The following is a 111,433-nucleotide window of genomic DNA, read 5'->3' on the forward strand; positions in this document are numbered from 1 at the left end:
CCCTTGCGATCCGGGTGAGGGGGTACAGGTCTCGCGGCCATCTCATCCGTGGAGAGAGGCCCCTCACCCCAACCCTCCCCGCGCGAGCGAAGCTCGTCGCGGCCCCGTAAGAACGGGGAGAGGGAGAGGAGAGAGTCTTAGTCCCGCAGCAGTTCGTTGATGCTGGTCTTGGAGCGCGTGCGCTCGTCGACGCGCTTGACGATGACGGCGCAGGCGGTGCTCGGGCCGATCTGGCCGTTCTTCATGGGCTTGCCGGGCAGCGCGCCGGGAACGACGACCGAATACTCGGGCACCTCGCCGATAAAAATCTCGCCGGTCTCGCGGTCGACGATCTTGGTCGACGCACCCAGGAACACGCCCATCGACAGCACCGCGCCCTTGCGAACGATCACACCTTCGGCGACTTCGGAGCGCGCGCCGATGAAGCAATCGTCCTCGATGATCACAGGCTCGGCCTGCAGCGGCTCGAGCACGCCGCCGATGCCGACGCCGCCGGAGATGTGCACGCGCTTGCCGATCTGCGCGCAGGAGCCGACGGTCGACCAGGTGTCGATCATGGTCGATTCATCGACATAGGCGCCGAGATTGACGAAGGACGGCATCAGCACGACGTTGCGGGCGATGAAGGCCGAGCGGCGCACGATGGAGCCGGGGACGGCGCGGAAGCCGGCGTCGCGAAAACGGTTCTCGCCCCAGCCGTCGAACTTCGAGGGCACCTTGTCCCACCAGGTCGCCTTGCCGGGGCCGCCGGGAATGGCGCCCATGTCGTTGAGGCGGAACGAGAGCAGCACCGCCTTCTTCAGCCATTGATTGACCTTCCACTTGCCGTCGGTCCCGCGCTCGGCGACGCGGGCCTCGCCCTTGTCCAGAATCTCCAGCGCGTGATCCACGGCCTCGCGCACTTCGCCCTTGGTCGAGGTCGAGACGCCGTCGCGCGCCTCGAAGGCGCCGTTGATGGTGGATTCAAGGGCAGACAGGGACATCGGGATTTCCTCTCGGGAAGGCTAGGATTTGTAACGGATTGGAGCGCTTTTTCGGGATTTGGCGGGGAGGAGTCAAGGCATACTCAGCGTCGTCCCGGCGAAGGCCGGGACCCATACCCAAGCTTGGCGAAGACTCGGAGTTACCAGTTGCGCGCTACAACCGCGTGTTGGGGTTATGGGTCTCGGCCTTCGCCGGGACGACGTGGGGAGAGAGAGGACAGCTTGCCCAGAAACCCCGCCAGATCATCCGTGACGTGATCGACATGGGCGGCGTCCCGGCCCTCCAGCTCCCAGTCCTCGCGCACGACCTCCTTGGTGCCATCGGGCACCACCAGCACCGTGGTCATGCCGAGCTCGTGCGGGACAATGAGGTTGCGGGCGAGGTCCTCGAACATGGCGGCGCGTGTCGGATCGACCGCGTGGTCGGCGAGAAACTTCCGGTAGGTCTGCGGCGCCGGCTTCGGCTCGAATTCGGCGGCGATGATGTCGAACACGCCATCGAAATGCGTAGCAAAACCGAGCCGCGCCAGCACCGCATCGACATGGTCGACCGAGCCGTTGGTCAGGATCAGCTTACGTCCCGGCAGTTTTGCGATCGCTGCGCCCAGCGCCGGGTTCGGCTCCAGCGGGGAGTGGTCGATCTTGTGGACGTAGGCGAGATAGTCGTCGGCGCGTACGCCATGCAGGGTCATCATGCCGCGCATGGTGGTGCCGAAGCGCTGGTAATAATCCTTCTGGATCTTGCGCGCTTCCACCGGCGTCAGGTTCAGCCAGTTGCAAACGAACTCGGTGATCCGGGCATCGACCTGCTGCCACAGATTGACGTGGTGCGGATACAGCGTGTTGTCGAGGTCGAACACCCAGGTGTCGACATGGCCAAAGGCGCGGGGGGATTTCATTTCACTCTCTATCCGTTGACCGCGGCGGCGGCCCCGCCCTCAATCGTCGTCCTGGCGAAAGCCAGGACCCATACTCCGTGACCGATCATTGGGGCACTCTGGTCGTCGTTCTTCGCCAAACCTAATCCTGGGGTAATGGGTCCTGGCTTTCGCCAGGACGACAGCGGAGTGCGTGGCACCGGTACGATCACGGCGCCACCATCACGGCATCGCAAACCGCAGCGTCTTGCCGCCGCTCGACATGTCCACCGCGCCAAAGCCCGTGGCCGCGAAACCGCGCGCGCCGCAGTCGGCCTGCTCGTTGGTCTCGAACTTGGTTTCGCGGGTGCAGAGCTGCCTGTCGCCGCCCCAGTTCAGCGGCCTGTCCTTCAGCTTGATGACGCGGTTGTCGGCGTCGATGGCCTCCGCGAAGCTGAAGATCTGCTTCGGCTGGCCGCTCACATCAGGGTGCAGGCAGGTCTTGGGATCGATGCGATACCAGCCGCGGCTCGTCACCGACTTGCCGTCGTCGGTGGCGACCGCCGCCATCACCTTGTGCGGGGTGTCGTTGCACCAGGTCAGGCCGGTCGCAGACGGCGTCTGCACCGCATCGACCATGGTCTTGAAGAAGTTCGGCGACGACAGGATGTCAGAGGACAATCCGCGACTCTTCAGGAAAGCGGCCAGCGCGCCTTGCGTCTTCGGCCCGTCGACGCCGTCGATCGGCGCGGCATCGTAGCCTGCGATCACCAAAAGCCGCTGGATGCCGGCGAGGCGTGCCTGCTCGTCGTCATATTCGGAATCCTCGGCGAGATAGGCGACGAAATTGCCGTCCGCTCCTTGCGTCGGCGTGATCTGGGTGAAGGCGGCCTGGGTCTGGCCGCTGCGGCACTGCCGCGCGGCCGCGATGACGAAATTGTCCTGCGCGACGCACAGGGTGTCGCTGCCGTTCTGCGGAATCGGGGATGCGCCGTAGACGCCGAGCGCGCGGGCGTTGAGCAGGATGCGGTCGGCGGAGAGCGTGCCCTGCACCACCACGCGGCAGGTGGCGGGGTCGATCCTGAACCAGCCGCGCGTGGCGGTCGCCGCCTTGTCGTCGATGCCGATCGCGGCCTCGACGACATAGGACATGCGGTTGCAGATCTTGAGGTCGGCGAAGGCCGGCGCGGCGGAGAAGACGAACGAGATGGCTGCGGCGGGGAGCGTCATCAGGAAGCGCGTCAGGACGGAGCGGCGAGGCCGCCGCTCTCCCAGCTCGGTTCCTGGCCGCTCATCTCTCACTTGTGGATCAGCGTTCCCGTGCCCTGGTTGGTGAAGAGCTCGAGCAGCACCGCGTGCTGCATCTTGCCGTCGATGATAACGACGCCCTCCACGCCCTGTTCGAGCGCGTAGATGCAGGTCTCGACCTTCGGGATCATGCCGCCGGAAATGGTGCCGTCGGCGATCAGCTTTCGCGCGTCCTTGACCGAGAGCTGCGGGATCAGCTTCTTGGACTTGTCGAGCACGCCCGGCACGTCGGTGAGCAGCAGCAGCCGCTTTGCCTTCAGCGCGCCGGCCACGGCGCCTGCAAAAGTGTCGGCGTTGACGTTCAGCGTCTGGCCCTCTTTCGAGGTCGCGAGCGGCGCCAGCACCGGGATCAGCTCGTAGCCGATCAGCTGGTTGAGCAGCGTGAGGTCGACTTTCTCGGGATCGCCGACGAAGCCGAGATCGACCGCCTTCTCGATGTGCGAGTCCGGATCCATGATGGTGCGCGTCGTCTTCGACGCTTTCACCATGTTGGCGTCCTTGCCTGATAGCCCCACCGCCTTGCCACCGGCCTCGTTGATGTAGCCGACGATCTGCTTGTTGACGGAGCCGGCCAGCACCATCTCGACGATCTCGATGGTGGCGGCATCGGTGATGCGCAGGCCGGCTGCGAATTCCGAGACGATGCCGAGGCGCTTGAGCATGGTCGCGATCTGCGGCCCGCCGCCATGCACCACCACCGGATTGATCGCGGTCTGCTCGAGCAACACGATGTCGCGGGCAAAATTCTTCGCGGTCTCCTCGTCGCCCATGGCATGGCCGCCATATTTGATGACGATGGTTTCTTCGTCATACTGCTGCATGTGCGGCAGCGCTTCGGACAGGATGCGGGCCTGGTCGAGCGGGGAGATTTCGGTCATGAGGCGGATCTCGCTGGCGGGATACTCGGGCGGCGTTCTATCCGATTGGCGCGCGGGGCGCAAAGTGTGGCTGGCATGCCGCCGCGCTGCGCTCCGTCCGGGTTATGGATTGCGCTTCGCCGCCACCGCCGCCAGCGTCACCGCCAGCCAGCTCAGAATCATCACCGATCCACCGGTCGGCGCCGCATATGGAAACAGCGAATGGCCGGCATATTGCCGCAAGGTGAGGTCGCCCGCGAACAGCGCGGCGCCGGCTGCGAAACCGAACGCGGCGACGAGGCCAATTCCGCCATGCAGCAGACCGCGCGCGAGCAGGGCTACACCTGCAAGTATCGCAGTTGCATGAAACAGCAGCATGGCGCTTGCGGAGGCGAGCCGGCTCGCATCGCCGCCGTGGGCGGAGGCGGCGGCCAGCGCGACGCCGGCGGCGCCCATCAAACCGGCAAGCCCGATCAGCAAGCGGAACGCGGCCGTCACTTGGTCCGCTCTTCCAGCAGCTTCGCCATCGCGGCGCGGAGCTCGGCCATGCCGGCCCCGGAGCGGGACGAGGTCGTCAGCACATCCGGAAACGCCGCGCCATGTTTGGCGAGCGCAACGCCGGTCTCGGCAATCCGTTCGGCAAGCTCAGTGGCCTTCACCTGGTCGGCCTTGGTTAGGACGATCTGGTAGCTGACCGCGGAGCGGTCGAGCGTCTTCAGGACTTCGTGGTCGACCTCCTTGAGGCCATGCCGCGCGTCGATCAGCACGTAGACGCGCGCGAGCGAGGTGCGTCCGAGCAGGAATTTGTGGATCAGCTCGGTCCAGGACGCGACCTGGCTCTTCGGCGCCTTGGCATAGCCATAGCCGGGCATGTCGACGAGCCGCAGGTCACCTTTCCCGGGGACCTCGAAGAAGATCAGCTCCTGGGTGCGGCCCGGCGTATGCGAGGTGCGCGCGAGCGCGTTGCGGCCGGTCAGCGCGTTGATCAGGCTCGACTTGCCGACATTGGAGCGGCCGGCAAAGGCGATCTCCAGCCCCGCCATCGGCGGCAGCGTTTCAATCGAGGGCGAGGCCCAGATGAACTGCCAGTCGCGGGTGAACAGCTTTCGCCCGACCTCGATCAGCTTCGCATCTTTGTCGTCGGTCATGCGAAGGCTTTCTGTTAATCCCTCATGGTGAGGAGGCGCTAAGCGCCGTCTCGAACCATGAAGGCCCCGGTGCCCGTGGCCATCCTTCGAGACGCGGCCTTGCGGCCGCTCCTCAGGATGAGGTTCGAAGGTTCGCTACGTCGCTTTCTTCGCGAACGTCGCCTTGAGATTGTCGAACAGCTCCACCTTCACGCCGTTGCGGCGCATGATGAAGCTCTGCTGCAGCACCGAGAGCGTGTTGTTCCAGGCCCAGTAGATCACGAGGCCCGCCGGGAAGCCCGCCAGCATGAAGGTGAAGATCAGCGGCATCCAGTTGAAGATCATCTGCTGCGTCGGATCCGGCGGCGTCGGATTCAGCTTCATCTGGAACCACATCGTGATGCCCATGATGATCGGCCAGATGCCGAGCGCGAGGTAGTGGCCGAACAGCGGCAGCGTGGTCGGATCGAACGGGATCAGCCCGAACAAGGTGAACAGATTGGTCGGATCCGGCGCGGAGAGGTCCTTGATCCAGCCGAAGAACGGCGCATGCCGCATCTCGATGGTGACGAACAGCACCTTGTAGAGCGAGAAGAACACCGGGATCTGGATCACCACGGGAAGACAGCCGGCGACCGGATTGATCTTCTCCTTGCGGTAGATCTCCATCATCTCCTGCTGCTGCTTCACCTTGTCGTCGGGGTAGCGCTCCTTCAGCGCCTGAAGCTGCGGCTGGACCGACTTCATCTTCGCCATCGAGGCGTAGGACTTGTTCGCCAACGGGAAGAACAAGAGCTTCACGATCACGGTCACGAGCAGGATCGAGATGCCGAAATTGCCGAAGAAGCGGTAGAAGAAGTCGAGGCCGAGGAACATCGGCTTGGTGATGAAGTAGAACCAGCCCCAGTCGATCAAGAGATCGAAATGGTTGAGGCCGAGCTCCTTGTTGTAGCCGCCGAGGCCGGCGAACGGGAACACGCCGACGACGCCGGCTTCCTTGGCGCCGGCGAACAGCCGCGCGTTCGCGGTCGCGGAGCCGCCGATCGCGACCGTCTGCGCATTTTGCAGATAGTCGGTCTGGTAACGAATCTGCGTGCCGGGTTCGGCGACGAAACTGGCTTTGAGCGTTGCTGACGTGTCGGGAAGGAGTGCGGACGCCCAATACTTGTCGGTAATGCCGAGCCAGGCATTGGTGACGTTATTGAATTCGAATCCGTGTCCGCCGCCATTGCGGATCGCAGGTGCTTCGGCCACGGCCTTATAGGCTTTCTCCTGCAAGCCCTGGTCGCCGAGATAGCCGATCAGGCCTTCATGCAGGATGTAGTAGCCCGAGACCTGCGGCGTGCCGTGACGCGAGATCAGCGCGTAGGGAAAGAGCGTGACCGGTGCATTGCCGACATTGCTCACCTCGTCCTTGATGCTGAAGAGGTAGTGGTCGTCGATCACGATGGTGCGGCGGAAGGTGAGGCCTTCGCCATTGTCGTATTTCAGCATGACCGGCGTGGACGGCGTCAGGCTGTTGGTGCCCTCCTGCTGCCAATCGGTGGTCCGGTCGGGCACCTTTGTGCCGCCTGTCCCGGCCACCCAGCCAAATTCTGCGTAATAGGGCTCTGCGGTGCCCGACGGCGAATAGAGGATGATCGGCGGCGACTTCGGGTCGACCGTTTCGCGATACTGCACCAGCGCAAGATCGTCGATGCGCGCGCCCTTCAAGGCAATGCTGCCGGTCAGGCGGGGTGTCTCGATCTTGACGCGGGGGGAGGCGGCAATCGCCGCCTCGCGGCTGACGGTCGCCTGGGCCGGCTGATTGGGGGTCTGGGGAGCGGAGGGCGCGCCTGCGCTGCCGGGCTGCGGCGCAGCGCCCGGCGTCCCGGAGGCCGTCGGCTGCGGCGTGGTCTTCTGCAGCTCGGCCTGCGTCTGCTGCAGGGCGCGCTGCTTCTCCATCGCCGGCATGTTGTAGAAATATTGCCAGGCGATCAGCACGAGGCCCGACAGAATGACGGCGAGGATGGTATTGCGGTTGTCGGTCATCATTCTCGTCATCAATCCGGTTTGCGGCTGGTCGCAGGAGCGGGGCCGGGCTTTAAGCCGTCGGTTTTTGGGCCAGTTCTTGGGCCACGTCCCTTGTGCGTATGCCGCGCGGGCTTCGCGAACGCTATGCGCAGATCGTCGAGCATGGTGGCGAAGCCGCGCGAGAGCGCGTCCCTTCGGCCGACCAGCACATAATCATGATGGGGTTGCATCGACACCGGATCGAGCCGCTTCACCAGTTCGCGAAGCCGGCGCCGGATGCGGTTGCGCTCGGGGGCGTTGCCGTTCTTTTTGGTAACGGTGAAGCCGATCCGGATCGGGCCGCTGTCGTCGCGGCCACGGCTTTGCAGGACGAACGCGGGACTATTCACCCGCGCGCCATTGGCAACGGCGAGGAAATCCGCCCGCTGCCTCAGCCGATCCATGATGAAATCCCAAAAAGGGGGTCCGGCTCAGGCGCTCAGACGCTTGCGGCCGCGGGCGCGGCGGGCGGCGAGAACCTTGCGGCCGCCGGCCGTGGCGAGACGGGCACGGAAGCCGTGACGGCGCTTGCGCACCAGTTTGCTGGGTTGATAAGTCCGCTTCACGGGTTTTTCTCCGCTGACCGGGCAATTTGCCTGTAGAATTGATGGTAAAGTCCGGAAGATGCGGCCCAAAACGGGCCTTTTTCGGCCCCAAGAGAGCCGCTCCCGGCGTCACACCGGGTCATCGCGGACAATTGGCCGGCTTATAAGCGAGCGTCTTCTTTTCGTCAACGCCGCACAACGGCTCAATTCCAGCGAATATCGCTGTTTGTGCGGGGTTTTTAACCCTTGTGGTAGCGACTCGCCAAATCTGCGCTTACATCCGACTTCGGCAGATTAGCGATCCGTAATTTGACCGGGACCGGGGGCGGGCCGCATCCTCACACCCTCCAAATCCTTCACCCGGTCCAATCTTAACCCGGCAAAGGCAGCGAGGGCGAATTCGTGGCAGCGACAGACCTCCAGCCGATCCAGGATCAGGATCAGCGGGACCCGCCGGCGGCGCGGCCGCGGGGGACACGCGGGCTTGGGCTGTCAGGCAAGCTGCTGCTGCTCACCGTTCCCCTGGTGATGATCGCTGCCGTCCTGCTCTACGTGCCTGCCATCGCCAATTTCTGGGTCAACCGGCTCAATGACCGCGTGGCGGCGGCCAACACGGCGGCGCTGGTGCTCGATGCTGCGCCGCTCGGCATGGTCCCCGATTCGCTGTCGCGCCAGATCCTGAAAAGCATCAATGCCCGTGCCGTCGCCATCAAGATGGGCCAGCAGCGCCGTCTGCTCGCCAGCGACAATCTGCCGGCCGCCATCGAGCATGACATCGACCTGCGCGACATGACGGCGTGGGAGGCGATCACCGGCTCGTTCCGGATGATGCTGGAGACCGGCAACCAGGCCATCCGGATCGTCGGGCCGGGCGTCGGCAACGCCCAGTTCATCGAGATCGTCACCGACGAGCTGCCGCTGCGGCAGTCGATGTACCGCTTCTCCCGCAACGTCGTGGTGGTCGCGCTGATCATCGCGGTGCTGACCGCGGGCCTCGTCTATCTCGCGCTCCATTATCTCTTCGTGCGCCCGATGCGGCGGCTGACCGCGAGCCTGGTCGGCTTCCACGAAAACCCCGAGAGCTCGGCGAGGATTATCGTGCCGAGCCAGCGCAGCGACGAAATTGGCGTCGCCGAGCGCGAATTGTCGGACATGCAGCGCGACCTGATGTCGATGCTGCATCAGAAGAGCCGGCTTGCCGCCCTCGGCCTCGCCGTCTCCAAGATCAATCACGATCTGCGCAATCTGCTGGCGTCCGCCCAGCTCCTGTCGGACCAGCTCGCCAGCGTGCCGGATCCGCGGGTGCAGCGCTTTGCGCCAAAGCTCGTGCGCTCGCTCGAGCGCGCCATCGCCTTCTGCCAGTCGACCTTGTCCTACGGCCGCGCCCAGGAAGCCGCGCCCGACCGGCGCATGATCCTGATCGAGCCGGTGGTGCTGGAGGTGCGCGAGACCGCGGGCCTTGCCTCCGATGCCGCGATCGTCTGGGTCGCCGCGATCGAGCGCGGGCTCGCGGTCGACGCCGATCCCGACCAGCTGTTCCGCGTGCTGCTCAACCTCGTCCGCAACGCCGCCCAGGCGCTGGAAAGCCATGCGTCGGCCGAGGGCGGCGCGCAGCAGATCCGGATCACGGGAAAACGCGAGGGCGCAGTCGCCATCCTGGAGGTTTCCGACACCGGCCCCGGCGTGCCCCAGAAGACCCGCGACCATCTGTTCGAGGCGTTCCAGACCTCCGGCCGTCCCGGCGGCAGCGGCCTCGGCCTTGCCATTGCCGCCGAACTGGTCCGCGCCCATGGCGGCGACATCCATCTGGTCGAAGGCACCATCGGCGCCACCTTCCGGATCGTCATCCCCGACCGCCCCGTGGAACTGCTCTCCATCCGCAACGAGCGGGCGCGGGCGTAGGTCGGCCAGCGGCCGAGCGCGAAAACCGTCATTTCCCTGCAAAATCTCCCCATCCCGGACCTTGCCAATCGGGGCAAGAGCGGTTAGTCAGAGCGCTCTTTCGACCCCTCCGGCGTCGCCGGGGGCTGCCTGCGGGCCAACGCCCGCAATCGCTGTTTGCGAAAAACGCGCCCGTAGCTCAGCTGGATAGAGCATCAGACTACGAATCTGAGGGTCGGACGTTCGAATCGTTCCGGGCGCGCCATTTTTACCGGCAAAATCGTCAATCTTGGAGCCCGATCTCTGGCCCTACTCTGGCTGGGGACGCGCCGGGGACGCAAACTCCAGAAATGCTCACTTTCGCAATGGTGGGCCGTCAATGACAAAAAAGCCGCGGGCGCGCCGGTCTCGCCGAAGTGAACCTTGCGTGTCTTGAGGACTTGATAAGCAAGCTTACGTATAGTGGAGCGTGCGGCGTGCGCTCGAAGTCCTAGACGGCCCGTCGTTGTACCGATAGTTTCTGATTCGGTGGTGAAGGGCTAAGGCATGATTTTCCCGGAAAGGAATCGGGTACTCTACGGGGCCAATCCCCTCGTGGATGTGATCTGTCACATCTCCTTCCCCCGTATCCTTGCGATAGATAACGACCTTCCCGTCGATTTCCAAACCGCGCTGGTCGGGAATTACCCTTTGCTTGAAACGCAGAGTGTCCGCCGCCCACCCTCTGAGGCTGATCAACAACCTGGACGCGGACTGCTCTATGAGTTCAGCACCCCGGACAACTCGGTCTCAATCGCTCTAGGCGCAGGTTTCCTCGGAGTTCGTACTTCGAAGTATGAGAAATGGGAAACGTTCAGGGAGCACGTGGTGACGGCGCTCCGTACGCTTCTCACAACCTACAACCTGTCGGTCTTCGCACGGATTTCCCTAAACTACGTGAACGTGATCGATAAGGAAGCGCTAGGGTTAAAAGACAAGAGATGGTCAGAGCTGGTGCGCAGCTCTTTGATTGGTCCTCTTGCGGAGCCTGACGTATCGGATGAAGACATTGATAACCATCACGTTCATTGGTCGACGCTGATCGATTCCACCACGCTCGAAGTTATTTCTGGACTGGTGCTCAGGACCGAAACAGACAACGTCTCTTTTCTGATCGACAACACATTTTCTCGCGAAGAGAGCTTGGACGCCGATGAACACAAAAGCCTTGCCATCCTTGATGGATTCAACCTCGAAAGCGGTAGGGTTTTCCGTTGGTGCATTAAAGACCCTCTACACGAAGCACTTCGACCAACCGCAATCGATTGATTTGCCCGAGCTTACTTCTGCCTCGTGGGCGGCCCATGGCCTGCTTCTCAAATCGCAGTACGTGACGATTGCGTCGCGATACGGGCATGGGGATGATTGGGATTTTCCGGCTATCTGCCTGAGACAGGACGTACAAAGGCAGAAGATCATTGAGGAGCGAATGGCGGTCGTCGCGAAGCTGGTCACTCTGAGGGCTCATGCGCCCAAGGGGATGTATCGGCGTTCGTACTTTCGCTTTAAAGCTCGCGCTGCAGCGCCTGCACCCGCCTCCGAGCCGCGTGTGCTTCCTCAAGTGCTGCCGTCCTTGGACCTCAACTGGCTATTCGTTGCCATGAAGGGCGGAGCAGAGCGCAGCTCCTCCGAGCGGTTGCTATGCGCTATCGGAGGCCTGAATGTTCTCCTGAAAAATCGTAGCTTTGACGAGTTAGACCTTATTCTCGGAATGGTGCACCCGCAGCGCCTTTCTCCTGAGCTTATGTTGACCTTCGCTCGCCTTACGTTCCCTGTTCGCGATTTCCTCCCGAGTTGGTTTCCCTTCGTACGGAAGATCAAAAACGAGATGGACCGGCGCGAGTTAAACTCCAAGAAGTTGCTCAAGGGTCTGATCTAGGGGGATGACAGTTCACCGATCATCGGAGCGGCCCTTTGCTGACGTACGGCACCTAGGCGTCGTTGTCTGTGCAGTTGGTGCTCTCGATCCTAGTGAAGACTTCGGCCTGCATTCCGGGTTCCTGTACCAGCTGGACAGTGGCGGGCCTCGCATAAGCCATCTCGGATGGCATTTCGAACTGCACGACCACCCGGCTGACGATGATCGTTATCTCTGGGCCGATACTGGGTTAGACGAAGGCAATTCGCACGTGATCGCGGCTTGGCTGTCAGACCGTCGCACTCATCCGAATGACATCCCTTATGGCTTTGATGCCAAAGGCTCATGTTTCGATAAGGTGACGCTGGACTTCGTTCCACCTGCGTTGGGCAAGGGGCTTACCTGCGCAACGTACATCAAGGCGGTGTTCTCGCACCTCGGATTTGATGACTTCCTCGACGAAGGCACGTGGCCGCTGGATCGTCAATCCGATCGATCATGGCAGTTAGCCGTCGTCGAAGAGCTGCGCAAACGTGCATCTCAGGAGCACATCGCGGCCCTGATGGAAGATGTAGGAGCCACGCGATTTCGACCTGCAGAGGTAGTCGGCGCGGCGACGGTAGTGAGCGATTCGTGGCCGGTTACGTTTGATGACGTTGCGGCGATAGCTCAATCCATCATTGTTGACGTCGAAGCGTCCAGAGCGGCGTATCGTGCTGCTTCAGGCCCAGCTTCGGCCGCCCCCGCTGATGACGAAGGGGACGCCTAGCCGCTCGCGTTGCTGTGACGTCGCGACAAGCGGCCCAACTGCTTAGCGAAGAGGTAAGCCCGTCCGCCGTATTGCAGTTTGACCTGCGGCTCAGCGTGGCTCGCACCCGAGAGCGCGAGAACGACAACGGCTGTCACGAAAGTGCGCGCTGCCATCGCTATTTGCTCGTGCGGCGCGGCTTTGCTCTTCCTCTCACTCCTATGCCCTCCTCGTTCTCGGGCAGGAACGTGATGCCGGCGGCTGAAAGGGTTTTGTAAACGGCATCAATGTTGCCGCCGCGCGCTGCTGGAAATCCATCTTCGCCCTCGATGCGCTGAATCGTCGAGATCCCAACGCCAGACTGCTCCGCAAGCTCTGCGATCGACCATTTCAGGTAAGCACGCGCCATCCTGACTTGAACGCCTGTGAATAATTCCATTCGCACCAACTCTCTTTCGCACTGCGGCGACGATTTGTCACCTGTTATCGTTCTCTTGTGAACGATTTGTGTTGACTTCCGGTCGTTAGTGAATAAAATGCGGTCATTACATAACACGGACCGCTCAAATGGCAACCCCGCTCACCATCGCAAACCTTCATCGCCAGCAGGTTCACCAAGTGAGCCGAGGCACGGTCCGAGTATTGACCGAGCGCCGCCCGCACCACGCGGCCATGTCCAAAATCATGATTGAGGCACACGCGCGCGCTAAGGCCGACTATGCCGACGAACTCGCTTGCCGCGGTCGCGTCCATCAAGTCAACCGCTCTTACCGCTATTACCTCGCCCTCCAAATGCGCAGTGGCTTCGCTGAGGCCCGCGTTGCGCGCGCTGGCATGGCGCCGGCCTTCGATCTGCCCGCTCAGCGTTGGGCATAAGGAGCCGGACCATGCTCGCACCCTCCAACCAAAGCACCCTAATCAAGGTCCCCGCGCGCCACCTTTTGCGCGGTGATGTGACCGGCTCCGGCGAAGTCGTGCTCAGCGTCAGCGTGGGCACCAAGACACCTCGCGGCATGGTCGATGTTCTCTTGCAGAAGGGCGACCGCAAGCGCGCGGCCATCTGGAATGCGCGGACAATCATCGGCGTCCGACGCGGCGCCGCGGTACCCGTCGAGAACCGCGGGACGGATGCGAATGAAATTCCCCTCTCTGACCGCCTACCCACGTTTCATGAGTTGGCGGCTTTCGATGCCGGCAAGGCGTGGGATCGCCTGACCGCCGACCAGCAGCGCGAGATTGGTATCCTTGCCCTGCGGTTCGGCACAGTCGGCCAGTGCGATGGGTACTTTCACGAAACCATTGAGGGCGTCCGCGAAGGGTTCAGCTCAAGTCATTGGACACCCCAGGTTCAGGCGACGGCTGTTTGGCCACGCCTGCAAATCGAGTTGGTCGAAAGCGCAGCGCGTGCGGCATTTGAGGCGCTCGGCGAGCACTTCGACCCGCTTTGGCCCCAGTTCTTTGGCTGGCAAGCCCGAAAGGAGGTGAAGTAACCGACCAGCACACAGCGCAACCGGCTGAGCGAGGGCGGAACCATACCGCTCGGCCGATGCAGCAACTACCTAATCCCTCCAGCATTTTGAGAGACGACATGAGCAACGCGGTATCTTCGGGCGCGGCGATGACGCACGCCCATACGAAAGACTCCACACCGAGCAGGCGCTCGTTTCTGGCAACGGCTGCCTTTGCAGCGGCTGGCAGTACCACACTAGCGAATGCAGCGGGCATCGCGCCATTACGCGAGACTGATCCGGTCTTTCAAGCCATCGAGATGCATAAGCTGGCGCGGGAGTGCGTGGCAGCCGCAGCGGACGCCCATTGCATCTTGGAGCGTGAAATTGTGGGCTCTGGCGTCAGGCTCCGGGATGCGCGTGCCAACGATGAGCGACTTGAGGCGAGCGAAGCTGCGATGTCGCTGGCCTTCGATGCTGAGACGGCAGCGGCTTGCGAGATTCTCAACAGCTTTCCAACCACCCCAGCGGGAGTGCTCGCGCTGCTCTCCTATGCTGTGGCTGCTGATACCGACGGGCAGGGCTGGCCGTCTGATCTTTGCGGGGGAGACGACGACAACTGCGGCTCCTGGCAACAGTTCCTGTTGGCCGCTCTGTGCGAAATTCTTCCGGCGATGATGACGGAGCAAGCCTGATGGGCAAAACCCCCCGCGTCGCAAATCTGCGCCAGCAGAATAGAGAGCGGGAGGCGACTCTAGTCGTCCTCCGCGACCTTCGCAGTCAAGCCCGCGCTGAGATCGATCGGCTCCTAGCGTTTCTCGACGCGAGCGACCTAGATCCTGACTTGGAACCATCGCTTGGCTTTTTAGAACGACACCCCTCCGTCTATGGAGGCGAGAGAGACCGCAGCGGCAACCAAGAGCGCCTTTGCGAAGGCCTGCGGCTCGATGTCGAGGACGAGCACAACGGCGCCGAGCCGGGAGACGATGACGAACCTTCCCTAGGCGCGCTGGAAGGCCATACCGATCAACGGGCTGCCTGGCATGTGGTGTCAGTCAACGACTACGAGTTGGACCACTCGGAGAGCGGCATTGGCGACCACGACGGCCTGCTTGAACAGGTCGGTACACAGGATTGGCAGCAAGGCGGGATGGCATGAATGGGGCTGCATGCTGCAGCCTCCTGCGACTCAAAAGCTGTCCTCGCCGAATGCGCGAACCTGATGGCCTAGCATGACTCCGCCTCGCCGCGATTCAGGATTCGGCTTCGCGACGCGCATTCCGCGCCAAGTGGAGACATCGTGATGAAACAGTGTCGTCGATGCGAGCAAGACTTGCCGTTGTCGAGCTTCCGAGCCGGAACAAAGGCGCCGCGGGTATGTAACCCTTGCCTCCAGCTTTTGATTTCAGGCGAAGCGACGTTTACCATGAACGCTAATGAGGCCCACACCTTTATGACACGCCTGGAAAGCGGCGATTCCCTCCGCATGGTCGTTGGAGGCGCCAACGGCACTCCGATCTGCTCGGCTGAAGCGTTTAAAAAGCATTGCGAGCTGAATCCCGAGTGGGGTGCAAAGGCGCTGGGCCTTGTTGAGCACAACCGGAAGCTGGCGGACAATCGCAAGGGCAAGAAAATCTACACCGAGACATCAACGCATTGCCGGCGTGGACACGTGCTTGCGGAAACCCTGATTACGGACAGACGCGGCAGACGCTATTGCCGCTCCTGCAATCACGAAACTATCAGGCGCGGCATCGAGGTCACGCCAGCGAAGATTGAGGAGATCAAGCGCGCGTTCATCACCGGAATGTCGGGGACGGATATAACCAGTCGCGCAGGCAATCGTAAGTCGATTGTCTCGATGCCGACCCTGCGACGATTGAAGATCGAGCACCCAGAAATTGCGCAGCTCCAGTATCAGTACGCCAGGACACAGCAAGCGCGCAACACGCTAACGAGCAGCCAAGCTGTCGTGCGCATCACCCCCGTGATCATCAAGGTGCTGGACGTCGACACGCCGAGGCCGAGCAGTGAGATTGAGGTCTACATTCCTCGGGCTGGCGACGTCGAATGGCTGTACAGCCTCACGCCTCGATATCTTTCGCGGAGCGCGCGCGACGACATTGTGAACAGCACGTTCCTTGAACTGAGCGAGCGCCGCATAGATCGCGCTGGCGTGCCGGCATGCGTCAAGACGATGGTGACGGCGCACAATCGCGACAACCCATTGAAGGCATACGGGGACATTCGCACACCGCTGCCTCTCGACGCGCCAGCCTATCTCGACGGGACCATGTCACGCGTCGAGATTGTTTCGGAGAGCCTCTGGTCGTGAACTAGCAGCGGCCGAGAAAGTTGGGCTGAGCCGCGAAGTTAGAAGCGGAAGTAGATGAACTCGAAGCTCTCGCTTGCGTTTAGCGAGAGCACCGCGCAGGCGGCGAGAAAACCGAAAGCGACAGCGTACACCGGCCTCGATTGAACCCGGGACACGAGATCGGACGTGTTGGGAAGCAGGAAGGCTAGCGCCGCCGCGATGGAGATGACGGCCCCGGACATTGCGAAGTCGAGATGGGAATCGGTCCCCGATCTCCCGCTCCAGATGAGTGCCTCGTAGATGCGTATCGCCGAGTCAAAATGCTGAGCCCGAAATAGCACCCAGCAGAGAACTACAAACAGGAACGTCAGGGGCCAACAGATCAATGCTGGCATTGGTAGTGTCGAGCGTCGCCAAAGAACGTCTATGCCAAGTCCTGCGCCATGCAGAACGCCCCAAGCGATGAAAGTCAGGCCGGCGCCATGCCACAGACCGCCGAGCGTCATCGTGGCGAGAAGCGCCCAGAGCTGAACGGCCAGCCCATAGCGATTGCCGCCAAGCGGAATGTAGAGATAGTCACGTAGAAAGCGCGACAATGTCATGTGCCAGCGTCGCCAAAAATCCTGAAGCGACGCCGCACGATATGGCGCATTGAAGTTTTGCGGTAGGGATATGCCAAACAGCAGTGCCGAGCCGATGGCCATGTCGGTATAGCCTGAGAAGTCGAAGAAGATCTGGAATGTGAAGGCGAGACTGGCCAGCCATGAATCTACGGGCGTCACCGCCGCCGTTTCGGCTGCTTTGAAGATTGGGTTGGCGATAGCGGCAAGGTTATCGCCTAGCATGATCTTCTGGCACAGACCGAGGATGATCAGCATGAGCCCGCTCGCGGCTCGCTTCCACTGGTCTTCGTCGACGAACGGCGATGCGACGAACTGGTGCATGACTTCGCGCCATCTGACCAATGGACCTGCAAGGACCTGTGGAAAGAACGCGATATAGAGGCCGTATTCGATGAGCGAGTATTGCGGCGCCAGCTTCCGCCGGAAGTCTGTCAGGTACATCACGTGATGGAAGGTGAAGAAGGATATGCCGAGCGGTAGCTCCACGTCGAAGTGCGGCGCACCCCAGCGCTGCGGCAACAGCCCTGCAAAGAAGTTGAGATACTTGAACACGGCAAGCAGGATCAGGTTGCCACAGATCGCGCCGTAGACGATCCATGAGCGTCCTGCCAAGGCAAACCAGCGTGCAGCGAGCCAGTTGAGCAGAATTGAGAGAACGATCAGCGGGATGAAGTGCCAGTCCCAATAGCCATAAAAGGCGATCGAAAGTGCAAGCAGAACAGCGAGCCGCCAACTGGGCAGCCATTTGCAGCAGCCAAGGTAGATGAGCCACGCCGCGGGAAGAAAAATGGCGAGGTAAGCGAAAGAGTTGAACAGCAAAGCTACGGCCCCTTAAGTGCGGTCGGAATTGCTTCCGCGACGTCGCTTTCGATGCGAGCGGCATAGGGGCGTCGGTAGTGAATGGGGTCGAAGAAATTTGCTGCATCGTTGTTTTCGGGGCGATCGGCCTCCGACCAATCCAGCACCCTGACGTTCGGGAGGGGGGAAGCCGCTTGTACCAGCTTCGATTTGCAGCCGCGGTCAGTTGCTTCAGCGTCGCTCCCTGGTGAGGGCGTGTAACTGACGTAACGTGGCGTCCACAAGACCACAAAAAACGCGGATGACGGGCTCTCGATGAAGTCTATGAGCCTTTGAAGCGCCGGAAAACTGCCGTTCGGATTGGTGGATTTTTCCGGTCTCACACCGCCGTCAAGGCGCGACCGAACGAAGTTGATGTCGCTATAGCTTGCCTGTTCGAACGGGCCGATGAATCCGTGGTAACCGTCGGCCGCTATGTATGGGCGGTAGCCGTCGACCTTCGCGGCTCGGCGCTCCTTGAATATCGTTTTGAACATCTCAAACGATGTGTCGACCGAAAGTCCCCACAGATAGCGCGGCAGCGAAGAATAGAGCCAAAACGGAAAGGGTCTCTGCTCGTCGAAACTGGCGTCGCACCATACTTCCGGCAGCAGCGCGACGACCACGATCCTGGCGTCCTCGTGTTGCGCGAGAAAGAACGTCATCGCCGCAATGGAAGCCGGAGCTCTGGTCCCGGAGATCGAGAGCGACACAAATCGTTGGCCGGTCAATCTGCTCAGATTTTGGGGCATCAACGGCATCGAGGCAGAGTTGCCGATGATGGCGGAGTTGAATTGAGGATCGATCGCCCGAGATACCATCACTGGTCGTTCTTCGGTGAACCCGATCCCGCCGTCCTTGCTGTAGCGGAGACGCCCGAATGGATCCAGCGCCACCATGATTGCGAATGCTATGAGAAGGCTGCCAACGGTAGAGCCTGCTCCAACCGCAACAAAGGTGGGCCAGCTCGCGCCCCGAACGAATAATCCGAGCAAGGCAGTGCCCCCCGCCGCAATACATGCGTGCATAAACGGATAACGCAATAATAACGTGCATACACGGAAGAATTGTGTCCGTCCAGAAGCACTTATGCTGCTTGCACGGCTTTTGCGGAGCTGACGGCGCCGAGGCGCCCCGAAAGGGCGCAAGCCAGCTGAGGGCCTGTGCCGCCGGCATCATGCTCGGCGCCCCGAAGTCCGCGCTGGGGGCCGGTCACCGGGGGATCAGCGCCGCCGGTGACCGGGCGGACAAGCTTATTTGGCGGGCCTTCTCAAAGCGGCGCGAAAATCTGCCAGATGACCAGCAGCACCACGATCACCAGCACGACGTAGATGATCCTGCGGCCGATGGGGCTCATTGGATAACCCTGTATTTTTTGGCCGACTTGCGTCTCGACTGAAGATCTGGGCCCGGCTTCCCACTGTTCAAGGCCCGCATGATGCCGATGCGAGCAAACATCGTCGGGCCGCCGCGCTCGACCACCAGGAGCAGGGCTTCCATCGCGGCCCGCCATTCGGGCGCGGCGTGCTCCTTCTTCGGCAGCGCAGCGATGTATTCGCCGGCCTGCAGAAGCGTCCTTAGCGGCTTTCTGCCGGGCAAGGGAATGGGGTCGTCGAACGAGCGGGCCCAACTCATCCGCAGCGGTGGTTGTGCGTGTGGAGCGTGCTCACCCTTGCCCCCTTATTTTGTACCTCGAGACTAGAGAAGTCCTGCGCCTGCATGCTCTTTGAAAACCTCCGCCTCTTGAATGTACCCCGCCAGCGTGTCGACGGACTTGTGGCGGCTTACGTCCTTCATTCGGAAGATGGACTTGCCGGCAGCAGCCGACGAGGTGAGGAAGCCTCGGCGAAGGGAGTGGCCGGAGAACGCGCCGGCATCAAGCCCGACGCGGCGCGCGTAGGCCTTCACGACAAGAGCAACCGATTGGTCAGTCAGGCGCTCGGCGCTGACTACTCCTGCCTTGTTGACCGGACGGAACACCGGTCCGGCCTCGATGCCCGCAGCGTCCAGCCAGTCACGCAAGGCAGCCGCCGGGCAGGTCTCGGCCGATCCGCGCGCTACGGCGATAGTGACACCCTCGGCGTCCTGATCCGTCTTGGACTTGGCAATGAGGACCAGCAGCCCCTCTGGCGTCTCCTCGATATGCTCCACATCAAGGGCGACCAGCTCGGAACGCCGGAATGCTCCACCGAACCCTAGGAGCAACAGCGCGCGGTCGCGCTTGCCGGCAATCGTGGCGGGGCACGCGGCAACCATGGACTTGATTCGGCCCGCCACAGCCGGCGCCTTCTTGACCTTTGCCGCGCCAATGGTGCGGCGGATGCCGCGGAGTGTGGCCTTGACCGCCTCGCTATCGGTAGGCGACGGCAGGGACGCCAGCTTGTGCGCATAGCGGATCGCGGCGAGGCGTCGGCCGAGCGTGGAGACCTTTGCGCCTTCCTCGACGCCGTGCGCCAGATAGGCCGCCACGGTTTCAGGAAGCGCTGGCAGGGCGCTCGCACCCTTCTCCTCGCAATAGAGCCGGAACAGACGAAAGTCGGTCTCATAGGCCCTGCGCGTGGCTGGCGCTTTCTCGGCCTTGGCATAGGAGATGGCTGCGGCCAGGTCGGGGGCGATGGAGACCGGCAGACTGACGGCAGGGGCAACCACGGGAAGGGAAGCCATTGCTTAAGTTCCATAGGTAGCGAGAAGAAACATTATCAATACCTATGTGATGTCGTGCTATCACGCAAGCACCAAGACGTCGTTGCCTTTGATTGTTTGATTTCATTTCAGCGGCCGGCCTCTGTTGATCTTCTGTATCATCAGGCCATACCAAGCTAGGATCGGCACCCGCACCTGAGCCAGCCGTATGCCCCGCAAGAAAGCCAACCGCCCCTCGTCCCGCGATCCTGGGGCATTTAAGGCCTTGATTGTCAGGATGAACCCCGAGGGCTGGCGAGCGCTGCGGATCTTGGCTGCGGAATCCGACACCACGCTAAACGCGCTCGCAATCGAGGCCTTCAACGATCTGCTTCGAAAGAGACACAAGCGGCCGGTCGTGGCAAATCCGCTGCTCGATGACGATTAGAGAACGGCAGTATTTTATTGCCTACACCGCTGATGAAACACGGCTTTCAAGAGCTGACTCCCCCACCGGCTGAGCTACCATTTCCTGCCATTGCACCTTGCCAATTGTTGCCATGGCCCGGCGCGCGTAATGCGCAGAAACTACGCCAGAGGCGCAATTGTTGCCCGCGGCGATGTTTTCATTTGTTCTCCCGCCGGGGGTTTTAGATTGTCTACATTTGTTTACAGGCGCCTTGTCATTACTTGTCATCCGCTCCTCGCGCGCGCGTGCGCGTATTGGTCCCGAAACTACGCCACCGGCGGCACGTAGCAGCACTGCCGACGCTCATTTTCAAAATGAGCAGGGCTCTGGAGATCCTGACATTTCTTGATAGGGCGGCCCATTGCTCTGAACGGGAAACCTTTGATTTCCTTTCCTAAAGTGATTTTACCCACCCCCACTCTGGCGACGTGGAGATGCTTTCATTTGCTTTAGTTTTGTTTTGTTTGCCAGGCTAGGGCCGCTGTCGCACTGACCCTGTCGCTTTCGGCAGGTGTGGGCCGTCTGACATGTGGGCATGATCAGGGACAAAGGATGAGGGCCGCGGCTTATGCGACGTTACTACTTCCCGATTTTCCACAAAGGCGAGACACAGGCGGACAATGTGGGGGAGTTATTTTGCTCGGCTGAAATAGCTGTTCAATACGGCGCCCGTGTTGCTCGGGACATCGCCAGCGATCCCGCATATGACCGTGATGCGGGCACGCTCGTAATCGTGGTTGATGCCACCGGCGCCGAGATGGCGCGGCATAGGGTTGCTAGTTTTGCAATCGCTGTCTAGCGGGAGGCGTCATTTCACGTCAATCTATGAGCCGATGCTGCTCGGCTTTGATTTCCTTTGATTGAATTCAAGCCGCCGCTGGCGTTCCACCCGCTCATTTCCGCTCAAGCACGCCGATCACAGCCTGCGGGTTCAGGTGGATCAGTCGAAGCAAAACGAGCGCGGGCCCGGTTGGCCTCCTTCGACCCTGCTCCCAATTGCGAAGCGTCTTCACGGGCACGCCAATGGCGTCCGCGAAGGTCTGTTGCGTCTGCCCTATTCCCGATGCCGCGCGTACGGCCTGCACATTGATCATTTGCGGCGCGGGCCTTTTAGGGGATGAAACAATTGCGCCGCTGGCGTTCTCTGCTGTTGCGCTCATCGCTACTTTGCTCCTCCGGCATATGCTGCTCGGCAAATTGTCACATGAAAGTCAGCGTACCGTGCCGCCTTGGCGGCACTCGCCCTAGTATTTTGTTGTATCGATGATGTTGCCGGTAGCGACGCACGAGCCCGCGTTCCGCACGGTGCAGTTGGAGCCGTTGCCGCCGATCAACTCGACTTTCAACTGATTGGCGGTGCTGCCCGTAACGCGCTGTATCAAATCCACGACCGTAGCATTGCCAACCATGCCGCTGATGTACGTCATGAGACCGTTTCCGCCGGCCGGCGTGTTGATATACGCGCATACGGTTACGTTTTCACAATGGATGTCAACGAAACGGTTCACTACCGCGGGGCCGTTGGTGTTTTGAAGTATGGCTTGACCGCCCCAAACCGGGCCGCCCGCGCTGAACCAAGTCCCGCCGTCTATGACATTGTTAGCTGCGCCATTCAACGACACGCCGAAAGGCGTCACGCTCGAATTTGGGACGCAGTACATCTGACGAATGTGAAAGATACTAGCGCCGCCGTATCCGGTTTCCGTGTACGCGCAAGCGCGATAGATCGGATAAATTGAAACGTCGACAATCGCATCATCACTATTCGCGCTGTTGCTGTACACCATCGCCACGGTGCCAGAAACTGGAGCGTTCGCGCCAAACAACGTCATGTGCTCGATGCCGACAAAGTGGGCCGTTTGGTGATTTTGCGGGTCGCCAAGCGTAACGAATTGTTGCGTGGACCCGTCTGCATCGCACTGCTTAAGCGTGGTACCCGAGTTTGAAACCCCACTGAGCTTGACACTAAACGGCGCTATGAGCCCATTGCAGATCAAAGCCGTCCCGGCCGGGACGATGACTTTACCGCCTGCGTACCCGCCGGTATCGACATTGCTAACGCCATAGCCGGTGAAATTCAGCGCGTTCTGTACCGCGGCTTGATCATTGGTTGCCAAGCCGTCGTTGGCCTTGCCGGCGCGATCCAGCTTGGCACCAAACTGCCGAACGTTTGGGAAGTTGCCATTATCGACGACATACTGGAATTTTGTACCGACGCTGTCTGTAAAACTTGCGCTCGGCGTCGTGACCGTCGCAACGGTCCACTGCGGTGAAACCGAACATGTCAGTGTTGAGCCGTTGTAGGAACCGTTCGGAATGGTCAACGCGTCGCCGGCAGTGTACGCGTTCCCCTTTGATCCTGTCGGGGTGAAGCTCGTTATCGCGCCGCCTGCAATGACGACGATGCCTTGCAGCTTTCCACCCGTGCCACCGGTCGGAGACACGCCGTAGAAAGTCCCGTTTGTACTGCACGTTCCAGCAGTCGATACCGAACCCGTCGCAACAAAGCTATCAATAAAGTTGCCGGACGTGATTTTCTTGAACGTCGCGCCACCACCATCACTGGCAGAGCCGTAGCCTTGGGTTGTCACAGCCGAAAAGGCGGACAGATCCAGAGTTGCCGCAATAGCGCGGCTAGGCAGTACCGGGTTGAGCCCGCACTGCCAACCCGTACCAGCCACCCATTTTGTGATCTGGTACGACAGCGTACACGCCGTCAGCGCAATATCTGATGTTGCCGAGCCGTTCAGTGAGCCCTTGAAGGTGTTGGCAGAGCCGGGGTTGATCTTCGCGTTTGTGACCGCATTGGATTGTATGCCTGCCGCAGCAATAGCGCTGAACGATGGATCTGTAGACGCGCCCGTGCTCGTAAGCGGGATACCTGCCGTACCTGGCGCTACGTTGGTGTAGCCCGTGACGCCGGGTCCCTTGCCGACAGGAACGGCATGGTTCGATACTGGAGCGTTCTGCGCAAAGAGCGGCGCTCCAGAAAGAGCCGCAGCAAACACAGCAGTCAACAGGGCTTGTGCTTGCTTCATCGCACATACCCCAGCCCATTGACTGGATGGAGAAGGGCAGAAGCGTCCGGCGCCTGAAGTTCGAGCGTCCCCACCCCCTGGATGGTTTGTCCATCCACAAGCACGCGGCTACCCACCGCAGCGTCCTTGAGTACGACGACCAGGATTGGCAGGTTCTTTTCGTTGGCGGTCGGCAGGTGAACGGTTGACCGACCTTCAAGCAGAACAATTCGAGTGGCCCTATTCAGCCAAACATCGCCACTGCGAATTCTCACCGTGTGCGCAACATCTGACGCGCTCGCGGGAGCCGGGCTCGAAACAAAGAGGCCGAACGCGCCCAGGGCCGCGCCTAACCGTAGGCTCGCTCGTTGACCGCGACGAACCATCACACAGCTCTAGCGAATTGTTGAAGATCGACGCCATCGGCCCGCAAGCGATCAACCAAGCTGCGTCGCACGTATTCAGATGGAGTTGTGAACTGGCTCGCTGCGGCCAAATCGAGCGCCTTAGTCAGCGCCGGCTGCACGCGCAGCTTAAGCTGGTCAGTATAGCGGCGTGGCGGATGCTCAGACTTTTTGGATTGCGCTTCGACCATCTGCCGGCTCCATGCGTACCTTGCGTGGAGCATTGTCGATGCGTGGTGGTCTCACCACGCTAAGGCTGATTGCCTCGTGACAATCGAGGAAATTCACAAGACTGACGCGGCTGCGCATGCTGAGGCCGGATATCAAACCGGTCGAAATAGGAGACCACCCTCTCGCCGACCCGATCACCTGCCAGATAAGAGTTCAGCGCGGCCTTGTCGCCATCAAGGAACATGGCAAGCGCGACCCTGCTAACCCACCATGTGCCGTCACCGACTCGCCGGCCGACACCGTAGCTCTTGCACCATTCCCGAATGGTGCCTGGCGATTTGCCGGCGACTGCGGCCGCTTCTTTCACAGTTATGGCCTCGTTTCGATCGAACGGCTTGAGCGTGAACCACTCCTGCGTCTCTGGCGGCCTCATGCGAGCACCTTTGTGACCAGGACCGCGTCTGTCATAGCGGGCTTTCTGCGATAAGTGAGATGCGCGCCGGTCCGGCGATGGATCGTTGCCGAGTGCGCCGTGATCACGGGGACTGAACCGCCCTGCACGAGGAAGAGGAACCCCATCGCGTCGAAGCGCGAAGCGGGCGCGAACGGATGAACCCCGTAGAGATCCAGCGCTGTCCAGCCCATCGCGTGCGCCGCGCGCCCCCATCGAGATAGAAAGCTTTCGGCGTCACCGAGGAGGAAATCCCACCGCTCAGGGCTCATCCAATCGGGACAATTTCGCTGCTCTAGTTCCCCCAAAATCGCATGCCATTCTGACGGCGCGCCGCCTCGCTCGCCGTCATCCTCAACCCCTGCAAAATTAGTGGTCCCACTGGTCCCACTGGTCCCACTATCGTTAAGTGATTGACCCGCAGTAGATTTGCCGGGACCACTCACTGCGCCGTGATGGGACCAGTCGTTTTCAACTGGTCCCACCTCTTTGCAGCGACTGGTCCCGGCTTTTTCCTTTTCAATGAACGGCTTGCTCGGGGTGGGACCAGTGGGACCAGTGGGACCAGTATTTTTCAGCAGGTCGAGCACGTGAGAAGTGAAGTCAGGAAAGCTATGCGTCATTCGCCGTCCTCCAGAAGCTGAGAGACGATGTGATAGAGGCGCAACTGACCATGCCCAGGGACCCGAACGTGCTTCGCGCGGCGCGCCGGATCGGGAGCATCCATGTAGCCCTTCGTCGCCATCGTGGCCGCCAACCGGCGGGCGTCGAGCCCGCGGCAAATCTCCTCCTTCCATGCAGTGGTCGTGACGAAATAGTCCCAGCCGTCGCCCACTTTCTGGCGATAGCCGGCAACGTCGCGCGGGTGGATGCGAGTATCTTGGTCCGCTTCCCAAGCCGGAATGAAGCGGGCCATGCCGTTCGCGAGCAGGAAGGAACGCACCTGCTCCAGACCGTCCTGAACCTCTGCGGCATCATGCCCGCCGCGGGCAGCCAGCCAGTCGTTGAAACATCTGCCCGCCGCCGAGATGGCCTCGCCGGGCTTCCACGGCACGATGCCGCGCTGCTGCGCCAACTCACCGCCAACGGCGACTAGGGCGAAGCGCTGGGCCACCCGCTCGATTTGGCCGTCTGCGCCCTTCGGAACAAACTGGCTGCTGAAAGCTGCCATGATCGGCGCAATCTGCCGGCGCAGATCCTCAATCGCGGGCACGATCGACCCGAGGTAATGCCGGGCTGCGACACCATAGTGTTGCTGTGTCGCCGTCCGCAGATGGCGGGCCAGTCCTTCGGCGCTCTCGAACCCGTGCAGGTTTTCGAACATGCCCATCCCGGCACCAGCATCGGCGGCTATATCAACAATGCGAACCTGCTGACCGGCCGCTATCCGCTTGCCCCGCCCATCCTCCGCCACCTTGTCGGCAAGGCCGATTTCGCCAGACGAGAGGAACAGGACGCGCCACTTTGCGGCTCGTCGCGCCGATCCATCACGCGTGCTTCGCGATTTGCCCGACCCATTGGCCAGCATATAGGCGGCTTCGCCGGCATCCTTCGCCGCGAGTTGCGAGAGCTCGTCCAGGCAAAGAAGCGTATCCGAATGGCTGAGCGCAACACCTTCCAGACCGTTGGCCGTTGCACGCCACGACCGAACGAAGCCATTTGCATCCCCGCCGCCCCAGACGCTCCCCGCGACATGTAGGGCCGTGCTCTTGCCCGTCGATGAGGCGCCTTTGAAATGAAGGCCTCCGCCCTCGGACGAGCACGGGCCTACGAGCGGACCAGCGAAGGCCGCAGAGATGGCAAGCACCAGGCGGCTGTTGCCGACCGCGTAGCGAGCGACGTTTTGCTGCCAGCTCTCGAGCGTGCCGCCCTGGCGGAACGAATGCTCGTGAGCCGTGACGCTCTGCAACAGCAATTGGTCGCGCTTGTCGTTCGCAAAGCAGTCATCCGGCAGCACGAAGGAATTGCTGTGCCACCCAACCCGCTGGGTTGCCCTTGCTCGGTTCGGGCTGCGAACCTGAAGCAAGAACGAGTTGAAGAGACCGCGCGCTGTCTGGCTAGGCGCGATGAAAAAGCCGCCCTCCATGAGCGCGCGGCGGGCTTCTGAGCCATCGCCCGCGAGCGTGGCACGCGGCAACGCAAATTGGTGCTCGCGGTCGTCGTGGTCCCTCCACCGGAGGAGCACCCCCCAATTGGAGCCGTCCCCGTCACGCGTCTCGGCCACAATGTCGAAGTGACCAGCAATCAGAATTGCGGGTTTGTCCAGGTCGTCGGGGTTCTGATGCATGAGGCCGCGGTCGGAGAAGCAATAGCCGAGCGGCAATTGCTTCTTTTGCTCAGCGCGGCCCGCGATACGTTCTTCGTCGGGGTGTTCTGCCTCGGGAGAGGCACCATCACCCGGGGCGGTCGACGAACCTTCGTCCGGCTTCGCCTTCGCTTCTTTCTCAGGCGGCCAAAGTTCGGTGCCCTCAATGAGCGCCGAAAGGTCGGCGCTGGTCTTACCGGCCGCTAGCCAATCGGACACGTCACCGCCTTTCGGAGTATCCGGGAAGTGCAGCACGCGGATGCTAACGGCGATGCCTTGCGCGAGCGCCGCTTTTTCTTCTGCGTGCTTCCTGCCGGCGTCATCATTATCGGCCGGAATGACAAGATGGCGCCCGCGCGTATACTCAGCACAACCGGTCGGCAGCCCGTCGCCAGTTCCTCCGAACGTGAAGGAGCGGAACGATGCTTTCGTCAGCGTGTCCACGTCTTTTTCGCCTTCCGGCCACAGCAGCGGCGCTTCACCGCTGAACGGGTCAGGACCAATGAAGTAAGGCACGTTCTCAAAACCTTCGGGCTTCCGATATTGCCAGCCCGTCCGCCCGTCAGTGTCGGCCACGCGGAACACGTTGAAAGCGTTGCCGTCCTTGCGGAGGATCTTCAGCCGAACCGGGACGCTGCCCCGGCAATAGCTGTGCCGGCGCTTTTCATCGTCGCGAATGCGCGGGCCTTCGTCGCCAGCCGAAACGAAGCGGGGCTTGCCGTCCTGGTCCGGTTTTGTGCGGGGAGGGAACGAGGTTGGAGCGACGCGCGCGCCGTTCGGCTCGGCCGCAACCTTGTCCGCCCTGTTCGGCGCCGAGCGCATGTTGCCCGTCAGCGTCGACGAGCCCTCGGCCGGCTTCACGTTCAGGAGGCTTTGCAGATCCCGGGCCGCGTCCAGCTTGGACTTGCCCTCAAGGTAGGCGACTAAATCGATAGCATCGCCGCCCTTGTCCCCGGTCGCGAAGTCGCTCCAAACTCCAGTCTTCATGTTGACCTTGAAACTGCCGGGCCGGCCATCAACGCGCGTCGGGTTACGCGAAACCCATTCCCCCGCCGATCGATAGCCACCCGGCAACAACTTCGGAACGATGAAGTCCAGCGCACCCAGAGCGGCGGAACTCACCGCACTAAAATCCACGCGCTCATGCCGAGCGAAGGCGTTGTGAATGGCGCCCATGTTCAGAACTTTCCTTTGAGTTTTTCGGCAAGCGGGTGATTGCTCGACTCTGCCTTGCGTGCATCATCAATTGCCTGAGCGGCATCGGAGGATGACGAGAAGACGCCGGGCACTTCGCGACCGGAGGGGAGCGAGGCTGAGAAGCGTTTGCGCCCGAGTTCATGAATGAAGCCGAGCACTTCACGGCCACAGCAGACAGTCAGCGTTCTCACGATTAAAGGAGGGCTCATGACGCGCCCTCCATCGAAACAATCTCGATCGCAGTCTCGAGACGATACCTGCCATGGCTGCCTGGAAAATCACCTTTATGGGCTTCATAGTCCGTCGAGATACTGAGACCGGCACGGCGCAGTTTGTAGACGTAGTGGCTCCAGCGCGGCGCCGGGTGGTCTATAGTAGTGAGGCCTTGCGGCCCTGCATTGACGAGATGGCGAAGCGTCCATGCCTCGCGGCCGGCGAAGGTTTGAAGCGATCCGTCAGGCAGCTTGATCCTGATCTTGTCTGTCATCGCTCGGCCACCCCTCCGATTCCGGCAAGGGCCGCGATCAAATCGGCATGGCCCGGCGGGAGCGAGTATCGAGAAGCGAGGAATTGCCCCGCCCTCGTTGCCGGCTTGCGGACTACGGCCGAGCGCCAGCTAAATAGGGGCAAGCTGGAAAGGTCTTGGATTGCGAGTGGCGACTTGCTATGTGTCTGCATTGTTGGAAGCCTTTCGAAGGCCCGGTGCGCTCGCTGACTGCCAAGAAAGTCGAGCCGCCGGGTTTTTCTTTTTCGGAGGGGGTGGGATCAGGCAGCGGTCGCTTCGCGACCAATAGCCGGGAGGGTCCGCAGCCAACGCCGCAGCTCACTGGCCTCAAAGATTGTCGCCTTGCCGTCCTTTCGGGCGGTAAGCTCTTTGTCCCTTACAGCCTTGTAGATGCGCGTGCGGCTGCGGCCGGTAGCGGCGGCGGCCTCTTCCGGGGTGTACGCAAGCTTTACTGCTTGCTCGTGCTGATCGGTTTGGGGGGGCGGCATGGTGCGTCCTGTTTTTCAACAGTGGCCTGCGGACTTGCAGGGCACGCACCGAAACTGGCTGCTTCGTTGATTCCGTGGAATATAGGCGGCGGGAAAGGGCTAAGCCGTTTCAGCCGTGAACATCAGAAAGGACTTAGCTCTTTCCATTTTTAAGGACAGAGGTAACTGCCTTGACGAAGGAATCCATGCTCAGCGCCCTAGGCAGACCCTCTCTCACGCATTCCTCGTCAACGCTGATTTTGATCGCTCTGGCGACGGCCGAAGCGTTATTCATATCGACATGGCCAGCCTCGCGCGCGCCCTCGATCGCCACGCTAATGATCCGCGCGCGCTTCGCGGCCTTTTCGGCTGTGGCCGCAGAGCCCTTTGCTGTGCCGGTCGTGTGTTTCCGCTTGGCGTAAGCAAGCTCGTGCTCGCCGAACACCTCCATATGAAACCAGTGCCACGCGTCCGCCAATCCGTAGATTTGCGCCATCATCGCTTGTTGCTCGGTCAGAGCGGCCTCGGCCGCGGCATCGTCCAACCCACCTTCAGGAACTAAGGCGTTGGTCAACTTTGAGGTGAGGGATGCGCTGTGTCCAAGCAACCTCGCCGCCAATGTTGCCGGCGAAAAAAATCCGTACTTTAGCGTCAGGCCGGCAACCCAGGCGGCAAGTGCTTGATCAAGGGCAGCTTCAGGATCGTTGGCCTTACTCGCCCTTGCCTCGTTCATGACGGTTTCTAGAGATTTTTCGCCAGCTTTTTGGAGTAAGCGGTTAGCCGCATAGTTTAACTTCTTAGCCAGCTCTTTCGCACTCTCGGGCCCCTTGCCTTCCATATCGATTTCGACGCGTCGAAGCCCCCTCCGCTCTTCATAGCTAAGGTGTCCTGCCAATGACGACATCACTCGATTGGACTCGAGGGGCCGTCTCGGCTTCCCTTTGTTGCTCATTTGCACTCCGCTAGTGCTCCGCATGGTGACGACGCGGCAGGCTGGTGCGGACCAGCTTTTCGGGAGCTACCCTAGCCGTGCCGGTTCTTCGGCGTCTCCGCCAAAACTCTCGCTATCTCCCGCGCGTAGCGATTGAACGCTGCGCGCTTTTCCTTCTGTCGCTCATACATATCATAGTGCACAGATCCCACGTCGCGCGCCTTGTGGTTCAAGCATGCATCCCGATCCTCTTTCTTGACACCAAGCGCCGACATTCTGGTTTCGACCGTCCGGCGCAAGTCGTGAGGGGAGGGAGGATCCTCGCTCCATTTCCCGTCCATCGTCTCGGCAAGCCGCGCCATCGCGACGGTGAGAGCGTGGGCGCTGATCGACTGCGATTTGTCTTTTGAGCGAGGTGAGGGGAAGAGAACCTTCGCGCCCTTGGGTAGCAGCGACATGGCTTCCTTGATGGTCTCCACTGCTAAGGAAGATAAAGGCATGAAGAAATCCCGCTTATTCTTCACACGCTCCGCGGGGATGGCCCAGCCGGCGGCACTGGCTTGGTTCAGGTTATGAAGCTCAGACAGTTCGCAACCGGCAACCTCGTTCGCTCGGCCGGCAGTCAGGAGTGCGAGCCTGAGGGCCAGTCCGGTCTGACGTGAAATCGGCTTGTCGACCGCCTTCCTCCAGAAGGTCCGAATTTCGCTATCGTCGAGCACGCGCTTGCCGGTCTTTTCCACCCCCCGCTTCTTGAGGCGGACCATGGGATTATCTTCTCTCAGGTCGCAATCGATCGCGAACGAGAAGATTTTGGAAACGAGCGAGTGAACGCGATTGGCCGCCGTAGGCGTTCCGGCCGCAACGATGCCCTCAAGCAGTTCGATGCAGTCGGCGCGCCGGATCTTCCGATAGTCGCGCTTTCGCCACTTCGGCAGAACGTGCTTATCGAGGTTGCGCCGGTCCTCAGCGACAGACCTGGGACGCTTATGCCGCTCGGCGTGCTCGATGATGTAGCGTTCGGCAAGTACCGCAAACTCACGAGACCCGGCGTCCGCTCGGGCAGTTCGCTTCGCTTCGATGGGGTTAGTGCCACTCGCTACCTGCTTGCGCATGTCGTCGGCGTCGGATCGAGCCTTGGAAAGCCCGATATCGGGATAGTTGCCGAGGGTCGCGCGCAGCGTGCGCCTGGTGAGCGGATCGCGGAAGCGAAACCCCCATGACGAAACGCCCCCTTTTGTTACGCGCAGCACAAGGCCAGCGCAGCGCACGTCAGCAACCTCAAGCCTGCCCTTTGCAGGGGGCTCGATTGCGCGGCAATAGGCGTCAGTCAGCAGCTTCTTCATGCGTCCCCACGGGGACACGCCGGGGACACAAATTCGCGGGATGCAGCGGGACTGACTGGACCGGAGGGGGACATTTCCGCAGAATAAAGCGAGAACCAAGCCTATTCAAGCGTCCCGATGCGTACCCCACCGTTTTGAGCATCAGACTACGAATCTGAGGGTCGGACGTTCGAATCGTTCCGGGCGCGCCAGTCACGCAAATTCTCCTTGAAGATCAATAAGTAACGCAGATACAAGCGCTTAGCTGCCGCGTGGTGGTCACAAGCGGTGGTCTAAATCGTGCGTATCTTGATGGGCGTTATCAAAGACAGACACGGGACGTGGTGCGCCCGGAAGACAGTGCCTAGCAAGCCTTCGGGGCTGCAGGCGGTGGTCGCGCAAGTACTGGAGAACGGCAAGGGCACTCAGAAGCACCTGAAGCGCTCATTAGATAAACGCGTCCTTCAGATAAACGCGTCCTTCGGTAATCGGGGATTGCTGGGTCAATGGTCCGCCGACCTAAAGAAGGGCTTCTCCAAGAAGTACCACACTGAGGGCTGGGGGATTGATCCGAAGAAGTACCCTGTGGCCCGCGTGCGCGAAGCGACGGTAGCTAGGCATCCGCTGCTCGCCTCGTGGGGCCAGACGGCTCCCGGGATTCCCAGTAGCTACGGTGAGCTGATGTACCGAGAGAGCCAAGTGATCATCTCAACCATGGTGCGCCTTGCAACTGAGCACTCCATCCCATCGGCACCCGTACACGACAGCATCCTCGTCCCAAGGTCGAAGGTCGCTGTTGCTCGGCGCTTGCTTGAAGAACAGTTCAAGGACCTTATTGGCGTAACCCCGCTACTCAAGGTCTATCCAGCGGTGGGTTAGGCAGACCTAGGGCTCTTGGGAGGTCTTAGGCTGTGTGGGTGGTGGTGGCAGTTACCACCTACTCCAATCTAGGGCACCTGAGGGCACCTAGCACCTAGGAGGCACCTGAGGTTACCCAACCCCACCCCTCCATAACGTGGAACGTTTTCCGTGGAGCGGAGCGGGTCCACGGGCGCCACTTGCGTGTAAGAGAGACGGACTTTCCCGCTCCTCGGACCATCCTCCACCATATGCCTCTCAGGATTCCTAGGAGACGCGCTGATTCATTCGGGTGCGCCCGAGCTACCCCCCCCGTGTAGCTACCCCACGTATGGCCCCTCCTGCGGATTCCTGGCGTCACCCAGCGCCATGTAAACGGTTTCTGGCGGGGAACGACGTGGGCCTTGGTGTTCTTGGGACACCTCACCGGGCGATGTCGACCGCTCCGAGGGATGCTTGTTACGACAGCTGACACTTAACGACATGGATCAGTGGCTGCCGTCCAACGGCGCGCACGTAGTCGCGCTTTGCCATGCATTTCGCATAGCGCAGCTGATCTCGCTGCGCCGACTGGATCGTGCGAAACTTGTAACCTTCGTGCGGCCCGAACCAAACAGAACCGCGCCCGAAGGGCCGGTCATGGATTTTCGATCACGAAAACAGAAAGGTCCCAATCAGCAGGCCTGCAGCGAAAGCAAACAGCCCCGAAGTGCAGACTGAAACGATACGGACGAGGATGCGAACTTGCTCCTCATACTCTTCCTGTGCGGTTTGTGCGGTCTTGCGGAACTGAGCCGTCATTACAACTGCCCTGCCATCGCCCAGATTTGGCGAATGTACGCTCGAAATCATGGCCAAGGCGTGGCCGGATGACGATGACAGTCCCTCAGAAACCCCGGGCGCTCTCAAGCGCTGCTTCAGCCGAGCAGCCAAATGATCCTAAACCCGGAGAACTTGAAGTTCACCTCAGAAATCTCGGGAAATAGGGGTCCCGTGCGAAAAGGGGACCCGTTTCAAATCTGGGCCTCCGACGCTCACGTGGCGAAACGCGCCATCAGCACCGCGTCGCCGAGCAGCACTGAGCCTGCTATTGCGCACTCCAGCGCCACTGAGATGGTCCCGGCCACCATCATCGTGAGTGCTATCGCTACGGCCATCTGTGGGCTTCCTTACTGGGCTGAAGGGTCGAGGGGTTATTGACAGTCATGCCGTGCCACGTGGCGGCGTGAGCCTAAGAGTGTCGCCAGCGCGATGGGGCGGTAGAAGCCTGCGCAGGGGCCACGTCAGACTTCAAGAGCGCGATAGACGGAAGCACGACCGATCCTGAGCGCCTTTGCGATAGCTGACGCGCCCATGCCTTCAGCCTTCATCGCCTTGACCTTCGCAGGATCGATTGATGCCTTGCGCCCCCGATAGACACCGCGCGCCTTAGCGTCGGCGATGCCCTCAAGCTGACGCTCTTTACGAAGGTTGGTCTCGAACTCAGCGAAGACGCCGAGCATATCGAGGAAGCACTTGCCTGCTGCGGTGCTGGTATCGATGGGCTGCTCTGTGGCTTTGAGCGAAGCTCCACGAGCCTTCACGGTGCGTACGATATCCTGAAGGTCACCGATGCTGCGCGCGAGCCGGTCGATACGCGTAACCATCAGCACGTCACCATCGCGGAGGAAGTCGAGCACGGTACGCAGTTCAATCCGGCCTGTGGTCGTTGTGCCGCTGCGCTTCTCTGAGCGGATCAGGTCGCAGCCTGCCGAGCGCAACGCACTCTCCTGCACGTCAAGGTTCTGGTCGGTCGTGCTCACGCGCGCATAGCACCCAAACGGACAGTGCTCCTTCGAATGGCAGGGCTCTGGCGCCAGCCCCCTCGGCCCCCCGGCGGACCGAGCAGTCATGTTGCTTGTCTATTTGCGCGAGTGCTATCTGGGAACCGGCAATAGGGGGCAGGGAATGGCACGCAAGGGAACGGCTACCTCGGAAAGCATCGCAGCCGCAAATGAGAAGGTTGAAAAGGAGGTCGCGCGGCGCAAGCGCACGGTGCGCAGCTTCCCGGCCGCTCCCTTCGAGGACAGCATCGATTTTGTGAAGAGCATGTTCGAGTTCGGAAGCGGTGAAGTCGTACGCAGGCTTTCGCTGTTCGACCACATCGGTAAGTCGCCAGACAGCGGCGCGAGCCGCATGTTGGTGACAAACGCAAACAAGTACGGGCTCATCAAAGGCAATTACGCCGGCGAAACGCTTGAATTGACGCAAGACGGTATACGTACTGTTGACCCGCAGATACCACCACGTGACCAGCTACGTGCAAAGATCAAGCTATCGATAGAGGACATCGAGATTTTCGCGAAGCTCCATGAGCGATTTGTGGGCAGGGCTTTGCCAGCGAAAACGGCTTTGATCGATACCGCTATGGAGTTGGGTGCAAGCAAAGATGCCGCGCCGGAGGCCGTGGAAACATTCATTCTCAATGCGCGTTATGTTGGCCTATTAGCGATGCTGTCCGGTGCTGAACGGCTCGTCTCGAAAGACGCGGCGGTGGATGCTATTCAGCAGCCTGCAGGACAGACGACGTTGGGAGCGCCTTCGTCATCCAGTCTACCGCCAACAACGCCGCCCCCGGCTGGTGCTGTCATCACCGCAGACCACGCCAAATTCGAAGCTACGTGCTTTTACATCAGTCCTATCGGCGCCGTTGATAGTGAGTATCGCCAGCACTCCGACCTATTCATGGGCACACTCATCGAGCCAGCCGTAGCATCGTTTGGGCTGTCACTGGTGCGCGCCGACCAGATAGACAAGCCGGGTATGATCACCAAGCAGATCATGGAATTTCTGGTCAAGGCCCGGCTCGTAATCGTCGATATGTCCTACCACAACCCCAACGTCTTCTATGAGCTGGCCATTCGCCATATGATGCGGTTGCCCATCGTACAGATTGTTCGGAAGGCGGACACGATACCATTCGACGTGAACCAGATGAGGACCGTCATTATAGACACATCCGACATCTATTCGTTCGCGCCGCGCATTGGCACATATCAAACGGATATATCCTCTCACATAAGGCGAGCGCTCGAAGCTCCTGAAGCGGTTGAGACCCCAATATCCACTTTCTTTCCAACACTGCGTGCGGCGCTGGCGTAGAGACACACTCAACGCTGGCGCAACCGTTCGCATCCTGGAAGCAAAAGGGAACCCATGGGGGAAGACCCTCGTCGCCAGCTTCCGATCCTTCTCCCAGAGAGTGAAGTAGTCGCGGTGGTAGCAGCGAAATGAACCGGCACGACCGTCGAAAGGCCGAGGCAGTAGAGCGGACGTCGCGCCGCCTATTGAAATTGCGCTGCTCCGGCTGCGACCGTGTCGGGTTGCCGATGACAAAGGAGCATTTCTTCCCGCAGTGGCTCATTGAGTGTGCGAAAGTTCACCACGAAGGGATCACTTGGCTTGATGGGCAAACAGTAGACCCGGATAAGGCGACTATACCGCTGTGCGCACACTGCAACGAAACCTTTGGAACTTCACTCGAGGGGCCGGTGGCCGAAGTATTTCGACAGCTGGAGCAGGGAGCGGCCCTCAGTGAAAATGAAGCTGAGTTGCTCGTGCGCTGGCTATGGAAATTCGAAGGATTGCAATGGGCCGCTGCGACCAACAAGCCAGAGGGCCTGTACACGCGTCGTTACACTCTTCGCGAGCGAGCAGCCGAGGCCAACGCGTTCAATGAAGTTCGGGCAGACATGTTGCTCGCGGTAGCGCTCACTCACAGCAACGATCCAGACTTCAACGACTGGCCTATGGGTCTCGATACGCCGCCGAGCGAGAATGCGCTGACGATGAGCGGCGTCTTCGGTCGCGTCGCACTCATCTGCTCATTAGCCGAATTTGCTGACGAAATACCTGACGTCTACGGGAAGTATCGCTTTGACGCACCAGTTGGTGGAAGGGATACCAAGCTGTTCTTGCCGCCAATGTCATTTCCGTTATCGAAAGGGGCAATCGACACCACCCGCGAGGTCGGGTTGCGGCTTGCGTTGCTGCATGACGAGTGGGGGCGCAGGGGATGGTTGCGGAGGGATAGAGCTGTGATTATTCCAGCGCGTCCACGCGAAGAACTACCCTCCATCCGAAAGGCTCACTGAGGCGGTACAGGTTGAAGGTGGTCACAAGTAGTGGTACGATCGGCTTGGTAGCTAAGTCTATTTCTGCTGATTTTTCAATGCGGAAGCTGTTCGTCGGTCGCCTCGTTCCGGGCGCGCCATTTTCGCTTCGTTTGCGATGTTGCCAATCAGCCGCGGCCATTGCCTTGGCTTACGGGATCCTTGCCACGATTTCGGGCCGGTTTTTCTCGAGCCACGCCACGGCCTCGGGTCCATCGACGACGCACGCGAAGGTTTCCCAGGTTGGGTCCTCCAGAGATTCGGGTTGCAGTCGCTTCGCCGCATACTCAACGAGGTCGTGCAGGCGTTCGTATCCGCGTCGGCGCTCGAGGGAATCTGCAATCGCGGTGCTGGCCCACCCTCGTTGGGCCAGATCGATAATGCTCGGAGCGTCAGCCTCGCTGAACCAGGGTGTGGCATCGAACTCGATGCAGCGGACATTATCGGCGGTATGGCACGTCGCGTGGATCATTGGATTCCTCCGTTCGCCGGCTAAAGCATGATCCGGAAAAGTGCGAAGCGGTTTTCCGAAAAGATCATGCTCAAACAACAACCTAAAAGCGCGATGATGATTCATCCTCATCTCATCGCGCTTTAAGTTTCACATCGCTGCCTCCCACGCCCTCAGGCTTTGACCAGATCCCCCAGCAGGTTCGCCGCCACCGTCAGTTTGGCGAGCGTCAGGCCGCTGGCAGCAATCTCCTCGACCGAGCGGCGGATGCGCGTCGCTTCGGGGTGAGCCGCGAGCCAGGTCTCGACAGCCTGCTGGCCGGACCGGCCGGTTGCCAGCATATCCGCGGCCAGTCTTCTTTCGGCGCCAGCGATCTGCTCAACGGCGCGATCGATCGCCATACGTTCGAAATAATCGTTTGCCGGCACGCTGCGCGCGGCGGCGATGATGCGGTCGAGACGGAAATTGGCTTCCGCAGCGTAGAAGGTCGCGGCGGCATCGCCGATCGGGCGGCTGGTGCGCTCAGCAACCGTCACGATATCGGGTGCCGAGACCAGAGCGTCGAGCTCGGCGAGCTCGCCGGCAAGGCCGGGCGGAATACCGGCGTCGGTCAGCTCCTGCCGCCGCCTGGTGCGCACGGCCTGCAAGTCCGGCGGCAGGGTGGTATCGAGTCCAGCGACGATCTGGCGGATCGCCGGGCCGAAGCGCGCGACGACGGCCTCCAGCCCGTCCTTGAAATCGACGTTGCGCACATACCAGACCATGCGGGAGAGCAGGAGATCCTGGATCGCCGCGTAAAGGCCGAGTTGCAACTGCCCATCGATGCGTGTGTCGATCGCGTCGATCGCGTCATTGAGCCGCCTGAGCTCGTAGATCGCGTCCACCGCCACCTGCGCCATGACGATGGTCGAGATATCGGCGTCGGTATCGTCGGTCAGGCGCACGACGCAGGCCGGCCCCCCGCGGTTGATCACGGCATTGACGAGACTGGTCGCGATGATCTCGCGTCGGAGGCGATGGAGCTCGACCGCGGTCGGGAATTTGTCCGGAACCTCGCGCGGAAAATATAGGGACAGTCTGCGGGCGAGATAAGGATCGTCCGGCACGCTGGTGGCGAGCAGGTCGTCGTAGAGGGTCAGCTTGGCGTAGGCGAGCAACACGGCAAGCTCGGGCCGCGTCAGGGACTGGCCGCGCCGTGTGCGCTCGGTGAGCGCTGCGTCGTCGGGCAAGAATTCCACGGCGCGGCTGAGCAGGCCGCGTTGCTCAAGCGACTGCATCAGGCGGGTAAGGAAGCCGGTCTCGGTCACTCCCTTGCGTTCGGCGAGCGAGAGCGCCAGCGACTGCAGGTAGTTGTTGCGCAGCACCAGCGCGCCGACCTCGTCGGTCATTGCGGCAAGCAGGCTGTTGCGGTCGGCGGGGCTGAGGCGTCCCTCGCGTTCGGGGCGTGCCAGCGCGATCTTGATATTGACCTCGACGTCGGACGTGTTCACGCCGGCCGAGTTGTCGATGGCGTCGGTGTTGAGCTTGACACCCTTCTGCGCGGCTTCGATGCGGCCACGCTGGGTGACGCCGAGATTGGCGCCTTCGCCGATCACCCGGGCGCGAACATCGGCGCCTGCGATGCGGATCGGATCGTTGGCGCGGTCGCCAGCTTGATCGTCGCTCTCTCCCGATGCGCGGATATAGGTGCCGATGCCGCCGAACCACAGAAGGTCGGCGCGCGCTTTCAGGATCGCGGTCATCACCTCGAACGGCGTTGCTTGCGGCTTGTCGAGATCGAGCAGGGCGCTCACTTCCGGTGCGAGCGGGATCGCCTTGAGCGTACGCGAGAACACGCCGCCGCCTTGCGAGATCAGCGACTTGTCGTAGTCCTGCCAGCTCGATCGCGGCAGGTCGAACAGGCGCCGCCGTTCGGCGAAGCTGATCGAAGGATCGGGCGAGGGATCGATGAAGATGTCGCGATGATCGAATGCCGCCACGAGCTTTGTCGCCGGCGAGAGCAGCATGCCATTGCCGAAAACGTCGCCGGACATGTCGCCGACGCCGACCACGGTGAACGGCACGGTCTGAATGTCGGTGCCGAGCTCGCGAAAGTGGCGCTTGACCGCTTCCCAGGCGCCGCGCGCCGTGATCCCCATCTTCTTGTGATCGTAGCCCTGGCTGCCGCCGGAGGCGAAGGCATCGCCGAGCCAATGGTTCTTCTCGGCCGAAATCGCGTTGGCGACGTCGGAGAAGGTGGCGGTGCCCTTGTCGGCGGCCACGACGAGGTAGGGGTCGTCGCCGTCATGGCGCACGGTGGATTCGGGCGGCACGACGATGTCGCCGTCGAGATTGTCGGTGAGTTCGAGCAGCGAGCGAACGAAGATGCGATAGACCTCGGTGCCTTCCGCGAGCCAGGCGTCGCGATTGGAAGGCGGCGGCAGGCGCTTGGGCACGAAGCCGCCCTTGGCGCCGACCGGCACGATCACGGCGTTCTTGACCTGCTGCGCTTTCACCAGGCCGAGGATCTCGGTGCGGAAATCCTGCGGCCGGTCGGACCAGCGCAAGCCGCCGCGCGCAACCTTGCCGAAGCGCAGGTGAATGCCTTCGACACGAGGTGAATAAACGAAGATCTCGTAGCGAGGTCGCGGCGCCGGTAGGTCCTCGATCTTGCGCGCGTCGAACTTGAAGGAGATCACCGGACGCGGATGTCCATCCTCGCCGATCTGCCACAGATTGGTGCGGATGGTCGCCTGCACCAGATTGGTGAAGCGGCGCAGGATGCGGTCTTCATCGAGCGAGGCGACGGATTTGAGCTGTTCCTCGATCTCGCCAAGGAGGGCCGTCTCGCGCGCCGAACGCTCGGCATCGGTGGAGGCGAGGCGTGGATCGAGGCGGGTCTGGAACAGCGCGACGAGGCTGGCCGTGATCGCGGCGTTCTTGCGCAAGGTCTCCCACATGTAATCCTGGGTGAACGGAGCGCGGATCTGGTGCAGGTAGCGCGACAGCGCCCGGATGGTCGAGACTTCGCGCCAGCCCAGGGCGGTGCGCAGGATCAGGGCGTTATATCCATCGGATTCGGCGCGATCGGTGACCACCGCCATGATCGATGCTTCCAGGCGATGGCTGAATTCCGGGGTGATCTCGATCGGCTGGCCGTCGCTGGTCTCGATCGTCATCTCGTGGAGCCAGACCGGCTCCGGCCTGTTGCCGGGCACGATCTGATATGTGCGTTCGTTGACCACGCGCAGTCCGTGATTTTCGATCACCGGCACGCGATAGGACAGCGATAGCGGTGCGGCGTCGGAGAACACCTTCAGCCCGAAGCGCCTGGGATCGTCCTCGCCTTCGAAGCGGTGAACCGAAATCGTCACCGGGCGGGCTGGCGTGAGCTTTTCGACGGTCTTGATATCGGCGATCGCCTGTTCCGCGCCGAACACCTCGGTATAGCCGCCGCTAAAGGCCCGGGCATAGCGATTGGCGAGCATGCGCGCCCGCATGCCATCGGTGGAGGCAGTGAGCGCGGCCTTCAGCTTGTCGGCCCAGGTCGCGGCAATGGCGCTGATCCCGGCTTCGAGCGTGGCGCGCTCGACGACGGGCGTTTTGCCTTCATAGCGCCCGATGATGAAGTGGACGCGCGCAAGCGCGCCTTCAGGGAACGATACGTAGGAAGCCGACAGCGTCCCCTTGTAGACCTGCGACAGGAAGGCGCCGACGCGCGTGCGGACGTCGGTGTCGTACTTCTCGCGCGGAATGAAGGTGAGAATGGAGACGAAGCGATCGAACTTGTCCACCCGCGCCAGGGCCCGGACGCGCGGGCGCTCGTAGAGGATCAGGATCTCCATGACGAAATCGTAGAGCGTGTCGACGTCGATCTGGAACAGTTCGTCACGCGGATATTCTTCGAGAATATGCATGAACGCCTTGCCGGAATGGCCGTTCGGGTCGAAGCCGGCGCGTTGCAGCACCCGCGTCACCTTGTGGCGGACATAAGGGATCTGCCGTGCCGAGCGGGTATAGGCGCCCGAGGTGAACAGGCCGACGACGCGCAATTCGCCCTCCAGCCGGCCGTCGGGCGTATAGAGCTTGATGCCGACATAATCCATGCGGATGCGACGATGAACGCGGCTGGAGACGTTGGCCTTGATGACGATGAGCAGGGTGGGTTCGTGCATGAACTCGCGGATTTCCGGCGTCATCACCACCATTTCGCTACCGCGGCGCAGGACCTTCGTATCCGGATCGCGGAGGATGCCGAGGCCTTCGCCGGTCGTGATGTCGTCCGACGCCTCGCTGTCGGGCGAGAAGCGATATTCGCGCACGCCCAGGAAAGTGAAATTGTCCGCGCAGAGCCATTGCAGGAACTGGTTGGCTTCGGCGACCTCGTCGATCGGCAGCGGCGGCGGATTGGAAGAGAACGTCTTGATCGCTTCCTCGACGCGGTCACGCATGGCGCGCCAGTCGACGACGCAGGCGCGCACGTCGTTCAACGTTCTGGTGAGGCCGTCGATCAACTTTTGGCGATCGGCGTCGGCGTCCAGGCGGGTGATGTGGAGGTGAATCAGGCTTTCGCGCGCGCCCTTCACTCCGTCCGGCAGTGCTTCGCCGTAGAAGCGCAGCAGCCTGCCCTCGTCATCGCGCTCCACGGCGATGATCGGGTGAGCGACGAGGGTGACTTCGATGCCCTGCTCGGCGAGCTCCGCCATGGTGGAATCGAACAGGAAGGGCTTGTTGTCGTTGAGAATCTCGAGCACGGAAATCTCGCGCCCGTTCGGCAACATCGGATTGGCGACGCGGATATCGGCGCTGCCGGCCGTGCGTCGCTGCACGTGCTCCCAGGCATGCTCCGCCAGGAGGGCGAGGGAGGCGGCATCGAAATTGTCGAGATCCTCGATGTTGCTGTAGCCGAACAAGGGCTCGGCAAAGGCCCGGGGGCTCTTGCCCGGCGGCACGCTGCCCGCTGCGTCGCGGATCAGGGTTGCCCGGGCCTTGTCGTCACGCCACGCCATCATGTCCTCCATTTGCCGCGCCGTCCGACCGCAGCCGCGATCATCAGCTTGATTCTGGAGTGCATCTCTTCGAGCGCCGCGATCGAGCGCGTGCGCGAAATCCTCGGTCTCGAAGCTTCAACAGCTCTCAACGACAATACTACGATCCGAGAGCGAAAAGCGCACGCTGTCGTGAGGCGTGCTGAAATTCCCTACTGCAGTGCGTGGGGCCGAAGTCGGCGCCGACGGCCGTCGAACCATCGCGGCTGAGAAAATCACAAGCAATTTCAATTGTGTATGAGTTCGTAGTTTTGTTCTGAATGGTGCGCCATTTTCCCACCATTCAGTACAAAGCCGCGAATTGTTGCAGAGCTCCGGTATGGATCGGTGGGTATTTGATCGCCGATCGGCATCTAGGGTTGATGTCATCGACTCGGCCGGCATCGTCGCCGACGCCTCAGCGGATCATAGTCTTCCGCTCCGCTCCGTCTCGCCTGGGCACCACTTCGACCGCCGAAGCCAAACGGCGCGGCTGGAGCAGGACGGCGAACTCTTCGAGCGATACCGGCGGAGAAAAAATATAGCCTTGCGCCATGGTCGCGCCGTTTTCGGCCGCGAACCGGAGGTCTTCGGCCGTTTCGACGCCTTCGACGACCGTTTCGAACCCCAATTCGTCCGCAAGTCCGAGCGCCAGGCGAAGGATCGTCTGCTTTTCGCGGTCTTCCGCAACACCGGCCACGAGCGTGCGATCGAGCTTCACGGCGTCGAAGGGGAGCCTCGCCATCGTCGAAAGATTCGAATAGCCGGCTCCGAAATCGTCCATTGCGAAGCGTATGCCCAATTGCCTGAGCAGGCTTATTCTCTCGCGCACGACGTCAGGATTGCGCATCGCGACCGACTCTGTGATCTCGATCTCGAGCTTTGGCGGCGGGAAGTCGGCCTCGCGAACGGCCGTGATGATATCCCTGATGAACAGCGGGTCTTCGATTTCCGTCGCTGCGACATTTACGGCGAGCACGAGGTTCGAGCCGGCTCGGATAAAGCCCCCGATTTCGGCGAGCGCGCGCCTCAGCACGAAGCGGTCGAGCTCCATGATGAGGCCGATCTCTTCCGCGATCTTGATGAAGCGCGCAGGAGGAATGTTGCCCTCCTTCGGGTGATGCCAGCGCGCCAGCGCCTCCACCCCCAGGATGCGGCCATCCGAGCAGGACACCTTGGGCTGGTAATGGACAACGAGCTCTTCATTGCGGATCGCCAAGGCAAGATCGGTTTCGAGCGCATGGCGGGCTCGCGCGACCTCTGCGAGATCCGGAGTGAAGAATGCGTAGGTATTGCCTCCCGAGCTCTTCGCGGCGTACATCGCAAGGTCGGCGCGGATCAGGAGATCGTCATAGGTTGTGCCGTGGGTGGGACAGATCGCGATGCCGATGCTGACGCCGACGGTCGCATGGTTGCTCTGCAGCTTGAAGGAAACCTGCAGCGTCTCGATCATCTCGCGGGCACTGAGGCTCGCGGCCTCGACGGTCTTCACCCCGGCGATGATGGCGACGAACTCGTCGCCTCCGACCCGGGCGAGCAGACATTTGCCTGGAGCGCCCTTGGACGCCAGCAAATTGCTCAAGCGCTCGGCCACCATCCTGAGCAACTCGTCGCCAGCCTTGTGCCCGAAAGTGTCGTTGATGGATTTGAAGCCATCCAGGTCGAGGAAGAACAGCGCTGCGCCCTCTTCCGCGCCGATGAGCGTCGGCGCATCGATGCGCATCTTCTCCCGATTGGGAATGCGGCTCACCGTGTCGTAGAAAGCGAGCTGACGAATTCTTCGAGTGCTGGCCCGCAAATGCGTCAGCATTTGCTCGAATGCGAGGCCGAGGCCGCGGACCTCGCCGATGCCCGTTGCGTGGAATTGAACGTCGAGATTGCCACCCGCGATTTCCTGGGCGGTCTTGGCGAGCGCTGAAAGTCCTTTCGTGAGGTGCCTCACGGCGGCCAACAGCGCGACGACCAAGGCACCGAGCGCCAGCGCCGCGGAAGCCAGGAACTGCCACATCAGCGAACGCGTATGGGACGCGCCGATCTGGAACATCTGATCGCGTGTCGTCGTCACCAGCGATGCGCTCGCGAACGTGCACACCTTGAGCGTCGCCTCGTAATCGACACAGCGCGCGACGTAGTTGCCGTCATCCGAGCGCTGCAGCCCGGCCAAACGCGTCCTGGCGCCGCTGAATCTCACCCCTTCAGGCCCCGCGGAAGACACGATCTCGTTGTCACCCGTGATGATGACGACGCCGGCATTGGCTAGCGAAGTGAAGTTCTCGAGAGTCCGTTCCGTGCGGCCGAGCGGTCGGATGGCGGCAAGCGCGCCGACGAGGTCGCCGAAATCGTCAAACACGGGCTCGATCGCGGTGTGCGCTATGGTCTGGCGCTGCGGCAGGCCGAGCGCTGACAATTCACGCAATTTGAGCTCATAGGTGCCTTCCTCACCCTGCGGGTGCGAGCGGCTATTGTCCTTGAGGATCGGGTTGAGATTGACAGAGAGGGCGGTACCCTCGAACGCCTGGTTCAGCGCGAGCAGGTCGAGGGACGTGTTGGCGCCGATCACGCGACCGGTTCCGTCGAAGGCGATCAGCCTTTCGAAGCCGGAGGTCGAAGCAACGATGCTGAGCAGCTCGCGGATGGTCACATCGTTGTTCGAGGCGACCGCCTTGGCGACATCGGCGCGCTGAGCGATCTGACGCAGGCGAGATGCGGTTTCTGCGCCTAGGGCCTCGATTCGCGCTCGCGCCAACTGCGCCTCGCCGTCGAGGCGATGAGCGAGCTGGTCTTCTGAGAGTTCACCCAGTGCCGTAGCCTGGTGCCTCAGTTGCTGCTGCAGGCGTAGCGCCGTCGAGCCACCGATGAGGCCGAGCCCGAGGATGCCGGTCGCGAGCACGACGGCAACAAGGCGCATGGCGATAGACGAGGGGAAACCCGGAATCGCGGACGGAACGAGCCAATGACGCCAACGGGGTGGCGCCCTCGATGCCTTTTCCGAATCCGTATCAATCGCCGCCACCGCCAGCACCCTGAACTTGCGGGGCCAGTCAATGTCGCTCACTGAGGCCCCTGAGCGTGTTCCAGGGCGACCTTAGGCGAGCGAAACATTCAATATCGTCTATTTATCGGCTATTTGTGGTTGACTAATTAACAATCGGTTTTTTGAAACCATCAAATTTTGTGCTTCTGTCCGCCACAGATGATTCCCAATGCACGGCGTTGCGACAACAGATGGTTTAGGTTTCTTTGCCAGATTGCGCACCTCGTGGTTCGAAGGGGTCTGCCATGGCATTTTCGAGGATAACGGCGGCAATTCTGGGCCTCTGCCTTGCGGGGGTGAATGCCGCTAGCGCCGAAACACGCCGGTTCGACATCGTCGGGACCGGAGATGGCATCGATGTCCTGCGCGTCGTCGCCGCCAGCTTCATGCAGCAGGAAGGATCGGCACGGATCGAGGTCCCGCCGAGCATCGGTTCTGGCGGAGGCATCGCGGCCGTGGGGTCCGGCAAGGCGATCTTGGGGCGCGTCGCACGCGGCCTGACCGACGCCGAAGCGGCTTCCGGCATCGTCTACAAGGCGATCGCCCGCCTGCCATCGGCTTTCATCGTCCATCCCGCCTGTGGGGTGAGTGCCGTCACAAGCGATCAGCTCGTTGCGATCTATTCGGGCCGCCTCGCGAACTGGAAGGAGCTGGGCGGCGCCGATATACGCATCCGCGTCGTGCGGCGCGAGGACCAGGACAGCACTCTCACCGTACTACGGGCCAGCATGCCCGGCTGGCATGATCTCGAGATCACCGAGAAATCGAAGACGGCGACGACCACACAGGAAGCGATCGAGACGGTTCGCGATGTTCAAGGCGCGATCGGCTTCGGCCCCTTCTCGCGGCCGTTGGAACAAGGGCTCACAGTGCTTCGCGTGGACGGCCACTACCCGACCGACGCGGATTATCCCTCGAGCGTGGTGCTGGCGCTGATCTATTTAAGGACGTTGCAGGATCCGGACGCCTTGGCCTTTCTACGCTTTGCCGATACGCAGAAGGCGGCCGACGTCATCACCGGCCTCGGTAGTCTGCCCGTCAAGCCGTGAGCCGCCGGGGCTCGCTGGCCGCCGGCGCTGCTGAGCTCGGCATCGGCTCACAGACTGGGGCGATGAGGCTGCTCCCGGCTTCGCCATAGACGGGTGACCTTGTCCATCAGCGATGAGGTTTGCGAGCTCGGCAGGAAAGGATCGGCGTAGCATTGCGCATTGGCCGAGCGCGCCTTGTTCTTCACGATATCGACGAGACCAACGGGGCCGGCGACGTAGACCGTATCCTCCAGCCCGAGCAGGGGCAGGTAGTGCGATGGGCGGCCGGGCCTGATCGGCAGGGTGGATCCGACCTCCGTCGTCGCAATGACGTCGCGGACACCGTCGTCGATCAGCCACTGCAACGAGGGAAGCATATAGAGGTTATCGGCATCCCGGCTGCCGGCGACGACCACTATCTCGCGGTTGCGCTGGGTCGAGCGCGCCGAGCGGGCCAGCGCCCAGATCGGGGCCCAGCCTGCTCCGCCAGCGACCAGCACCAGCGGCCCCTGGCCCTGTCGCAGATAGGCTTGTCCGAACGGGCCTTGCACATGCGCCGCATGGCCGGGCCTGATGGCCTTGCCGAACTGCCCCGACACGGTGCCGTCAGGCAGGCGCCGGATGTGGAAGACGAGTTCGACTTGCTTGAAGGAACCATCGAGTCTGAAGGTCGGGCTGAGCTCGCGCGCAGGATAGCCGGAAAACTTGACGCGCACATATTGGCCCGGCCGAAACTCGAGCGGCGCCGAGGTCGTCAGCACGACTTCGGCGATCTCTGGCGAGAGCTCGTTGATCTCGGTAACGGCGCCCGCCCGCTTCATCGGTACCGGCAATTCTTCGAATTCGATCTCCGCATCGCCTGCGACCGCGGCCTGGCAGGCGAGCACAGTGCGGCCATGGCCCGAGCCGCCGTCATCGACCGCGCCCGAAACGACCGTCACGCGGCAGCTCTGACATTGTCCCGATCTGCAGTCGTGTGGAATGAGAATCGAGCCACCGAGCGCCGCGTCGATCAAGCTTTCGCCGGCGCGGGCTTCGACGAGCTTGCCGTTGAGGACGAGCCGACAATGCCCCTTCATCGCGAGGCCTCTGGGCGCCGCGAATTTCGGCGAGCAGGCCGCTGCTCGCCGCGCCATAGTGACTTCCGGTCGAGCGCGTCGCCCACCATGAGACGCCTATTTCTCCGTGACGACAAGCACCGGGCGGTTATGGGTCGCATGCCGCGTCTGTGCATGGTCGAAGACAGCGACCCACATGTAGAGATCGCGGGCTGGCACGAAGCCTTTGTCATATCTGCCATCGCTTTTCATGTTGCGCGTCAGCTCGAGCGTCCAATGTCCGTTGCTCCATTTTGAAACCCCGGTGACATTGGCCCGCTCTCCTTCGGTGTCGCCGGCAATAATCACGCCAGGCAGGATCGTGCCAACGGGAATCCTCGCGTCGGCCTGTGGCGTGTAGGGCTCGCTCTCCCAGTCGAACATGTACCAGCGGCCGTTCTCGTCGTCGCTGCTGTCGGGATTGAGATCGAATTTGCCGAGGGCTGCGACCTGCGCCGTCCAGTCTTTGGGAAGCCGCAGAACCGTGACGGGCCCCTTGTCGTTCTTGTGGATGAACTTGAAATTATACGAATAAAGAGAGCGACCAGGCTTGTTCCAATAGCCGCCTTGGTAGCGGGCATCGTAATTTTGCTCGTCCAAGGTCGGGGCGTAGGGCGGGCCGATATATTGGCTATCGACACGCCCGAGCATGCCCCCACGCGACGCCTTCCACTGCCACATGTCTATGTAGCTGCCATCCGTCGTGAAGTGGAAGCCCCGGCTGTTGATCGGCATCGGTTTGCCGGGCAGCGGGTTGGCGCCGAGATCCGTCGCGCCTGCGCCGCCGAGCGATGGGTTATCCGAGAAAATGACGGCCAGTTTGTCCTCATAGAAGTCGACGGAGTCTTGCAGGCCCGCACGCTCGTCGAGGACGTGCCAGCCATCCTCTTTCTTGATGATCGGAATGCGGCGCAGGGAGCGCGTGGGATCGTCCCAGCGGAAGGCGAAATAGATCTTCTGCCCGTCATGCAGGGCGCGCACTTCCACCAGCGATTCGCCCGATCCGTCGAGATTGGCACCCTGCTGCGTGCGGATGAAGACGGGGCGTGCGCGCGACCAGGCGGGATCGCCCATGGCGCCGTCCAGCTTGGGCGCGTCGCTCACCCGCGCGACGACGAGCGCATCGCGCGTCGCCCAGTCGACCCCGGCGACGCCGCACGCGACTGCCACCCCGATTGCAGCGGCGACGAGAAGAGGCCTCGGCCGCACGGCCTTCGTGATCGCGAGCGGGGTCGGCCGGAACACGCGGAAAATCTGCAGCCAGCCGCCATAGAGATAGTGCGCGGCGACATGCGCGAAGATATAGACGAGCGCGACGAAGGCGGCGGTCGAGTGGAGATAAGCCCACCAGCCGCCATAGCCGAGATACATCATGACGCCCGTCGCCGTGAGGAAGATCACGAGCGCATAGACGAACCAGTGCAGGATGACGTTGACGGCTCCCCACTTGAGGCGAGCCGGAGCGCGCATCGCGAGAATCCGCGTCTTCTTGGGGCTGTTGCGCTCGACGAGGCCGCTGCGCGCGAGGTAGGCGACGTAGGCCGACCCGCAGAAGAAGACGGCGAGTCCGGCGAGCAAATGCCAGGAAAAGATCTCGCCCTGCGGCAGGACGGGAGCGAGCCATTTCGAGAAGGGGGCGTGCAGCGCGTCCGCTGCGATGCGTAGGCCGGTAACGAGGCTTACGACGAACGCGAGCGCGGTCGCCCAATGGAGCGTTATCGTCCCGACATCCGTGCGTGGCGGGCCTTCGTGAGGCTTTGTTTGAGCGAGGCTTCTCTCGGTCAAGGCGTCGGCGTTCGTTCGAGCGGTGTCATTTTTCATTGCACAAAGCTTACCCACGGTAAATCGGCAGAGCCACAGCACCCGCTTTTCGCTTCTCCCGGAAAAAGCGGACAGCTGCGAACAAACTACCTCCGCGATATCATAAGCAAGTTATCGAGTCTGGCGAGATCGTTCGTTTCGCGACAATTCGTCCCCGGTCGGCCGTCCTTTAACCATTCGAGAAGGCGCGAGCATCACGAGGTTTCCGCGGGATTTCTGACGGGCAGTTTTGCTCCCCCTTGGTGACACCTGCTGGTCGAAGGCGATCAGGCGGCTGTTGGCGATGGCAACGCGGTGGGTGTGCCGCGACAGATAGGCGAGCATGGCCTCGGGCCCGCCGAACGGCCGCGTTGCGTAGACGACCCACTCCGCTTGCGCAGTGGCGCCAGAAAGGCTGCGAAGCATTGGGATTTGGCGAGATGGGCGTGGTCGCCGAAGAAGCCAAGGCGGCGGGTCGCTAAACCACGTCCATCATAAACTCGGCGGAAACCGTTGGGGGAGGTAGGTAGCCTTCAGTGAGTCGATCCTCCCCAGCAGCTTGAATTTATATAATAATTTCAATTATATATGAGTTCGCGGTTTTGTTCTGAATGGCGCGCCATTTCGGTCAGCAAGTTTATTGAGGGCTCTGGCACCGCGCAACCAGCGTGTCCGCTCACCAAACGATGCGGAAGCCGCCTGTGCCCTTGTAGCTGTGACTATCAGAGCTACCAGCGAGGCTCGCATTGTAGGAGACTTCGCCGAAGATGGCATAGCGGCCATTGGCCCAGCTGTAGGTGCCGCCGCCGCCGATGCTGCCCCACAGCCGGTCTTGAGCGCTGGCGAAGCCGGTGCCGGCCACATCGACGCTCGTACCGTTGAGAAACCCGTAGTGGACATTGGCCATGCCGTAGACGTCGGAGCGCGTGATGCCCGAGCCGTCATTCCAGGTCTTCTGATGGCTGAGCGCAAGTCCGGCGCGGCCGACCAAGCTGTCGTTATCGCGCAGCGACACCCGCGCGCCGAACCGATCGGCGAAGCTGTCGAAATCGACCTTCGAATAAGCTAGCTGCGCCTGCGGTGTCAGTGACCAGCCGTTGCCGACTGCGATCCGCCTGCCGGTTTCGACGCTGAAGGCATAGCCCAGCCCTTCATTGCCGTGCGTCAGGCTGCCAACCAGCACTGAAGAAAGATCGCTGTGGTAGAACATCGACTGCGCCTGGCCGTCGACATAGAAGCCGTTGTCGCCATACCAGGTCAGGGTGCCGCCGACGCCTGCGCCTTCGACGCGGATCCGGCCGTTGCCGAAGAACGACGCGACGTTGGCCGTGGTCAGACCATATTGCGCCGTGAGGCCGACGATCAGCCTGCCCCGCTCATTCTCCAGCACAACACCGTCGAGGCCCGCCTGCAGCTTCATCTGATCGGCGGTGTAGGTCGAGCCGGTGGTGTTGGAGGGCTGCAGGTCGGCACGCCGACCTTCGATGCGGCCCCAGAATGCCGAGGGCGCCGGCGAACCGTCACCCGGCACCGGCGCGATACCTGCGCGCGCCATGGCATCGCTGCCGCCCCAATAGCGATTGCCGACGCGCTGCTGCAATGTCGGCAACTCGTTCAGGCCGAGCAAGACCTGGGCATAGTTTTCGTACAGCGGAACACCGGGCTGATAGAGCGGGCCGGGAGGTGCTGCGGGCGGCGGCGGATTGACGAGGCTGGAGCGCAGGTACCAGTCGCCATCGGTCGGCGTGCTGACGCCGTTCTTCTGTAGCGTATAGGCATAGGCGCCGCCGACCACTGCCTGCTGGCCCTGAATGACGTAATTCCCCTGCAGCGCGAAGATGCCATTCGAGGCGCCGCCGACATCGACGACCTTGATGCCTTCGACGGTCGGCGCTCCAGTGCCGCCGACATTGGCGACCCGCAAGGCCGTAGCACCCAAAGTGCTGCCCTGAACCACGAGGCGGTCGGTCACTGAAGCGTCGCTACCCAGAGCGGTATTGAGACGAAGCAGGCCATTCCCGCCGACATAATCCCCGGTCACGGTCAGGGTCGTGCCGGGAGCGCCGTTCAGGCTCACGGTGCCCGCATTGCCAAGCGATGCGACAGTCTGGTCGTGGCCATTGAGGTCAAGCGCGCCGCCGCTCAGGACCGAAAACGCCGACGCCGCACTGAACACGTTCGCTGCGCCCGCCTGCAACGTGCCGGCTGCCACCGTCGTGCTGCCGGCGTTGGTGGCAGCGCCGTTCAGAAGCAGCGTGCCGGTACCGTCCTTCACGAAGCCGCCCGCACCGGTCAGCGTGCCGTTGAGCGTCAGCGTGGTAGCGGAGTCGGTCAGGAACGTGCCGGTGCCCGGCAGGCTGACGAGACGGTTGCTGGCAATGCTGGCGGTGGTCTGCAGCGTACCGCTATCGAGGGTCACCCCGCCGCTTGCCGCACCCAGATTGGCATCGCTGGAAATGCGCAGCGTGCCGCCCTGGACCGCGGTGCCCCCGGTATAGGTATTGGCGCCGGTCAGAACCAGCGTGCCGAGATCGGTCTTGACCAGCTGGGTGTTGCCGCTCAGCACATTGTCGATCGTCGCAATGAAGCTTGCGCCCGTCAGCGTGCCATCGCCAACGCGGATGATCGACGTCGGCGAACCCGACAAGGCGATGGCACCGCCGGTCAAGTGATAGCCATCGGCGGCGAACTGCATGCCCGCGGCCGTGACCTGTCCGAGGCTGTTGTCGACCGTCACCGTTCCCCCGATCCCGGCGAAGATCGCAAATGCGGCGTCGGTGAATGGCGCATTCACCGTCCCGGTGCCGGTGGTCCAGTTGTCATTGCCGGCGGAGTTCTGCCAAATGCCGTTGCCGCCGTTGACCACGCCGTTGTTCCTCGGGCCAGCCGCGCCGTCCCAGAAGTTCAGCGTCAGCCCCGCGGTGTTGACGAGATTGACCTGGTTGGCGATCGAGGTCTGGACGAAGAAATCCGGCGATGGAATCGTGCCGACCTGCAGACCATTGTTGGTCAGGGAGCCATTGTAGCTGATGGCCCGGTAGATGCCCGGATCGAACGTGCCGCCCGGCGACACCGTCACATTCAACGTGCCATCGAGCGTGAGATTGCCGTTGACCTTGGTCAAATCGTTCAGGGCCCCGCCGACGACGTTGGCCTGGCCGAAATTGTAGTTCAGCGCCGATCCGCTGCTGAGCGCGAGGTTCTGCTGAATCGTCAAGGTGCCGGGAACCCCGCCGGTATTGCCGGGCGCCAGTGTGCCGCCATTGGCCACAGCGACGCTGCCACCGATGACGCCGTTGCCGCCGAGCGCTCCGCCGTTGTTCACCGCGGTGAGGCCAGTGGCCGCGGTCTGGTCGCCGTTGACGATCAAGCTGCCGGCGGAGATCGTGGTTGGACCGCCATAGCTATTGGCGGCGGTAAGCACAGTCGTGCCGCTGCCGATCTGGTTCACGACGCCCGTGCCGGAGATCAGCCCGCCGAAGGTGACCGCGTCGGAGCGGTTGAACACCAGCACTCCGTTGTCGACCACGTTGCCGACGATGCTGCCGCTCGTGCCGCCATTGCCGAGCTGCAGGGTTCCGGCGCTGATCGTCGTGCCGCCCGTATACGTATTGGCGGCCGTGAGGGCCCATGTGCCGGCCGTATTGACGGCGAGCGCGCCCACGCCGGAGATAACGCCGGAGAGGCTGTTGACGCCGGTGAAGCTGCCGCCCAGCGTCCCCGCGCCCGGGAGCGCCACGGCGCCGGAGAGCGTCAACGCCCCCGAGCCGTTGTTCCTGAGGGTGCCGCTGGTGAGGCTCCATCCGCGGTTGGAACTGGCACCCGCGCCGGTGTAACTCAGGATGCTGCCGCCGTTGATGCCGACCTGGTTGATGCCGCCATTGCCGGCGCCGATGGAGCTTGCGACGCCCAGATTCGCCAGCACGGGGGCCACGACCGTCACCCCGCCCGAAATGGAGGTGACGGAGCCCCAGTCGTTGGCGCCGCCGAGCGTGATGGTCCGCCCGGCGGCGCCGGTAAAGGAAACGGCTCTTATTAGGACGCCGTCGGTGATCGCGCCGAGCAAGGCCAGATCGCCGGAAACGGCGTCGAAGTTCGACGTGGCGGTGTTGCTGCCGGTCAAGGTGATGGCGCCGGTCAGCGTCAAGGTGCCGCTGCCCGAATTGCGCAGCCGGGTATCGGCCCCTCCCGCCCCCGAGGCTTGGAAGGTCCAGTTGCGGTTGCTGCTGTCGCCTGTGCCGGTGTAGGCGATGGTCGAGACGCCGCTGGTGAGGGCGACGAGGATGGTGCCGTTGGCGACCGTCGTCGGCGCGCCCAGCGCGCTGGCCACGCCCAAATCGCCGACGGAGCTGAAGGAATGGGTGCCGCCCGTCCCGGTGAACCGGGTCTGGCCGGTGTAGTCGTTGGCGTTGTTGCTCAGGGTGACGTTGTTGAACGCGGATCCGGTGCCCAACACGTTGAGCCCGCCCGCGCCGGTGTAACGGGCCGCGCCCACGCGGCCGGTCACGGTGGCGCTGCCGCTGGTGAGGGTGACTAGCCGGCTGGCGAGCAGCGCAGAGTTGGTGGTGTTACCGAGTTGGGTGCCGTTGGCCAGCGTGATGCCGTTGGCGGCGGCGCCGAGTGCGGCGTCGGCGGTGACGTTCAGGGTGCCGGCATTGACATCGATGCCGCCGCTGAAGGTATTGGCGCCGCTCAGCGTCAGAGTGCCGGCGCCGGCCTTGGTCAGGCCCGCGGTGCCGGCGATGACGGAGCTGATGGTCGCGGACGCAGTGTTGGTGATGGTGGGGGTCGCGCCGCCCAGCGTCAGCGTGCCGCCGGTCAGGGTTGCCGTGCCTTCCTGGAAGATCAGGCTGTTGATGTTCTGCGTTCCGTTCACCGTCACCGTATAGGCGCCGGTGGCGTCGGTTCCGGCCGAGAAGAACAGGCGATCCGCGGTCGTCGTGGTGACCGCGCCTGTCGCCGTGGTGCCGGTGGAGCTGGTGGAGAGCGTCGTGCCGCCGGCGCTCCAGGTTCCGCTCGGTGTCGTCCCGCCGGCGCCCGCGGTGGCACCATTGATGTCCCAAAAGTAATCGATCGCGTGCGCCGGTGTAGCGGCAAGGCCAAGCAGGGCGACCAATATTCCGCTGCGCGCCAAGGTGAGCGCAACACCGCCGATGCCAAGCGCACCGAGACCGAGCCGATCACGCCGCAGGCCGAGGGACTGGTGTGCCCGCCGCAACACCATCATCAATCGTCGTCGCAGCGATCGGCCGCCTTCCTCCGCACCGGCGAGCCAGTTCGTCGCGAAGCGAGCGCAGCGACGAGTGATCATGAGTTCCCCCCGTACGGGCCTCAGCTCTTTTCTGCGTGTCTGTTCGTGCGGCCGCTGATCGCTGAAGGCGCGACCGGTTCTTTCCTGCAGGGCTTAGCGACGCGGCAAGCGCATTCCGCTCAGCCCCTTTTCCGAATGTGCGAACGCATCCGGGATGTCATGCCGAATAATGCAACGTAGGTTGGTCAGTAGCAATCGGCAACAAATAAACCCTAAAGTCGTAACGGAACTCGCCGCGTGTAACCGCGGCGCAACGCTGATTCAAATCGAGACAATTTCAAGGCTTCACGTGAACACGGAGGCAGCCGCCCGTGAGCGCGCAAGATCGCAGTCCGTCGCAGGTTATCCGGCTGGATCGCTTGGGCGGCCGGTGCATCAAAGCGCCACGGCGAACACGTAGTTCCCATCTTCATCGGCCGTAGCGCGCCAGTTTGCCAAAGCCCCGCTTTGGCGTGCCGATGGCTGCCGTTTCCCACACCACTCGCGATCTCGGTGAATCGCGATGACAGTTACGTGCACTGGACTGCACCCTGGAATGAGACACGGCAATTGCGGTGACAGGCTCATTCCGAGGATGACCTGTGGCAGCAAGAGGAAAGAACCGTCGGCTTCCGAGGTTGCCCTCAGCAACGGATATCACCCGGCTCTGGAATGCTCCGGCACGTTGTCCATTGAGAGTGTCGGGACTGCCACCCGTGCGCAGCGCTAGCGTGGCCGCATACTCCCGGGTTCTCGCGTCTGATAGGCTCCGGCGTCATAGCGCCACGCGAAGCAATAGTGCCCATCTTCATCGGCCTCGGCGCGCCATTCATCATCAGGCATTCACGCGCTCTTCGGCCGAAACGCGACGATGGATCCGGTCGGCCCTTCTTCGTGCATCGCCGCCTCGATAGCCTTCGCGAGCGCGGCCTGGTCGAATGGCTTTGACAAGCGCGGCAGGCTGGATCGCGCATCGCTGGGAAGCTCCGCGTATCCCGTGCTCAGGAGGATGATCGTCTCGGGACGCTCCGCGGCGACAGCGCTGGCCAGCTGCAGTCCGGTCATGCCAGGCATGGCATAGTCGGTAACGACCAGGTCGACGGTACGCGTGCGGCGGAGCAAAGCCAGTGCCTCGTCGCCCGAGCGCGCCTCGACCACGATGTGCCCAAGATCATCCAACATCGCTGCGGTGTTCTCGAGCACCAGGAGGTCGTCGTCGACCACAAGCACGGAAAGCTGCCGGCTGGCCCGAGCTACGGGTGCCGGAGCCTCCGTGCGCAGGTCCGGCACCGCGGTCTCCTCGGCGATCGGCAGCCAGATGTCGGCTGTCGTGCCCTCGCCAGGACGGCTCTTCAATACGAGCCTGCCGCCGGACTGTTCGGCAAGTCCGTGAACCATTGACAGACCGAGCCCGGTGCCTTTGCCGACGCCCTTGGTCGTGAAGAACGGCTCCTGCGCGTGCTTGAGGATCTCGTCGCTCATGCCACAACCCGTGTCGCTCACCGAGAGCGCAACATAGCCGCTGTTCGAAAGCCCGCCATCGTCCTGTTCCTCGCGCGCGGCGATGGTAATCAGGCCACCGTCCGGCATCGCATCGCGCGCGTTGACCGCCAGGTTGAGGACAGCCAGTTCGAGCTGGTTCGCGTCGACCCTCACCTTCGGCAGGTCCATCGGAAACAGCGTCTCGACACGAATGCCGGCCTCGAATTTCAACAATGACGCCATGCCGTGCACCAACTCGCGGACATCGACGGCCGCCGGCCTGAGATCTTGCTTACGCGCAAAAGCGAGCATGCGCTGGGTCAGGGAGGCGCCCCGCTGCGCGCCTTGCATCGCGTTCTCCACCAGGCGCTCGATCTTCGGATCGCCCGACGGCAGGCGCTTCTTCAGAAGCTCGAGGCTGCCGAGAACGGCCGCGAGCAGATTGTTGAAGTCGTGGGCCACGCCGCCGGTGAGCTGGCCGATGGTCTCCATCTTCTGCGACATCATCAGCGCTTCGCGCGCCCGATCCAGTGCTTCCTGCGCCCGTCTCCTTTCGCTGACGTCGCGCACGATGTTCGCAAAGCCGGCGATTGCGCCGCTCTCGTTCCGTACCACAACGATGGTTGCTTCCGCCCAGAAGCGGCTGCCGTCCTTGCGCACACGCCAGCCTTCGATTGCGGACTTGCCCTCCCGCTCGGCTTCAACGAGCGCGCGCGCGGCCGCGCCGGCGGCGCGATCTTCGTCGGTATGAAAAATGGTGTAGCTCGTCCCTACGATGTCATTGCCATAGCCCATCAGCCGGCGCGCGCCGAGATTCCAGTTGCCCACGCGCCCGTCCGAATCCAGCATGAAGATCGCGTGGTCGACGATACCTTCGACAAGGAGCCGAAAGCGTTCTTCGCTGCGCCTCAGTGCGTCGGCCTCGCGTTGGGCGCGCTCCGCGGAAGCCCTGTCATAGACGGCAGCCGCGATCCCGATGCTCAGGATCATAATGGTGATGCCGGCGAGCAGGAACGCGAGCGGCGCCTGCCCGACGCCGAGATGTCCGGCCTGCCGGGCCATGGTGCTCGTCGGCAGGAACATGGCGCCTTCCATCGCGGCGTAGTGCATGCCGGAGATCGCAAGGCCCATCACCAATCCCGCGAACAGCCGCTGGGCCGCGTTGGTGTTGCGAAAGGCGAGCCAGAGCGCCACGATCGAGGCGCTGATCGCGATCAGGATCGAGAGCACAACCCATCGCGGATCGTACGCGATGAGGGCCGCCATCCGCATCGCGGCCATGCCGGTATAGTGCATGCCGGAGATACCAAGTCCCATCGCGAAGCCGGATGCGAGGAGCGCCCGTGGGCGTCGTCCGACAACGGCAAAGGCGGCAGCGGCGACTACAATCGGAATGACCAGCGAGAGCAGAGTCAGGAATGGGTCGTACGAGATCTCGATTCCGGGCAGGCTGAACGCCAGCATGCCGACAAAGTGCATGGACCAGATGCCGCCGCCCATGGCGACCGCAGCGGCTACCAGCCAGGATCGGCGGGCCCTCCCCGAAGCAGCTCGCATTCGGGTCGCCAGGTCCAATGCCGTATAGGAGGCGAGTGCCGCGATCAGAATCGATAACGCGACCAGAACGGGATCGTGAAAAGCCGCATGATGATGCATTTCGGCTGACGCTAGCCGAACTTACGTTCGCGTTCGCGTTCCCGCAAATTGTCCTCCCCCACGAGCCGAAATCGTCTTCGGCACCAAGATTGTTCCCGTCAGACATGACCGCATCGATGATGGCCGCGGCATCCGTACCCTTTGTCAGACGAGAATCAGTTGAGAATAGTACCGGCCAGAAGCCTGCATCGCAAAGGTGGCAGCAAGTCGGCCGGTTCCCGCCCAAGCTGCATGACGGGCGGCCCCCGTCACGCGCCGATAGCGCGGAATCGCAGGCGGTCGCAGATCAGTCGGTTGGAGCGCGTCATCAGCCATGGCAAAACCCGGTGTCGAACCGGTGGCGGCAGACGTCGGCCGTGGCCTCGTGCCTGAGGTGCAGCACCCACGATCGCCTGTAATCTGCTTCACACGCAAACGGCGCCCAATGACGCTAGATGGAACAGGCCGTGCCTCCGCGCGGCCTGTTCGGAGCTGGCGATGTTGGCTGCACTGGCAAAGGCGATATCCCGCGCGACGAGAACCAACGTTGATGTCGAAACTCTAAAAGTCCTCGCGATCTTCTCGGGCGCAGGCTTACTGCTCTCTCTCGTGGTCGCGATGATCTACGGACAGGCTATCAACGCGGCCTTGTTTTGAGAGCGCGCGCGTAAACCACGCTTCGCCGCGAAACATCGCCTCGTCCTGAGGAGCCCGCCCACAGCGGGCGTCCCGAAGGAGGGCCACAGCGAAACCGGCTTGCCAGCTTCTCTTCCCTATGCGGTATCCCTCCCGGCGCAAATGCCCCGGAGCCGTCATTGACGCCGTGAGGCGGCGACCGCAGGATGGCGCGTCACCAATGCGCGACGATCTCGGCTCGGGATTGCGATGATGGCCCGTCAGACTGACCGCGTAAGGCTGGTGCTCATCGTCCGGATACCGCCTGAGGGTATCGCGGACTTTCGCGCCTACGAGGATGCCGTCTTGCCGCTGTTGCCCGCGTTCAACGGGCACTTGGAGCGTCGTCTTCGAAATCCTGATGGCACCATGGAGGTGCACATCGTCAGCTTCGCGTCCGATGCTGACCTTCAGGATTATCGCAATGATCCCCGGCGCGTTGCGCAAGCCTGGCTATTGGAAAAATCTTCCGCGAAGCTGGAATTGCTTGCGATGGCGGACGTCTCCCGATGGCCCGTGGCGTCGATGCCGGAGGCGATCGACGGGGCATGACCGAAATGTAACCGGGCGGACCGGGCATCATCGAACTGTCATCGCTCCGTCATTCGCGCTCTATTGATCGCTGCTCCCTTCGCCGGGCATCGTGGAGATTGATATGCATCTGACTGAGTCAATTTCGTCCGACCGACGATCGATCCTGAAAGGCTTCGCGGCCGCAGCCGTCACCGCCCTGGCGGCGCCGGCCATGGCGGCCGACGGCCTGCCGGCGCAGCCGACCGGAGCGGCGGCCGCAATCGCCAGCGACAAAGCCTATTGGACGGCCGTGAAGGGGCTCTATGCCGTGACGCCGGATGTCGTCAATCTGGAGAACGGCTTTTGGGGCATCATGGCCGAGCCGGTGCGGCGCGAGTTCATCCGCCAGTCCGACATGGTCAATTACCAGAATTCCTATTACGCGCGGCAGCGTTCGGGGGCGGATTTCGAGGCCGTGCGCGCCAAGGTGGCGCAGGCGGTCGGCGCAGCGCCCGATGAGATCGCGCTGACCCGCGGCGCGACCGAAGCGCTGCAGCTCCTCATCGGCGGCTACAACAGGCTCAAGCCCGGCGACAGCGTGCTCTACGCCGACCTCGACTACGATTCGATGCAGTATGCGATGAACGCGCTTAGGGCGCTCCGCGGCGTCGACGTGGTCAAGTTCGAAGTGCCGGAGCCGGCCACCCGCCAGAGCGTGCTCGACGCCTATGCCCGCGCCATCGAGGCGAATCCGAAGACCAGGCTTCTCCTCCTCACCCATGTCAGCCATCGCACCGGCCTCGTCATGCCGGTCGCCGAGATCGCCCGCATGGCCAAAGCGAGGGGCATCGACACCATCCTCGACGCCGCCCATTCCTGGGGGCAGATCGACTTCAGGGTGGGTGAGCTTGAGGTCGATTTCGTCGGCTTCAATTTGCACAAATGGATCGGCGCCCCGGTCGGCGTGGGCTTCCTCTACATCAGAAAGGACCGCCTCGCCGACATCGACCGCGACATGGGTGACGAGGATTTTGCGGAAAGCGACATCCGCTCGCGGGTGCACACCGGCACGGTCAATTTCGCGACGGTGCTGACGGTGCCCGCGGCCGTGGCGCTGCATCAGCAGATCGGCGCGGCGGCGAAGCAGGCCCGTTTGCGCTATCTGCGCGACTATTGGGTCAGCCGCGTGCGTGGCTTCAAGGATATCGAGATCCTTACGCCGGACGAGCCCGGTCTCTATGGAGCGCTCACATCGTTCCGCCTTGCCGGCAAGACCAGCAAGGCCGACAACGACGCCACCGTGGCGAAGCTCAGGGACGGCTACAAGATCCTGACCGTGCGCCGGGCCGGCGTCGCCAAAGGCCAGTGCATCCGTGTGACGCCGGCGCTCTACACCGAGGAGGCCGATCTCGACCGCCTCGTCGAAGCGCTCGCCGTCATCACGGGAACGAAGACGGGGTGAACCCGCGCGCGGCTCAGCGGGCTTCCAAAGCATGGATGAGCACAGGTGAGGCTGCCTGCTTCATCGCGACCCGCTATCATCTGCAGGTGCGCTTCAATGCCAACGCAGTTTCCGGCGCGGCGCAGGCCACTGATGCCGCGCGCGTCACGGCGTCGGCTGAGAAGACTTGGCTCAACGGTTGGTCCGTAGCCGCGACGTTCTTAGGCGAGTTCTCGAACTTCACGCGCAGCTACGCCAGCAGGGGCGTGTTGAAGTATCAGTAGTGACGGCGCTCACCGGCCGACGCTGACCCAGGCTTGCGCCTTCTTCCGCCACTCTACGTCGAAACGCGCGGCGATGTCCTTTGCTGCATCCCGCGACAGAAGCTGGTCGATGGCGGACGTCCTGACCTCGTCGATGTCAGGAATGTCGGTGTATCCGAGATTGGCAAGCCGCGTGGCGAACGGCGGATGCGTCGCGTCCGGATCGTGCTCACGCGTCAGACCGGCGATGGCGGCTGCGGCCATCGGCTCCGGCGCCCTGATGTCCCCAAGCTGCTCGAAGACGCGCTCAAGGGGTGGGCGTGGTGCATTGCTGGCGCCCAGCACTTCCTTCTCCAGAGGAGCGTATACGAGATCGGTGAGACGCGTCCCGCACGCTTCCGTCAGCACCAGGGCGCGCGCCATCTCGGCGTGTCCGACCTGTTCGGCTGCGCCGAGGTCTGCGCCGAGTTCGTTCTCCCGCGATAGTGCGCGATATTCCTTCTCGAGCCATGCGATCATGGAATGGAGCAGCGCTCGGACGATACGTCCGGTGATGGTCCATTCTGGATTGGCGTAGAAGAAGACATTCTCCGAAGCCGCGATAAAATCCGCGAGGTTGATGCTTCCCGAGGTGTGCCGGAGCTGGGCATGTGCCACTTCATGGGCGACGATGGCACGAATCGCGCGCTCGTCGAGAACGATCAGGAACGGCAGGCCGACGGTCATCGTGACATGTCGCCTGAACAGCCCGGCGTATCGGCTCACTTCGCCGATTGAGGCATTGAAATCGGTGTTGATCAGCAGGGTGCGCCGCGACCGGACGAAGTTGTGATCGAGTTCCTTCCACATCGCCCAAAGGCCTGGGGCGGTCTCATCGTTCGCCTCAAAATCCCGATGCTTACGCGCGGGCAGAAGCAGGAGGCCAATCATGAGCGCCAATGCGCCCATGAACATCGAGAACACGACGGGTGCCGTGACCAGCGCCGTGACCGTGAAGCGATCCATGGCCATCAGCCAGATCGCCAGGATCGCGCAGGCCAGCGCGACGACCGGAACCACTGCGTAGCGACCGAGACGCAGGATGATCTTCAGGACAAGGCGATTCATCCGCGCTTTGACCGGGAAGTGAACCGGATCACGCCGCTCCACATGATCCAGTACTTTGACGCAGGCTGGCGACGTCGGTGCGGCCTTGGCTTTCCGTGACCTGGATCAGCGTGATCGCGCCGGGTGTCACGATTCCCATCTGCGGCTGGGCGGAGAGGTACGTGGTGCTCCCAGCGCGCAGATCGAGGCTCACCTTCTCGCTTCCCTGCCCGAACAGATTGGTGCTCAGCGGTAAATTGTTGACGGCGACCTCGTGGCGGCCCGGAGGTAGATCGCAAGCCACGAATCCTGCGGCCTGGCTGCCGCCGATTACGCGTCCGTCGACGGCATAGTTAGGCTGGACCGCAAATCCCAGGGACGACGTACGATAGATGATGAGGCGTGAGCCGCTTGGCTTGACGTTGTCCGTCAGAGCTACGTTGGCCGTTGGACCCGATGCACATCCGGAAAGTAACGCAGCGACGAAAAAAATCCCCAGATACCCACCACGCATTCCAGCCCCTGATCATTCCAATGTCCCCGCCGCATCATTGTCAGGGTAGTGACTGAAGTCAACTGCGACCTCCGGTCGACTGACAGGAGGCCGCGGCAATTCCATCCGGGACATCTGAGAAGATGTGTGCGGCTCACGCCGGAGCCAGCGCCGGCTGCACCGGCCGCCGGCCGATCATCAGCGACAGCACGGCTGCGACGATGCCCGTTGCGCCTGCGATCATGAAGGCTTGCCAATAATCACCCTGCGTCGAGCGCATGAAGCCGGCGAAGAAGGCGGCGCAGGCCGCCTATTTACGCGACTACGATTTGAGCTTCTGGGAGAGCTTCGAGCACCCCGGCGGCAAGTCCTACAGCAATGCGCGCGACCACGTGCTCGCCTATATCGGCGAGCTAGCGCCGCGCGCCGTGCGCAAGGGCTATCGCGGCTGCGGCCTCAGCAACGCCGCGGTGGAATACCCGGCGCGGGACAATCCGGCCCGCCAGGTCGCCGAAGCGCACAAGAAAGTCTTCCGCAAGCGCCTGCGCGAGCTCGCCGCCGCCATGGGCGCGCGTCAGCCGGCCGTGCTCGGCGACGCCCTGCTGTTGCTGATCGAAGGCGTCTACGTCACCGGCCAGCAGTCGGAAGACGGTCCCGCGCAATCGGCGCTGGCGGCCGCGAAGCTGCTGATCGATGCGAGCGTGAAGACGGGGTGAGGGGGGATCATCGCATGGCCTTGACCGGAGATCATGTCCCGCTCTCGTCGGTGTGAATGTGGCGCCGAAGGTCCATCCTATCGTGAAGAATTCGCACGATTTCGATCGTGCTCTCCGGCGCGACGCGGTACATGAGGAAGTGGCTTCCGCGCCGACCGTGTCGTGCAATGTGGGGCGTGCGAAGACCCGGCGCGATCTCGTCTCGGGTTTTGGAGCCCGCAACCTCGGCGCCGTTGGCGAGTTCGCTGATGGCCTGAACCAGCATGTCCCGATAAACGCGCGATTGTCGCGGCCCGAAATTCTCGGTGGTCCATTTGAGAATATTCGCAAAGTCGACTTCAGCGGCAGCGCCGAGGCGAACGCGCCATTGCTGCCGGGCCATACGGCTTTATTCAACTGTTCCGGAGATGACCTTCTCCGAGAGATCAGTCAGATAGGTTTGCAAGTCTTCGATCGTCCTGAACTCTTTGAATTCGCCTCGCTCCAATGACCCGATGCCGAGGCGAGCTGCGGCGCGCAACGCCTTAAGATTGCCAGCGTCCTCGGCCTCGCGTTGCTCCACCAGTCGCAGCCCATCCCGCAGCACCTCGCTGGCGTTCTGGTAGCGGCCGGACTCGACGAGGGTTTCAATGAGTTCCTGTTGGCGTTTCGTCAGCACAACGTTTCTCGTTGGCATCATCGTCCTCGCTGTTCGGACCTTATGGCATAATATGCCACAAGGGTCCTGTCGCTTCAACCTCGCAATCAACGAGACCGCGCGCCAGTTTGGATGGGTTAGGCTTGGCCGCGCCGGACCAAATGACAATGTCGTTGCATGGCTGTTGATGCTCACTTCCTGGCTCGAGAAGATCAGGGGTCAGCAGGAGATGGCCTGACTTGCGCGGTGAGCAGGTAGACTGTCTCAGCGCCACCCCAGCGCCGGCGCCACGTGGGTGAGGATCGCCTCAATCGCATGTGCGCAGTACGCCACGCCCAACTGGTTCGGCACCGTCAACAGCAATGTATCCGCCTCCGCGATCGCCTCGTCCTGCCGCAACTGCTCGATCAGGGCATCCGGCTCTGCCGCATAACTCCGGCCGAAGATCGCCCGCGTCCGCGGGTCGATGAAGCCGATCTGGTCTTCGCCTCCGCGCTCGCCGCCGAAATAGGCACGGTCGCGATCGTCGATCAGCGCGAAGATGCTGCGGCTGACGGACACGCGCGGCTCGCGGGTGTGGCCGGCCTCCTTCCACGCCGCGCGAAAGCTACGGATCTGCGCGGCCTGCTGCACATGGAAGGCTTCGCCGGTCTCGTCGTTCTTGAGCGTCGAGCTCTGCAAATTCATGCCGAGCTTCGCTGCCCACACCGCGGTGGCGTTCGAGCCGGCGCCCCACCAGATCCGTTCGCGCAGGCCTTGCGCATGCGGCTCGAGGCGCAGGAGCCCCGGGGGATTTGGAAACATCGGCTGCGGATTGGGCTCTGCAAAACCCTCGCCGCGCAGCAGGTCCAGGAAGACCTCCGCATGGCGCCGGCCCATGTCGGCGTCGCTCTCGCCGTCGGCCGGCCGATAGCCGAAATAGCGCCAGCCGTCGATCACCTGCTCGGGCGAGCCGCGGCTGATGCCGAGCTGAAGCCTCCCGCCGGCGATGAGATCGGCGGAGCCCGCGTCCTCCACCATGTAAAGCGGGTTCTCGTAGCGCATGTCGATCACGGCCGTGCCGATCTCGATCTTGCTGGTCCTGGCGCCGACGGCTGCAAGCAGCGGAAAGGGCGAAGCAAGCTGTCGCGCGAAATGGTGCACGCGGAAATAGGCGCCGTCGGCGCCGAGTTGCTCCGCTGCAACCGCAAGCTCGATGGATTGCAGCAGCGTATCCGCCGCCGAGCGGGTCTGCGACTGCGACGAGGGCGTCCAGTGCCCGAAGGAGAGGAATCCGATTTTCTTCATGGGGGTCATTTAATGATGGCAGGAGCTGCGTCAACCGCCTGCGCTGGCGGCTTGGGTATCCGATGGGCCACCCGCAAAGTGCTCGGCGCGTTCGACCAGAAGATCCAGAAAGCTTCGCGCACGTAGCGACATCCAGTGCGTCTCCGGATAGACCGCATGCAAGGGCAGTGGGGCGATGGCGTAGTCCGGAAGCAGATGCTCGAGCTCGCCGCTGCGAAGGCCGTCCGCGGCATTCCAGTCGGGCAGGATGGCGATGCCGAGATGATGCATCGTCGCCTCCTGCATCGCATCGCTAGGCTCCCTCAAAACAAGCCGTGACAGGGTAGGAAATCAGGGGAGGGAACGACGTGGCTCACAACATCGGAATTGTCGGCGCCGGAATCGCAGGCCTGCATCTCGCGCTCTACCTTCAGAAGCATGGCGTCGATGCCACTGTCATCACCGACCGGCCGCCGGAGGATTATCGCAATATCCGGCTCCTCAACACCGTCGCGCATCACCACGTGACCCTTGCGCGCGAGGACTATCTCGGCGTCAATCACTGGACTGATCCGAAGGACCATTATGACTATCACGACCACGTCTTCAATTTCCCCCAGCCGCTGCGCTTTCGCGGTGATTTCTCGAAGCCGAGCCGCGCCGTCGACTACCGGATTTATCTCCCCGCGCTGATGCAGGACTTCATGAAGCGCGGCGGTAGAATCGAATATCGCCGCATCGAGGAGCGCGACATCCGTCCGCTGGTCGCCCGTTTCGATCTGCTGGTCGTCTCGACCGGCAAGGGCCCGCTGGGTCAGCTCTTCTCGTACCGGCCGGACCACACGCCCTACTCGCAGCCGCAACGGCGGCTGTGCGTCGGGCTCTACACCGGTGTGCGGCAGCCCGATCCCATGAACGTCACGCTCTCGGTGTCGCCCGGCCACGGCGAGATGATCGTGATCCCGACCATCACCTTCGGCGGCATCGCCAACGCGCTGCTGATGGAGAACGTGCCGGGCGGCGACATGGAGGAGCTGGCGACGCTCAGCTACGACGACAACCCGAAAAACTTCTTGAAGGTGTTGCTGGGCAAGCTTGAGAAGCATCATCCGACGACCTACGACCGGATCGACACGGCACGCTTCGATCTCGCCCAGCCGCAGGATCTGCTGCAAGGCGGCGTGGTCCCGACCGTACGCGATACGGTGGTCGAATTCGACGACGGCAAATGCGCGATCGCGCTTGGCGACGTCCATGCGATCGTCGATCCCATGATGGGCCAGGGCGCCAACGTCGCCTCCTATGCGGCCTTTGTGCTCGGCGAGGAGATCATCAGCGCCGATGCGCTCGACGCGCGCCTTTGCGAGAAGATCGATTTGAAACGGCAGGATCGCGTGCTGGCGGCGTCGCGCTGGACCAACGTGATGCTGCAGCCGCCGACGGAAGCCCTGGGCATGCTGATCGGCGCGATGAGCCAGAATCCGGCGCTGGCGAACGAGTTCACCGAGAATTTCAACTACCCGGACCGTCAGTGGGACCGCATCTCCACGCCGCAGCGCATCCAGGCCTGGATCGAACGCATGTCGGTGCCATCAGAGCCCGTCAGGGCCATTGCGTGAGGATCAATGGCGCGACCCCCTTCCACTTCGCGAGCGGAGACTGTCATGCAGCGCGCCAGTCCAGCGTCGTTTCGCGAAGCTGCGTCGCGATTTGCGACCGGGGTCGCGGTGCTGACCGCGCTGGATGAGCACGGCCGTGTCTGCGGCATGACTGCAAACAGTTTTGTCACGGTCAGCCTTTCGCCACCGACCGTGCTGGTCTCCGTCATGCCGGGACGGGTGCACCGGGCGATCTCGGCAACCGGACGCTATTCCGTCAACGTCCTGCCGGACCATGGCCGGGATCTTTCGAGGCATTTCGCGAGCCACCCGAACGCCGGCGCTACTCCGGATTACGAGATCGTCGACGGCCTGCCGCGCCTTCAGGGATGCATCGCCTATTTCGCCTGTGAGGTCACCCAGCACGTCGATGTCAGCGACCACACGCTGATCATCGCCGAAGTCTCGACCTGCGACTACCGCGACACCACGCCGCTGGTGTTCTTTTCCAGCCGCTATCATCTCGGGCCGGGCGTGCCGGTGGATCGGTGAGGGGCTGCGACGCGGTCGCTCTCATGGAATGCTGTGACTACCGGACGTCCGCGACAGGCCAGTCAGCATAGGGTATGCGATAGGATAAGCAACGGGGCGAGCGGCGGTAAGCCAAGGAATTCGCGCGCCTGACGCGCTCAAGAAGCGCGGCTCGCATCGGACGCTCCAGGTTGCTCCACCATGTATCAGACATGCATGTGTGTTCGATGTGCTCGAAGGCACATTGGACGGCGAGCGATGCCATCTGCTCCCTAGCTCGGGCGGCAAAGGAGCGGACGAACTGCTCCGCTGCGGAGTTCGCTCGCAGCCAAGTGAACGCCAGCACTGCCGCGCCATCAGCCGCCAGCAAGTGCATCGCCAAGTAGCAACATGGAAGGGCGAAGTTCTGAACGCGCCGTGCGGCGAAATCGTATTGCGGTCGGAAGGCGCCTACAGACATCACAGCAGGTGGCGCGTCGAAGCGTACGACCAGACTGCCGACATCCTCGAAACGTCGAGCCGTAATCAGCTTCTCAGTACGAAACAGCGCGTAGTAAGCTTCCTCAGAGGCCTTCCTGCTACATCTGTCAATCCAGGAGAATCTGACATCCGGCGGTTTGTCAGATTCCCAATCCAGTTCTGAGGCTGCCGACTCTTGTTGATTTCTACGCTGATGAAACTCAGCGGCGATTGCTCGATAATGGAGTAGCGCCAGCTGCTGGGATGAGAAGTTGAGTAATGCATCTTCGATTGGCGCGAAGAGAGTCTTGTCGTGGTCAGCGCAGAAGCAGTTCATCGTCGAGAACTCGCCGACGCCGATCTCTTCCACCTTGAACCCTGTCCGCTGCATCCTCATAACGGCGAGCAACGAGTTTGGGACGGCAACGACGTGGCCGTTCCGCGCGATCTGCTTCAATTGGGAGCGAGCAATGATGTGAGCGCGCACAATCCGACCGCTGCATCGCGAATGATCCGCGGCAAGACATTCCTTTGCCTCGAAGAACCGTTGGTGCCGCTCGGTGAAGGACCATAGCTGTGGTGGAATCGGCATAGTCCCAGGATAGGGCAATCCGTGCGGTTGCTCTGACATTTTGACGAGCGTGGTAATTCTGGCTATAATCTGGCCAGAATGGCTTTCGATGTCATCTTTGCTCCAGAAGCAGTTGAAGATTTCCAGCGCCTGAGAGCACATGTCCGCGCGGCCGTTCGAACTGCACTGGAAACGCATCTGAGGCACGAGCCCGAGAAAGTCAGCCGCAGCCGGATCAAGAAATTGCGGGGTTCGCGTCGGCCCCAATACAGGCGGCGCGTAGGCGAAGTCCGGGTATTCTACGATGTTCCTCACACGACCGTCGAAATTCTGGCGATCGTTGCTAAATCGGAGGCCGAGTCATGGCTCGCACAGTTCGGAAATCCGGAGTGAAAAAGGTCCCACTCTCCGAGATCAAGGATGATCTGTCCCGCTATCTCCGTGAGGCCGAGACGCAGGAGATTGTCATCACGCGTCACGGCAAGCCGGCTGGCGTGTTGATCGGATTCGAATCGGAGGACAATTGGTTCGAGTACCGTTTGGAGCATGATCCCCGCTTCCTGCAACGCGTTGAACAGGCGCGGAACAGCTTGCGCGCGGCACCCGGTGTGAAGCTTGAGGATATCGATACCGAGTAGAGCGGTAGGGGCTCGCTGAACCCACACACTCGACGATGCCATCCTGCTCCTGTGTTGCCCGACGGAGCAACGATTTCGTCACGCCGCCTTTTTCCGGCTTGGTCTGATCAGCACATCCGCGGAGATGCCCAGTCGCTCGTGAAGGCGGCGGATCATCGTGATCGATAATCCGCGTTTCCGGTTCAGGACCTCGGCGATGCGGGTCCGCGTACCAATAATCTCTTCCAGGTCCCGTCGCGTCAGCCCTTGCTGTTCCATGCGAAACTTGATGGCCTCGATGGGATCGGGCGGATCCATCGGATAGCGCTCAGTTTCGTATGCATCGATGAGAGTGGCGAGCACGTCCAGCCGATCGCCTTCAGGTGTGCCCGACTTCGCGCCCCAGAGGCGTTCCACTTCCTTGAGTGCGCCATCATAGTCGCGCTTCGTCCGGATCGGCTTGATCTCAGTCGCCGCCATGTCGAACCTCCCTTACGTCAATCTTGTCGTAGTCCCGGTGCGTGCCGATCCACTTGATCCACACGATACTTTTCTCGAAATCGACGGCGACGACCAGCCGATAGTCGTTGCCCTTGATGTTGAACACAACCCGGTCGGCCGAGATGATGCTGGCGGTCGCGTAGCTGCGTTTGATGCCCGCTGCGCTCGACCATCGCGCTTTTTTGACTTCATCGAACCACGCATCAAGGGCGGCCTTCAGCGCGTCGTGGTCCTTGTATCCCCGCCGTGCGCCGACGAACTCCCGCAACGTGCGCCGGGCAATGATCCGCATGCGGTCACGTTATCATGCGCCCAAAATGGGCGCAACATGGCGCGTTCGCGATGACAAGTTGTGATGATGCCATCCTGCGCCTGTTTTGCCCGACGGAGCAACGACTTTTTGACCGGACGGGTCGACGTCTCCGCAACCGGCCTAAGCCGTTGATCCCACTCATGCCGGCTACTGTGCATGGGGTTGTTTTCGACATTTTTGTTTGGGAGTACGAAAGCGCCAGGCTGAACCGGATCTCATCCGGCTCTTGCCTACTTCATCACCCGCAGGCCCTTGGTCGTGAACCGCTGCGTCTTGTCACTTGGACGCACCGGCCGCCTTGTGCCGGCGGCCTTGCCGGTGCCGGGCGGCTGGTGCGCCGGGACCAGCTGGTCGGGACCGGAGCCGATCAGATCGGCGCGGCCCATCGCCTTCAGCGCCTCGCGCAGCACCGGCCAATTGTCGGGGTCGTGATAGCGCAGGAACGCCTTGTGCAGCCTGCGTTGACGAAGCCCCTTGATCGCCTCGACCTTGTCGCTGCCGCCGCGGCGCACGCCGCGTAGCGGGTTGACGCCGGTGTGGTACATCGCGGTCGCGGTCGCCATCGGCGAGGGCAGGAAGGTCTGCACTTGGTCGGCGCGGTAGCGGTTCTTCTTGAGCCACAGCGCGAGGTTCATCATGTCCTCGTCGGTCGTGCCCGGATGCGCCGCGATGAAATACGGGATCAGGTAATATTTCTTGCCGGCCTGCTCGGCAGCGGCATCGAACATCCGCTTGAACTGGTTGTAGGCGCCGATGCCCGGCTTCATCATCTTGTCGAGCGGCCCGCGCTCGGTATGTTCGGGCGCGATCTTGAGGTAGCCGCCGACGTGATGGGTGACGAGCTCCTTGATGTATTCGGGGCTCTCGACCGCGAGGTCGTAGCGCACGCCGGAGGCGACCATCACTTTCTTGATGCCCTTGGTCTCGCGCACCTTGCGATAGAGCCGGATCAGATCGTCATGCGAGGTGTTGAGGTTCGGGCAGATCTCCGGGAAGACGCAGGACGGCCGCCGGCATGCGGCCTCGACCTTCGGATCCTTGCAGGCCATCCGGTACATGTTGGCGGTGGGACCGCCGATGTCGGAGATCACGCCGGTGAAGCCGGGCGTCTTGTCACGGATCTTCTCGATCTCGCGCAGGATCGATCCCTCGGAGCGGTTCTGGATGATGCGGCCTTCGTGCTCGGTGATCGAGCAGAAGGTGCAGCCGCCAAAACAGCCGCGCATGATCGTCACCGAGAATTTGATCATGTCCCAGGCGGGGATCTTGGCATCGCCATAGGACGGATGCGGGGCGCGGGCGTAGGGGAGGTCGTAGACCGCGTCCATCTCGTCGCTGGTGAGCGGGATCGGCGGCGGGTTGAGCCAGAGATCGCGATCGCCATGGCGCTGCACCAGCGGCCGCGCATTGCCGGGATTGCTCTCCCGGTGCAGCACGCGCGACGCGCGCGCGTAGGCTTCGCGGTCCTGCTCGACCTGCTCCAGCGCCGGCAGCCGGATCACGGTTAAGCCTTTCGTCCGCGATGCGCCTTCGTCGGCGGAATCGAGATCGTCGGCATGCAGCTCCGAATAGTCCTCGGGCACGCGGCGGAAAAGCGCGACGCCCCTGATGTCGTCGAGCTCGCGCGGTGCCTCGCCGGCGGCAAGACGGTTGGCCACCTCCACGACTGCGCGCTCGGCATTGCCGTAGAGCAGCAGGTCCGCCTTGGCGTCGGCCAGCACCGAGCGCCGCACCTTGTCGGACCAGTAATCGTAATGCGCGATCCGGCGCAGCGAGGCCTCGATGCCGCCGAGCACGACCGGAACGCCCTTGAATGCCTCGCGGCAACGCTGCGCGTAGACGACGGTGCAGCGGTCCGGCCGCTTGCCGCCTTCGCCGCCCGCCGTATAGGCATCGTCATGGCGCAGCCGGCGGTCCGCGGTGTAGCGGTTCACCATGGAGTCCATGTTGCCACCGGTGACGCCGAAGAACAATTTTGGCTTGCCCAGCGCCTTGAACGGCTCGGCCGAATGCCAGTCCGGCTGCGAGATGATGCCGACCCTGAATCCTTGTGCCTCCAGCAGCCGGCCGATGATGGCCATGCCGAAACTCGGATGGTCGACATAGGCGTCGCCCGTCACCAGCACGATGTCGCAGGCATCCCAGCCGAGCGCATCCATCTCGGCGCGGCTCATCGGGAGGAACGGCGCCGGCTTGCGCGGGCGCGCCTGCGCCATCAGGGGCTTTTCGGCGGTGATGATCTGGATGTCCATGGCGCATACGCATAGGACTCCGGGCTTCCGAATACAACCGACCGGCACGTGAAAGATCCGGTTCCGTGGGCGGCAATCCGGGCGTGCCAACGCGTTAACCGTGACGCCGTCCACATACCGCCCTGCCCGACCGCATCATGCTCTCCCTCGTTTCAAGGGAGAGATCGATGTTTGTGGTCGACATGCTGCTGATCCTGGCGATGATGTTTTTCCTGTTCCTGCCGATCACCGATCGCAAGACGGTGCGGATGAAGCTCGGCATGCTGTGCGCGCTGCTTGCGGTGTTCCTGGTCTCGGTCACGCGCACCCATGTTGCGCCGGTGCGGCTCGCGGGCATCGCCTCGACCCACGGCGGGTTGCAAGCGCCGCCGCTTATGTCCATCAGCAAGCCATCGTCCGGGCTCTCTTCGCAGCACGCATGGGATATGCGATTGATCCATGGTCCCGGGAATATCTGAAGGTGGTCGTGGCTCTGCTGGTTCCGCGTCGTGGTTCAATCGCAGGAACCATCCGTCTCCGCGAACATTCTGATGCAGGGTTTACGCCGGGCCCAGCTGGCGCGCGCACGTCCGGGGTCTGATATCACCTCGATGTTCGCCTCTGGCGAATGGGGGAGCCGTGAGTACAGTCATAGAGAACCTGCTGTTGCGGAAGCAGAAGCTCGTGGAGCAGCTCGAGAAGGCGTCGTCGGTCGAGGACCGCGACAGGATCGAGCACCAGCTCGAACAGATCAACACCGCGCTGGATTTCCTGGACAGGCCCGGCACGAAAGGCGCGCGGTAGAAGCGCTCAACCGACCTTCAGCGCTTTTGCGTAGACCACGCCCGAATTGGTGACGTGCGTGGTCATCAGCGCTGCGAAGGAGGCGAACTCGCCGCGGGCGAACAGATCGAGCAGCTTGCGATGCTCGTCGAAGGACGTGCGGGTGCGCACGTCGATCGGCGAAGTCAGGTTGGTGCGGAGTGCTGCGACGCGGCTGGAGGCGAGCTGGTAGGATTCGGCCAGATAACGGTTGCCGCAATGGGTGAACAGCGCCTCGTGAAAGGCGGCATCGGCGCGGCCATAGGCGATGTTGTCCCTGGCCGCAATCGCCGGCTCCATCGCCGCGATCGCCTCGCTCATCGTCGTGATCGCACCGTCGCGATCATGGCGGAAGGCGAGCTCGGCGGCCTTGGGCTCGAGCGCGATCCTGAAGGTGCAGAGCGCAGTGATGTCCTCTGAGCTCGGCGTGAACACAAAACTGCCGACCTGCGGCCGGATCACGACGAGGCCCTGCGCCTGCAACTGGCCCATCGCCTCGCGCACCGGCGTGCGGCTGACGCCGAAGGAGCTTGCCACCATCTCTTCGGAGATCGCAGCGCCGAGCGCGAACTCGCCGTCGATGATGGCCTGGCGCAGCCGCTGCATCACCTGCTGCGACAGCGATTTCGGCGTATCGAGTTTCAGTGAGCGCATGGGTGTTCTCAGATCACCTTGCCGGGATTGAGCAGATGATCGGGATCGAGCGCGGCCTTCAGCGTCCGCATCAGCGCGATCTCGGCCTCGCTCCTGGCATGGCCCAGCCACTTCTTCTTCAGCGTGCCGATGCCGTGCTCGGCGGAGACGCTGCCGCCCATCTCGCGCACGAGACCGTAGATGATCGCATCCATCTCTTCCTTCGGCTGCTGCTCGACGGAGAGGCTGGTGACCCAGGAGACGAGATGCAGATTGCCGTCGCCGATATGGCCGTAATAGACGCTCTCGCAGCCCTCGATGCTTTTGGCGAGTGCGGCCTTGCACCGCGTGACGAACTCGTTCATCCGCCCCACCGCAAGGCCGATGTCGTAGGAGATGTGCGGCCCCAGCACCTGGCCGAACTCGGCGCAGATGTCGCGCACGCGCCAGAAGCTTTGCGTCTGCGCCAGCGATTGCGCCACGGCAGCATCGGCGAGCAGCCCGCGCTCCATCAGCTCTTCGAGCCAGCTTTGGAAGCGCGGCGCGTCGAGGCTCTCGTCGGTGCCCTGCGCTTCCACCAGCACGTAGAGGCCGTGGCTCGCGGCGACCGGCGGCTTGACGCCGGCGCGCGTCGTGATCACGTCCCAGTAATCCGGCCACATCACCTCGAACGCCGACAGCAGCGGGCCCAGTCCGCTGCGTGCGGCGCCGAGCAGCGCGATCACCGCGGCATAATCCTTGAGCGCGCAGAGCGCGGCCATGGTCGAGCGCGGTTTTGGAAACAGCCGCAGCACCACGCGGGTGATGATGCCGAGCGTACCTTCCGATCCGATGAAGAGATGCTTCAGATCGTAACCGGCATTGTTCTTCATCAGCTTGTTGAGGCTGGTGATGATGGTGCCGTCGGGCAGCACCACTTCGAGACCGAGCACCAGCTCGCGCGTCATGCCGTAGCGGATCACGCGGTTGCCGCCGGCATTGGTCGAGAGATTGCCGCCGATGGCGCAGGAGCCGCGCGAGCCGAGATCGAGCGGAAAGAAGAAGCCGGCCTCATCTGCGGCCTTCTGAATCGTTTCCAGTGGTGTGCCGGCCTTCACCGTCATCGTCGCCGAGGCGCGATCGATCTCCTCGATGCCGCTCATGCGCTCGAGCGAGATCGCGACCCAGCCTGCTTCAGGCGATGCGCCGCGGCACAGCCCGGTCAATCCGCCCTGCGGCACGAACGGCAGATGCGCCTGCCGGCAGGTCAGAATCGCGTCCGCAACGCCTTGCGCGTCGATCGGGCGGATCACCGCGAGCGGCGTTTGCGGCAGGCTCGCGCTCCAGTCGTTGCCATTGCGCGCGGGCACCTCGGTGCCAACAAGCACGGCGGCTGCCCCGAGCTTTTTGCGCAGGGCGCCGAGCAGTTGGTCGGGATGTCCCGCGGGGGTCACCATGTCCATGTGAGACCTCTTGCAGATCCTGGCCGTGCGCCTGTTGCGCGCCATCGTGGCGAGGGAATTGCTTCTTTCTTGTATGTAAGGTACAAGATAAAAAGTAAAGCAAAAACAAGTCTTCAATGAGCCCCAAACATCGTTGTGGATCAGGGGCTTATTCCGAAGACGCAGAAATGGGTGGTGCTATGACGGAGGCAATTCGCGGGTTCTGGGTGGCGTCGGCAACGCCGCTGGCGTCGGACGGCAGCGTGGATTCCGCAAAGCTCGCCGCTCACGCCAAGCAGCTCTTCAGCAAAGGTGTCGACGGTGTCGTGCTGTTCGGCACCACCGGCGAGGGCACTTCCTTCAATGTTGCCGAACGCATCGCGACCGTCGAAGCCCTGCTCAAGGTCGGCGTCGCCGCGGAGCGTATCGGCATCGGCGGCGGCTTCCCCGCCATCAGCGACAGCATCGCCCTGACGCGCGCGGTGCTCGGCCTTGGCCTGCGCCACGTGCTGTTCCTGCCGCCTTACTTCGATCGCAACGTCACGCCCGAAGGCATCGAGGATGCGTTCACCGGCATCATCGACCGCGTCGCCGACGATCGCCTGCGCGCGGTGCTCTATCACATCCCTCAGATCTCCGGCGTCGCGATCCCGACCAGCGTTGCCGCGAACTTAAGCAAGCGTTACGGCAAGCTGGTCGCGGGCCTGAAAGATTCCAGCGGCGACTTCAAGCAGTTCCAGGCGTTCCGCGCGGCTGCGCCCGAGCTCGCCATCACCGTCGGCAACGAAACCGACATCGCGCGCGCGATCGCCGCCGGCGGCGCCGGCACCATCTGCGGCATGGCCAACATCGCGCCGGAACTGGTCAAGGCGATGATCGACGGCAAGGATGTCGAAGCGCGGATGCAGGCCGCGGTCGACATCGTGGTGAAGTCACCATCCTTCCTGCCGACGCTCAAGGCTATCCTCGCGGCACAGACGGGCGATGCAAGCTGGCTGCGCGTGCGTCCACCGCTGCGTGCATTGTCTGATGGCGCTGCCCTCAAGTCGAAGCTGGACGAACTGACCAGCCCCGTCATCGCCTAGGACGGCCTTTCATTCGAGGCAATCGTCCGAGGCATGTGCTGATATGGCGCGGACCGCCACGAGCGCGGCCGCAAAGCCGGCCGCCGCACCGACGCCGAGCGCCCAGCGCGGGCCCAGATTGTCCGCCACCCATCCGACGATCGGCGCGCCGATGGGCGTGCCGCCAAGCGCGACGCCGAGGCGTAGCGCCATGACGCGTCCCCTCATCCTCGGTTCAGTTGAGAGCTGCATCAGGCTGTTCGACGTATTGGTGACCGTCAGGGCGGCGACGCCGATCACGACAAGCGCGCCGGCGAACAGCCAGTAGCTCGGTGCAAGCGCGGCCAGCGTGCATCCCGTCCCAAAGGTCGCAGCCCCAAGCAGTAGCGAGACGAACCGCGGCTGGGCGCGCCCTGCGGCCAGCAGCGCGCCCGAGATCGTGCCGACTGCCATCGTCGACGACAGCAGGCCGAAGCCGCGCGCATCGGTGTGGAAGACAGTGACGGCCATGGTCGAGATGAAGATCGGGAAGTTCAGCCCAAACGTGCCAATCAGGAACAGCATGATCATGATCGCCCTGAGATCCGCACGCGACCATACATAGCGAAAACCCTCCGTCATGCCGCCCTTGGCCCGGTGGGCCCGCGCGTTCGGGCGAAGCTCCGAGGCGCGCAGCAAGGAAAGTGAGCCAAGCACTGCCATGAAGGATGCGGCGTTGATCAGGAATGCCCATCCGCTGCCGATCGAAGCGATGACGATCCCTGCGATCGCGGGCCCGATCATCCGCGCGGCGTTGAAGGATGTCGAATTCAGCGCGATCGCGTTGGAGAGGTCGCCGTCGCCGACGAGCTCCGCAACGAATGTCTGGCGCACCGGAGCGTCAAAGGCCGCGGCACAGCCGAACAGGAAGGCGAACACGTAGACGTGCCAGAGCTGAACCAACCCGCTGACGGTGAGAAGGCCGAGGACCAGCGCCAACACGCCCATCGTCGCCTGTGTCGCGATCAGAAGTCGTCGTTGATTGAAGTGATCGGCCGCAAAACCCGACCACGGCATCAGCAGCAGCTGTGGTCCGAACTGGAGCGCCATCACCACGCCCACAGCCGACGCATTGTGCTGCGTGAGTTCGGTGAGAACGAGCCAATCCTGGGCGGCGCGCTGCATCCACGTCCCGGTATTGGACACCAGCGCGCCCGCGGCCCAGACGCGGTAATTGAAGTTCCGCAGTGAGCGAAACGTGCGCCCGCCAGGCACGCTCACGCGCCTGTCGGCGCGTTGCCGCCGTGAACCCGGCCGAAGTGTCGCGCGCAAAAGAGGCTGAGGAGCAGGGCGCCGAGTCCGAGCGCGGCGACATCGCGCGTTTCCAGCAAGGCAAACTCTCCGACACGACAGACGAGGAGATATCCGACGATGATGTTGAAGAAGCCCCAGAGCACGTTGACCGTCGACGAGGATAGCCCTTGCCCTCGCGGTTGCGCGAACGGGCTCTGGAACGGCTCTCCGCGCAGGCCGCTGACGAGATGCGGAATGGCGTTAGCCAGAAAAGCGCCACCAAAGAAATAGGAAACCAAATGAAGCCAGTTCATGCCTGCGCACTCCGTGTTGACAGCAATTCGATGATCGCCTGCGTCGAGCCGCTCTCGCCGAGCCGCGGAAAGATGTTTGCGATGCTGTAGTCGTGAGCCTCGGAACGCGAATCGGTCGTCGCGTCGGTGGCAAGGGTGACATTGAAGCCCGCCTCGTAGGCTTGGCGGGCGGTGGACTCGACGCCGGTGCCGGTGGCGACGCCGGCGATGACGACCTGCGTGACGCCGCGCGTTCGCAGCTGGCTTTCGAGATCGGTGCTGGCGAATGCGCCCCATGTCCGCTTGGTCACGGCGATGTCGCCGGGCTGTTGATCGAGCTCCGGGATGAGAGCAGTCCAGCCGTCGGGAAACGGACCGCCGGCACGCGGCCGCTCGGTGCGCCCCGGCGCGCCGCCATCGACGTTGACCAGTACGACCGGCAGGCGATGCCGACGAAACGCAGCGGCCAGCGCGCAGGCGCGCTCCACGACGTCGCCCACGGCATGGATGGATGGTAAGTCGACAATGCCGCGTTGCAGGTCGACGACAATGAGAGCGGTGATCGGATCGAGCATCGTGAGAGCCATGATCGTGTCCTTCCGGCAGCCGCATTGTCCGCGCGACGGATGCGGCGGGGCCGCCTCAATCGTCGACAAGCCGCTTGAGCAAAGCGACGGCGGCGGCCAGTTCGTCCCGCTCCCGCGATGAAAGCCGGGCCGAAATGGTGCGCGAGAGCCAATCCTGCCGTGCGGCGCGACCGACCCGGATCCAGTCGCGGCACGCCTTTGTCAGCGACAGAATGGTTTGACGGCCGTCGTCCGGATCGGGTGCGCCGCCGACCAGGCCTGCGGCCTGAAGTCCGGCGACCGCGGTGCTCATCGATTGCGGACGCATCTTTTCCGATCGTGCCAGGTTCGACACCGTCGCAGGACCGTCCTTTTCCAGGCGCAGCAGGATGGATATCTGGGACGGCGTCAGGTCATTCGGGCCTGCCTGCTCGCGAAGCCGCCGCTTCAGCTTTCCGACCAGCGAACGGAGGTCTTCTGCGAGCGCGCCGGCGCGCGCGGACGGGCGTTGGTCCCACGAATTGATCATGCTGGGTCAATGCCATATCTGCAGATAGACTGCAAAGATTATCTGCACAGTTGAGCTGTACAAAATGACGTGAGCACGGAACCACTGGCTGCCCGATGACGACATGGAGAAGTTGTGCGAGTTGACGGGGCGCGGGGTGATTGTGGGACATCGCGTCGCGTTGCCGCCCGCTTGGTGAAGATCTCGCGTCGTCGATGACGCGCGGTCAGCATCGACAATATGCAGGCGTTCTCATTTCACGCGTCTTCGAATGCGACGCGCCGATTCTTGCTCAAGAAAGCATCGCAACCCGGAGTCAGCGCAGCGGTCATGCGACCGCGGCTGCTCTTAGAACGATTCAACACTAGAGCGATTCAAGTCGTCGCCATGTTCTCTTCGTTCACCGCGGCTGCTAGACGCGCCAGCTTCAATGCCGTGTCTGACTTGGAAGTGAATCGAAAGTGCGTGTCTATCTGGATGGCCAGCGCGTCAGCGGCCGTCGAATTCGTGCCGGCAAGAGCCGCGCAGGTCTTCTCATCGGAGCAGCTGTTCTGCTCGCCGAATGTCCCTCCAGCACGACGAGCGCGCAGGCCCAATCGGCGCTGCCGCCGGTGACCGTGGATGCACGGGCGCAGCGGCCGAAAACGGCGCGCGCATCGGAATCGTCGCAACGCCGTACGCAGGCGGCCGCGCGTCAGCGCAGCCGGAATGCCGCGAACCCGGCCGCACCGACGCTATCGGAACGCGCCGCGGCTGAAGCCGCTGCGAAACAAGCCGCAAATATCGGCTATCGCGCGATGCCGAGTTCGACCACGCTGCGCTCGGGTGCCTCGCCGCTCAACACCTCGCAGGCCGTCAACATCGTGCCCGCGCAGGTCCTGAAGGACCAACTGCCGCGCAACATCGACGACGCGCTGATCAACATCAGCGGCATCACGCAGACCAACACGCTCGCCGGCAGCCAGGACGCGGTGATCCGCCGCGGCTTCGGCGACAACCGCGACGGCTCGATCATGCGCAACGGCATGCCGCTGGTGCAGGGCCGCAGCTTCAATTCCGCGGTCGAAAGCGTCGAGGTGCTGAAAGGGCCGGCCTCGCTGCTCTACGGCATCATGGATCCCGGTGGCATCGTCAACACCATCAGCAAGCGTCCGGAGCTCTACCAGCACGGCTCGGTGACGCTGCTCGGCTCGGCCTTCAGTGCCTCCAAGACCGGCGCCGACGGCTTGCTCGACGTCACCGGTCCGATCGGCGACCAGGGCCTTGCCTATCGCTTCATCGGCTACGGCGTCAGCGAGGATTATTGGCGCAATTTCGGACGTCACCGCGAGATGCTGGTCGCGCCGTCACTGGCCTGGTACGGCCAGGACACCACGGTTCAGCTCAACTACGAGCACCGCGAGTTCATCTACCCGTTCGACCGCGGCACGGCGTTCAATCCGGTGACGAAAGCGCCGCTCGCGGTTCCCACGACGCGCCGCCTCGACGAGCCCTTCAACAACACGTGGGGCACGTCGGACTTGATGCAGGCGTCGGTCGAGCACCGCTTCAACCAGGACTGGAAGCTCTACGCCGGCTACAGCTACAACACCGAAACCTTCAGCGCCAACCAGCTCCGCATCACCGGCATCAACTTCACGACCGGCGTCGAGACGCGCAGCAATGACGGCACGCAGGACTCGCTCAGCAATGCCAGCTACGGAACGTCCTACATTTCCGGCGGCTTCTGGCTCGGCAACATGCGCAACGACGTGGTGTTCGGCGGCGACGGTCAGTACCGCACGATCTACCGCGATACTTTGATCCGGCAGACAACGCCCGCCTTCAATGTCTACAATCCCGTCTACGGGCTGATCGGACCAGGCACGACCGCGGTTGCGACCGACAGCGCCCAGACCGACAAGCTCGGCCAATGGTCGCTGTTCTTCCAGGACACGCTGCATCTCACTGAACGGTTCGCGCTGGTCGGCGGCGTACGCTACATGGACTACGACCAGATCGCGGGGCGCGGAAAGAAACCGTTCAACACCAATACCAACGTGTCCCAAGACAAGGTGCTGCCGCTTGGCGGCGCCATTTTCAAGCTGACCGACCAGATATCGCTCTATGCGAGCTATACGCAGTCGCTGAAGCCGAATTCGACCATTGCGCCGATCGGTGTCGTGATCGACTCCAATGTCGCGCCGGAAGAAGGTGTGTCATACGAGACCGGCGTCAAATTCGATTTCAACCAGCGTATTTCCGGCACGATTGCGCTTTACGACCTCGACAAGAAGAACGTGCAGACGACGAAGACGAACAGCGCGGGCGACGTGGAACTCCACACCGTCGGCCGTGCCCACTCGCGCGGCGTCGAGCTGGATGTCACCGGCAGGCTGACCGACAGCTGGGCCTTGATCGGCAGCTATGGCTACACCGACGCCCGCGTGACTGCATCCGAGGATGTCACTCTGCTCGGCAGGAAGCTGCAGAACGTCGCGTTTAACACGGCCTCGCTCTATCTGGTCTATGACTTCGGCACCGCTTTGCCAGGTCAGCTCCGCCTCGGCGGCGGCGCGCGCTATGTCGGCGACCGTCCCGGCGATTCCACCAACACCTTCGTGCTGCCGTCCTATGTGGTCGCCGATATCTTCGCGACCTATGAGACGAAATACCAGAACACGCCGGTGATCTATCAGTTCAACGTCAAGAACCTGTTCGACACCGTCTACTATCCGTCCGCTGTCAACAACCTGAACGTCGCCATCGGCGACGCGCGCCGGGTGTCCCTCTCGGCAACGGTGAAGTTCTAGCGATGGCGGTGCGGCGCGAGGAAGCCGATTTGCAGGTCGTGCGGACCAGAAAAGCTGGCGCCGATGCGTGAGTCCTGGCGCGCGACCAAGGCCGCTCTGCTTCAGGTCCATTCCATCGCCGGCCTCGTGCTGGCGCTGCTGCTTACTCTGATCGCGCTGACCGGCGCGATCATGAGTTTCGAGGACGAGATCGTCGATCAAATGAATGCCGGGATCATGCGGGTCACGCCGCGTCCGTCTCCCGCACTGACGCCGGACGGACTGATCGCGCGCCTGAAGGCCCCACCGGATGTTGGCCAGGTTTCCGCCGTCACGCTGTCGAGCGATCCGTCGGCGGCGGTGCATATCCGCTTCGCGCGCGACGAGCAGGGCGGGCGGCCGGCCTCGCTCTATGTCGATCCCTATGACGCGGGCGTGCTGGGTTCGCCGCGTGGCGAGGAGTTTTTCGCGACCGTGCGCCGGCTGCACCGCTGGCTGCTCATTCCCGGCGATGCCAAGGGGTGGGGACGCCAGATCACCGGCGTGGCCGCGCTCGGCTTGATCGCCATGCTGGTCTCGGGCCTCCTGCTGCGCTGGCCGCGGCGTGCAGGCAGCGTGAAGCTGTGGCTGAAGCCGAATCTCGGCCTCAGCGGGCGCGGGCTGCACCGGTCGCTGCATGCGGTGATCGGCACCTGGGTCCTGCCGGTCTATCTGGTGATGACGCTCACGGGCCTCTGGTACTCGTTCGACTGGTACAAGGACGGCGTCGTCTGGCTGCTGTCGCGTCCGCAGGCCACTGCTGCGAAGGTGCAGCCCAAGATGCCCACAAAGGCGTCGCGTGCCGCCGGCGTCAGCGAGACGGCGCAGCCGATCGGCTTTGATCGCGCGTGGGCGGCCTTCCTGTACGAAGAGGGCAGACGCTTCTCCAAGGCGTTGCTGACGCTGCCGGCCGGCCCGGGCACGGTGATACGGATCCGGTCGTGGGGAAAGGATTCCACGCTCGATACCACGCGCGACGAGTTCCGCGTCGATGCCGTCACCGGTCAGATGCTCTCCGCGGAGCGCTACGCCGACAAGACGCTTGGAGAGAAGGTCATCGCGAACGTGCTCGACATCCACCGCGGCGCATTTCTGGGCTGGCCCGGCAAGCTCGCGTTCATGCTCGCAGCCACGCTGATGCCGCTGTTCTCCGTCACCGGCGTCCTGCTCTATCTGTCGCGCCGGCGATTACGGCGCCCGTCGCAGCCGCAGCTTGGGCGGCTCGTGCCAGGCGAGTGACGGGGCGAACCGCTTCGACAGCGCCTCGTGACCCGCTCTCGTCGTGTCACTTCGCCAGCGTGCGCCGTTCGTCGATGACGACGTCATTGTTAACGGCGTAGACGAAGCAGCCGCCATCTCGGCCGTTCCGCGCGGGATCGCTGTTGCATTTCGCCAGCGCGGAGGTCTGGGCGTCTTTCAGGCTGGGATCCCCTGCCGAGATGAACAGCTTACCCCAGGGATGGATCGCGATCGCCTTGGGCTCCATGGCCTTGTCGTAGTTCTGCACCTCGGGGCGCTGCCGCGTGATCCGCCGGATGATCGGAATCTGCGACAAGTCGTATTTGCCCGCATAGTGCAGCCGCGGCATGTCTTTCGACATCAGTTCGCCTTCGGCGACGATCTCCTCGTTGACCGCCAGCAGGGCGCAGGGCTTGCCGTAGCGGAGCTGACAGGCTTCCAGCGCGCGGTCTCCCGTCACCGAAGCATCGTCCTGTTCGCAGGTGCGGAAGTAGCTTGCCTTGACGAGCTCCACGGCCTGTCCCTTGTTGGGTTTGCAGGCGAGATAGTCTTTGATCAGCGTGTCGCGGACGAATCCGAACACGGTCGGGGTCGATGCCGCTATGATCGAGGCCATAGCCCGCTCGAATTGCGATTTGCGTTCGGCATTGGTGAGCGCGGCCATGGCCACGCCCGGAAGCGCCAGAAACACCACCAGGAATTTTACGATTTTCATGTTGCGCCCCCCGAGAGGATTCGGAACTCTAGCCCTCACGCGCGGCATACGACACGATTTTTCCGCGAGGGGCCAGGGTGTGCGCGTTGCCGGGCGGGAGGCCATGCCCCGGATCGGGCTGGTCAACCGGCCGGCAATCATTCAAAAACCGGTCCGTCCAACTCTCCCAAGGTTGCCTGTCCCATGACGCTCCCGTCCGTCACCCCCGCCGATATCCGCCGTGCACTGCTGCTCCGCGAGGAGATCGCGCTGCTCGATCTCAGGCACGAGGCTGGTTTCGCGACGGGACATCCACTGTTTGCCGCCAACATGGCTGCCGATCGGATCGCGATCGAAGCCGAGGTCAGGCTGCCGCGCAAAAATGTGCCGATCGTGCTTTATGATGACGGCGAAGGACTGGTCACTACTGGCGCTGAGCGCCTCGCGGCCCTCGGTTATGCCAACGTCCGCGCGCTCGACGGCGGGCTGAAGGGCTGGAGCGCGGCGGGTTATCAGGTGTTCGAGGACGTCAACTCCTACTCCAAGGCCTTCGGCGAGCTGGTCGAGTCGCGCCGGCACACGCCCTCGTTCAGTGCCGACGAGGTGGCAAAACTCATCGCGGACAAGGCCAACATCGCCATCCTCGACGTCCGCCGCTTCGATGAATATGCCACCATGAACATTCCGGGCTCGGTCAGCGTGCCCGGCGCCGAGCTGGTGCTGCGAGCAGGGCAGGCGGCACCCGATGCCGACACCACCATCATCGTCAATTGCGCCGGCCGCACCCGCTCGATCATCGGCACCCAATCGCTGATCAATGCCGGCGTGCCCAACAAGGTCCGGGCGCTGCGCAACGGCACCATCGGCTGGACGCTGGCGCGCCACACGCTCGACCACGGTGCCGACCGGCGCGGCGCGATCGGGCCGTTCGAGGGCGGTCCGGCCAATGCGCGCGACGTCGCCTACCGCGCCGGTGTCCGCCATATCGGTGCGAGCGAGATGGCCGCGCTGCTCGCGCAAACCGATCGCACGCTCTATCGCTTCGACGTGCGTGACGCCGAGGAATATGCGGCCGGCCATCTCCCGGGCTTTCGCCATTATCCCGGCGGCCAGCTCGTCCAGGAGACCGACATGGCCGCGCCGGTGCGCGGCGCGCGCATTGTTCTGACCGACGACAAAGGCGTCCGCGCCGACATGACGGCGTCCTGGCTCGCGCAGATGGGCTGGGAGGTCCATGTGCTTGAGGACGGCTATGGCAGCGCGCTCGAAATCGGTCCGCCGCGCGTCCTGCCCAAGCCCGACCCCGCCCACCGCTACCGCCGCCCCTATGAAGGCACCGGCGTCGCCGAGCGTGCGATGCAGGCCTACCTCGACTGGGAATACGGCCTGGTCGAACAGCTCCGCCGCGACGGAACGCACGGGTTTTACGTGATTTGAGGCTGATACCGTCACCCTGAGGTGGCCGCTTCTTAGCGGCCCTCGGGCGCCATCTTCTCCCCGTATCCAAACCCTATTGTGCTGCGCATCCTCCGCGGTCTATGAGCTGCGGCAAAGCCGCTATCTACGGAGATTTCATGCCAGCCCCAGGCCAAAGCCCTGAGCGGAACGCGAAGGCGCTGCTGCTCGAAGGCGTCAATGACAGCGCCGTGGACCTGTTCAGAAGTGCGGGTTTCACCAATGTCGAACGCCTGACCAAGGCGCTGGACGGCGAGGACCTGCGGCGGGCGCTCAAGGGCGTGTCGCTGCTCGGCATCCGCTCGCGCACCCAGATCACCGATGAGGTGCTGGAGGCGGCCGACCAGCTTCTCGCAGTCGGCTGCTTCAGCGTCGGCACCAACCAGGTCGATCTGCTGGCGGCGCGCAAGCGCGGCATTCCCGTGTTCAACGCGCCGTTCTCTAACACGCGCAGCGTCGCCGAGCTCGTGATCGGCGAGATCGTGATGCTGCTGCGGCGCATCTTCCCGCGCTCGGTGTCGGCCCATGAGGGCGGCTGGGACAAGTCGGCGACCGGTAGCCGCGAGGTGCGCGGCCGCACCCTCGGCATCATCGGCTACGGCAATATCGGCTCGCAGCTCTCGACGCTGGCCGAAGCGATAGGCATGCGCGTGATCTACTTCGACCGCACCGACAAGCTCCGCCACGGCAACACCGAGCCGGTCGAGAAGCTGGAAGAGCTGCTGGCGCTGAGCGACGTCGTCAGCCTGCACGTGCCGGAGACGCCGGAGACCGCCGGAATGATCGGCGAGAAAGAGCTGCGGGCGATGAAGCCCGGCTCCCTCCTGATCAACAACAGCCGCGGCACCGTCGTCGATCTCGATGCGCTGGCGGCTGCTCTGCGCGACGGCCATCTCGCGGGTGCCGCCATCGACGTGTTTCCGGTCGAGCCTTCCTCGAACTCCGATCGCTTCAAGAGCCCGGTGCAGGGCCTCGGCAACGTCATCCTCACCCCGCATATCGGCGGCTCGACCGAGGAGGCGCAGGAGCGCATCGGCGGCGAGGTGGCGCGCAAGCTGGTCGACTTTTTCATCACCGGCTCGACCACCGGGGCGGTGAATTTTCCGGAGGTACAGCTGCATCTGCGCCCCTCCGGCGCGCGCTTCAGCCACGTCCATCGCAACGTGCCCGGCATGCTGCGCCGGCTGAACGAGGTCTTCCTCCAGCGCGACATCAACATCGCCGCGCAATATCTGGAGACCGCCGGCGACCTCGGCTACGTCGTGCTCGACGCCGACCTCGGCGCCCAGGATTCAGGCGCGCTGCTGCAGCAGATCCGCGGCCTCGAAGGTACGGTCGGTGCGCGGCTGGTGTTCGAGCATTAGCGCAGCTCATTGACGGCCGGCAGGAGGTCGCCTTGAATGCGGCCTCCTGGCGGAGCAAACAAGAACAGACAAAGCAAGGGGGAAACGATGGCGCGCAGGATTGCGAAGCTGTGTGTGTGGCTCGTCGAAGCCGCGGCAGCGATCGGAGCAGGCTCCGCTTCAGCGGTGACGCTGGCCGAGGACGCGGACACGGTCTGCAGGGGGCTCGTCGGCGGCACCGACGCCGTGAAGATCGATTCGACGACGTTGCTGGCGCCGTCGCAACTGGCCGTCGCCGAACGCGGCCCGACGCCGTCGGGGCGCGTCACGCCGGCCAATCCCGGCTTCTGCAAGGTGCTCGGCCATATCGATCCCACCGATCCCAAGGCGCCGCCGATCAGGTTTCAGGTCAATTTGCCGGTCGAATGGAACGGCCGCTCGCTGCAATATGGCGGCGGCGGATTCAACGGCGTGCTGATCACCGGCCTGGCGCTGCCGCCGGCCTATCCCTTCGACAAGCCGTCGCCGCTCGCGCGCGGCTTCGTCACCTACGGCACCGATTCCGGCCATGAGTCGAAGCCGGGCGAGCCGCCGCAGCTGTTCGCGCTCAACGACGAAGCCTTCGAGAATTTCGCCCATCGCGCCTACAAGAAGGTGCGCGATGCCGCCGTCGCGCTGATGCAGCGCGCCTACGGCAAGATGCCGGAAAAGATGTACTTCATGGGCTCGTCCGAAGGCGGCCGCGAAGGCCTGACGATGGCGCAGCGCTATCCCGACGATTTCGACGGCATTTTTGCCCGCGTGCCCGTCATCAACTGGGTCGGCTTGCAGCATGCCGGCACGCGTTCCGGGCTCGCGACCATGGGTGACGGCTGGATCAACCCGGCGCAGGTGAAGCTCGTGGGCGATGCCGTGCGAGCCGCTTGCGACAAGGCCGACGGCTCCGATGACGCGCTGGTGCAAGATCCCGTTGCCTGCAAGGCGGCGTTCAAGGCGGAGACGCTGCGTTGCGCGGGCGGCAAGACGGGCGATCAGTGCCTCACCGACGCACAGATCAAGGCGATCGACACCCTGCATGCGACCTACAAATTCCCGTTCGCGCTCGCCAACGGTCTCGACGATTATCCGGGTTGGGGCGTGTCGGGCGAGGACACGCCGGCGGTTGGCCCGACCGGCGGCTGGGTCGCGTGGTGGCTCGGCACGGCGCCTCCCGCGCAGCCGCCTGCGCCCAATAACGGCATCGCCTGGATCTACGGCGCCGGCGGGATTCAATACGTCTTCGCGCGCGATCCCAAGCTCGACGTGACGACGTATAAGCCCGAAGAGCACAAGGCACGGTTGCTCGAGGTCTCCAGCTTGATGGATTCCACCGATCCCGACCTCAGCCGCTTCCGCGCTCGCGGCGGCCGGCTGATCATGCTCGAGCACATGGCGGATTACGCGCAGAGCCCCTATGCCGGCATCCGCTATTTCGAGAGCGTCGAACGCAAGCTCGGCAAGGCCGAGACGGCCGAATTCGCGCGGCTCTACACCGCGCCCGGGGTCGACCATGTCGGCTCCGGCGCGCCGGCCAATGTCGACATGCTGAGCGCGCTGGTCGACTGGGTCGAGAAGGGCAAGGCGCCCGGCGACCTCGAAGTCGCCGAGCAGAAGGTCGAGGCGCCGTCGTTTGCGACGCTTCGCGCCCTGCCGCTGTGCCGCTGGCCAGCTTGGCCGCACTACAAGTCCGGCCCGGTGACGGAGGCGTCGAGCTTCATGTGCGCGCCGTGAGGGACGGCGCGCCGCTCGGGCGGAGCGTCACCCCGTCGCCATGGCTTGCGCGCCGCCGAGCAGCTGCGCGTTAAGCCGGCCGCCGGAGAACAGCATGTCGTCAAGCGCCTCGTCGATATCGGCGGAGATCACGGTGTTGCCGCCGTCCCGCGCGATGCTTCCCTGCGCCAGCCGCCGCATCAGCTCCTTGATGAAGGCGCAACTCGTGCCCTCGCTGCGCCGGGCAGCCTCTGCTACCACCGCCCCGTCGAGCGACAGTCCCTTGCCGTAGAGCCGGACCAGCTTGCCGCGGCCGGTCTCGTCGGGCAGCGGCACTTCGATAGCTTGATCGATGCGGCCGGGGCGACCCGCGAGAGCTCCCTCGAGGTCCTCTGGCCGGTTGGTGGTCAGGACGAACAGGATGTCGGCATCTTCCTTCAGCCCGTCCATCTCGTTGAGCAGCTTGTTCAGCATGGATTCCTCACACGGCCCCATGTCATCGCGGTCACGGGCGATGAGATCGACATCCTCGATCACCACCATCGACGGCTGGAGCAGCCGTGCCAGGCTCATATAGGCGCCGAGCAGACCGATCTGTTCGGCCGTGATGATAAGCGTCGTATGCCCGGGCAAATGCGTTGCGAGATAGCGGATCGTGTGGGTCTTGCCGGTGCCCGGCGGCCCGTACAGCAAGATGCCTTTGCGTGTCGATTGGCCCAGCCGGCGCAATTGGTCTCGGGTGTTAACGAAGGTCAGAACGTTGCGATCGAGCAGCCGCAGGGTCTGCTCCGGCAGGATCACCTCGTCGCGCGCGACCTGCGGCAAGCGATGCACCGTGATGCCGCGCGAGCGACCGCGATAGTCGGAGTCGGCATCGAGCGACAGGATCTTGCCGCGATAGGTCCGCGCAGCCTGTACGGCTTCTTCCAATTCACTGAAGCATTGCTGGACGAGAGCCGCGCCGGCGGAACCTGAGGGCACCAGGATCTCGATCCGAATTCCGGGCTCGCGACTGTATTCGCGGTGTGCACAGAGCAAAACCGCATAGCGGAGATGATCCTGCTCACACAGCCACAGTCCGTTATCCAGACACTTGACCGGGCTCTTCTCGCCTACGTCGACGTCGGAATATTGCAGCGGAGCGATTGCGATCGCATAGCGGCCCTCCTTGAGCAGTCGTGGAATCGACAGCGTTTCGTAGCGTTGCTCCTCGTTCAGCCCGAGCAACCGGATGGCCTTGCCGAAGAGACGGTCGACCGCTGCCTGGAGATCGACCCGCATGTGGCCTGGAAATTGGCGGATCGTGGTCACGAGTTTGCTGCGCGCGGTGCTGGCCAGGTGCCAATCGAGAACGTCGCAAGCAAAGTCGAAATTCTCCTCTTGTTCGTTCGAGGGCTCATCCGCCGCACGCATGCATTCGCTGCACAGCCAGACCGTGCGGCTGCCGATACGCACGTCCGTCTGTCCCTCCGGCTTGCCACAGAGTTCGCAAGGAGTCGTGACTGCCTCAAGCGTGACCTGCAGTTGGTGGCCGGCCAAGCCGATGGATTGTTGCGCAGACTTGAAAAGGGCTTCGGCAACTGATTGCGGGTAAGGTCCGCAAATCGCTTTTTCCTTCTGCTCTATCTGGGTGATTAGCGCGGTCGCTTCACGGTCTGACTTGCCGAAAATTTGACGAAGTAGATTCATCACGAATTGGTTCGGCGTATCATCGTCATTATGAATTACGAGCAGGGTCGACTGGTTCTCGCCACACACACTGTTCATCACGAAAGGTCTCCGGGACAATCTATGATTGAATAGAACGAATAGGGAACATAAAAAGGAGCGGCCGTCAAGCGTGCCGGCCGCGACAAATTGCGATCGATGGGCAAGAGTCCTCGTGCGCTTGTGCGGCCCTGTTCCTCGACGGCTGCCGCGGCCCATCGACCTAGCCGCCACCCTTTGACAATCCGATCCGTCTCGGCTATCTATTTCGCATGCGAAATAAAGCGGCCGGCGCGAGGCATCATCGGCTGATCTACCTGCTGAGCGTTGCGCAGCGGCGCTTGCAGCGCTGGATGGCGGCGCAGCCGGGGAGCGAGGTGACGCCGGCGCAGGCGGGGCTGTTGTTCATCCTCGGCAAGCAGGACGGCGTGCTGATGGGCGAGGCGGGCGCGGCGCTCGATCTGGGGCCGGCCGGCATTTCCGGCCTCGTCGACCGCACGGCAGCTGCAAAATTGATCGAGCGGCGGGCCGATCGCGAGGACGGGCGCGCCTGGCGCGTCTGGCTGACGCCGAAGGGCCGTGCAGCGCTCGCGCAGGCGAAGGCCAACGCAGCACAGGTCAACGCGGCGTTGACGGACGGATTTACCAGCGCCGAGATCGACATCGTCGCGCGCTGGCTGACCAGCATTCAGGACAAGTTTCCAAGAGAATCTTCGAGAGACCTTTCGAGAGATCCAGAGGAATAGAGGAGAGCCCCATGACCGAGCATGTCCGAACCGAAAACAACAGCGGAATTCTCACCCTCACGCTGGCGCGCCCCGACAAGAAGAACGCGCTGACGGATGCGATGTACGGCAAGCTCGCCGACAGCATCGAATCGGCCGAGTTCGATGCGTCGGCCCGCGTGATCCTGATCCGCGGCGAGGGCGACATGTTCACCGCCGGCAACGACGTCGGCGAATTCGCCGCGGTCGCATCGGGCAAATCGGAAGGCAGCCGCAACGTCGTGCGCTTCATCCAGTCGCTGGCGCGCTGCACCCGGCCGCTGGTCGCAGCCGTGCAGGGCCGCGCCGTCGGCGTCGGTACCACGATGCTGCTGCATTGCGACCTCGTCGTGCTCGCCGACAATGCGCTATTGTCGACGCCCTTCGTCAGCCTCGCGCTGGTGCCGGAAGCCGCCTCAAGCCTGCTGATGCCGGCGCGCATCGGCTACGCCCGCGCCTACGAGATGTTCGCGCTGGGCGAGACGGTGCCGGCCAAATCCGCGCTGGAATGGGGCCTCGCCAACCGCGTGGTGCCGCTCGACAAGCTCGATGCCGAGGCGCTCGCGCTGGCGCAGCGTCTTGCCCGCCAGCCGGCCGGCGCACTCGCCGCCACCAAGAAGCTAATGCGCAACGGCGAGGCGCTGGTCGCGCAGATGAATGCCGAGGGCGAGCAGTTCGGACTGCGTCTGCGCACCGCCGAGGCGCGCGAGGCCTTCACCGCTTTCGCCGAGCGTCGCCCGCCGGATTTCACCAAGGTTGCGTGATATCCGGGGTTGCATGAAGGTTTGTCGGGGCCGCGAACTCACGGCAATTCGATTAAAACCTTAACGAAACATTGGCATGTCGCGGGGCAAGGTGGCGCTCGAAAGAGTAGGCCCCCGACCCAGGCCCCCGACACCATGGCAATGTTTAAGAAATCGGTAAGTTCGCTCCTCCTGACATTGATGGCCCTGCTGGCTGCCGGTGCGCTGGCCTCTACGGCGATCCAGATGGTCGGGGCGTTCGGCCGCTACAGCGACAGTCTCGAGACCGCGCGGCTTGCCGCCGCCGACAAGGCGATCTTCCATGGCGTGCTGGCGCTGCGCAACAATCGCGGCGATGCGCAGAGTGCGATCCTCGGCGAGGACGATCCACGCGCCAAACTCGGCGACGCGGAAAAGGCTGAGCAGGGAGGCTATGACGCGATTGGAGCAGCGCTCGCCACCATCGATTTCGCCCGCCGCGACGAACTCGCGAGCACGCTGAAGCAGCGCTGGAGCGAGGCCGCTCCGAAATTCCAGCTGTTCTATGATGAGGCCAAGCTTCCGCGCGGCGATCGCAAGATGGAGCGCACCAATGCCTGGTACGATTCCGTCACCAAGGTGATCGACACGGCCAACCTCGCCTCCACCGCGGTGTCGAACCGCGCCTGGATGAACGACCCCTTCATCGCCCGCATGATCCAGGTCCGGCGCTTCGCCTGGCAGGTGCGCGACCGTTATGGAATCCATTGTTCGTCCCTTCGCTCGAACGTCAACAGCAGCAAGCCGCTCGACGACGCCCAGAAGCGGTCAGTGGCGCAATGGGATGGCACGATCGCCTCCGGCTGGACCGGCATGGCCGAGTTGCTGGCTGCGCCCGACGTGGCGGCGGAGCTGGTTACGGCAGCGACGGACGCGAAGGCCAAGACCGACGGTGCCCTCAAGCAGATCGGCGAGCTCACCAAGAATTTCGACGGCAGCGGCAAACCCGCGATGCCCGCCTCGGAATGGAATACGCTGTGTCAGTCACCCTTCGCGTCCATCGTCGCGGTGGCGAACAAGGCGCTCGACCAGTCGATCGCGCGGGCGGAGACGGTGCAGGCCAAGGCGCTCGCCAATCTCGTCGTGCAGTCGCTCGCGTTCCTGCTTGCGCTGGCCGTGACCCTGGCCGGCGTGTTCGTGGTGCGCAACCGCCTGATGCGCCCGGTGCGCGCCATCCTCGGCGCCATCGCCAAGATCAGCTCCCGCGACTACGCAACGCCCGTTCCGCAATCCAGATATCCCGACGAGTTCGGCACCATGGCGGCCGCGCTCGAAAGCCTGCGCGAAAGTGCGGCGACCGCGGAAAGTCTGGGCCGGGAACGCGAATCGCAGCAGGCGCTCCAGCTCGCCCGCTCCGGCACCGTCGATGCGGCCTGCCGCAGCTTCGACGACACCGTGCAAGCCGTCATTCACAGCGTTGCGGCGTCGACGAAGGAGCTCGATGCCACCGCGACCGACGTGCGCTCGCTGGTTTCGGAATCGGGCAGCCAGACCGCGGCGGTCTCCTCCTCCGCCGAGCAGGCCACCAACAATCTCGAGACCATCGCGGCCGCGACCGAGGAACTCTCCGCGTCCGTCGGCGAGATCTCCGCACAGGTGCAGGCCAGCGCCCGCGAGGCCCGAGAAGCCGTGTCGCAGGCAGCGCAGACCAATGCAACGGTCGAGATCCTCGATCAGACCGCTGGCCGCATCGGCGAGGTCGTGAAGATGATCAACGCCATCGCAGGTCAGACCAACCTCCTGGCGCTGAACGCCACCATCGAAGCTGCGCGCGCGGGCGAGGCCGGCCGCGGCTTCGCCGTCGTCGCCGGCGAGGTCAAAAGCCTCGCCTCACAGACGGCGACGGCGACGGAAGAGATCTCCCGCCAGGTCGCGGAGATCCAGGGCGCGACGGGCCAGGCGGTGACCGCGATCCGCGCAATCGGCGGCGCCATCAGCGGCATCGACGAGAAGATGACGGCGATTGCGGCAGCGGTCGAACAGCAGCGCGCGGCCACCACCGAAATCTCCCGCAACTTCCAGCAGGCCGCGCAGGGAACCCGCGAGGTCACCGACACCATCGGCAGCGTCGCCAGGCTCAACCAGGAGACGGGCAACGCCGGCTCGGTGCTGTCGGAGTCCGTGAAGAAAATGTCGGCCGACGCCGATCGTCTCCGCGTCGCGGTCGAGGGCTTTTTGGGAGCGGTGAAGACGGCATAGCTTCGACAATCCTCCATCCCCACGTCGCGCGATCGGTATTGCCGCCGATGCGCACGGCGGGTACATCTGTGACGCTGCGCCATGGGAGCGCTGCAGATGCAGAGAAGATCAGGGATGGAGAGTTCGATGCCGGTCACGCCACACCACAAGGCCCAGCGCCCTTATCGCGGCGTGTTCCCGGTCGCACCCACCATCTTCGACGAGCGCGGCGAGCTCGATCTCGAGGGACAGCGCCGCTGCATCGATTTCATGATCGATGCCGGCTCGAATGGTCTGTGCATCCTCGCCAATTTTTCCGAGCAGTTCGTACTCACCGATGCCGAGCGCGAGACCGTGATGCATGCGGTGCTGGAGCATGTCGCGGGCCGCGTTCCCGTGATCGTCACCACCACGCATTTCAGCTCGGCCGTCTGCGCCGCGCGTAGCCAGCAGGCCGAGGCGGCCGGTGCCGCGATGGTGATGGTCATGCCGCCCTATCACGGTGCAACCTTCCGTGTGCCCGAGAAAGGCGTCGTCGAGTTCTTCAAGGTGCTGTCGGGCGCGATCAACATTCCGATCATGATCCAGGATGCACCTGTCGCCGGCACGCCGCTGTCGGTCGAGCTGCTCGCGCGACTGGCGCGCGATTTCTCCAACATCCGCTATTTCAAGATCGAGGTGCCGGGCGCCGCGTCAAAGCTGCGCAGCCTGATCGAGATGGGCGGCAGCGATATCGAGGGTCCCTGGGACGGCGAGGAGGCGATCACGCTGCTCGCCGATCTCGATGCCGGCGCCACCGGCGCGATGACCGGCGGCGGCTATCCCGACGGCATCCGCCAGATCATCGATCCCTATTTCGCCGGCAAGCGTGAAGAGGCGAAAGCCGCCTACGAACGCTGGCTGCCGCTGATCAATTACGAAAACCGCCAATGCGGCCTGATCGCCTGCAAGGCGATGATGCAGGCCGGCGGCGTGATCAAGTCCGACACGGTGCGGCATCCGTTGCAACCGCTGCATCCGGCGACGCGTGCAGGGCTGCTGGAGTTGGCCAAGGAGCGCGACGCGCTGGCGCTGCGGTGGGGGAAGTAGCCTCCGCCGTCGGTCCCGGACAAGCGCGCCCGAAGGTTATGTGTCCCGCCCCCCGTGCGCAATTGCGCACCAGGCCGGGACTGAGTGTGAGGTGGGCGCCCTGGCCTGATCCCGCCAGCTTCCATCTGGCTGAAGGCGTCGAATTAACGCGGTTCGGGCAGTTTCCCGCAGCCCGGGGATGACATATTGTACGCTCGCCAACCAGGCCCGCGGAGCAACTCAAGACATCGCGCAACAGCTCTTCATTATGCCGCTATTCCGAACCAGGTTGGTGCGAACCAACGAAACAGGGAGGCAGTGCCATGACGATGAGGCCGGATCCCACCTTTCACGCATCGCCCAAGCTTGCGATGGAAGCACCTGCGGAGAACTTTGCCTACACGTTGCTGCTCAGTCCGGATTTCTCAAAACCGGATGCTCTCGCGGTCATCGACGTCAAGCCGGGATCGCCGACCTACAGCCAAATCGTCCACACCGTGACGATGCCCAACAAGGGCGATGAGTTCCATCACTTCGGCTGGAATGCCTGCTCCTCCGCCTTGTCGCCGCTCACTGGGCATGCCTTCATCGAGCGGCGCTATCTCATCATCCCCGGGCTGCGCTCGTCGCGGATCTACATCATCGATACCAAGCCCGATCCGACCAAAGCCAAGATCCACAAGATCATCGAGCCCGAGGAAGTCTTCAGAAAGACCGGCTACTCGCGGCCACATACCATCCATTGCGGGCCGGACGGCATCTATGTGAGCACGCTGGGCGGCGGGGGCAAGGACGGCACCAACGGGCCTCCAGGCGTCTTCATCATGGATTGCGAGACGTTCGAGGTCCTTGGACGATGGGAGATCGACCGCGGTCCGCAGACGCTGCACTATGATTTCTGGTGGAACCTGCCGCGCGACTACATGGTGACGAGCGAATGGGCGTTGCCGCCGCAGTTCGAGAACGGGATCGTCCCGGAAGATCTGCTGGCGAACAAATATGGCCATCGTCTCCACTTCTGGGATCTCCGCGCCCGTCGCAACGTGCAGACCATCGACCTCGGCGCCAATCATCAGATGGCGCTGGAGGTACGGCCGGCGCACGATCCGGTTCGCGAATACGGCTTCGTAGGCGTCGTTGTCGACACCACGAATCTCGAAGCCTCGATCTGGACCTGGTGGCGCGAAGGCGGAAAATTCCATGCGGAGAAGACGGCGACGATCCCGCCCGAACCCGCGCCAAAGGAGAAGCTCCCGCCGCTGCTCCAGGGCTTTGGCGCCGTGCCGCCGCTGGTGACCGACATCGACCTGTCGATGGATGATCGTTTTCTCTATGTCTCGTGCTGGGGCACGGGTGAAATGCGCCAGTACGACGTGAGTGATCCGCGAAAGCCGAAGCTTGCGGGCTCGGTTCACATCGGCGGCATCGCGCGCCGCACCCCCCATCCGAACGGCAAGGCATTTGCGGCCGGCCCACAGATGGTCGAGATCAGCCGCGACGGCAGGCGCGTGTACTGGACCAATTCGCTCTATTCCACCTGGGATGACCAGTTCTATCCCGATGGCGTTCCGGGTGTGGAAGTCATCGCCAATGTCGGTCGCAATGGCGGCCTCGAGCTCGACAAGAACTACTTCGTGAGCTTCCCCGACGGATATCGTGCGCACCAGATCAGGCTGGAGGGCGGCGATTGTTCGACGGACTCCTTTTGCTACCCATCGGCCTAGATTGGGCACACGCGAGCCAGGGCTGGCTGTGGCTCGCTCTTGTTGCGAGCGGTCTCTATCACGGGGTCAATCCGGGAATGGGTTGGCCGCTCGCCGTTTCGGCCGGGCTCATGGACAAGAGCCCGCGCGCGCTCTTTCGTGCGTTGTGGGCTCTGGCGGCCGGACATCTCCTGGCAACGCTTCTCGTGCTGCTGCCATTCGCGTTCCTGCTCGTGCTGGCCGAGTGGCAGCGCTCGATCCAGCTCGGCGCGAGCCTTCTCGTCATCGGCTTCGGCGTCTATCGGCTGGTCGAGCGGCGCCATCCGCGCACGCTGGCACGAATTCCGCCAACGCAATTGGCGCTCTGGTCATTTGCCGTTGCCATTGCTCATGGCGCCGCCTTGATGCTCGTGCCGATCTATCTCGGGCTCTGCCAGGCCTTCGAACTCGATGCCGGCCATGAGGCCGCCGGCGCGCTGATCAAGGCGAGTCTCGGGATGGCGGTGCTGGTGTCTTTGGTGCACGTTGCCGCCATGGTCGGCGCCGGCGGATGTCTGGCGTGGCTGGTCTACCGCCATCTGGGATTGAGGTTGGTCTCGCGAAGCTGGTTCAATCTGGATGTGATCTGGGCGACCAGCCTCATTCTGGTTGGCGTTGTGGCGCTCGTCTTCAATTTCGCGAGCTGGCACTGACGCTTACTGCGTCAAAGCCCACTCGCCGATGATGCGGAAGCGAGCCTTGGCGTCATCCTGCTTGAACAGCGCGACGCGATCGATCGCAAGCGTCTCGAGACCGAGCGCGGCAAACCGTCCCCGCAGCATTTCCAAAATCGGCCCGCGCCGGTCCGCGTCGAGCCGGCCCGTCAGGGTCATGTGGAAGCGGAATTCCTCCATCACGTAAGGATAGCCCCAGCGGTCGAGATAGTGGCGTTGCCGTTCGTTCAGCTTCTCCGGCTTGCGCCGCGCACGGCCTTCCGCGCTCAGCGGCGCGCGGAAGCAATCGAAGTCGCGGGCGCAATCGGCGGCGAGCTGCTGGAGTTCGCCGACCGGCTCCGCGGGAATGACGGCGATGAAGCCGCTGATGGAATCGACGACCGGGCGGATCACTGGAATTGCGCGCGCCCTGCCGGCGAATGTCGCGCAGGCCGCAACAAGCTCGACCTCGCTCCTGTCGGATGCCAGCGGCATCGGCGCCTTCAGCGTGCCGTGAAAGCCGTATTTGCGGGGATCGGCGGTGACATCACGCCAGTCCGGAGCCGTGCGCAGCGCCTCGTCCGGGAACGGCAGCTCACGGCCGGTATGCGCATCATAGCCGAGCAGTTCGGCACCGAAGCGCGAGACGGCGCTGTCGGCACCGGCGGCATGGTAGATCGCGTAGCGGGGAAAATCTGTCATCGACCGAACATAACCGGTTTATGCCGCGACGACAGCCTCGCGCGGCGTCGTCGCCGCGCTGAGCAGCCGTGTCGCTTCGGTCAGGTGCACGAGCTTTCCGGCTGCGATCACCGCGACGAGACGCGGCCGCAGCGGCACGCGGTCGTCCACCAGCAGAATGTCGGCGCGGCGCCCTTCCGCCAGCACGCCGCGATCGGCAAGACCGGTTGCGTGCGCTGGTCCAGCGGAGACCAGATTCCAGGCTTCCGTCAGCGGCAGCACGCCATCGGCGGCGAGGCGGAACGCGGCGAGCAGCTGCGCGGGATAGTAATAGTCCGATGCCAGCACCGAGCAGAGGCCCTTGGCGATCATGTCGGATGCCTTGGTCCAGCCGGTGTGGCTGCCGCCGCGCACGACGTTCGGCGCGCCGTAGACGATGGCATCGCCGGCCGTTGCGGCGGCACGCGCGGTTTCTTCGTTGATCGGAAACTCCGCGATCGCCACGCCCATGGCGCGAAAGCCCTGGCGCATCGCCGGTGTCGCATCGTCATGCGAGAGCATCCGCACCTCGGCGGCGCGGGCCGTCGCGGCAAGCCGCGACACGGAAGCCGGCACCTCGCTGGCGCGCGAAAGCACGCCGTCGACCAGCCGGTCGAACGCCTCGCTCGACAGGCCGGTACGCCCCACCATGCGGTTGCGCTTGCGGGGCTTGGCCATGTCCCCAACCGTGCCGTCCATGTGGTCGTTGAAGGCGAACAGGTCGACGCGGCCCTCAGTGAGCCACACGCCGATCTCGGCTTCGGCGTCGAGATTGTAGGTCTCGTGGCGCAGATGGAAGCGGGTGTCGGCCGCGAATTGCGGGCGCTGCCGTTCGATCGCCTCCATCAGGCCGCGCGCGTTGTCGGCACTGCGCAGGCCCGGCTCCCACGAACAGGTCGTGGCGTGAAACACCGTGGTGATGCCGTTGCTGATCGCCTGGCGGTCGCTGTCGGCGAGCGCGATGTCGATCGGAAAGTCGACCCCGGCGCGCGGCATCATCTGCCGCTCGAAGGCATCGCCATGCAGATCGACGATGCCAGGCAGCACCAGCAGGTTGCGCGCGTCGATCGCAAGCCGCGCCCGGCCGCGCGAAGCATCGACCGCGGCGATGTCCTGTCCGGACAGGGCCAGCGAAGTCTCGACGAGCTCGGAGCCGATCAGCGTCCGGCCGCCCTCAAGGAAAATGTCTGTCACGCGACCGCGCTTCGTTTGCTGCCAAGAGGACTGTTGAGAGAACTTGCCCGTGCTTCATATGCCGAGAGGAATTCTTCAATCCCGAGCTTGCGGAAATCGGGCAGTGCTTCACGCAATTTGTCGTGATCCCAATCCCACCAGGCGAGGCTGGCGAGCCGTCCGGCGACGTCTTCCGAAAACCGGCGGCGGACGATGCGCGCGGGATTGCCGGCGACGATGGTGTAGGCCGGCACGTCCTTGGTGACGACGGCGCCGGCCGCGATCACCGCGCCGGTGCCGATGTTGCGGCCCGGCAGCACGATCGCGCCATGGCCGATCCAGACGTCATGGCCGATATGGACGTGATGCTGACGCCGCCAGTCGAAGAATTCCGTATCGTCGCTCTCGCCTTCGAAGTAGGCGCTCGAGCGATAGGTGAAGTGCGCCTGGGTGGCGCGGTGCATCGGGTGGTTGCCCGGATTGATCCGAATCATCGCCGCGATCGAGCAGAACTTTCCGATGGTGGTGTAGGTGATCTGGGCGTCGTTCACGACATAGGAGTAATCGCCCATCGCCACTTCGTGCAGGATCGTGCGCGCGCCGACCTCGGTGTAGGCCCCAAGCCTGGTGTCGTGCAGCTTGGCCGAGGGATCGACGGTCGGCTGGACCGAAAGCGCTTTGGCGGCCATGTTGCATCCGAACGAGAGGGCGGGCGTTTCTCTTCGAGCGGCCTGATGACAATGTCATGACGATGCGATGACAGGGGATGAGGTGTGTAGGATCGCCGCACCGCAGCGCGCATGTCACACAAGTGTCAAGCGCCGGCGCTAGCGGTGGGTCCCAGCTACTCTGGAGCGCTGCATGCTGGTGGTTGAAGGTCTGACGTGTCGCTTTGGCGCGAAAGCCGCGGTGGACGACGCTTCATTTCAAATTTCGCCCGGCGGCTTCGTCGGCGTGATCGGACGCTCGGGCGCCGGCAAGTCGACCCTGCTGCGGACCATCAACCGCCTCGCGACCCCTTCGCAGGGCCGCATCCTGTTCGACGGCCTCGACGTCACCGCGCTGCGCGGCAAGGAGCTGCGGCAGTGGCGGGCGCGCTCCGCGATGATTTTTCAACAGTTCAACCTGGTCGGCCGGCTCGATGTTCTCACCAACGTCCTGATGGGCCGGCTCGCGACCATGCCGGCCTGGCGCTCGCTATCGCAGACCTGGCCCGAGCGGGACAAGGCGCTGGCGATGTCCGCGCTCGAGCAGTTCGACATCGCCCCGCTCGCGGCCCAGCGCGCCGACCAGCTCTCCGGCGGCCAGCAGCAACGCGTGGCGATCGCCCGCGCGCTGGTGCAGCAACCCGACATCATCCTCGCCGACGAGCCGATTGCCTCGCTCGACCCGCGCAACACCAAGATCGTGATGGATGCGCTGCTGCGCATCAACAAGCACTTCGGTATCACCGTGCTCTGCAATTTGCATTCGCTCGATCTGGCGCGCAGCTATTGCGACCGCCTGATCGGCATGGCGCAGGGTCGCGTGGTGTTCGACGGCGCGCCGGCTGAGTTGACCGACCACGTTGCGCGTGAGCTCTACGATCTCGAAGCCGCCGAAATCATGGGCGGCATGCCGGTGTCGTCGCCTGAAGGCATTCCAGCGCTTGGAACGGCGGCAGCCGCCTGAGCCGCACCGCATCGTTAGTCACCAGTTTTTGCGTCAACCGACCCCAACCGATGAAGAGGGTATCATGATCACTCGCAGATTAGTTCTTGCCGGCGCCGCTGTGCTGGCCTTCACCGCCGCCGCTTCCGCCGAAGACTGGAAAGCCAAATATCCCGAGCTGACCTTCGCGGTCGTCCCGGCCGAGAATGCCTCCGGCGTGACCGAGCGCTGGGCGCCGTTCGTGAGCTATCTCTCCAAGGAATTGGGCGTGAAGGTCACGCTGCGCATCGCCAACGACTACGCGGCCGTGATCGAAGGCCAGCGCGCCGGCAACATCCATATCGCCAGCTATGGCTCGGCCTCGTTCGCTCGCGCCCGCCTGACCGGCGTCAAGACCGATGCCTTCGCCAACGACATCAACGCCGACGGCTCGACCGGTTATTACTCGGTGTTCTTCGTCAAGGCGAGCAGCTCCTACAAGAGCGTCGATCAGCTCAAGGGCAAGAACCTCGGCCTGGTCGACCCGAACTCGACCTCCGGCAACAACGTGCCGCGCTTCGAGCTCGACAAGATGGGCATCGCGGATGCCGACACCTATTTCGGCAAGGTCGTCTTCACCGGCAGCCATGAGAACGCGATACTGGCGCTGGCGCAGGGCACGGTCGACGTTGCGGCCAACCAGTGGACCAGCGACGACGATTCGACGCTGGCGCAGATGCTGACCAAGAACATGCTGAAGAACGCCGACGGCTCGGCGATGAAGAAGGATGACTTCCGCATCATCCACAAGTCCGCGCCGATCATCAACGGCCCCTATGCCTATAATTCCGACCTGCCGGAAGACGCCAAGGCGGCGATCGCGAAGGCGTTCTTCGACGCGCCGGCCAAGGACAAGGCGGCCTTCGACCGTCTCTCCGACGGCCAGAAGAAGGGCTTTCACCCCGCCACCACCAAGGATTGGGATGGCACGATCGAGCTGATCAAGTTCGTCGATGCACTGCGTAAGAAGAAGGCGTCCTGATTTTTGGGACGACGCACTGGAGCCGGGTCGATGGACCCGGCTCTTTCTCTTTTGAGCGAACATTCGCCCTGATCAGATGACCGTCGCGGTTTCGATCCTCCCCGAGCAGCAGCTGGCTGTACTCAATGCCGCCTATCGCCAGGCGGTCGCGCGCAGGCGATGGCGGCTCCTGTTCGGGGCCGTGGTGTTCGCCGCTGCACTGCTTCTCGCCGCGGTCGGCGCGGAAGTGAACTTGCGCACGCTGTTCACCCATTTCGGCAACTTCGTCAGCTATTTCGACCGCATCCTCGCGCTCGACAACGGCCAGCGGGTCTGGACCGATGCCGGTGAGTGGCTGTGGGGCTGGCGCAAATGGCTGAAGATGCTGGGCGAGACCCTGCTGATCTCCTATGTCGGCACGCTAATCGGCGCGACTTTTGCGTTCTGCCTGAACTTCTTCGCGGCTGAAAACACCTCGCCCGCGCCCTGGCTGCGCTTCGTGGTGCGGCGCCTGCTCGAATTCGCCCGCACGGTGCCCGGCATCGTGTTCGCGCTGATCTTCGTGATCGCCTTCGGGCTCGGACCGATGGCAGGCGTGCTGGCGATTGCGATTCACTCCACCGGCGCGCTCGGAAAGCTGTTCTCCGAGATCGTCGAGAACGCCGACATGAAGCCGGTCGAAGGCGTCCGCTCGACCGGCGCGAGCTGGCTCTCCTGCATGCGCTTCGCCATCCTGCCGCAGGTCACGGCAGGCTACGCCAGCTACGCACTGCTGCGTTTCGAGATCAACGTTCGCGAGGCCTCGGTGATGGGCTTTGTCGGCGCCGGCGGCATCGGCCAGGAGCTCGTCGTCGCCATCCGCAAGTTCTACTATTCGGACGTCAGCGCGATCCTGCTCACCATCATTGTCACGGTCTTCATCATCGACATCAGCACCGGCTGGCTGCGTGGCCGGCTGTTCGGCAGGGAGACGCGGACGTGACGGGGCCGCAGGAGATCGACACCGCAGCGCTTCGCGCGCGCTATCCTGACGTGTTCGACCGGCCGGCCTCGGCGCGGCTCGCGATGCCGGCGATGATCGTCGTGGCGTTCGCGATCCTGGTCTACGGCCTCGTCGATCTCGACTTCTCGCCATCGCGCCTCTTCGCCGGCCTCAGCCAGCTCGGCTGGATCAGCCTGATGATGATCCCGCCGGATCCCGGCTCGTCGCTGCCGATCTATCTGAAGGCGCTGGGCGAGACGCTGTCGATCGCGCTGCTCGGCACCACGTTGGCCGCGGTGTTCGCGCTGCCGGTCAGCCTGCTGGCCGCGCGCAACATCGTGCCGTCGAACATCCTGCGCTTCCCGGTCCGCCGCTTCCTCGATTCGATCCGCGGCGTCGATACGCTGATCTGGGCGCTGGTGTGGATCAACGTGGTCGGGCTCGGCCCGTTTGCCGGCGTGCTCGCCATTGCCGTGTCCGATTTCGGCGCCTTCGGAAAACTGTTCTCGGAGGCGATCGAGGGCGCCGACCAGAAACAGGTCGAGGGCATCCGCGCCTCCGGCGGCAGCGCGCTGCACGAGATTCGCTTCGGTCTGCTGCCGCAGGTCCTGCCGGTGATCGCCGGCCAGGTGCTCTATTTCATCGAATCGAACACGCGCTCGGCCACCATCATCGGCATCGTCGGCGCCGGCGGCATCGGGCTCCAGCTCGCCGAGCAGATCCGCGTGCTGGAATGGCAGAAGGTGTCGTTCCTGATCCTGATGATCCTGGTCGCGGTTGCCGCGATCGATTTCGTCTCGGGCAAACTCCGCTTCGCCATCATCGGGCGAAGGGCGGTGGCATAATCGCAGATACCGTAGGCTCCATTTCATGGTTGCTACGACTCCACCAAAAACTCCACCCGCTCCGCGGCAAAGCGCGAATGCTTGGTCACCAGCGGCTTGCCGTCGGGATCGTGATCGGTCGCGTCGACCACCAGGATCGGCCGTCCCAGCGCCAGATCGAGCCGTGCGGCGTCGGTTGCGTCGACGATGCCGGCGGTGATCCGGGTCGCGCCGCGGCGATAGTCGCGGACGCCGTAATGCTCGAGCAGTTTCGTCATCGAGCGTGTCGCCGCGAATACAGCGCCCGCATCGGGAAACAATCCCGCTGACAGCCACGTCGTGGAGACGCAGATCGGCGTGCGGTCGGCGAGGCGGATGGTCTCGATCCGGACCAGTGGCGCGCCGGCCTTGAGACCGAGTTCCCGCGCGAGTTCGCGGGTCGCGACATCATCGGACGCCTCGATCAACCGGCCATGCGGTTCGCGACCCTCCGCGCCGACGATCTCGGAGAAACGGGTCCGCGAGCGCAGCGGGTAGGCGAGCTTCTGCGCCTCGACATAGGTTCCGCTGCCGCGTTCGGCCCGCACGATGCCGCGCTCGGCAAGTGCGGCCAGCGCACGCCGCACGGTGTGGCGGTTGACGCGATAGGTTTCGGCGATCTCCACCTCGCCCGGCAGCTTGTCGCCGGCGGCAAAGCGGCCGTCGGCGATGCCGCGCTCGATGCCGTCGGCAACGAGGCGCCACAACGCGACGCCGGAGGAGGCTGTGTCCTGCATGCTCATGTGGCCGGGAAGCTACTCCAGAAATCACGCCTTTGTCACGAAACAGTCATGGCGCTCCCGTATCAAGTTGTCTAGTATCATAGACAACTTGGATTCGGCAAGTTCTGCAGAAAAGTTCGGTGACTTTGGTGACCCAGCACAACAATCAGCAAGCCCAGCGCAAGGCCGCGATGGCCGTGCTGGCGCACGCGGAGGCGGGCGAGATCGCCGCTCGCCTCCGCGCTCTCGCCCTGCCGGCGCATCAGGATCTGCGCGCGCCGGAAAACGGCCTCGTCATGCTGCGCGGCCGGGTCGGCGGCGACGGTGCGCCGTTCAACCTCGGCGAAGCGACGGTATCGCGCGCCGCGGTCAGGCTTGCGAGCGGCGAGGTCGGTTTCGGTTACACGCTCGGTCGCGACGGTGAGAAGGCGCGGCTGATCGCGCTGTGCGACGCGCTGGTGCAGTCCAGCGATTTCGGCGGCGCGGTGGAGCGGGACGTTATCGCGCCGTTGCGTGAGCAGCTTATGGTCAAACGCAGGCAGGCGGCGGCCGAGACCGCGGCGACGAAGGTTGATTTCTACACCATGGTGCGCGGTGAGGGGTGAGATCATGACCACGATTGCGGAACTGCCGCCGGGGTTCGCCGACAAGGTGCTGTCGGCGCAATCGACCTTTCGTTCGGTCATGGACGCGATGGCGCGGCCGGGTTCGGTGCAGCGCATCGTGCCGGTGGCCGGAACGCCTCATGCGATGATGCGCGGCACGGCCGCGATCGCGCTGACGCTGTTCGACCACGACACGCCGCTCTGGCTCGATGCGCGCATGTCGGAAAGTTCCGATGTCGTGAAATGGCTGAAATTCCACACCGGCGCGCCGGTGGTGCAGGATTCCTCGATTGCGAGCTTCGCGCTGATCAGCGACGGCGGGGCGCTGCCTTCGCTCGAGTGCTTCGCGCTCGGCACCAGCGAATATCCGGATCGGTCGACCACGTTGATCCTTCAGGTCGAGAGCCTGGACGGAGGACGCAGCTTCGAGCTGCGCGGCCCCGGCATCGACGGTGTCGCGACGCTCCGGGCCTCGATCAAGCCGTTCGACCTGTTCGATCGCCTGCGCGTCAACGAAACGCTGTTTCCGCGCGGCATCGATGTGGTGCTGGTCGCCGATGATGCCGTGGTTGCGATCCCGCGCACCACGCGCGTCGTGAACAAGGGAAGCTAGTTGCATGTATGTCGCAGTCAAAGGCGGCGAACGCGCCATCGAGAACGCCCATCGCCTGCTCGCACATGCGCGGCGCGGCGACCCAAGCGTTCCGGAAATCTCTCTCGACCAGATCTCCGAGCAGCTTGGCCTCGCCGTGGACCGCGTCATGAGCGAGGGCTCGCTCTATGACCGCGAGCTCGCGGCGCTCGCAATCAAGCAGGCGCGCGGCGACCTGATCGAGGCGATCTTCCTGGTCCGCGCCTTCCGCGCCACGCTGCCGCGCTTCGGCGCCAGCGCGCCGGTCGAGACCGGCGCGATGCGGGTGCAGCGGCGGGTGTCCTCGACCTTCAAGGACATTCCCGGCGGCCAGATCCTCGGCCCGACCTTCGACTATACCCACCGCCTGCTGGATCCCTCGCTCGCCGAAGGCTTTGTGCCGGAAACACCGGCGACGGCCGAAGCATCGACTGCGCCAACCCCGCGGGTGACCGACATCCTCGGCCGCGACGGGCTGATCGAGTCCTCGCCGCAGGCCGAGGAGGGCGCCAGCGTCGGCGATCTCACCCGCGAGCCGCTGAATTTCCCGGCGGACCGCGATCTGCGCTTGCAGAACCTCGCGCGTGGCGACGAAGGCTTCCTGCTGGCGATGGGCTATTCCACCCAGCGCGGCTACGGCCGCAACCATCCCTTCGCCGGCGAGATTCGCTTCGGTGAGGTCGAGGTCGAATTCTTGGCGGAAGACGTCGGCTTCGCCGTGCCGCTCGGCTCGATCGAGCTCACCGAGTGTCAGATGGTCAACCAGTTCACGGGCTCCGCGACGGAAGCGCCGTGCTTCACCCGCGGCTATGGCCTCGCCTTTGGCCAGAGCGAACGCAAGACCATGTCGATGGCGCTGGTCGACCGCGCGTTACGCGCGCGAGAGCTCGGCGAAGAGGCACTCGCTCCCGCGCAAGATGAAGAATTCGTGATGTCGCATTCGGACAACGTCCAGGCGACCGGCTTCGTCGAGCATCTGAAGCTGCCGCATTATGTCGACTTCCAGTCCGAGCTCGGCCTGTTGCGCAAGCTGCGCAAGGAATTCACTGATGCCAATGCGCCCGACGCCATGAAGGAGGCCGCGGAATGAACGCGCCCGCCTACAATTTCGCCTATCTCGACGAGCAGACCAAGCGGATGATCCGCCGCGCGATCCTCAAGGCGATCGCGATCCCAGGCTATCAGGTGCCGTTCGCCAGCCGTGAAATGCCGATGCCCTATGGCTGGGGCACCGGCGGCGTCCAGGTCACCGCCGCGATCCTCGGGCCCGAGGACGTGCTGAAGGTGATCGACCAGGGCTCCGACGACACCACCAACGCGATCTCGATCCGAAAGTTCTTTGCCAAGACCGCCGGCGTCGCCACGACGACGGCGACGGAAGATGCGACCGTGATCCAGACCCGCCACCGCATCCCGGAGACGTCGCTGCACGAGAACCAGGTGCTGGTCTATCAGGTGCCGATCCCGGAGCCGCTGCGTTTCCTCGAGCCGCGCGAGACCGAAACGCGGCGCATGCACGCGCTCGCCGAATACGGGCTGATGCATGTCAAGCTCTACGAGGACATCGCCCGCTTCGGCCACATCGCGACGGCTTACGCCTATCCGGTAAAGGTCAACGCGCGCTACGTGATGGACCCGTCGCCGACGCCGAAATTCGACAATCCCAAGATGGACAATTGCCCCGCGCTGCAATTGTTCGGCGCCGGCCGCGAGAAGCGCATCTACGCGATCCCGCCCTATACGCAAGTTGTGTCGCTCGACTTCGAGGATCACCCCTTCGAGCCGTATCGCTTCAACGCGCCGTGCGCGCTGTGCGCCGCGGAAAATTCCTATCTCGACGAGATCGTCACCGACGACAAGGGCGGTCGCATGTTCGTCTGCTCCGACACCGATTATTGCGAGGGACGCCAGGCCGCCGGCCATCACGGCAGCCTCAGCGCCGCGCCGTACAAGGAGAAGGCGGGCTCACATGGTTGATCTCGACATGCTCGAAAACGACCAGCCGCTGCTGGTTGCCGGGTCTCTCAGCAAATCCTATGGCCGCATCGCCGCGTGCCGCGACGTGTCCTTTGCGCTCTATCCCGGCGAGGTGCTGGCGATCGTCGGCGAATCCGGCTCGGGCAAGTCGACGCTGCTGCAGCTGCTGTCGGGTCAGCTCGCGGCCAGCGGCGGCCAGGTGTCCTATCGGATGCGCGACGGCGTCACCCGCGATCTTGCCACACTGGGCGAGGCCGAGCGGCGCTTCCTGTTCCGCACCGATTGGGGTTTCGTGCACCAGGATCCCGCGCAGGGGCTGCGCATGGCGGTCTCGGCCGGCGCCAATGTCGGCGAACGGCTGATGGCGGTGGGGTGGAATCATTACGGCCGCATCCGCGATACCGCGTCGGACTGGCTGACCCGCGTCGAGATCGACATCGCACGCATCGACGATGCGCCGCGCACCTATTCCGGCGGCATGCGCCAGCGCCTCCAGATCGCCCGCAACCTCGTCACCGAGCCGCGGCTGGTGTTCATGGACGAGCCGACCGGCGGCCTCGACGTCTCCGTGCAGGCCCGTCTGCTCGACCTCGTGCGCAGCCTCGTTGCCCAGCTGCACCTCGCCGTCATCATCGTCACCCATGATCTCGCGGTCGCGCGCCTGCTGTCGCACCGCGTGATGGTGATGAAGGGCGGCCGCGTCATCGAGACCGGCCTCACCGACCAGGTGCTCGACGATCCCCGCGAACCTTACACGCAGCTCCTCGTCTCCTCGATTCTGCCGCCATGAGCCTTCCAAGAAGAGTTTTCCAATGACCGCAATGATCGACATCGCCGACGCCAACAAGACCTTTACGATGCACCTGCAAGGCGGCGTCGAATTGCCTGTCGTCAGCGGCGTGACCTTCCACGTCGACCCGGGCGAATGCGTCGTGCTATCGGGGCCATCAGGCGCCGGAAAATCGTCGATCCTGAAGATGATTTTCGGCAATTACCGCTGCGACTCCGGCCGTATCGGCATCCGCCATCGCGGCGCGTTGGTCGATCTTGCCACCGCCGAGCCGCGGCAGGTCCTCAACATCCGCCGGGCGACCATCGGCTATGTCAGCCAGTTCCTGCGCGCGGTGCCGCGCGTCGCGACCGTCGACGTGGTCGCCGAGCCCCTGATCGTCAACGGCCTGACGCGCGCGGAAGCGCAACAGCGCGCGGGCGCGCTGCTGCATCGGCTCAATATCCCCGAGCGGCTCTGGCAGCTTCCGCCCGCGACCTTCTCCGGCGGCGAGCAGCAGCGCGTCAACATCGCGCGCGGCTTCATCTCGGATCTCCCGATCCTGCTGCTCGACGAGCCCACAGCCTCGCTCGACGCCGCCAACCGCGCCGTCGTGGTCGAGCTGGTCGCCGAAAAGAAGCGCCAGGGCGTCGCCATGGTCGCCATTGTCCATGACGACGAAATCCGTCATCTGATTGCCGACCGCATCGTCGACGTCACCAGCTTCGCCGCCGCGGCCTGAAGGAAATGGACATGAACGCCAAGTCGAAGGACATCGTGATCGCCAACGCCAGGATCGTGCTGGCCGACCGGGTGATCGAGCAGGGCTGGCTTGCTCTCGCCGATGGACGCATTGCCGAGATCGGTGAGGGCAGGGCGCCTGCGGGGGCAGAGGATGCCGGTGGCGATTTGATCATGCCGGGATTGATCGAGCTCCACACCGACCATCTCGAAGCACATTACGTGCCGCGGCCGAAAGTGTTCTGGAATCCAGTCGCCGCCGTCGTCTCCTATGACGGCCAGCTCGCCACCTCAGGCATCACCACGGTGTTCGACTCGCTCCGGGTCTGGCGCGAGGACGGCGCCGAGGAAGTCGACGGCCGCGCCGGCACGCTCGCCGCCGCGATCACGACCGCGCGCGACGCCGACCTGCTGCGCGCCGATCACTTCCTGCATCTGCGTTGCGAAATCCCGATGCCAAGCGTGGTCGAGGAGGCCAGGGAGCTGATCGACCGTCCCGACGTGCGGCTGATGTCGCTGATGGACCACACCCCCGGCCAGCGCCAGTTCCGCGACGAAGGCAAGCTGCGCGACTATTACCGCGGCAAGGGCGGCGGCAAGACCGACGCCGAGCTCGACCAGCTGTTCGCGAAGCGCTTCGAATATCAGAAGGCCCACGCTGCGACCAACATGCGCGAGATCGTGGCGCTGGCACATAAGTACAAGATCCCGCTGGCGAGCCATGACGATACCACCGAGGAGAACGTCGTGGACGCCGTGCGCGATGGCGTTTCTGTCGCGGAATTCCCGACCACGCTGGAGGCCGCGCGCGGCCTGCATCAGGCCGGCATCGACATCCTGATGGGCGCGCCGAACGTCGTGCGCGGCGGCTCGCACTCCGGCAACATCGCCGCGGTCGATCTCGCCCGCGAAGGCCTGCTCGACATCCTGTCGTCGGACTACATTCCCTCAAGCCTTCTGATGGCTGCATTGCATTTGCCGGAGCACGTGCCCGCCATCAGCCTTGCGGCGGCGATCCGCACGGTGACGAAGGCGCCCGCCGAGGCGGTCGGCCTGTCCGATCGCGGCGAGATCGCCGTCGGCAAGCGCGCCGATCTGATCCGCGTGCACGTCGCGGGCAGCGTCCCCGCGGTCCGCAGCGTCTGGCGCGAAGGGAGCCGTGTCGCATGAGCGAGACCGTCACCGTGGCGGACAAGACGACGGGCGCGATCGGCCCCGGACGGCTCGTGCTCGTGGTCGGCCCCAGCGGCGCCGGCAAGGACACGCTGCTGCGGCTCGCGAGGGCAGCGTGCATCGAGGATCACGACATCGTCTTTCCGCGCCGTGTCGTGACGCGCGAATCCTCCGCCGACGAAGACAATGTCGCGCTTAGCGCCGACGAATTCCGGCGCGCGCGCGAGCATGGGGATTTCGCCGTGCATTGGGAGGCGCATGGGCATTCCTACGCGCTGCCGCTCGACCTCAACGACGATATTCGTGCCGGGCGCGCCGTCGTGGCCAATGTTTCGCGCACTGTGATCGGCGCGCTGCGCGAAGCTTACGCCAATGTCGTGGTGGTCGCGATCACCGCGCCGCCGGATGTGCTGGCGCAGCGGCTTGCCGCTCGCGCCCGTCACAGTGACGGCAATATCTCGGACCGACTCGCGCGCAGCGTGGATGACCAGGCCGCGCAGGCCGACATCACGATCGTCAATGCCGGTAGCGCCGAATACCATGGCCGCCACCTGGTACGCTTGATCAGGAATGAGGGCTGGCACGAGTAGCGGCCAGCGCAACAAGGAGAGTGGAAGAATGTCGGTGATCGAAACGGTCGAGCAGTTAGAGGCCATCTACGGCGTCACCAACGACGCCTCGACCGTGAAAGTCGCCGACCATGTCACTCCGCTCTATCGGGTCTTCATTGAAAAGGCCCCGTTCGCCGCGCTCGCCACCATCGGACCCGAGGGCATCGACTGCTCGCCGCGCGGCGATCTCTCCGGCTTCGTCCGCATTCATGACCCGAAGACGCTGATGCTGCCGGATCGCCGCGGCAACAACCGGGTCGATTCCTTGCGCAACATCGTGCGCGACCCGCGGGTGTCGCTGATGTTCCTGATCCCCGGCTCCGGCAATGCGGTCCGGGCCAATGGCCGGGCCCATCTCTCCATCGATCCCGAGCTGCTCGCCTCGTTCAAGGTCGACGGCAAGGCGCCGCGCAGCGTCATGGTGATGACGGTCGACGAAATCTACTTCCAGTGCGCCCGCGCCATCGTCCGCTCCGACCTCTGGAATCCCGACAAGCGCATCGACCCCAAGACGCTGCCGACGCCCGGCCAGATCCTCGCCGAGATGAGCGAGAACAAGGTCGGCGGCGCGGAGTATGATCGCGCCTGGCCGGCCCGCGCGGCCGCGACGATGTGGTGATGCTCTCTCGTCTCCCTCGCCCCGCTCTTGCGGGGAGCGGGCGGGGTGAGGGGCTCTGAGGTCGCGGGACGTGTTCGGCCTGCATGGTTCGAGACGCCCGCTTTGGCGGGCTCCTCACCATGAGGATCTGGTATCTCGCAGCGAAACGCGACCTCATCCTGAGGGCCCGCCGTGAGGCGGGTGTCTCGAAGGATGGCCGCAGGCGAGCTTCCCGCCACGTTTTCTTCATATGCGATAGCCCCGCTCTGGAGGAGAGAGCGAAGCGGGAGCTCGCTGCGAGTGCTGCGGCTAATTAAATGCCATCCCGCCGCTCAGCGCGACCGTCTGCCCGGTCATGTAGGCGTTGTCGACCAAAAGCATCACGGCCTTCGCCACTTCCTCCGCCGTACCGAAGCGGCCGAGCGGGATGCGGCTGACGAGCTGTGGCTGCCCACTCATCATGTCGGTCTCGATCAGCGACGGCGCCACCGCGTTGACGGTGATGCCCTCCTTGACCAGCCGCGCCGCATAACCTCGCGTGAGGCCCTCCAGGCCGGCCTTGGACGCGTTGTAGTGCGGCCCGATCGAGCCGGCGCCGCGCGCGGCACCGGAGGAGATGTTGACGATGCGCCCCCATTTCCGCGTGCGCATGGCCGGCAGCACCGCCTGCGTGCACAGGAAGACGGATTTCAGGTTGACCAGGATGGTGCGGTCGAAATCGTCTTCGGTGAGATCGTCGATGCCGCGTGTGATGGCGATGCCGGCATTGTTGACGAGGATGTCGATGGGCCCGAGCCCGGCCGCGACGCGCTCGACCATCGCGGTCACGGCCTCGCGCTGCGATACGTCCGCAGCAACGGCGATGGCGCGGCCGCCGCGCTCGCCGATGTCCTCCGCCAATTGCTCGGCCTGCCCGATCCGCTCGCGGCAGTTAATCGCCACGGCCGCGCCGGCCTCGGCCAGCGCGCGGCAGATCGCGGCCCCAATCCCGCGCGAGCCGCCGGTGACGAGCGCCGTGCGTCCCTTGAGATCATCGACCATGCCCGTCTCCTTTACTTGTTCCATGTTTGACCGGACGGTACCACGCCGGTCGCGCGCCTGCGTTGAACTCATCGCGAGATGAATTCGTTTGCCTGCGCTCGTGCCGGAAGGAGTGCTGATGCGCGCTCGTGGCAATTATGGATAGCCATTTCATTGACCGATCGGCCCAAACGCTCGATATTTCCAGGATCGAAACTGCTCTCCGAGCCGAAGCCGCGATATGAAAACCGATCACCAGCGTAATCTTGACGACATGCCTGCGTGCATGACGCGGCGCTGTTTCTCGGCGGCAACCGGCGCCTGTTGTTGTTGCTGACCGCCACCTCACAGCAA

Annotated in this window: 110 protein-coding genes, 1 tRNA gene and 3 pseudogenes; 52 read left to right on the plus strand and 62 right to left on the minus strand. The window is 63.4% G+C overall.

All coding sequences use genetic code 11. The features are described from left to right. Positions 1-137: 137 nt before the first annotated feature. From dapD to rpmH, 9 genes are all read right to left on the minus strand, one after another. Complete coding sequence (gene dapD, locus QCM77_RS19515; RefSeq protein WP_279666204.1) at positions 138-983, minus strand: 2,3,4,5-tetrahydropyridine-2,6-dicarboxylate N-succinyltransferase; 846 nt, start codon at positions 981-983, stop codon at positions 138-140. A 173-nt stretch (positions 984-1,156) separates the two neighbouring features. Next, positions 1,157-1,882: a pyrimidine 5'-nucleotidase gene (locus tag QCM77_RS19520; RefSeq protein ID WP_279666206.1), complete on the minus strand. Its 726-nt coding sequence runs from the start codon at positions 1,880-1,882 to the stop codon at positions 1,157-1,159. Between the two features lie 201 nt (positions 1,883-2,083). Then, entirely contained in the window at positions 2,084-3,070 is a 987-nt protein-coding gene (locus QCM77_RS19525) for a DUF1036 domain-containing protein (RefSeq protein WP_279684507.1), read from the minus strand. A 68-nt stretch (positions 3,071-3,138) separates the two neighbouring features. After that, positions 3,139-4,026, minus strand: coding sequence for an acetylglutamate kinase (gene argB, locus QCM77_RS19530; protein ID WP_279666208.1), 888 nt, complete (start codon positions 4,024-4,026; stop codon positions 3,139-3,141). A 102-nt stretch (positions 4,027-4,128) separates the two neighbouring features. Then, positions 4,129-4,461, minus strand: coding sequence for a DUF423 domain-containing protein (locus tag QCM77_RS19535; protein WP_279684612.1), 333 nt, complete (start codon positions 4,459-4,461; stop codon positions 4,129-4,131). 38 nt (positions 4,462-4,499) lie between these two features. Further along, complete coding sequence (yihA, locus tag QCM77_RS19540; RefSeq protein ID WP_279684508.1) at positions 4,500-5,153, minus strand: ribosome biogenesis GTP-binding protein YihA/YsxC; 654 nt, start codon at positions 5,151-5,153, stop codon at positions 4,500-4,502. A gap of 135 nt (positions 5,154-5,288) precedes the next feature. Next, entirely contained in the window at positions 5,289-7,163 is a 1,875-nt protein-coding gene (yidC, locus tag QCM77_RS19545; RefSeq protein WP_279684613.1) for a membrane protein insertase YidC, read from the minus strand. 11 nt (positions 7,164-7,174) lie between these two features. Then, positions 7,175-7,588: a ribonuclease P protein component gene (rnpA, locus tag QCM77_RS19550; protein WP_279684509.1), complete on the minus strand. Its 414-nt coding sequence runs from the start codon at positions 7,586-7,588 to the stop codon at positions 7,175-7,177. A gap of 27 nt (positions 7,589-7,615) precedes the next feature. Continuing rightward, positions 7,616-7,750, minus strand: coding sequence for a 50S ribosomal protein L34 (gene rpmH, locus QCM77_RS19555; protein WP_008542748.1), 135 nt, complete (start codon positions 7,748-7,750; stop codon positions 7,616-7,618). Positions 7,751-8,131: 381 nt separating this feature from the next. Here rpmH and QCM77_RS19560 point away from each other — a divergent pair, with 381 nt between their 5' ends. The 5 genes from QCM77_RS19560 (at position 8,132) to QCM77_RS19580 (ending at position 12,276) form a co-directional block, all read left to right on the plus strand. Then, positions 8,132-9,631, plus strand: a complete 1,500-nt coding sequence (locus tag QCM77_RS19560; protein WP_279684510.1) for an ATP-binding protein — start codon at positions 8,132-8,134, stop codon at positions 9,629-9,631. A 167-nt stretch (positions 9,632-9,798) separates the two neighbouring features. Beyond that, positions 9,799-9,875 (plus strand) — tRNA-Arg (locus QCM77_RS19565). 281 nt (positions 9,876-10,156) lie between these two features. Next, on the plus strand, positions 10,157-10,918 hold the full coding sequence (locus QCM77_RS19570; protein WP_279684511.1) for a TIGR04255 family protein: 762 nt from the start codon (positions 10,157-10,159) through the stop codon (positions 10,916-10,918). 160 nt (positions 10,919-11,078) lie between these two features. Continuing rightward, positions 11,079-11,528, plus strand: a complete 450-nt coding sequence (locus QCM77_RS19575) for a hypothetical protein (RefSeq protein ID WP_279684512.1) — start codon at positions 11,079-11,081, stop codon at positions 11,526-11,528. Between the two features lie 4 nt (positions 11,529-11,532). Next, a complete protein-coding gene (locus QCM77_RS19580; RefSeq protein ID WP_279684513.1) occupies positions 11,533-12,276 on the plus strand; it encodes a hypothetical protein in 744 nt (247 codons plus the stop codon). A gap of 157 nt (positions 12,277-12,433) precedes the next feature. Here QCM77_RS19580 and QCM77_RS19585 read toward each other — a convergent pair whose 3' ends face one another. Further along, positions 12,434-12,694, minus strand: a complete 261-nt coding sequence (locus tag QCM77_RS19585) for a helix-turn-helix domain-containing protein (protein ID WP_279684515.1) — start codon at positions 12,692-12,694, stop codon at positions 12,434-12,436. A gap of 128 nt (positions 12,695-12,822) precedes the next feature. Between QCM77_RS19585 and QCM77_RS19590 the strand changes: the two genes are divergently transcribed. The 5 genes from QCM77_RS19590 (at position 12,823) to QCM77_RS19610 (ending at position 16,038) form a co-directional block, all read left to right on the plus strand. Then, positions 12,823-13,131, plus strand: coding sequence for a hypothetical protein (locus QCM77_RS19590; RefSeq protein ID WP_279684516.1), 309 nt, complete (start codon positions 12,823-12,825; stop codon positions 13,129-13,131). Between the two features lie 11 nt (positions 13,132-13,142). Beyond that, positions 13,143-13,745, plus strand: a complete 603-nt coding sequence (locus tag QCM77_RS19595) for a hypothetical protein (RefSeq protein WP_279684517.1) — start codon at positions 13,143-13,145, stop codon at positions 13,743-13,745. 98 nt (positions 13,746-13,843) lie between these two features. Further along, complete coding sequence (locus QCM77_RS19600; protein ID WP_279684519.1) at positions 13,844-14,398, plus strand: hypothetical protein; 555 nt, start codon at positions 13,844-13,846, stop codon at positions 14,396-14,398. Then, positions 14,398-14,862: a hypothetical protein gene (locus QCM77_RS19605; RefSeq protein ID WP_279684520.1), complete on the plus strand. Its 465-nt coding sequence runs from the start codon at positions 14,398-14,400 to the stop codon at positions 14,860-14,862. The genes QCM77_RS19600 and QCM77_RS19605 overlap by 1 nt, the downstream gene beginning before the upstream one ends. A gap of 267 nt (positions 14,863-15,129) precedes the next feature. Then, the gene (locus QCM77_RS19610; RefSeq protein ID WP_279684521.1) at positions 15,130-16,038 is read left to right on the plus strand and encodes a hypothetical protein; all 909 of its coding nucleotides are present in this window, start codon (positions 15,130-15,132) and stop codon (positions 16,036-16,038) included. Positions 16,039-16,076: 38 nt separating this feature from the next. Here QCM77_RS19610 and QCM77_RS19615 read toward each other — a convergent pair whose 3' ends face one another. The 4 genes from QCM77_RS19615 to QCM77_RS19630 form a co-directional block, all read right to left on the minus strand. Continuing rightward, positions 16,077-17,459 carry an MBOAT family O-acyltransferase gene (locus tag QCM77_RS19615; RefSeq protein WP_279684522.1) on the minus strand — a complete coding sequence of 461 codons (1,383 nt, stop codon included), beginning with the start codon at positions 17,457-17,459 and terminating at the stop codon, positions 16,077-16,079. A 2-nt stretch (positions 17,460-17,461) separates the two neighbouring features. After that, entirely contained in the window at positions 17,462-18,376 is a 915-nt protein-coding gene (locus QCM77_RS19620) for a hypothetical protein (protein ID WP_279684524.1), read from the minus strand. A gap of 454 nt (positions 18,377-18,830) precedes the next feature. Then, positions 18,831-19,112, minus strand: a complete 282-nt coding sequence (locus tag QCM77_RS19625) for a hypothetical protein (RefSeq protein ID WP_279684525.1) — start codon at positions 19,110-19,112, stop codon at positions 18,831-18,833. 63 nt (positions 19,113-19,175) lie between these two features. Next, positions 19,176-20,141, minus strand: coding sequence for a site-specific integrase (locus QCM77_RS19630; RefSeq protein WP_279684526.1), 966 nt, complete (start codon positions 20,139-20,141; stop codon positions 19,176-19,178). A 256-nt stretch (positions 20,142-20,397) separates the two neighbouring features. On the opposite strand from QCM77_RS19630, the gene QCM77_RS19635 reads away from it, so the two are divergent. Beyond that, positions 20,398-20,547, plus strand: coding sequence for a ribbon-helix-helix domain-containing protein (locus QCM77_RS19635; protein ID WP_347882387.1), 150 nt, complete (start codon positions 20,398-20,400; stop codon positions 20,545-20,547). 21 nt (positions 20,548-20,568) lie between these two features. Here the strand turns inward: QCM77_RS19635 and QCM77_RS19640 are convergent, their stop codons facing one another. After that, complete coding sequence (locus tag QCM77_RS19640) at positions 20,569-20,796, minus strand: hypothetical protein (RefSeq protein ID WP_279684527.1); 228 nt, start codon at positions 20,794-20,796, stop codon at positions 20,569-20,571. Positions 20,797-21,136: 340 nt separating this feature from the next. On the opposite strand from QCM77_RS19640, the gene QCM77_RS19645 reads away from it, so the two are divergent. Further along, positions 21,137-21,367, plus strand: coding sequence for a DUF6894 family protein (locus tag QCM77_RS19645; protein ID WP_279684528.1), 231 nt, complete (start codon positions 21,137-21,139; stop codon positions 21,365-21,367). Between the two features lie 94 nt (positions 21,368-21,461). Here the strand turns inward: QCM77_RS19645 and QCM77_RS19650 are convergent, their stop codons facing one another. From QCM77_RS19650 to QCM77_RS19700, 11 genes are all read right to left on the minus strand, one after another. Further along, positions 21,462-21,728: a helix-turn-helix domain-containing protein gene (locus tag QCM77_RS19650; RefSeq protein WP_279684530.1), complete on the minus strand. Its 267-nt coding sequence runs from the start codon at positions 21,726-21,728 to the stop codon at positions 21,462-21,464. A gap of 84 nt (positions 21,729-21,812) precedes the next feature. Then, positions 21,813-23,606, minus strand: a complete 1,794-nt coding sequence (locus QCM77_RS19655) for a pectate lyase family protein (protein ID WP_279684531.1) — start codon at positions 23,604-23,606, stop codon at positions 21,813-21,815. Positions 23,607-23,970: 364 nt separating this feature from the next. Next, positions 23,971-24,180: a hypothetical protein gene (locus QCM77_RS19660; protein ID WP_279684532.1), complete on the minus strand. Its 210-nt coding sequence runs from the start codon at positions 24,178-24,180 to the stop codon at positions 23,971-23,973. Between the two features lie 59 nt (positions 24,181-24,239). Then, entirely contained in the window at positions 24,240-24,593 is a 354-nt protein-coding gene (locus QCM77_RS19665) for a helix-turn-helix domain-containing protein (protein WP_279684533.1), read from the minus strand. Next, on the minus strand, positions 24,590-25,234 hold the full coding sequence (locus QCM77_RS19670; protein WP_279684534.1) for a hypothetical protein: 645 nt from the start codon (positions 25,232-25,234) through the stop codon (positions 24,590-24,592). Before QCM77_RS19670 ends, QCM77_RS19665 begins: the two co-directional genes overlap by 4 nt. Then, entirely contained in the window at positions 25,231-28,092 is a 2,862-nt protein-coding gene (locus tag QCM77_RS19675) for a DUF927 domain-containing protein (protein ID WP_279684535.1), read from the minus strand. The genes QCM77_RS19670 and QCM77_RS19675 overlap by 4 nt, the downstream gene beginning before the upstream one ends. Before the next feature lie 2 nt (positions 28,093-28,094). Then, positions 28,095-28,322: a hypothetical protein gene (locus tag QCM77_RS19680; protein ID WP_279684536.1), complete on the minus strand. Its 228-nt coding sequence runs from the start codon at positions 28,320-28,322 to the stop codon at positions 28,095-28,097. Further along, entirely contained in the window at positions 28,319-28,600 is a 282-nt protein-coding gene (locus tag QCM77_RS19685; protein WP_279684537.1) for a winged helix domain-containing protein, read from the minus strand. Before QCM77_RS19685 ends, QCM77_RS19680 begins: the two co-directional genes overlap by 4 nt. 278 nt (positions 28,601-28,878) lie before the next feature. Then, a complete protein-coding gene (locus QCM77_RS19690; protein ID WP_279684538.1) occupies positions 28,879-29,106 on the minus strand; it encodes a helix-turn-helix domain-containing protein in 228 nt (75 codons plus the stop codon). 133 nt (positions 29,107-29,239) lie between these two features. Continuing rightward, the gene (locus QCM77_RS19695) at positions 29,240-30,037 is read right to left on the minus strand and encodes a hypothetical protein (protein ID WP_279684540.1); all 798 of its coding nucleotides are present in this window, start codon (positions 30,035-30,037) and stop codon (positions 29,240-29,242) included. A gap of 71 nt (positions 30,038-30,108) precedes the next feature. Next, positions 30,109-31,359, minus strand: a complete 1,251-nt coding sequence (locus tag QCM77_RS19700) for a tyrosine-type recombinase/integrase (protein WP_279684541.1) — start codon at positions 31,357-31,359, stop codon at positions 30,109-30,111. 279 nt (positions 31,360-31,638) lie between these two features. On the opposite strand from QCM77_RS19700, the gene QCM77_RS19705 reads away from it, so the two are divergent. Beyond that, entirely contained in the window at positions 31,639-32,217 is a 579-nt protein-coding gene (locus QCM77_RS19705) for a hypothetical protein (RefSeq protein ID WP_279684543.1), read from the plus strand. A 630-nt stretch (positions 32,218-32,847) separates the two neighbouring features. Here QCM77_RS19705 and QCM77_RS19710 read toward each other — a convergent pair. From QCM77_RS19710 to QCM77_RS19720, 3 genes are all read right to left on the minus strand, one after another. Further along, entirely contained in the window at positions 32,848-32,997 is a 150-nt protein-coding gene (locus QCM77_RS19710) for a hypothetical protein (RefSeq protein WP_279666251.1), read from the minus strand. 233 nt (positions 32,998-33,230) lie between these two features. Beyond that, the gene (locus QCM77_RS19715) at positions 33,231-33,353 is read right to left on the minus strand and encodes a hypothetical protein (protein ID WP_279684544.1); all 123 of its coding nucleotides are present in this window, start codon (positions 33,351-33,353) and stop codon (positions 33,231-33,233) included. Between the two features lie 126 nt (positions 33,354-33,479). Continuing rightward, positions 33,480-33,998: a recombinase family protein gene (locus QCM77_RS19720; protein ID WP_279684545.1), complete on the minus strand. Its 519-nt coding sequence runs from the start codon at positions 33,996-33,998 to the stop codon at positions 33,480-33,482. Between the two features lie 88 nt (positions 33,999-34,086). Between QCM77_RS19720 and QCM77_RS19725 the strand changes: the two genes are divergently transcribed. Continuing rightward, a complete protein-coding gene (locus QCM77_RS19725; RefSeq protein WP_279663363.1) occupies positions 34,087-35,337 on the plus strand; it encodes a hypothetical protein in 1,251 nt (416 codons plus the stop codon). A 128-nt stretch (positions 35,338-35,465) separates the two neighbouring features. Continuing rightward, positions 35,466-36,329 (plus strand): hypothetical protein, encoded by an 864-nt coding sequence (locus QCM77_RS19730; protein WP_511337206.1) that lies wholly within the window; start codon positions 35,466-35,468, stop codon positions 36,327-36,329. A gap of 169 nt (positions 36,330-36,498) precedes the next feature. Here the strand turns inward: QCM77_RS19730 and QCM77_RS19735 are convergent, their stop codons facing one another. The 3 genes from QCM77_RS19735 to QCM77_RS19745 form a co-directional block, all read right to left on the minus strand. Continuing rightward, positions 36,499-36,819, minus strand: a complete 321-nt coding sequence (locus QCM77_RS19735; RefSeq protein ID WP_279684547.1) for a hypothetical protein — start codon at positions 36,817-36,819, stop codon at positions 36,499-36,501. 152 nt (positions 36,820-36,971) lie between these two features. Continuing rightward, positions 36,972-41,798 (minus strand): NAD-glutamate dehydrogenase, encoded by a 4,827-nt coding sequence (locus tag QCM77_RS19740; RefSeq protein WP_279684548.1) that lies wholly within the window; start codon positions 41,796-41,798, stop codon positions 36,972-36,974. Positions 41,799-42,222: 424 nt separating this feature from the next. Beyond that, a complete protein-coding gene (locus QCM77_RS19745; protein WP_279684549.1) occupies positions 42,223-44,712 on the minus strand; it encodes a bifunctional diguanylate cyclase/phosphodiesterase in 2,490 nt (829 codons plus the stop codon). 371 nt (positions 44,713-45,083) lie between these two features. On the opposite strand from QCM77_RS19745, the gene QCM77_RS19750 reads away from it, so the two are divergent. Beyond that, a complete protein-coding gene (locus QCM77_RS19750) occupies positions 45,084-45,887 on the plus strand; it encodes a substrate-binding domain-containing protein (RefSeq protein WP_279684550.1) in 804 nt (267 codons plus the stop codon). Between the two features lie 47 nt (positions 45,888-45,934). On the opposite strand, the gene QCM77_RS19755 is transcribed toward QCM77_RS19750, so the two are convergent. The 7 genes and pseudogenes from QCM77_RS19755 to QCM77_RS19785 form a co-directional block, all read right to left on the minus strand. Beyond that, complete coding sequence (locus tag QCM77_RS19755; protein WP_279684551.1) at positions 45,935-47,002, minus strand: 2Fe-2S iron-sulfur cluster-binding protein; 1,068 nt, start codon at positions 47,000-47,002, stop codon at positions 45,935-45,937. Positions 47,003-47,041: 39 nt separating this feature from the next. Further along, positions 47,042-48,748 carry an ethylbenzene dehydrogenase-related protein gene (locus QCM77_RS19760; protein WP_279684552.1) on the minus strand — a complete coding sequence of 569 codons (1,707 nt, stop codon included), beginning with the start codon at positions 48,746-48,748 and terminating at the stop codon, positions 47,042-47,044. Positions 48,749-49,033: 285 nt separating this feature from the next. Beyond that, a pseudogene (locus QCM77_RS19765) lies at positions 49,034-49,233 on the minus strand (transposase); the annotation flags it as partial. A 206-nt stretch (positions 49,234-49,439) separates the two neighbouring features. Continuing rightward, positions 49,440-50,975 carry an autotransporter family protein gene (locus QCM77_RS19770; RefSeq protein WP_462804340.1) on the minus strand — a complete coding sequence of 512 codons (1,536 nt, stop codon included), beginning with the start codon at positions 50,973-50,975 and terminating at the stop codon, positions 49,440-49,442. Beyond that, positions 50,949-52,475, minus strand: a pseudogene (locus QCM77_RS19775) (autotransporter outer membrane beta-barrel domain-containing protein); the annotation flags it as partial. The pseudogene QCM77_RS19775 and the gene QCM77_RS19770, both read right to left, overlap by 27 nt. Positions 52,476-53,408: 933 nt before the next feature. Then, a pseudogene (locus QCM77_RS19780) lies at positions 53,409-54,074 on the minus strand (autotransporter-associated beta strand repeat-containing protein); the annotation flags it as partial. A gap of 822 nt (positions 54,075-54,896) precedes the next feature. Then, complete coding sequence (locus tag QCM77_RS19785) at positions 54,897-57,191, minus strand: MHYT domain-containing protein (RefSeq protein ID WP_279684554.1); 2,295 nt, start codon at positions 57,189-57,191, stop codon at positions 54,897-54,899. A 477-nt stretch (positions 57,192-57,668) separates the two neighbouring features. Here QCM77_RS19785 and QCM77_RS19790 point away from each other — a divergent pair, with 477 nt between their 5' ends. The 4 genes from QCM77_RS19790 to QCM77_RS19805 all read left to right on the plus strand — a co-directional run bounded on the left by QCM77_RS19790 (position 57,669) and on the right by QCM77_RS19805 (position 60,083). Continuing rightward, complete coding sequence (locus QCM77_RS19790; RefSeq protein WP_279684555.1) at positions 57,669-57,827, plus strand: hypothetical protein; 159 nt, start codon at positions 57,669-57,671, stop codon at positions 57,825-57,827. A gap of 228 nt (positions 57,828-58,055) precedes the next feature. Continuing rightward, positions 58,056-58,397 carry a putative antibiotic biosynthesis monooxygenase gene (locus QCM77_RS19795; protein ID WP_279684556.1) on the plus strand — a complete coding sequence of 114 codons (342 nt, stop codon included), beginning with the start codon at positions 58,056-58,058 and terminating at the stop codon, positions 58,395-58,397. A gap of 103 nt (positions 58,398-58,500) precedes the next feature. Next, entirely contained in the window at positions 58,501-59,820 is a 1,320-nt protein-coding gene (locus QCM77_RS19800) for an aminotransferase class V-fold PLP-dependent enzyme (RefSeq protein ID WP_279684557.1), read from the plus strand. 35 nt (positions 59,821-59,855) lie between these two features. After that, entirely contained in the window at positions 59,856-60,083 is a 228-nt protein-coding gene (locus tag QCM77_RS19805) for a hypothetical protein (protein WP_347882388.1), read from the plus strand. Positions 60,084-60,092: 9 nt separating this feature from the next. Here QCM77_RS19805 and QCM77_RS19810 read toward each other — a convergent pair whose 3' ends face one another. Both QCM77_RS19810 and QCM77_RS19815 read right to left on the minus strand, forming a co-directional pair. After that, positions 60,093-61,169: a M48 family metallopeptidase gene (locus QCM77_RS19810; protein WP_279684558.1), complete on the minus strand. Its 1,077-nt coding sequence runs from the start codon at positions 61,167-61,169 to the stop codon at positions 60,093-60,095. Between the two features lie 28 nt (positions 61,170-61,197). Beyond that, positions 61,198-61,662, minus strand: coding sequence for a DUF2846 domain-containing protein (locus tag QCM77_RS19815; protein ID WP_279663343.1), 465 nt, complete (start codon positions 61,660-61,662; stop codon positions 61,198-61,200). 257 nt (positions 61,663-61,919) lie between these two features. On the opposite strand from QCM77_RS19815, the gene QCM77_RS19820 reads away from it, so the two are divergent. Further along, positions 61,920-62,357 (plus strand): TetR family transcriptional regulator, encoded by a 438-nt coding sequence (locus tag QCM77_RS19820; RefSeq protein WP_279663342.1) that lies wholly within the window; start codon positions 61,920-61,922, stop codon positions 62,355-62,357. 31 nt (positions 62,358-62,388) lie between these two features. Here QCM77_RS19820 and QCM77_RS19825 read toward each other — a convergent pair whose 3' ends face one another. The 4 genes from QCM77_RS19825 to QCM77_RS19840 form a co-directional block, all read right to left on the minus strand. Continuing rightward, the gene (locus QCM77_RS19825) at positions 62,389-62,739 is read right to left on the minus strand and encodes a type II toxin-antitoxin system RelE/ParE family toxin (protein ID WP_279684559.1); all 351 of its coding nucleotides are present in this window, start codon (positions 62,737-62,739) and stop codon (positions 62,389-62,391) included. A gap of 6 nt (positions 62,740-62,745) precedes the next feature. Beyond that, positions 62,746-63,033: a type II toxin-antitoxin system ParD family antitoxin gene (locus QCM77_RS19830; protein WP_279663340.1), complete on the minus strand. Its 288-nt coding sequence runs from the start codon at positions 63,031-63,033 to the stop codon at positions 62,746-62,748. Between the two features lie 225 nt (positions 63,034-63,258). Next, positions 63,259-64,281, minus strand: coding sequence for an LLM class flavin-dependent oxidoreductase (locus QCM77_RS19835; protein ID WP_279663339.1), 1,023 nt, complete (start codon positions 64,279-64,281; stop codon positions 63,259-63,261). Positions 64,282-64,311: 30 nt separating this feature from the next. Beyond that, entirely contained in the window at positions 64,312-64,566 is a 255-nt protein-coding gene (locus tag QCM77_RS19840; RefSeq protein ID WP_279663338.1) for a LysR substrate-binding domain-containing protein, read from the minus strand. Between the two features lie 62 nt (positions 64,567-64,628). Between QCM77_RS19840 and styA the strand changes: the two genes are divergently transcribed. Together styA and styB are read left to right on the plus strand one after the other, a co-directional pair. Further along, positions 64,629-65,879: a styrene monooxygenase subunit StyA gene (styA, locus tag QCM77_RS19845; RefSeq protein ID WP_279684560.1), complete on the plus strand. Its 1,251-nt coding sequence runs from the start codon at positions 64,629-64,631 to the stop codon at positions 65,877-65,879. A gap of 45 nt (positions 65,880-65,924) precedes the next feature. Continuing rightward, positions 65,925-66,410 carry a styrene monooxygenase NADH-dependent flavin reductase subunit StyB gene (gene styB, locus QCM77_RS19850; protein ID WP_279684562.1) on the plus strand — a complete coding sequence of 162 codons (486 nt, stop codon included), beginning with the start codon at positions 65,925-65,927 and terminating at the stop codon, positions 66,408-66,410. Positions 66,411-66,447: 37 nt separating this feature from the next. Here the strand turns inward: styB and QCM77_RS19855 are convergent, their stop codons facing one another. Beyond that, entirely contained in the window at positions 66,448-67,305 is an 858-nt protein-coding gene (locus tag QCM77_RS19855) for a hypothetical protein (RefSeq protein WP_462804336.1), read from the minus strand. Between the two features lie 213 nt (positions 67,306-67,518). Here QCM77_RS19855 and QCM77_RS19860 point away from each other — a divergent pair, with 213 nt between their 5' ends. Further along, the gene (locus QCM77_RS19860; RefSeq protein WP_462676346.1) at positions 67,519-67,812 is read left to right on the plus strand and encodes a type II toxin-antitoxin system RelE family toxin; all 294 of its coding nucleotides are present in this window, start codon (positions 67,519-67,521) and stop codon (positions 67,810-67,812) included. Next, on the plus strand, positions 67,809-68,057 hold the full coding sequence (locus tag QCM77_RS19865; protein WP_279684564.1) for a type II toxin-antitoxin system Phd/YefM family antitoxin: 249 nt from the start codon (positions 67,809-67,811) through the stop codon (positions 68,055-68,057). The genes QCM77_RS19860 and QCM77_RS19865 overlap by 4 nt, the downstream gene beginning before the upstream one ends. Positions 68,058-68,135: 78 nt before the next feature. On the opposite strand, the gene QCM77_RS19870 is transcribed toward QCM77_RS19865, so the two are convergent. From QCM77_RS19870 to QCM77_RS19880, 3 genes are all read right to left on the minus strand, one after another. Next, on the minus strand, positions 68,136-68,516 hold the full coding sequence (locus QCM77_RS19870; RefSeq protein ID WP_279684566.1) for a helix-turn-helix domain-containing protein: 381 nt from the start codon (positions 68,514-68,516) through the stop codon (positions 68,136-68,138). Further along, positions 68,503-68,829, minus strand: coding sequence for a type II toxin-antitoxin system HigB family toxin (locus QCM77_RS19875; RefSeq protein WP_279684567.1), 327 nt, complete (start codon positions 68,827-68,829; stop codon positions 68,503-68,505). Before QCM77_RS19875 ends, QCM77_RS19870 begins: the two co-directional genes overlap by 14 nt. Before the next feature lie 251 nt (positions 68,830-69,080). Further along, on the minus strand, positions 69,081-71,102 hold the full coding sequence (locus QCM77_RS19880) for a YgiQ family radical SAM protein (RefSeq protein WP_279684568.1): 2,022 nt from the start codon (positions 71,100-71,102) through the stop codon (positions 69,081-69,083). Positions 71,103-71,284: 182 nt separating this feature from the next. Here QCM77_RS19880 and QCM77_RS19885 point away from each other — a divergent pair, with 182 nt between their 5' ends. Together QCM77_RS19885 and QCM77_RS19890 are read left to right on the plus strand one after the other, a co-directional pair. Further along, complete coding sequence (locus tag QCM77_RS19885) at positions 71,285-71,560, plus strand: hypothetical protein (protein ID WP_279663324.1); 276 nt, start codon at positions 71,285-71,287, stop codon at positions 71,558-71,560. Between the two features lie 160 nt (positions 71,561-71,720). Further along, a complete protein-coding gene (locus QCM77_RS19890; RefSeq protein WP_279684569.1) occupies positions 71,721-71,885 on the plus strand; it encodes a hypothetical protein in 165 nt (54 codons plus the stop codon). A 6-nt stretch (positions 71,886-71,891) separates the two neighbouring features. Here the strand turns inward: QCM77_RS19890 and QCM77_RS19895 are convergent, their stop codons facing one another. Both QCM77_RS19895 and QCM77_RS19900 read right to left on the minus strand, forming a co-directional pair. Further along, a complete protein-coding gene (locus QCM77_RS19895) occupies positions 71,892-72,557 on the minus strand; it encodes a GntR family transcriptional regulator (RefSeq protein ID WP_279684570.1) in 666 nt (221 codons plus the stop codon). 8 nt (positions 72,558-72,565) lie between these two features. Next, positions 72,566-73,978 carry an FAD-binding oxidoreductase gene (locus QCM77_RS19900; protein WP_279684571.1) on the minus strand — a complete coding sequence of 471 codons (1,413 nt, stop codon included), beginning with the start codon at positions 73,976-73,978 and terminating at the stop codon, positions 72,566-72,568. Positions 73,979-74,157: 179 nt separating this feature from the next. Here QCM77_RS19900 and QCM77_RS19905 point away from each other — a divergent pair, with 179 nt between their 5' ends. Next, positions 74,158-75,042: a dihydrodipicolinate synthase family protein gene (locus QCM77_RS19905; protein WP_279684572.1), complete on the plus strand. Its 885-nt coding sequence runs from the start codon at positions 74,158-74,160 to the stop codon at positions 75,040-75,042. 9 nt (positions 75,043-75,051) lie between these two features. On the opposite strand, the gene QCM77_RS19910 is transcribed toward QCM77_RS19905, so the two are convergent. Genes QCM77_RS19910 through QCM77_RS19925 form a run of 4 tightly spaced genes read right to left on the minus strand, consistent with a single transcriptional unit; the run spans position 75,052 to position 77,681 of the window. Further along, complete coding sequence (locus tag QCM77_RS19910) at positions 75,052-76,281, minus strand: MFS transporter (RefSeq protein WP_279684573.1); 1,230 nt, start codon at positions 76,279-76,281, stop codon at positions 75,052-75,054. Next, the gene (locus QCM77_RS19915; protein WP_279684575.1) at positions 76,278-76,607 is read right to left on the minus strand and encodes a hypothetical protein; all 330 of its coding nucleotides are present in this window, start codon (positions 76,605-76,607) and stop codon (positions 76,278-76,280) included. Before QCM77_RS19915 ends, QCM77_RS19910 begins: the two co-directional genes overlap by 4 nt. Next, a complete protein-coding gene (locus tag QCM77_RS19920) occupies positions 76,604-77,173 on the minus strand; it encodes an isochorismatase family protein (protein WP_279684576.1) in 570 nt (189 codons plus the stop codon). Before QCM77_RS19920 ends, QCM77_RS19915 begins: the two co-directional genes overlap by 4 nt. Before the next feature lie 55 nt (positions 77,174-77,228). Next, on the minus strand, positions 77,229-77,681 hold the full coding sequence (locus QCM77_RS19925) for a MarR family winged helix-turn-helix transcriptional regulator (RefSeq protein WP_279684577.1): 453 nt from the start codon (positions 77,679-77,681) through the stop codon (positions 77,229-77,231). 440 nt (positions 77,682-78,121) lie between these two features. Between QCM77_RS19925 and QCM77_RS19930 the strand changes: the two genes are divergently transcribed. Then, positions 78,122-80,452, plus strand: a complete 2,331-nt coding sequence (locus QCM77_RS19930; protein ID WP_279684578.1) for a TonB-dependent siderophore receptor — start codon at positions 78,122-78,124, stop codon at positions 80,450-80,452. A 63-nt stretch (positions 80,453-80,515) separates the two neighbouring features. Then, positions 80,516-81,709 carry a PepSY-associated TM helix domain-containing protein gene (locus QCM77_RS19935; RefSeq protein ID WP_279684579.1) on the plus strand — a complete coding sequence of 398 codons (1,194 nt, stop codon included), beginning with the start codon at positions 80,516-80,518 and terminating at the stop codon, positions 81,707-81,709. A gap of 46 nt (positions 81,710-81,755) precedes the next feature. Here the strand turns inward: QCM77_RS19935 and QCM77_RS19940 are convergent, their stop codons facing one another. Beyond that, positions 81,756-82,424, minus strand: coding sequence for a hypothetical protein (locus QCM77_RS19940; protein ID WP_279684580.1), 669 nt, complete (start codon positions 82,422-82,424; stop codon positions 81,756-81,758). Between the two features lie 183 nt (positions 82,425-82,607). Here QCM77_RS19940 and QCM77_RS19945 point away from each other — a divergent pair, with 183 nt between their 5' ends. The 3 genes from QCM77_RS19945 (at position 82,608) to QCM77_RS19955 (ending at position 86,971) form a co-directional block, all read left to right on the plus strand. Further along, positions 82,608-83,840 (plus strand): rhodanese-like domain-containing protein, encoded by a 1,233-nt coding sequence (locus tag QCM77_RS19945; protein ID WP_279684581.1) that lies wholly within the window; start codon positions 82,608-82,610, stop codon positions 83,838-83,840. A 137-nt stretch (positions 83,841-83,977) separates the two neighbouring features. Continuing rightward, a complete protein-coding gene (gene serA / locus QCM77_RS19950) occupies positions 83,978-85,222 on the plus strand; it encodes a phosphoglycerate dehydrogenase (protein WP_279684582.1) in 1,245 nt (414 codons plus the stop codon). Between the two features lie 87 nt (positions 85,223-85,309). Beyond that, on the plus strand, positions 85,310-86,971 hold the full coding sequence (locus tag QCM77_RS19955) for a tannase/feruloyl esterase family alpha/beta hydrolase (protein WP_279684583.1): 1,662 nt from the start codon (positions 85,310-85,312) through the stop codon (positions 86,969-86,971). Positions 86,972-86,998: 27 nt separating this feature from the next. Here the strand turns inward: QCM77_RS19955 and QCM77_RS19960 are convergent, their stop codons facing one another. After that, on the minus strand, positions 86,999-88,876 hold the full coding sequence (locus QCM77_RS19960; RefSeq protein WP_279684584.1) for an ATP-dependent Clp protease adaptor ClpS: 1,878 nt from the start codon (positions 88,874-88,876) through the stop codon (positions 86,999-87,001). A 53-nt stretch (positions 88,877-88,929) separates the two neighbouring features. On the opposite strand from QCM77_RS19960, the gene QCM77_RS19965 reads away from it, so the two are divergent. The 6 genes from QCM77_RS19965 (at position 88,930) to QCM77_RS19990 (ending at position 95,844) form a co-directional block, all read left to right on the plus strand. Further along, on the plus strand, positions 88,930-89,403 hold the full coding sequence (locus QCM77_RS19965; RefSeq protein ID WP_279684585.1) for a MarR family winged helix-turn-helix transcriptional regulator: 474 nt from the start codon (positions 88,930-88,932) through the stop codon (positions 89,401-89,403). 11 nt (positions 89,404-89,414) lie between these two features. Continuing rightward, positions 89,415-90,185 (plus strand): enoyl-CoA hydratase, encoded by a 771-nt coding sequence (locus QCM77_RS19970; protein WP_279684586.1) that lies wholly within the window; start codon positions 89,415-89,417, stop codon positions 90,183-90,185. A 135-nt stretch (positions 90,186-90,320) separates the two neighbouring features. Then, entirely contained in the window at positions 90,321-92,402 is a 2,082-nt protein-coding gene (locus QCM77_RS19975; RefSeq protein ID WP_279684588.1) for a methyl-accepting chemotaxis protein, read from the plus strand. Between the two features lie 126 nt (positions 92,403-92,528). Continuing rightward, positions 92,529-93,470 (plus strand): dihydrodipicolinate synthase family protein, encoded by a 942-nt coding sequence (locus QCM77_RS19980; protein ID WP_279684589.1) that lies wholly within the window; start codon positions 92,529-92,531, stop codon positions 93,468-93,470. 302 nt (positions 93,471-93,772) lie between these two features. Continuing rightward, entirely contained in the window at positions 93,773-95,173 is a 1,401-nt protein-coding gene (locus QCM77_RS19985) for a selenium-binding protein SBP56-related protein (RefSeq protein ID WP_279684590.1), read from the plus strand. Between the two features lie 77 nt (positions 95,174-95,250). After that, a complete protein-coding gene (locus QCM77_RS19990) occupies positions 95,251-95,844 on the plus strand; it encodes a hypothetical protein (protein WP_279684614.1) in 594 nt (197 codons plus the stop codon). A gap of 3 nt (positions 95,845-95,847) precedes the next feature. On the opposite strand, the gene QCM77_RS19995 is transcribed toward QCM77_RS19990, so the two are convergent. Genes QCM77_RS19995 through QCM77_RS20005 form a run of 3 tightly spaced genes read right to left on the minus strand, consistent with a single transcriptional unit; the run spans position 95,848 to position 98,426 of the window. Continuing rightward, positions 95,848-96,546 (minus strand): DUF1045 domain-containing protein, encoded by a 699-nt coding sequence (locus QCM77_RS19995; RefSeq protein WP_279663300.1) that lies wholly within the window; start codon positions 96,544-96,546, stop codon positions 95,848-95,850. Between the two features lie 18 nt (positions 96,547-96,564). After that, complete coding sequence (locus QCM77_RS20000; protein ID WP_279684591.1) at positions 96,565-97,758, minus strand: alpha-D-ribose 1-methylphosphonate 5-triphosphate diphosphatase; 1,194 nt, start codon at positions 97,756-97,758, stop codon at positions 96,565-96,567. After that, positions 97,755-98,426, minus strand: coding sequence for a transferase hexapeptide repeat family protein (locus QCM77_RS20005; protein ID WP_279684592.1), 672 nt, complete (start codon positions 98,424-98,426; stop codon positions 97,755-97,757). The genes QCM77_RS20000 and QCM77_RS20005 overlap by 4 nt, the downstream gene beginning before the upstream one ends. 172 nt (positions 98,427-98,598) lie before the next feature. Here QCM77_RS20005 and phnC point away from each other — a divergent pair, with 172 nt between their 5' ends. The 4 genes from phnC (at position 98,599) to phnE (QCM77_RS20025) (ending at position 102,214) form a co-directional block, all read left to right on the plus strand. Continuing rightward, positions 98,599-99,408, plus strand: coding sequence for a phosphonate ABC transporter ATP-binding protein (gene phnC / locus QCM77_RS20010; RefSeq protein ID WP_279684593.1), 810 nt, complete (start codon positions 98,599-98,601; stop codon positions 99,406-99,408). A gap of 64 nt (positions 99,409-99,472) precedes the next feature. Beyond that, complete coding sequence (gene phnD / locus QCM77_RS20015) at positions 99,473-100,408, plus strand: phosphonate ABC transporter substrate-binding protein (RefSeq protein WP_279684594.1); 936 nt, start codon at positions 99,473-99,475, stop codon at positions 100,406-100,408. Between the two features lie 76 nt (positions 100,409-100,484). Then, positions 100,485-101,369 carry a phosphonate ABC transporter, permease protein PhnE gene (gene phnE / locus QCM77_RS20020; RefSeq protein ID WP_279684595.1) on the plus strand — a complete coding sequence of 295 codons (885 nt, stop codon included), beginning with the start codon at positions 100,485-100,487 and terminating at the stop codon, positions 101,367-101,369. Then, positions 101,366-102,214 (plus strand): phosphonate ABC transporter, permease protein PhnE, encoded by an 849-nt coding sequence (phnE, locus tag QCM77_RS20025; RefSeq protein ID WP_279684596.1) that lies wholly within the window; start codon positions 101,366-101,368, stop codon positions 102,212-102,214. Before phnE (QCM77_RS20020) ends, phnE (QCM77_RS20025) begins: the two co-directional genes overlap by 4 nt. A gap of 32 nt (positions 102,215-102,246) precedes the next feature. Here the strand turns inward: phnE (QCM77_RS20025) and phnF are convergent, their stop codons facing one another. Then, complete coding sequence (phnF, locus tag QCM77_RS20030; RefSeq protein WP_279663292.1) at positions 102,247-102,975, minus strand: phosphonate metabolism transcriptional regulator PhnF; 729 nt, start codon at positions 102,973-102,975, stop codon at positions 102,247-102,249. 119 nt (positions 102,976-103,094) lie between these two features. On the opposite strand from phnF, the gene phnG reads away from it, so the two are divergent. The 9 genes from phnG to QCM77_RS20075 are packed head-to-tail and all read left to right on the plus strand — an operon-like array spanning position 103,095 to position 110,080. After that, complete coding sequence (phnG, locus tag QCM77_RS20035) at positions 103,095-103,559, plus strand: phosphonate C-P lyase system protein PhnG (RefSeq protein ID WP_279684597.1); 465 nt, start codon at positions 103,095-103,097, stop codon at positions 103,557-103,559. A gap of 4 nt (positions 103,560-103,563) precedes the next feature. Then, positions 103,564-104,172 (plus strand): phosphonate C-P lyase system protein PhnH, encoded by a 609-nt coding sequence (gene phnH, locus QCM77_RS20040; protein WP_279684598.1) that lies wholly within the window; start codon positions 103,564-103,566, stop codon positions 104,170-104,172. Between the two features lie 4 nt (positions 104,173-104,176). Then, positions 104,177-105,280 (plus strand): carbon-phosphorus lyase complex subunit, encoded by a 1,104-nt coding sequence (locus QCM77_RS20045; RefSeq protein ID WP_279684599.1) that lies wholly within the window; start codon positions 104,177-104,179, stop codon positions 105,278-105,280. After that, positions 105,277-106,167, plus strand: coding sequence for an alpha-D-ribose 1-methylphosphonate 5-phosphate C-P-lyase PhnJ (locus QCM77_RS20050; RefSeq protein WP_279684600.1), 891 nt, complete (start codon positions 105,277-105,279; stop codon positions 106,165-106,167). The genes QCM77_RS20045 and QCM77_RS20050 overlap by 4 nt, the downstream gene beginning before the upstream one ends. Continuing rightward, positions 106,160-106,957, plus strand: a complete 798-nt coding sequence (phnK, locus tag QCM77_RS20055) for a phosphonate C-P lyase system protein PhnK (protein ID WP_279684601.1) — start codon at positions 106,160-106,162, stop codon at positions 106,955-106,957. Before QCM77_RS20050 ends, phnK begins: the two co-directional genes overlap by 8 nt. 22 nt (positions 106,958-106,979) lie before the next feature. Next, positions 106,980-107,678 (plus strand): phosphonate C-P lyase system protein PhnL, encoded by a 699-nt coding sequence (gene phnL / locus QCM77_RS20060; protein ID WP_279684602.1) that lies wholly within the window; start codon positions 106,980-106,982, stop codon positions 107,676-107,678. 11 nt (positions 107,679-107,689) lie between these two features. Continuing rightward, positions 107,690-108,847 carry an alpha-D-ribose 1-methylphosphonate 5-triphosphate diphosphatase gene (locus tag QCM77_RS20065; protein WP_279684603.1) on the plus strand — a complete coding sequence of 386 codons (1,158 nt, stop codon included), beginning with the start codon at positions 107,690-107,692 and terminating at the stop codon, positions 108,845-108,847. After that, positions 108,844-109,440, plus strand: coding sequence for a phosphonate metabolism protein/1,5-bisphosphokinase (PRPP-forming) PhnN (gene phnN, locus QCM77_RS20070; RefSeq protein WP_279684604.1), 597 nt, complete (start codon positions 108,844-108,846; stop codon positions 109,438-109,440). Before QCM77_RS20065 ends, phnN begins: the two co-directional genes overlap by 4 nt. 28 nt (positions 109,441-109,468) lie before the next feature. Beyond that, the gene (locus QCM77_RS20075) at positions 109,469-110,080 is read left to right on the plus strand and encodes a pyridoxamine 5'-phosphate oxidase family protein (RefSeq protein ID WP_279684605.1); all 612 of its coding nucleotides are present in this window, start codon (positions 109,469-109,471) and stop codon (positions 110,078-110,080) included. Positions 110,081-110,368: 288 nt separating this feature from the next. Here QCM77_RS20075 and QCM77_RS20080 read toward each other — a convergent pair whose 3' ends face one another. Continuing rightward, positions 110,369-111,100 carry an SDR family NAD(P)-dependent oxidoreductase gene (locus tag QCM77_RS20080; protein ID WP_279684607.1) on the minus strand — a complete coding sequence of 244 codons (732 nt, stop codon included), beginning with the start codon at positions 111,098-111,100 and terminating at the stop codon, positions 110,369-110,371. Positions 111,101-111,433 lie beyond the last annotated feature (333 nt).

The sequence above is a fragment of the Bradyrhizobium nivariense genome (assembly GCF_029846695.2).
In the GTDB taxonomy this organism is placed as follows: domain Bacteria; phylum Pseudomonadota; class Alphaproteobacteria; order Rhizobiales; family Xanthobacteraceae; genus Bradyrhizobium.

Bases quoted from the DNA above. Each gene is read 5' to 3' on its own strand.
- QCM77_RS20065 (WP_279684603.1), top strand. From the start codon at position 107,690: ATGAACGCCAAGTCGAAGGACATCGTGATCGCCAACGCCAGGATCGTG.
- QCM77_RS19920 (WP_279684576.1), bottom strand. From the start codon at position 77,173: ATGGCTCTCACGATGCTCGATCCGATCACCGCTCTCATTGTCGTCGAC.
- QCM77_RS19965 (WP_279684585.1), top strand. From the start codon at position 88,930: ATGCGAAATAAAGCGGCCGGCGCGAGGCATCATCGGCTGATCTACCTG.
- QCM77_RS19525 (WP_279684507.1), bottom strand. From the start codon at position 3,070: ATGACGCTCCCCGCCGCAGCCATCTCGTTCGTCTTCTCCGCCGCGCCG.
- yidC (WP_279684613.1), bottom strand. From the start codon at position 7,163: ATGACCGACAACCGCAATACCATCCTCGCCGTCATTCTGTCGGGCCTC.
- QCM77_RS19960 (WP_279684584.1), bottom strand. From the start codon at position 88,876: ATGGGCCGCGGCAGCCGTCGAGGAACAGGGCCGCACAAGCGCACGAGG.
- QCM77_RS19715 (WP_279684544.1), bottom strand. From the start codon at position 33,353: ATGGCCGTAGCGATAGCACTCACGATGATGGTGGCCGGGACCATCTCA.
- yihA (WP_279684508.1), bottom strand. From the start codon at position 5,153: ATGACCGACGACAAAGATGCGAAGCTGATCGAGGTCGGGCGAAAGCTG.
- QCM77_RS19590 (WP_279684516.1), top strand. From the start codon at position 12,823: ATGGCAACCCCGCTCACCATCGCAAACCTTCATCGCCAGCAGGTTCAC.
- QCM77_RS19990 (WP_279684614.1), top strand. From the start codon at position 95,251: ATGGGTTGGCCGCTCGCCGTTTCGGCCGGGCTCATGGACAAGAGCCCG.
- QCM77_RS19860 (WP_462676346.1), top strand. From the start codon at position 67,519: ATGGCTTTCGATGTCATCTTTGCTCCAGAAGCAGTTGAAGATTTCCAG.
- QCM77_RS19685 (WP_279684537.1), bottom strand. From the start codon at position 28,600: ATGACAGACAAGATCAGGATCAAGCTGCCTGACGGATCGCTTCAAACC.
- QCM77_RS19675 (WP_279684535.1), bottom strand. From the start codon at position 28,092: ATGGGCGCCATTCACAACGCCTTCGCTCGGCATGAGCGCGTGGATTTT.
- QCM77_RS19880 (WP_279684568.1), bottom strand. From the start codon at position 71,102: ATGGACATCCAGATCATCACCGCCGAAAAGCCCCTGATGGCGCAGGCG.
- QCM77_RS19900 (WP_279684571.1), bottom strand. From the start codon at position 73,978: ATGGACATGGTGACCCCCGCGGGACATCCCGACCAACTGCTCGGCGCC.
- QCM77_RS19820 (WP_279663342.1), top strand. From the start codon at position 61,920: ATGAAGCCGGCGAAGAAGGCGGCGCAGGCCGCCTATTTACGCGACTAC.
- QCM77_RS19825 (WP_279684559.1), bottom strand. From the start codon at position 62,739: ATGGCCCGGCAGCAATGGCGCGTTCGCCTCGGCGCTGCCGCTGAAGTC.
- rnpA (WP_279684509.1), bottom strand. From the start codon at position 7,588: ATGGATCGGCTGAGGCAGCGGGCGGATTTCCTCGCCGTTGCCAATGGC.
- phnE (WP_279684595.1), top strand. From the start codon at position 100,485: ATGACCGTCGCGGTTTCGATCCTCCCCGAGCAGCAGCTGGCTGTACTC.
- phnF (WP_279663292.1), bottom strand. From the start codon at position 102,975: ATGAGCATGCAGGACACAGCCTCCTCCGGCGTCGCGTTGTGGCGCCTC.
- QCM77_RS19695 (WP_279684540.1), bottom strand. From the start codon at position 30,037: ATGAGCAACAAAGGGAAGCCGAGACGGCCCCTCGAGTCCAATCGAGTG.
- QCM77_RS19915 (WP_279684575.1), bottom strand. From the start codon at position 76,607: ATGAACTGGCTTCATTTGGTTTCCTATTTCTTTGGTGGCGCTTTTCTG.
- QCM77_RS19665 (WP_279684533.1), bottom strand. From the start codon at position 24,593: ATGAGGCCGCCAGAGACGCAGGAGTGGTTCACGCTCAAGCCGTTCGAT.
- QCM77_RS19785 (WP_279684554.1), bottom strand. From the start codon at position 57,191: ATGCATCATCATGCGGCTTTTCACGATCCCGTTCTGGTCGCGTTATCG.
- QCM77_RS19835 (WP_279663339.1), bottom strand. From the start codon at position 64,281: ATGAAGAAAATCGGATTCCTCTCCTTCGGGCACTGGACGCCCTCGTCG.
- QCM77_RS19635 (WP_347882387.1), top strand. From the start codon at position 20,398: ATGAACCCCGAGGGCTGGCGAGCGCTGCGGATCTTGGCTGCGGAATCC.
- QCM77_RS19725 (WP_279663363.1), top strand. From the start codon at position 34,087: ATGTTGCTTGTCTATTTGCGCGAGTGCTATCTGGGAACCGGCAATAGG.
- QCM77_RS19980 (WP_279684589.1), top strand. From the start codon at position 92,529: ATGCCGGTCACGCCACACCACAAGGCCCAGCGCCCTTATCGCGGCGTG.
- QCM77_RS19885 (WP_279663324.1), top strand. From the start codon at position 71,285: ATGCTGCTGATCCTGGCGATGATGTTTTTCCTGTTCCTGCCGATCACC.
- QCM77_RS19730 (WP_511337206.1), top strand. From the start codon at position 35,466: ATGAACCGGCACGACCGTCGAAAGGCCGAGGCAGTAGAGCGGACGTCG.
- QCM77_RS19740 (WP_279684548.1), bottom strand. From the start codon at position 41,798: ATGGAGGACATGATGGCGTGGCGTGACGACAAGGCCCGGGCAACCCTG.
- QCM77_RS19925 (WP_279684577.1), bottom strand. From the start codon at position 77,681: ATGATCAATTCGTGGGACCAACGCCCGTCCGCGCGCGCCGGCGCGCTC.
- QCM77_RS19570 (WP_279684511.1), top strand. From the start codon at position 10,157: ATGATTTTCCCGGAAAGGAATCGGGTACTCTACGGGGCCAATCCCCTC.
- QCM77_RS19580 (WP_279684513.1), top strand. From the start codon at position 11,533: ATGACAGTTCACCGATCATCGGAGCGGCCCTTTGCTGACGTACGGCAC.
- QCM77_RS19905 (WP_279684572.1), top strand. From the start codon at position 74,158: ATGACGGAGGCAATTCGCGGGTTCTGGGTGGCGTCGGCAACGCCGCTG.
- QCM77_RS19670 (WP_279684534.1), bottom strand. From the start codon at position 25,234: ATGACGCATAGCTTTCCTGACTTCACTTCTCACGTGCTCGACCTGCTG.
- QCM77_RS19660 (WP_279684532.1), bottom strand. From the start codon at position 24,180: ATGGTCGAAGCGCAATCCAAAAAGTCTGAGCATCCGCCACGCCGCTAT.
- QCM77_RS19595 (WP_279684517.1), top strand. From the start codon at position 13,143: ATGCTCGCACCCTCCAACCAAAGCACCCTAATCAAGGTCCCCGCGCGC.
- QCM77_RS19830 (WP_279663340.1), bottom strand. From the start codon at position 63,033: ATGCCAACGAGAAACGTTGTGCTGACGAAACGCCAACAGGAACTCATT.
- phnN (WP_279684604.1), top strand. From the start codon at position 108,844: ATGAGCGAGACCGTCACCGTGGCGGACAAGACGACGGGCGCGATCGGC.
- argB (WP_279666208.1), bottom strand. From the start codon at position 4,026: ATGACCGAAATCTCCCCGCTCGACCAGGCCCGCATCCTGTCCGAAGCG.
- QCM77_RS19645 (WP_279684528.1), top strand. From the start codon at position 21,137: ATGCGACGTTACTACTTCCCGATTTTCCACAAAGGCGAGACACAGGCG.
- phnD (WP_279684594.1), top strand. From the start codon at position 99,473: ATGATCACTCGCAGATTAGTTCTTGCCGGCGCCGCTGTGCTGGCCTTC.
- QCM77_RS19700 (WP_279684541.1), bottom strand. From the start codon at position 31,359: ATGAAGAAGCTGCTGACTGACGCCTATTGCCGCGCAATCGAGCCCCCT.
- QCM77_RS19810 (WP_279684558.1), bottom strand. From the start codon at position 61,169: ATGAATCGCCTTGTCCTGAAGATCATCCTGCGTCTCGGTCGCTACGCA.
- QCM77_RS19585 (WP_279684515.1), bottom strand. From the start codon at position 12,694: ATGGAATTATTCACAGGCGTTCAAGTCAGGATGGCGCGTGCTTACCTG.
- QCM77_RS19790 (WP_279684555.1), top strand. From the start codon at position 57,669: ATGTTGGCTGCACTGGCAAAGGCGATATCCCGCGCGACGAGAACCAAC.
- QCM77_RS20005 (WP_279684592.1), bottom strand. From the start codon at position 98,426: ATGGCCGCCAAAGCGCTTTCGGTCCAGCCGACCGTCGATCCCTCGGCC.
- QCM77_RS19800 (WP_279684557.1), top strand. From the start codon at position 58,501: ATGCATCTGACTGAGTCAATTTCGTCCGACCGACGATCGATCCTGAAA.
- QCM77_RS20045 (WP_279684599.1), top strand. From the start codon at position 104,177: ATGTATGTCGCAGTCAAAGGCGGCGAACGCGCCATCGAGAACGCCCAT.
- QCM77_RS19640 (WP_279684527.1), bottom strand. From the start codon at position 20,796: ATGACAAGTAATGACAAGGCGCCTGTAAACAAATGTAGACAATCTAAA.
- QCM77_RS19895 (WP_279684570.1), bottom strand. From the start codon at position 72,557: ATGCGCTCACTGAAACTCGATACGCCGAAATCGCTGTCGCAGCAGGTG.
- QCM77_RS19755 (WP_279684551.1), bottom strand. From the start codon at position 47,002: ATGGCGCGGCGAGCAGCGGCCTGCTCGCCGAAATTCGCGGCGCCCAGA.
- QCM77_RS19610 (WP_279684521.1), top strand. From the start codon at position 15,130: ATGAACGCTAATGAGGCCCACACCTTTATGACACGCCTGGAAAGCGGC.
- QCM77_RS19935 (WP_279684579.1), top strand. From the start codon at position 80,516: ATGCGTGAGTCCTGGCGCGCGACCAAGGCCGCTCTGCTTCAGGTCCAT.
- QCM77_RS19605 (WP_279684520.1), top strand. From the start codon at position 14,398: ATGGGCAAAACCCCCCGCGTCGCAAATCTGCGCCAGCAGAATAGAGAG.
- QCM77_RS19975 (WP_279684588.1), top strand. From the start codon at position 90,321: ATGGCAATGTTTAAGAAATCGGTAAGTTCGCTCCTCCTGACATTGATG.
- QCM77_RS19735 (WP_279684547.1), bottom strand. From the start codon at position 36,819: ATGATCCACGCGACGTGCCATACCGCCGATAATGTCCGCTGCATCGAG.
- phnH (WP_279684598.1), top strand. From the start codon at position 103,564: ATGACCACGATTGCGGAACTGCCGCCGGGGTTCGCCGACAAGGTGCTG.
- QCM77_RS19750 (WP_279684550.1), top strand. From the start codon at position 45,084: ATGGCATTTTCGAGGATAACGGCGGCAATTCTGGGCCTCTGCCTTGCG.
- phnK (WP_279684601.1), top strand. From the start codon at position 106,160: ATGGTTGATCTCGACATGCTCGAAAACGACCAGCCGCTGCTGGTTGCC.
- QCM77_RS19840 (WP_279663338.1), bottom strand. From the start codon at position 64,566: ATGCAGGAGGCGACGATGCATCATCTCGGCATCGCCATCCTGCCCGAC.
- QCM77_RS19745 (WP_279684549.1), bottom strand. From the start codon at position 44,712: ATGCGCCTTGTTGCCGTCGTGCTCGCGACCGGCATCCTCGGGCTCGGC.
- QCM77_RS19710 (WP_279666251.1), bottom strand. From the start codon at position 32,997: ATGACGGCTCAGTTCCGCAAGACCGCACAAACCGCACAGGAAGAGTAT.
- dapD (WP_279666204.1), bottom strand. From the start codon at position 983: ATGTCCCTGTCTGCCCTTGAATCCACCATCAACGGCGCCTTCGAGGCG.
- QCM77_RS19520 (WP_279666206.1), bottom strand. From the start codon at position 1,882: ATGAAATCCCCCCGCGCCTTTGGCCATGTCGACACCTGGGTGTTCGAC.
- QCM77_RS19620 (WP_279684524.1), bottom strand. From the start codon at position 18,376: ATGGTGGCGCTGGATCCATTCGGGCGTCTCCGCTACAGCAAGGACGGC.
- phnC (WP_279684593.1), top strand. From the start codon at position 98,599: ATGCTGGTGGTTGAAGGTCTGACGTGTCGCTTTGGCGCGAAAGCCGCG.
- QCM77_RS20050 (WP_279684600.1), top strand. From the start codon at position 105,277: ATGAACGCGCCCGCCTACAATTTCGCCTATCTCGACGAGCAGACCAAG.
- QCM77_RS19955 (WP_279684583.1), top strand. From the start codon at position 85,310: ATGGCGCGCAGGATTGCGAAGCTGTGTGTGTGGCTCGTCGAAGCCGCG.
- QCM77_RS19680 (WP_279684536.1), bottom strand. From the start codon at position 28,322: ATGAGCCCTCCTTTAATCGTGAGAACGCTGACTGTCTGCTGTGGCCGT.
- QCM77_RS19795 (WP_279684556.1), top strand. From the start codon at position 58,056: ATGATGGCCCGTCAGACTGACCGCGTAAGGCTGGTGCTCATCGTCCGG.
- QCM77_RS19945 (WP_279684581.1), top strand. From the start codon at position 82,608: ATGACGCTCCCGTCCGTCACCCCCGCCGATATCCGCCGTGCACTGCTG.
- QCM77_RS20075 (WP_279684605.1), top strand. From the start codon at position 109,469: ATGTCGGTGATCGAAACGGTCGAGCAGTTAGAGGCCATCTACGGCGTC.
- QCM77_RS19690 (WP_279684538.1), bottom strand. From the start codon at position 29,106: ATGCCGCCCCCCCAAACCGATCAGCACGAGCAAGCAGTAAAGCTTGCG.
- QCM77_RS19650 (WP_279684530.1), bottom strand. From the start codon at position 21,728: ATGAGCGCAACAGCAGAGAACGCCAGCGGCGCAATTGTTTCATCCCCT.
- QCM77_RS19985 (WP_279684590.1), top strand. From the start codon at position 93,773: ATGACGATGAGGCCGGATCCCACCTTTCACGCATCGCCCAAGCTTGCG.
- QCM77_RS20080 (WP_279684607.1), bottom strand. From the start codon at position 111,100: ATGGTCGATGATCTCAAGGGACGCACGGCGCTCGTCACCGGCGGCTCG.
- serA (WP_279684582.1), top strand. From the start codon at position 83,978: ATGCCAGCCCCAGGCCAAAGCCCTGAGCGGAACGCGAAGGCGCTGCTG.
- styB (WP_279684562.1), top strand. From the start codon at position 65,925: ATGCAGCGCGCCAGTCCAGCGTCGTTTCGCGAAGCTGCGTCGCGATTT.
- QCM77_RS19600 (WP_279684519.1), top strand. From the start codon at position 13,844: ATGAGCAACGCGGTATCTTCGGGCGCGGCGATGACGCACGCCCATACG.
- QCM77_RS19805 (WP_347882388.1), top strand. From the start codon at position 59,856: ATGAGCACAGGTGAGGCTGCCTGCTTCATCGCGACCCGCTATCATCTG.
- QCM77_RS19625 (WP_279684525.1), bottom strand. From the start codon at position 19,112: ATGAGTTGGGCCCGCTCGTTCGACGACCCCATTCCCTTGCCCGGCAGA.
- QCM77_RS19630 (WP_279684526.1), bottom strand. From the start codon at position 20,141: ATGGCTTCCCTTCCCGTGGTTGCCCCTGCCGTCAGTCTGCCGGTCTCC.
- QCM77_RS19875 (WP_279684567.1), bottom strand. From the start codon at position 68,829: ATGCGGATCATTGCCCGGCGCACGTTGCGGGAGTTCGTCGGCGCACGG.
- QCM77_RS19815 (WP_279663343.1), bottom strand. From the start codon at position 61,662: ATGCGTGGTGGGTATCTGGGGATTTTTTTCGTCGCTGCGTTACTTTCC.
- QCM77_RS19655 (WP_279684531.1), bottom strand. From the start codon at position 23,606: ATGAAGCAAGCACAAGCCCTGTTGACTGCTGTGTTTGCTGCGGCTCTT.
- phnL (WP_279684602.1), top strand. From the start codon at position 106,980: ATGACCGCAATGATCGACATCGCCGACGCCAACAAGACCTTTACGATG.
- QCM77_RS19575 (WP_279684512.1), top strand. From the start codon at position 11,079: ATGGCGGTCGTCGCGAAGCTGGTCACTCTGAGGGCTCATGCGCCCAAG.
- QCM77_RS19870 (WP_279684566.1), bottom strand. From the start codon at position 68,516: ATGGCGGCGACTGAGATCAAGCCGATCCGGACGAAGCGCGACTATGAT.
- QCM77_RS19535 (WP_279684612.1), bottom strand. From the start codon at position 4,461: ATGGGCGCCGCCGGCGTCGCGCTGGCCGCCGCCTCCGCCCACGGCGGC.
- QCM77_RS19995 (WP_279663300.1), bottom strand. From the start codon at position 96,546: ATGACAGATTTTCCCCGCTACGCGATCTACCATGCCGCCGGTGCCGAC.
- QCM77_RS19940 (WP_279684580.1), bottom strand. From the start codon at position 82,424: ATGAAAATCGTAAAATTCCTGGTGGTGTTTCTGGCGCTTCCGGGCGTG.
- QCM77_RS19970 (WP_279684586.1), top strand. From the start codon at position 89,415: ATGACCGAGCATGTCCGAACCGAAAACAACAGCGGAATTCTCACCCTC.